Raw genomic sequence first — 101,169 nt, 5'->3', positions numbered from 1 at the left:
ACACCTTTTCCTCGTCCGACCAGAACCGCTTCTTCTGACCCTTCTTACCCGCCATATCTGCCCTCAAGATGTCCACTAGCAATGGTGGACACTATCAACACACTCTATGACGCGTCAGAGCAGCGAGGCCGGACGCTTACTTTGATCCCATGGTTTGATGGTGCGATCCTTTCGAAGGAATGGAAGGAAGCGTTATGTGACAAGTTCGTCACGGGAGCGCCATGACCACGCACGCCGTCAGAGCTGCAATACAGCGATCGCAAACTTCGCGCGCTCAGCTGAGCCGGGAGCTGGGGATTAACCCCATGACCGTTGCGAAATGGCGGAAGCGGACGACGATTGAGGATATGAAGACTGGCCCGAAAGAACCTCGCTCAACGGTCCTGACCGAAGCCGAAGAAGCGGCAATCGTGGCGTTCCGTCGCCAAACGCTGTTACCGCTGGACGATTGTTTTTACGCCCTGTAGTCGTCGATCCCGCATCTGACGCGATCGGCGCTGCATCCATGGCCCGGCAGGCAACTGTAGCGCCGCCGAGAGGGGCTGCCTGCAGCGGCATGGCATGTCTCGCCTGCCTGAAATCGAGGGGGACAAGCCGAAGCGCCAGAAGTTTAAGCGCTACCCCATCGGCTTCTTTCACATTGATATTGCTGAAGTCCAAAAAAGATTTTGACGGATGTTGCGCATGCTGCGGTCGGAAATCTCAAAGGCATTTACCACGCCACACAGGTCACCTGACATCAGGACGACGTCGGCTGGTTCGATCGCAACGTCTGTACTTGTACCGATGACGAAGCCCACGTCCGCATGGGACAATACCGGTGCATCGTTGATACCGTCCCCGACAAAGGCAACCCGCATCTTGGCGCCGCCTAGCTCGTATAACGTTTCCACCTTGCCGTCGGGCAACACCCCCAGCGATTACGCGGTCTCACGCTTGTCCCCGGTTATCATGGCGACTTTCACAGCCAGATTGTGCAGGTTGACTACACAGTTACTGCCAGCCAAGCAAAAATGTCTTGAACGGCATCCAGACTCCCATCAACATCATCATAAGATTTTCGGTCAGCGATACGAAGCCTAGCGGCACATTGCTGCTCCCTCCTACACAGGCACATTTGAGTTCACGCCGGTCGAAATAGACCGCTTTGATGACAGATACTGCGCCAACTGTTCCGATAAACAACGCCGCAGGAGCTGACAGCCAGATTAGGGTACCGGCTAGCATCAGAATTCCGGCAACTGCTTCTACGAATGGATAGATGTACCCGTACCGGACCCAGCGACGAGCGAGCAGGTCGTAGTTGAGGAACATCGTTGAGAAGCTTTCGACATCCTGCAGTTTCTGGATTGCTAGGAGGCACATCGAGATCGCGAGGAACCATTCCAGTGCACGCAATGTCAGTATCGAACCGAACATGGCCCAACTCAGACCAAGCGCCATCAGGAAGGCCACCGAAAAGATTGCGATAACAGGTCGGTAACTGGTCTCGTCTTGGTCTGTCCGCCCCTTCCCGAAGTATTCACGCAGGTCGTCGTATCCGCCAATCCGCTGATTCCCGATCCATGTCTGGGGGGTCGTCCCGACGCCTTCCTTATTCAAGAAGGCATCGGTTTCGTCGCGGGTGGTCAGATGATGGTCCGCTACTCTATATCCTTTTCGCTCCAACAGGTCCTTCGATTTGAGACCGTAGGGGCAGATATGCCCGGGCATTACCATGCGGTAAAGAACTGCCGTCTCCGCTGTAGTGTAGGCCATATCTCACGCCTCCTTCGATGTCGATTATTTATCGCAACTGTAGAAGCCACGGTAGCCTGCGGTCAGACCGGTTTCGAGTTCCAGAGACATGTCAGCTTCGGCAGGCTCCGCTCCAATAGAGCCGAGTGGGGCCGGGTTGTCTCCAGCGGCGTCGATGCGAATCGCCATACCTTCCATACTGAACTCAGTGGGTGAAGCTGCGTCTATGCTGACCAGATCACCGCTGAGCTTAACCAGGCCGACGGTTTGTCCATCTACTTCCCCTATGGCAAACGCAGGCGGGCTTCCGGTAGTGTAATTGAATGTGCAAGCTGGTCCGTTCGGGAACAATGCCGCAATCTCGGTATCGAACAGGAAACCGGGATCGATCACCGCGACATCTGCTGTTGAAAGCGCCCGTTCAAGGCTGACAAGTTGAGCGCGTGACTGCTGCTCCTGTTCAGGAACATCGCCAGATGTCTCTATACTGTTGATCAGATAGCGCATCTCCGCGATTTCTTTGTCCTGCGCATAAATAATCTCGTCAGCGAGCTTGCGAACACGTGAATCAGAGATGTTTGCGCGGCTCGAAGTCATGATCGCGATCGAGTGGTGAGGGATCATTGCGCGCATATAGCTGGTATCGCCAACCGTCACCTGGCTACGAACCAGCCATAGAGAGGCAGAGAACGCGATGACCGCAGCACCGAAGATTGCGGCATTGATCACTTTTCTGGAGTACATCGACAGCATGAAACCCAGCATGATAATCGCCATTGCCGCGCCCATCAAAAGCGCCATGTAGGCGCGGGTCTCTGACCAGAAAATGTGGGAAACAAGGTAGGTGTTGAGGTACATTAATCCGAACATCACGACCGTCGAGGTCGCGATCATCGCGGCGAATCTCCAATATGACATAGCTCACTCCTTCAACTAGGTTGTCAAAAAGGTAGTGAATAAACGACCTTCCAGCGCTGGAAGGTTCCAAAAAAAACAAGCCAACAAGCGTTGCCTTCTTAATCTGCATCTCTCGTGACGACGTGAAAGATGGTGGAAGCCGAGCAACTAATCAGCAGGAAGCCGTTCAGTGCTTCAATGCCTGCAAGAAAACGCAAATGACCCGTGGGATAAATATCTCCAAGCCCCAATGACGAGTAATTGACAACGGAGAAATAGAAGACATCCATAAAAGAACTGACATTCCCTTGAGCAAAACCACCGATGCCCATGATCTCGCCCAAGTTGAACCCAACAGCGTAGAGTCCTGCTTCAAGTATGTGGGCAGTCGCCAGAGAATATAGGGCAAATAGAAGATTGCCAGACCGCGAAAGAGAGATCTGTTTGGTGACCGCCATCACGAGGCTCATAGCGCGAACATGGACGAGCCCGCTCAATCCGAATAGCAGTACTGCAAACACGACTACCCAAGCCAACTTTGCTGACCCCTTTTAAGCTTATTGGTTTGGTTGTTCCTCGTCGCTTTGTTTCATAGCCAGGTCGGCTAGTATTGGACAATCCGGACGATGATCACCCGTGCAGGCATCAACAAGAAGCGAAAGCGTCACCCGCATCTCCGTCAGTTCAGCGATCTTGTTGTCGATCCGTTTGAGATGCTGCTCGGCGATCTCCTTGACCTCGGCGCTGGCGCGTTTGTCATCTCCATAAAGTGCAAGCAAACTACGGCAGTCTTCTATGCTGAAGCCAAGAGCACGCGCGCGGCCCAGAAAGGCTAACCTGTGTGCATCTCCTTCGCAGAAGGTGCGATAGCCGTTCGAACTGCGCAAGGGCTTCACGAGGCCTATATCCTCGTAATAGCGAATCGTCTTGGCAGGCAGCCCCGACAGGATAGCGACATCTCCGATATTCATTGCACCTTTCCTCCGTATTCAGCGGCGACGGGGGTGGTGGGGACAACCCTCTCAACACCTGAATCTATTAAATTGGATTCATCCATTGCCGGCCTGACCCAACGCAAACGCAGAGCGTTCGTCAGCACGAAGGTCGAGCTGAGAGCCATCGCCCCGGCAGCCAACACCGGCGACAGCATCAAGCCAAAGACGGGAAACAGCGCCCCTGCTGCTAAGGGAATGAGGGCAACATTGTATCCAAAAGCCCAAAACAGATTTTGACGGATGTTGCGCATGGTGCGGTCGGAAATCTCAAAGGCATTGACCACGCCACGCAGGTCACCTGACATCAGGACGACGTCGGCTGACTCGATCGCAACGTCTGTACCTGTACCGATGGCGATGCCCACGTCCGCATGGGCCAATGCCGGCGCATCGTTGATACCGTCCCCGACAAAGGCAATCCGCATCTTGGCGCCGCGTAGCTCGTCCAACGCTTCCACCTTGCCGTCGGGCAACACCCCGGCGATTACGTGATCGATGCCAGTCTCGCGGGCAATGACTTCTGCTGTCTCGCGCTTGTCACCGGTTATCATGGCGACTTTCAGGCCCAGATTGTGGAGGGCGGCGACTGCTGCACGGCTGGCCGGTTTAACAGGGTCCGCAACTCCGATCACGGCGGCGACCAGCCCGTCCACCGCGACGTACAGTGCCGTTCGCCCACTAACGGCAAGGCGCGTTTCGGCATCCGCGAGTGCGCGAACGGAAAGCCCCTCCCGGGTCATCAGCCGATCCGCACCGACCAGAATCTCCCGACCGGCAACACGTGCCCGCACACCATAGCCCGTGATGGACTCGAAGCCTTGGACGTCCTGCGAAACAGACCCTTCGGCACGCCCAGCGCGTACGATCGCTTCAGCGATAGGATGTTCCGAGCGTGCCTCGACCGCCGCGACCAACGCCAACACCTCTCCGTGTTCGAAGCCATCGGCCAACACGAGGTCGGTCAATTCCGGGCGGCCCTCGGTCACCGTGCCGGTCTTGTCGAGCGCGACCACGTCCACGCCGGTCAATTGTTGCAATGCATCGCCCTTGCGGAACAGCACTCCCATTTCCGCCGCGCGGCCGGTTCCAACCATGATCGAGGTGGGCGTGGCCAGGCCCATCGCGCAGGGACAGGCGATGATCAGCACAGACACGCCTGCCACCAGTGCGTAGGAAAGTGCGGGCGACGGCCCGACGACCATCCAGACCAGCACCGTGAACGCTGCGAGCGCCATCACCGCAGGTACGAACCAAAGTGTGATCCGATCCACCATGCCCTGAATCGGCAGTTTGGCCCCCTGGGCCTCCTCGACCATTCGAATGATCTGCGCCAGCGTCGTGTCGGCACCAACGCGTGTGGCGCGGAACTGAAAGCTGCCGGCACCGTTGACTGTTCCACCAGTGACGGGATCGCCGGGTACTTTGCTTGCAGGAACCGGCTCCCCGGTGATCATGCTTTCATCCACATGGGCACTGCCTTGGGTCACCTCGCCGTCCACTGCGATGCGTTCACCGGGGCGCACCACAAGAATGTCACCGGTTCGAATCCTCTCGATGGGCACGTCCTGCGGTTCGCCGTCCACAAGAGCCCGCGCTGTCCGTGCCTGCAACCCCATTAGCTTCTGGATGGCAGCACCGGTTCGGCCCTTGGCGCGCGCCTCCATCCATCGTCCCAGTAGGATCAGCACCACTATCACCGCTGCCGCCTCAAAATAGACGGCCCGCGTGCCATCGGGCAGCAAAGAGGGGGCAAAGAGTGCGACGATGGAATAGAGATAGGCTGCCCCAGTTCCCATTGCGACGAGGCTGTTCATGTCTGGTGCGCCCTTCAGGAGGGCTGGAAAACCTGCTGTGTAGAAATGGCGGCCAGGCCATGCAAGTACGATAGTAGTCAGAACGAATTGGATCATCCAGCTGGTTTGATGCCCGATCGTTCGCCCGATAAGTTCGTGCATGCCCGGCACAATATGCGCACCCATTTCCAGCAAGAAGACGGGAAGCGCGATTACCGCAGCGAACGCTGTCCTTTTGGCAAACTCCCGCGCCTCGCTTTCCTTTCGGGTGCTGCGGTCCTCGATCACCGAGTCGTCTGCGCTCTGGGCAGGGTAGCCTGCATCTGCGGCCGCCTTCAGCAAGTCTGACAATTCGACCACACCCTCTGCAACGGTCACTTTCGCGGTCTCCGTCGCGAGATTGACGTTTACGTTGAGCACACCAGACACTGCCGCAAGTGCTTGGTCCACACGTCCCACGCACGACGCGCAGGACATGGACGACACATTCAGGCGGATGCTCCGGGTCCGGGCGGGATAACCAGCTCGTTCCAGCGCCTCGACAACATCTGGGATGACCGCGGAAGAACCAAGCCGGATCAGTGCAGTCTCGGCCGCCAGGTTCACATTAACCTCTTCAACACCGGGGATAGCCAATAGCGTGCGTTCGACTCGCCCGACGCAGGATGCGCATGACATGTTCTGGACAGAAAGCCGCAGCTTTTGTGTGGCGGGCATGAAGATCTCCTTATAGCTCGCAACATAGCTAGAGCTTCCACTCGCTGGAAGGTCAAGCCTGTCAGATTGTTTTTGTTTGGCCCTTGACCTTCCCGTACTGGAAGCACTCATGTGAAGGGTTGAATGAAGGAGAAAGACATGACGAGCTATTTTATCCCAAGCATGAGTTGTGGACACTGCACTGCAGCAATCGAAAATGCGATCAAGGCAATTGACCCAACAGCAAGCGTTTTGTGCGAGGTGGCTTCGCACACTGTTTCGGTAGAAAGCTTTCTAACCGACCGTGCGATCTCGGTGGCGATCCGCGATGCGGGTTATGAAGTTGTCGCCCCTTCGTCTTCCTGACGTAGAAACAGCATTAGTCGAACACGGGTCCATAATAGTGGGCTGTGCCAGTCCGCCTATCCTACCGTTCAACCTGTCTACCAATAGATGACGTAGCCCTGCCGAATCCGACTAATTGTGGCTGGAAATTTCCATTTATGATCCCGTGAACGGGAGAAGGAGAGCTCCATCAAAGCATCGAAGTTCTGCAAGGTGCCTGTTGCGTTTGACTTGGGTCATTGTGTGTAACCGTCATGTGCAATCTATTTCGCGGTGTAAATCGGACTCGTAACAAGCCTCAAAATGCGAAAGACGGAATTGTAATGGTCAAAAAGGAAAAAGCTAAGACATTGAACCTGGATGCAGGACCTGAGCATTCTTTGCTGGAAGGGCGTAGTGCATTCTTCGGTTTTTTGATGAAACGTCTCGGCAATCGGGCCGATGCGGAGGACGTGTTGCAAGAGTTTTCCATTCGGGTGCTCGCTCGCAAAGATCAACTGCGCGAAGCAGACCGTATGGATGCTTGGCTCTATGCCATTTTGCGCTCGACCCTGAACGATCACTACCGGAGGTCGAAACGGCTGAACCGCTTGACCGATGCTGTCGCCCGCGAGCCCGCGGCGTGGATACAAGAGGCCCCCGAACAATTGGGCAAACTTTGCACTTGCCCGGGTGGATTGATCTCGGATCTCCGCCCCACCGATGCCCAATTGATCCAGCGGGTCGACTTTGGTGAGGATGATCGCATTGCTGTCGCTGCAGATTTGAAGATTAGCCGTAACGCGCTGGGCGTGCGCTTGCACCGGGCCCGTATGGCGCTACGCGAAGCACTCTTCGTACATTGCGGCACGTGTTGCGAAACTTCCCGCAACGACTGTTATTGCGCGCCAGAAGGCTGCGAGAACGAAGAACACGGCTCGAGTTGCGTTACAGAAATCAAGCCGTCCGACCATATCCGCCCAACCGTGTAAGAATAGTCGCTCTGCGACGTCTCCCTATGTGAACCTGCCCTTTGGGTGACAACGCAGGAGTATTCGATGGGACAGAAGACAGAGGCTCGGATTCGGCAACGAGGCAGTTTGCGTGCGACCGATGCGGAACTATCTGCGCTTGTAAGCCAGATGGCGTGCCGATGTGCGAAATGCACGAATTATGACGATGCACCCCTGGCACGGGCAATGTTTCAAAGCGTCGAGGAACGCGGCCAGACCTTGGACGCCGCTGCCGGATCGCTTGGGATCGATGTGGGGGACGGTGCCTATTTGCTGGCTGGTTTGCGCCAAGACGTTGCGGTCGATTTCGCGTTGACACTACTGATTGGTCGAAAACCGGACCTTCTGAACCGGCAGGAGGAGCCTGTCTGATGTGCGCTCAAAACTCTCCCGCTAGAAGGCGCCTTCAAGGATGCTTCGGGCGCATGACGGCTTGTCCTTAAAGCTACAAGAGGCATTTTGGACCGCAATCGTCGCGGAGCGCCCCAAAAAGTAACGAAGTCCGGCTCGGATGCAGTGTGCCCTGTCCCCGCCCGCGCTGATAACGGTGGGGAATACCGCCGCCGCGAACTTGAAAAGGAAATTCCACATGCTCGCAAAAGACATCATGACAACGACGGTGATCTCGCTCTCATCCAATGAAACTGTTGAGGAGGCAGTGCGTCTGATGCTCGCTCATCACGTCAGCGCCTTACCTGTGCTGGATGCTGAGGGGGAGGTGATCGGCCTCATTAGCGAGGGGGATCTGATGCGAAGGGTCCGCAATACGGGCGACGTACGCCGATCGTGGTGGCTCGAGATTTTCGCTCGAGCGTCTGAAAACGTCGAGGAATTCGTCAAACTGCGTAGTCAACACGTCGCGGACGTCATGACGCGAAAAGTCTTATCGGTAGATGAAGAAACGCCAGTCAGTGAAATTGCGAAACTCCTTGAGACACATCGAATCAAGCGCGTCCCGGTGTTGCGTGGAGGCCTGCTGGTCGGAATAGTGAGCCGCGCAAACCTGCTCCACGCCCTGTCCAGGGCTGACCAACGCGGACTTCCTGAGCCGTCAGACGATGATCGTGAATTGCGTATCAGAATTGACGCTGCGCTGAAGGAAGTGCCAGTCGCGTGGTCCAATCTCATTAACTATTCGGTTGAAAACGGAAAAGTATCCGTGAGTGGCTTGGTAGACAGTCGGGCAGAAGAAAACGCGATCCGTGTTGCCATCGAGAATGTGCAGGGAGTGCAAAATGTGCACCTGCAGTTGGGGCTTGCACCTACCTGGGCTTATTATGGGATCTGAGAACGGGCCGTGTGCCGGCGCCAACTACAATCGAAGATGGGTGGGAGCTACAACCCGGTCCTGAAGACGTCGGCGGTGTTTTTCTAAGGAGTGCCCAATTGACCTGGATCACAAGAACGATCCTGCCTGAATTGTTTGCATGAAGAGACAGAAAAGGCGTCTCCTGTCGAAAGCTTGTCTGAACAATATTGCCTTTTTGTCACGGGCATGTTCGCTCTGGCACCGCAGTGCCGATGTTTGTGCTTTCGGCGGAATTCGACTTTCGTTTGAAAGATGGCGTCCCGTACGCACAAGCTCTTGGGATTGTGCAGACTGGTGAGGTCGGTATTGCGGCGGTCAGTTCCGACCAAGACTGGGTCCAATCATTGCCAGTCAATTCCTGGCCGCCATACTGCGCTTTTGCCGGTATGGGAAACGGTTCTTTGGGTTTGCATCATTGAATGAACCGTTTGAAATAGCCCCTGACTGGTTTGCGTCATCACGAACGTCTGGTTTGCTCCGTCCCCGCGCAAACCGCCTGTCGCAGGCCTAGCCGCTTTCAGAGGTCGGCAGCATTCCCCTTGTTACCGCTCTGAGAGCGGGCCAACGAACGATTGCGGTCAATCTGTAATGGTTTGCCACCAGCAACGTCTAAAGCGTGAAACCCACAGCAAAGGAGGTCATCATGGATCTGAAACCTGCGAACTAAACCGAACACGGTTCCAAGGAAAAATTGGACGGACATTGCAACAGCACAGGCCGATCACAGCCAAGGTGCGCAGTAGCAGACATCAACGGATCGTCAGCAGAAGGCCAATTAGGTTTGAGGAGCGATGATTCAAACGAAACAATGGGTGATGACGGGAACCAAATTATGAGCGGCTAAACTCGACCTTTGGCCAGCACCTATCCAAAATGGACAGACAATCATTATGGCCTTGTCGATTAGATTTTACAGTAATTAGAATACTATTGCCTTTTTTTCGACGATTCTTCGCGATGAATCATGAAGATTCCATATTACAAATACGGCATGCAATAGCTATCTAAATATTTCACCAATTTAATATTGAGATAATTATAGTCAAAGACTACATAATAACTCTAACAGAATTTGCAAAATTGCTTGATCATTCGCATTTTTAACAGTGCGTATAGTTAAAGAAAGAGGAAAACGGGTATGTCCACAATTTGGGACAACAAAGCAAAATCGAGCAGACGTGATTTTCTCTATGTGGCGACCGGAACTGCGGGTGTAGTTGGTGTAGTTGCGGCGATCTGGCCATTTATCGATAGCCTAAACCCATCGGCCGACGTCCTGGGGCAAGCTAGCATTGAAGTATCGCTAGGGTCTATCGAGGTGGGACAGCGCGTAACTGTCAAATGGCGCGGCCAACCAATTTTTATCGACCGACGTACACCTTCCCAGATTGCTTCCGCCGTTGCAGATGATTCAGCCGAATTGCGCGACCCGCAAACGGACAGCGAAAGGGTCCAAGACGCTGAATGGTTAATCGTTGTTGGTATTTGCACGCATTTGGGGTGTGTGCCTTTAGGGCAACGGAAGGGTGATCCGCAAGGTCAGTGGGGTGGTTGGTTTTGTCCCTGTCACGGGTCTCATTATGATACATCCGGACGCATTCGAAAGGGTCCAGCGCCAAAAAACCTGGTTGTCCCGCCCTATCGATTGGCGTCATCCGGCACGGTTATCATTGGGTAGCGTTGCATCGAAGAGGACCAAGATGATGTCAGCAAACTATAAGAAATCGCTTCGTTTCCTCGGTGCTGCAGGGACCGTCACTGGCTCGCGGTATCTGGTCGAAGCGGGGAAGCGCCGCATTCTTGTCGATTGCGGATTGTTTCAAGGCTTCAAGTCTCTTCGAGATCGCAATCGCAAACCGTTTCCGGTACGTCCCGCGTCGATCGACACCGTTCTTCTCACTCATGCTCATCTGGATCATTCCGGCTATCTTCCAGCACTTGTTCGTGCTGGCTTTTCCGGAAAGGTTCATTGTACTCAGGCTACCGAAGACCTGTGCGGTCTGATCCTGCCTGACAGCGGACATATCCAGGAAGAAGAGGCGCGCTACGCGAAACGCAAAGGATACGCCAAACATAAAAACCCGACCCCTCTTTATACGCTGAACGATGCTAAAGCCGCACTCAAAAGACTGACCCCGCACCCTTTCGGACGGCGGATCGATCTTGGTGACGGCATCACTGCCACTTTTATCCCTGCTGGCCATCTGCTTGGTGCCGCACAGATCCGGTTGGAACTTGGCGACAGAATTGTGCACTTCAGTGGCGACCTTGGTCGCCAAGCCGATCCGATGATGGCCCCCCCCGAGCCTTTTCACGGTGCAGATGTACTGGTTTGCGAGTCAACTTATGGCAACCGGGCTCACGCGAAAATCGACGCGGAAGCCGAACTCGCCCCATTTCTAAAGCGCACTTTTGCCCGCGGGGGTACGGTGCTGATTCCCGCTTTCGCTGTCGGACGCGCTCAGGGAATTCTCTATCATGTAGCCCGGCTGATGAAACGCGGTGAAATCCCCCACGTTCCGGTCTTCCTGAATAGTCCGATGTCGGTTAACGCCACTGCCATCTACCACCGTCACCACGAAGAGCATCATGTCACATGGGAAGATTGCAAGGCGATGTTCGATATCGCCGAGCGAGTTAACTCGGTCGAGCAATCAAAGGAACTGAACACCCGCCAGGGACCAATGATCATCGTTTCTGCCAGCGGAATGCTGACTGGAGGGCGCATTTTGCATCATATCGCAAGCTTCGGCGGCGACCGGCGCAACGCAATCTTGCTCTCAGGCTTTCAAGCGGGCGGTACGCGTGGCGCTGCGCTAGCCGAGGGTGCCAAGACGCTTAAAATGTTTGGGCGTGAATTCGCAATTGAAGCTGAAGTGGTTCAGTTGACTGCGTTCTCAGGCCACGCTGATGTAGGTGAAATACTTGACTGGATGCGCCACGCTGACCGTCCGCCTCAAATGACCTATCTGACGCACGGGGAACCATCCGCGTCGGATACCTTGCGATCGCGCGTTCAAGACGAACTGAGCTGGAAAGTGCGTGCCCCGGAACACCTAGAAACCGTCAATCTGGATCGACCCCGATGACCAACACCCTGTCACTCATCCCATCGGGTATTGATACGTATCGTCAGGCAGTCGTTTACATGAACGAGGATTGCCATATTTGCCGTGCGGAGGGCTTCTCAGCCCAAGCACGTATTCGTATTGATCTGAGTGACCGCTGGATAATCGCGACGTTGAATGTGGTGGCGCGAGGCGGGTGGTTGGCGGTCGACGAGGCTGCGCTCTCAACTTCGGGCTGGGAGGCGCTGGGCGCGCAGCTGGGTGCCCGCGGGCATTTTTCCCATGCCGACGTGCCTTTTTCTGCCTCGTCCATACGCGCCAAGGCTTACGGCCGCCGTCTTGATCAGAACAGCTTTTCTGCCATCATCCAAGACACACTCGACAATCGGCTTTCGGATCTTCACCTTGCCGCTTTCATCACCTCTTGTGCAGGTGACCGCCTGAGTGAGAGCGAGACAGTAGCTTTGACCCGTGCCATGCAGACTGCAGGCGAAACGCTTGACTGGGGCGGAGCAGTGGTTCTTGATAAGCATTGCGTGGGCGGCCTGCCAGGAAATCGGACGACGCCCATTGTCGTTGCCATAATAGCCGCAGCAGGGCAGCTTATTCCAAAAACCTCGAGCCGTGCGATTACGTCACCTGCCGGAACCGCAGATACGATGGAGGTAATGGCGCCCGTGGCGCTCGACGCCGACGCTTTGCGAAAGGTAGTAGAGCTCGAAGGTGGATGCATCGTATGGGGGGGCGGGTTGAACCTCAGTCCTGCCGATGATCATTTCATTCGCATCGAACGGCCACTCGATTTCGATAGCACCGGACAAATGGTTGCGAGTGTGTTGTCCAAAAAGGCGGCAGTCGGCGCAACGCACGTGCTTATCGACATGCCGGTGGGTCCAACAGCCAAGGTCCGCTCAACCGAGGCCGCCGCGGCGCTGGGCGTAAGACTGAAATTGGTGGGAGCGGCAATCGGCCTCAATGTTACGCTGCATCAAAGTGACGGCTCCTCCCCGGTTGGACGTGGCATCGGCCCTTCGCTCGAAGCACGGGACGTGTTGGCTGTACTCAGGCGCGCGCAGGAAGCGCCGCTGGATTTGCGCGGACGCGCGCTAGATTTGGCAGGCAAACTCCTCGATCTAGCACCCGGTGCCCGCGCCGGGCGGGGCCGTAGAGAGGCAGAAGCGCTTCTTGATAGCGGGGCCGCAGAAGCTAAGTTCTTGGCTATCTGTACCGCGCAAGGTGGATTCCGCGAACCTGACGCTGCAGCGCAGCGCATCGAAATAACCGCAGGGGTATCGGGGCAACTTATCGCTATCGACAACCGCCTGATTGCCCGGATCGCAAAACTGGCCGGCGCACCCCGCCAAAAGAGCGCTGGTGTTCGGTTGCTTGCACGAACTGGCGACCAGGTCATCAAGGGGCAACCGCTCTATGAAATCCATGCCGAGACACCCGGCGAACTTGCTTATTCGGCCGGCTATGCGGAAAGCCACTCCAATGTCCTGACGCTTTCGGAGGCGGCAAAATGATCCTGATCCCCTTCCCTGAGATGTTGTCGCTCGCGCAAGCGCTTGCACCAGAACTTGGCGGCGAGTTACGTCATCTCGACTGGCACCGTTTCCCCGATGGCGAGAGCCTCTTGACCCTGCCAGGTGATCTGGATGGAAGCGATATTGCGCTGCTCGCCACCCTCCGCGACCCTGACCGGTTTGCATTACCGCTGCGCTTTGCCGCGACAACAGCGCGGGAAATTGGCGCACGTCGTGTCGGGCTAATCGCGCCCTATCTCGGTTACATGCGTCAGGATCGCCGATTTCAAGTTGGTCAAGCAGTCAGTGCGCAACTCTTCGCAAAGTTTCTCGGCGAAAGTTTCGATTGGCTGATGACAGTCGATCCGCATCTACATCGTATCGCTCGGCTCGACGAAGTGTTTCCGATGCCAACGATCCGTGTGGCCTCAGCTCCACTGCTCGCAGACTGGATCAGGGCGAACCTGCCTGACGCCGTTCTTTTAGGCCCCGATAGTGAAAGCCAGCAATGGGTGGCTGAGGTGGCGAGGCTGGCCGATCGGCCCTACGAAGTCTTGCGCAAGACTCGAACGGGCGACAAGAGTGTTGAAGTCAGTGTGCCGAGGAGTATCACGCTGCATCAGGGTACACCGGTTATCCTGGACGATATTGCCTCTTCGGGCCGGACCATGGTGCGCGCCATCGAACGGCTTGCTGCTACAGGCACCCGCCCACCGGTTTGCATCATCATTCACGCGGTATTTGCAGGCAGCGCATATGAAGACATTCTTGCTGCGGGTGCCGCCCAAGTGGTTACTACCGACACCATACCGCACCCGTCAAACGGTGTATCGGTCGCAACATTAGTGGCGCACGAGATGCAATCGATACTTAGCACATCTATAACGGAGCAGAACTCTTGAAGAAATCAAGCAATATGGCGAGAAACCTGGTTCTCGGGTTTTTCGGTATCGCCGCAGTGGTCGGGCTATACAAGACATTCGCGCCGTCAAGTGCCCCTATGTCTGGATCGATTGCCAGTCAATTTGTCGAGCCAACGTTGTCAGCGGCCGCGCAGGAAGGGGAGGCCCTGTTCAACAAAACCTGCGCCGCCTGTCATGGGCAAAACGCCCTTGGTACCGAAAAAGGGCCACCCTTTATTCATGACATATATAATCCAGGCCACCATTCCGACGACGCTTTTTTCTTTGCGGTCCAAAACGGGGTGCGTCAGCATCATTGGCCCTATGGCGATATGCCCGCCCAGGCGCAAGTCAGTCGGGATGATGTCGCGAAAATCGTAACATATGTCCGGGAACTGCAGTCCGCTAACGGTATCGCTTACCGTCAACACAAAATGTAGGTGCTTCCATGCCAGATCATCATCCCACCGCTGCTGCCGCCGCCCATTCTTCACCTGCAGGCTCTCCGAAGTGGTTCGTCTGCCCGATGCATCCTGAAGTCAGGCAGGCAGGCCCCGGCGACTGCCCGAAATGCGGCATGCACCTTGTGCCAGAGGGGGAGGTTGCGGGGTCTTCCGGCCATCATCATAAGCACAGTGATCAACATTCCCAGCACGCGCATACGCACCGCCCTGCCGCCATGAACGGGAAGTATGACACAGTGCCTGCGAACCATTCTGGCGCGGTCTATACATGTCCCATGCACGCACAGGTACGTCAAACCCGTCCCGGCTCGTGCCCGATTTGCGGTATGGGACTGGAATTGGAAACTGCGGCGATGGCCGAGGACGGGCCTAACCCTGAGCTGGTGGATTTCACTCGTCGGTTCTGGGTTGGTACCGTTTTGACGATCCCGTTGCTGGTTTTTACGATGGGACCCTATCTGGGGTTCGGCAGCGTGCGCGACATCTTTGGCGAGCGCATGACACTGTGGATCGAGCTAGTGCTCGGGACGCCAGTTGTCCTGTGGTGCGGCTGGCCCTTCCTGGTGCGCGGTTGGAATTCCTTCCGCCACATGAACCTCAATATGTTCTCGCTAATCAGCATGGGAGTGCTCGCGGCCTGGCTTTTCAGCATCGTGGCAGTGCTGTTCCCTTCCATTTTCCCCGAGGGGTTCCGAGACAGCGAAGGCCATGTTGGAGTCTATTTCGAGGCGGCGGCAGTAATCGTCACACTCGTATTGCTAGGTCAGATAATGGAGCTCCGTGCGCGTGAGGGCACCGGCAAAGCAATCCGTGCTCTTCTGGATATGGCAGCGAAGACTGCGAGGGTGATCCGCAAGGACGGATCTGAAGAGGAGATACCACTTGAAGATGTGCAAGTTGGAGACCGCTTGCGCGTTAGGCCCGGCGACAAAGTACCTGTGGACGGTGTCGTTGTGGATGGGCGCTCGTCGGTTGATGAAAGCATGATTTCCGGGGAACCGGTACCGGTGGAAAAAACACTCGGCGATATGCTGACCGGAGCCACGATCAATGGCACTGGCAGCATGATCATGGAGGCCAAACGTGTCGGTTCAGATACTATGCTCAGCCAGATCGTCCAAATGGTCTCAAATGCACAACGTTCGCGCGCGCCAATACAAAAATATGCAGACCAAGTAGCGGGCTTCTTCGTCCCGGTGGTCATTGGCATTGCTGTTCTGTCATTTATCGCCTGGGCGATCTGGGGACCCGCGCCGGCATTGTCCTACGCGCTGATCGCGGCTGTGGCAGTACTGATCATTGCATGCCCCTGTGCGCTAGGCCTCGCCACGCCCATGTCCATTATGACTGCGACGGGGCGCGGCGCTCAGGCGGGTGTCCTAATCAAGAATGCTGAGGCGCTGGAGCTGTTTGAAAAGGTGGACACGCTCATCGTCGACAAGACGGGGACGCTAACAGAGGGTAAGCCGAAGCTGGTCGCAGTCCTGCCGGAAGTCGGCCACGATGAAGCGGAAGTGCTCAGACTTGCGGCATCGCTCGAACGGGGTTCAGAACATCCGCTTGCCGAGGCTATCGTTCGCGGTGCCGTGGAACGAAATGTTAACATGACCGATGCGACCGACTTTGAGGCGGTGACGGGCAAGGGTGTAAAGGGAAAGGTTGACGGCAGGTCTGTTGCCCTGGGCAACCTCGCCCTGATTTCCGACATGGGGTTGGACGGCGGTGACCTTGCAGTAAAGGCCAATGCCCGTAGAGACGCAGGTGAAACAGTTATGTTTGTGGTGCTGGACGATGCAGTCGCCGGACTTGTCAGCGTCGCCGATCCAGTCAAGGAGACGACCCGAGAGGCGCTCAAAGCATTGCGTATGCTCGGATTTCGCATCATCATGGCGACCGGCGACAACGAGCGGACCGCGAAAGCAATCGGAGCGCAGCTCGGAATTGACGAAATACGCGCCGATGTACTTCCCGAGGACAAGGCGCGAATCATAAAAGAGTTGCAGGCTCAGGGTCGTAAAGTCGCCATGGCTGGCGACGGCGTCAACGATGCGCCGGCACTCGCACAGGCGGATGTCGGGATAGCGATGGGCACAGGCGCTGATGTCGCTATAGAGAGTGCCGGCATCACCTTGGTCAAGGGTAATCTCGATGGTATCGTGCGTGCCCGCCGCCTCGCACGCGCCACTATGGGAAATATCCGCCAGAACCTCTTCTTCGCGCTCGTCTACAACGCTTCCGGGGTCCCTGTAGCAGCCGGTCTGTTGTTTCCATTTTTCGGCATTTTGATCAGCCCGATGTTTGCGGCCTTTGCAATGAGCGCTTCATCAATTTCGGTAGTGCTTAATGCGCTCAGACTACGTAGTGCAAAAATCTGAAGGAGCGATTCACAAAATGAAATGTATCTGAGGAGATTAGATGGCCGAGATACCCGTAATCGCTTCGGAGATACTGGGGACTGTCGCGCCCATCGAGTGCCCGCTTTACTGCAGCCCATGAGACGTTAGATGCATCCCGTTTATTCAGACTCAAACTAAACCAAAATGGAGGCAACCCAATGAAACCTGCAACTCTACTGATGATTACGGCTACTGTATTGGCAGGCATGTCGCCGGCCAATGCACAGCAAGCTGAACGGGACATGTCGATGATGTCCGGCGGACTGCTCTTGCCCCGGATGGACGCACTTGCCGGGCGCAAACTGTTTGCTTCCAAAGGCTGCGTTGTCTGCCACTCGGTCAACGGCGTGGGCGGCGAAGACGCCGCAGCACTGGATGCCGAATTCATGGAATTGCCGATGAACCCCTTTGATTTTGTTGCCAGAATGTGGCTCGGCGCCCCAGCGATGATTGAAGCGCAGCGGAATGAGCTCGGTGAGCAGATCGTGTTTACCGGCGAGGAACTGGCCAACATCATCGCTTTCGTTCACGATTCCGAGGAGCAGCGCCTGTTCTCAAAGGACGATGTTCCCAAACAGATCGCCGAGATGATGGAACATATGGGAGCAGAAGGTGATGCCCATTCCAAATGAGCCACAAATTACACCAAAGGGGCAAAGAAGGGCTGGCCCTGAAATCTGGCTAATTGGGGGAGCGGGTGATGTTGGCAGCCGTCTGACCTCGCTCCTTTTGGACCGTACGAAGGCTGCAATTACTATCATCTCCCGCTCGAATAGAATTTCCGGTGGTCAGAATCCGGATCGCCTTTGCTTTCGTACTGTCGATATCCGAACCAAAGGTGCGGCAAGGATGATCCCTCCCAAAGCGCTGGTGGTTAACCTTACGGAGGCAACACCGCCGGAACTTGTGGCCGAAATGGTCGCAAATGGCTGTACATTTCTCGAGACTTCGGCCTCTCCTGCTTATGTAAACGCCCTCCGCGACGGTATTCGAGGCCGCGATGTCGGCGGCGTTTTGATTACCTGCGTTGGCATGGCGCCGGGCCTGATCGACTTGATGGCTGAGTTTATTGCGCGGAACGAACATATTAACGCCGTTGATATCGGAATCGAGATGGGATTGGGCCGGCATTATGGAGCGGCGGCGACAGAGTGGTTTCTAGCAACCGCGGGCACGAATTATTTGCTTTTCCACAATGGAAGCCTGGTGCAGACGCCTGCGGGAGCCTTGCAACGGCTCTTCGTCTTTGATGCTTCTGAAAGTGGGCGCCTTGCCCTTGGTTTCGGTTTCGCCGGACGGGAGATATTGACGGGAAAACCAGCGGGTGCCTTATCAGGTAGGAGGTATTTTGTGGCTATTGACCCACCTCTTGTTACCCGTTCGCTGAGTTGGGCACTTAGCCTCGGGCTTGGACCTTGGATTGCCCGCAATGCTCAATGGCTATCCCGGCAATTGTCACGGTTTCCAGGAATTGGGCAAATCCGCACGCGTATGATTGTGGAAGGTTTGTGTGACGATGGAATGCCAACTGCGTATGCGCGCGTGACGACTGGCGATCAGGCTGACGCAACGGCGACAATGATTCTGGCTACCCTCAACACAATCATGAGTGGCAACGTATCGCGAGTCGGTCTAGCAACAATTATAGACTATCTGACGCTGGCGGACTCTATTGCCGCTCTTAAAGAAATATTACCGGAAACCCGTATGGACATTTCCGGCATTGAGGCCAAAGCATCGTGACTGATCTTGTCCCCGATTTTCTGTTGGGTCTTTGGAGAAGTCCGGCGCGGGCTATTGTATGGAACAGTTCATCACATTCCGTGCAGGCCATGAAATCCGCCAGTCACAACGATCGGTACGAGGAATATCGCCGAAATTGCCAGGGTCAACGCCTTTTCCCACAGGCGACGCAATCGAAACACCAGCGATATTGTTAAGACGAAAACGAGCAGCGCCTCGAGCGGCGCAACAATACTTCCAAAATATGCCGGATCCCAATATGAAAATGGGCTCGCAAATTTCCAGTCGGTGAAGGGCCACAATTGCTGTCGCGCATCGTCATGGTGGGTCAGAAAATCCACAGCCGCATGCGCAAGTCCCGATCCGGCAAAGGCGGTCAGTGTAAACACGCGAAGCAGATACCCGGCAGCCAAGACAAGTCCCCAAACCAAGAAGCTGTGATCGATGGCGAAGACTCGTTGCCACCCATCAGAGAAATAAAGGATACCGTACACGTCCTGTTCCGGCACTCCCGTCACTTTGGTCGCAAAGAGTACCATGGCGATCATGGGCAGGTCGGGGGCAAGGCCTCCTGCAAAAGCAGCGATCAGCGATCCTGGCCGATCTTGTTTTGCCCAAAGTGCACTGCCTATGATCATATGAGTTGGCGTATTCATCTCGCGGGACTCTTATTTTCCTCAGATATCTCGTGTCTCAATCATAACCAAGTCTACATAGGTGGCAATTGAGATGACCATTTTCTCAGGCACCGCTCGACTCGTAGAAATCCTAGCATCTTTGCTCCGGAAAATACGCGCTCTTTGGCACTATGACCCTTTAATCGATGATCATCGCGCTGCGGAGCCGTTCGCGCGAGAACACGTGACACTCGAACCCGTTATTACCAAATTCGGCCAGGTCATAAGCACCCGGCGGGGTCTTTTTGCCGCGACATTTTTTGATCTACAAGCTGCATCGGCCGCGTTCACACCCGGATTTCAGGCTATCATTCCTGACATTCTGAATCATGAGAATGATTACACCAACGCCTAGTCGCTGTCGCGATTGGCTTATGCTCTTGAAGCCTGATAAGCCCAGCTCTTGCAAGCCTTCTCCTGACCTTCATCAGTTGTCATCGGCTGTTCGGCAGCACATTGTTTAGGTTTGTTGCTTCAGCCACAATTGTCTCGCTCGTACAGCACCGATTGATGCCGTGGTCCAGCGCCAATCCCAGTTAAGGTTAAAACATCATTGAGTTTGAACAGTGGGCAATGAGCGGGCATCTTCGGCATTGAACATCGGAGACTGCACATGACGCCGGCACACTGGCAAGCGCTGACCAACAGGATTTCTGCACTGGTTCTAAATCCAGCGACAGCGATTGCAGGCACACTGTGCTGTGCCGTATTTCTTTACATGCTTGAACGGTCGATTGATCACATGCCGTTCGTTATCCTCTCTGTCCTGGGCATCGCCACAGTGCTTTTCCTGTTGACCCGCCGTATCTACTTTTCGATCTATGCCGCCCTTACGGCCACGGTGATTATATCAATTGCCTCTGTGCTAAAATACCGGACCAAAGGTTTTGATCTTCACATCTACGACTTCATTTTCACCGGAACGGATCCAAAAGCCTTCGCCTTTCTCATGAGCGGGTTCGCGACCTATATTGTACCCATTGCGGCCCTCATGCTCTGCTCCTTCATAGCACTTTCTGTTGTGTTCATTTGGGAGAGGAAACGCCGGATGAACGTTCTAAGACGAAGCGGACTGGTAGCGATCACCTTTGCGCTAATTCCGATCAGTTACCCACTAAGAGCAGATGAACCGCGATTTTTTCACTACCTTGGCGGCTTCAATGCGTCTGCATTTTTCGTGTCCCTCCTCGATGTCAGAGACGCAGCCATCGGAGAAGGTATCGCAGACCGCCTGTCAAATATGTCCCCTGTCGCTCCATTCAGCGCCGACGGACCTTGTGAAACGACGGGGCCGAAGCCAGATCTTTTTGTTGTCTTGAGCGAAAGCCAGACCGATCTCAGCCAATTTGGGCAATACGGCCTCGACCAGCAATTCTCCAAACGTTTCAAGTCAGCGGATGGAAAACGTCGCACCCTTCACGTGGAAACCTTTGGTGGTGGCACGTGGATTTCCAATTTCTCGCTGATGACAGGACTATCCAGTCTCGATTTCGGATGGCGCGCGCCCTATCTCACTACATCGATGGAAGGAAGAATTCACCAGTCGCTGGCGACCGAATTGGCACGCTGCGGCTACAAAACTGCGGTTCTCATGCCGATGGATCATGGTTTCGTCAACGAAGGGCCATTTCTCGAATCTATCGGCTTCGATGAAGTTCTCGACTATAACCGTATTGGTGCTAGCGAATACGCCCATCGTGATCGCTTCTACTTCGAAGCCGCCCGGGCATTCATCGAGGAGCACAGGAAAACCGATGGCAGACCGCTGTTCCTGCAAGTGCAAACCATGTTCGCTCATTCGCCCTATACCGACCAGTTGGCGGAATCCGAGCCGGACAGCTTCAGTGAAAGCGGCATCTTTGAACTTGACGAGTATGTTCGGCGGGTAACCAAATCCCAAAAGGATTTCGAATGGTATCTCGGCCAGGCCAGGGCTGATAGCGAAGAGTATCCATCAATTGTGCTTGAATTTGGCGATCACCAATCATTCGCCACCCTCGAGGTCTTCAAGCATCTCTATCCGGACTTCGCAATCAACAAGCTCGAATCTTCGGCATACCAGACCTATTTCACCGTTCACGGCATGGGAATGGATTTGGATATGCGCCCATTTGAATTCGCCAGCTTGGATATCGGATATCTCGGCGTATCGCTGCTTGAAGCTGCTGGAATGGCAAAATCTCCCATGTTTGCTGATCTGGCGGCGCTCAGGGACCGGTGCGAAGGCCGACTTTACTTCTGCGCCGACCGCGCTGCGGTAGACCTGCATCTGCAAAAACGTATTGCATCAGGATATCTGACTGTCGAATAGGCTGCAGACGATGAATGGGGTCACCTGATAGCAACCCATTCTGAATATATTTTCGAACAGTTGACAATTCGACCTATTGAGAGAGAACTCCGTCGGCAATATTATCCAATTCTTTGGGAGTCGAGTCACGTAGACGAGGGGCATCCTTGTTGGAGTGGCTCAAAGATAATGCTGGATGTTCGAGCCAGAAGCCGGAATCCCCTCATTAAGAAGGTCAATTCGTACGAAATCAGCTGCAAATGTCAACACCGGAGAGAAAGTGCACCACTCATGCATTCTGCGGCGTCGATTGGCGGGGGCTATTCCGGTTGAACTGCTTCCGGCGGCTGTGGTCGACTTTGATGAGGCCGTCGATCAGAAAAAATTGGAATCTGAAAGGGAGAACAACCGGCGTCCAAGGGTCGACAAACGCTGAAGCCTTTGTCCAGGAATACTTCGGCGAAGTGGTAGAGATCCGGATCTATGACAAGCAGAACAGCCCCAATCTCAACCTTTTAGCGGGACGGATTGATGAGGGGTGGCAGACGTCTCCGTCTGGAAGGCATTTCTCGAGTCGAAAGACGGCGCCTCTGCGAAGCTTTGTAGACCTCGGATTTCCGGCGGCCTGTTCGGCCCAGGCGTGGGTATTGGTTTGCAAAAAGGAGGACACGGCTCTGGCCGCCAAATCTGGTGACGCAATCAAGACCATCAAAACGGACGGTACGTTGACGACCATAAGCTTCAAATGGTTCGGTGCGGACATGGTCACACAATAGATCAACAACCAGAATCCGGCCGCTACCCGTCTTCCATGAAAGTTTGCGGCCTGAGTGGTGCCTAACAGAACAGGAAAGCCGGAAACCGGAACCAACAGCCCGGACACTCGCGGTCCGCTTTCGAAATCGGTGTCTGCCACCGTGACATCCTCGATCTTTGGATATTGAGCGTCTTGACGTGAATCGAATCCATGGCTGCTTGCTGACTGAAGCTCGATGGCTCAAGGTTACTCAATAGTGTGAAGACGCTCGCGGACACTACCCACATGGGCACCACTCGTTCATTGCAAGCAAATCCAACAGGCATGGATGGCGGCGCAAGTTGGTCCAGCTCCCGTGCCAGTGCCAGTGCCAAGACCAGATCATCAATTGCCTTATCCGACGGGATACCCGCAGGCGCTCTAAATCACTTGAAGCCAACGCACCTCAGTCGTTCATCCCTATTCGTGATTTTGAGAGCCATGCGAACCGAGCTGAAAGCTCTCGTTCTTGGTTCTGCAATCGTGAGCGCCCCCATGGATTGGGAAAGAACACAGCAACGGAGCCGCTGCAATTGCGGAATGCGGCTTGCGCTGCCCACAACTTGCTCTGGCTACAGGGCCGCCTCCGTATTCATGACCTATCAATTCTCGTGATCAAGAACTCCTGATCAGTGCACCAAAAAATTGGCCTCCTTGTCAAGCCGGGAAAAACGACCCGTGAACGGCGCCGCGACGGTGAGGGCGGACCGGATATCTTTATCTTTGGATTAGACGTCTGCCGAGCTCAAAGACTACCGCCATGGTTGACCAATCAGCTGCCTCTGCTGCACGCATGGGTGCCAGCATGCACATGTTCCTCAGCTACCGGGATGAAATTCGACAGACGAATCCCTGCACGTCATGTGAGATGTAGAGCGGTCCAAACCACCGAAGAGCTCGTGAGCCGTTGGTGTCGAAGGCATTCTATCTTCGGGGAGACCTATCGCCCCCGAATTGTAATGCTTACCGGCACTGCGCGTCTACAGAGGCAGAAAACGCCCAAAAAGCCGCGACGAAAATTGGAGGCCAAATCATGCCGCAGAAACACGAACTTACCGGCTCAATGGGCGTCACCGCCGGGCGACTATCGATCTATGCAGTTGGGATGAGCACGGGGATATTCCTCGCGATATCCTTCGTCTTGTGCGTCGGCTTCGGCCTGATCTTTCCTTCGATGACGATGTATCAGGCCTGGGTCCCACTTCTTCCTGGCTTTGTTTGGATCAGCCTGTCGGGCTTTGTCATCGGGCTGGCCGAGGCCTTCGCCTACGGCTGGTTTATCGCGATCGTATTCGTGCCGCTGTTCAACTACTTTTCCCAAAGGGCTGCCAAATGAATGATGTTCACCACATGCACGCTGCGAGACCGAAGGCGTCGACCATGGACAAACCACCGGTCGTCTCACCGACAGCGCCCGTAGGATCGCCAGTTTCCTACCACCAGGATCTCTGGGAGCGTTCGATCCTGTTCTTTGACACTCTGCGGCAGCGCGCCGACAACATGCGCGACCATGAACGGGCCGGAATGCCACCGTTGCTGGATTTCAAGTATGAGACTGTGCTGGATGCGCGCCGGTTTGACACTCCGGCGAACTATGCCCTGCTGAAGATCACCGAGATCGATGACGACTGTCTTGACGACTGTCTCGACCCCGAAAAACCACCGGTAATCATCATCGATCCGCGCGCCGGGCATGGTCCCGGCATTGGCGGCTTCAAACGCGACAGCGAAGTAGGCATGGCGATGCACGAAGGCCACCCGGTCTATTTCGTGGTGTTCTTTCCCGAACCGATGCCCGGGCAGACACTGGCAGAAGTGCTGCACGCGTTGCGCCGCTTTGTCGAGGAAGTGGCCGGGCTTCACCAAGGTAAACCGCCTGTACTCTACGGCAACTGTCAGGCGGGCTGGGCGGTGACACTGCTGGCCGCCGATTGCGAAGGGTTGGCGGGACCAGTGGTTCTGAACGGCGCGCCGCTGTCCTATTGGGCGGGCGAAGATGGCGTGAACCCGATGCGCATATCCGGTGGCCTGCTAGGTGGTGCCTGGCTGACGCACCTGATGGGCGATCTGGGCGATGGAAGGTTCGATGGCGCCTGGCTGGCGCAGAATTTCGAAAGCCTGAAGCCGGAAAAAGCGATCTGGGAAAAACACGCCAATCTTTTGACCAATATCGACACCGAAGCCGAACGCTTTCTGGATTTCGAACGCTGGTGGGGTGGCTATTACACGCTGAGCAGCCCGGAAATGATGTCGATTGTCAAAAACCTGTTCATCGGCAACAAGCTGGAGCGGGGTACGATGGAAATCTGCGACGGCTGCACCGTGGATTTGCGGCAGATCACCAGCCCTATCATCGTCTTTGCGTCTTACGGCGACAATATTACTCCACCGGCGCAAGCGCTGGGATGGGTTGCCGAAGTTTATGTCGATACCGCCGACCTGATCGCGGCGGGACAGCGAATCGTCTATCTGACCAACCCCCATGTCGGGCATCTGGGCATATTCGTCTCGGCCAGCGTGGCAAAGCTGGAGCATCGGGCCATCCTGGAAAGTCTGGACGAGATCGAGGCGCTGGCGCCGGGCCTTTACGAAATGAAGATCGAAAACCCCACAGGCGATCCCGACTGCCACAAGTCCGATCTGATCGTGACCTATGAGCCGCGCGAAGTGTCTGGTCTGAAGGCGGCTTATCCGCACGAAGCGTTCGAAAAGGTAGCCGAAGTCTCGACGACGCTTGACAGCTTCTACAGCGCCTTCGTCAGCCCCTGGGTGCTGGCGATGACCACGCCGGCCAGTGCCGACTTGCTGAAATCACTGCATCCAATGCGGACAAGCCGGTACATGTTTTCCGAGGCGTATAATCCATGGATGCGCGGTGTGCGGATGATGGCGCATTCCCTGCGCGACACCCGCCAGCCATTGCCCGCCGATCATCCAGGGATCGTCGCGGAACGCAAGGTGATGTCCAATGTGGGGCAGATGATTAAAGGCGCGCGCGAACGCCGTGACGCAACCTACGAACAAGTCTTCCGGCTGCTCTATGGTGGCGGCTCCAAACCTGCCCAAGCGCCGCCGACTGTGTCCGGTGCAGTCAAATCAAAGGCCAGCCCGAATAACTCCAAACCTGGCAAAGAAAAACGCCATGCTGTCGGGAAGTGAGGTTGTGTTGAGCGTCTTCATCGGCAGTCGCTTGCCGGCCATGTCGCTGTTCTCGCGTCTGCGCAAATACCCAACCGTTCTGGCTTTCGGGACGCCCGTGATCAATCAGAAAGTTTGCCCGGATGTCAGATAGCGCCGTCCTGACACTCAACGCCGGCTCATCCAGTCTGAAGTTCGCGATCTTTACCAATGTCGAACGGCCTCGCCGGCTCTGGTCGGGCGCGATTGAGCGCATCGGACTGCCGGGTGCCCGGTTTCGACTTTCGGATGCCCGAGGCGCGGTTTTTCGGGAAAAGACCGGAACCATCGCCGACCATGATACCGCTCTGAAACGGCTGCTCCTCGCCATTGAACATGAGGCAAGCGGAGTCAAACTGGTTGCCGTCGGTCACCGGATTGCCCATGGCGGACCTGACTGCGACTGCCCCGAACAGGTGACGCCCACACTACGGGCGCGATTGCAACAGCTGACGGCGCTTGCCCCCCTGCATCTTCCCGCCAATATTGCCGGGATCGATGCGGTGCGGATCGCGCGACCCGATCTCACTCAGATCGCCTGCTTTGACACGTCTTTCCATCGTGATTTGCCGCCCATTGCCCGCCTGTCGGGCTTGCCGCGTGCACTTCAAGATGAAGGGCTTCGACGCTTTGGTTTCCACGGGTTGTCCTACGAATACATCGTCAAAGCGCTGCGCGACGCTGGTGTAGCTGTAGATGCCGAACGGATCGTCGTGGCGCATCTTGGCAACGGTGCGTCGATGTGTGCGATCCGCGATGGAAAGAGCCTCGAGACGACGATGGGGTTCTCGACGATCGCTGGGTTGCCGATGGGTACGAGGTCGGGCGATGTAGACCCCGGACTGCTGTTACACCTCCTGATCGACAAGGAGATGACGCCTGAGGCGGTTTCTCAGATGCTCTACGCCGAAAGCGGTCTTCTTGGCCTATCCGGCATCAGCCGCAACATGCAGGAATTGCTGCAACGCCCTGATGACGCTGCAGCAGAGGCTGTGGCGTATTTCTGCTACCATGCCCGGCGGCATCTGGCGGGCCTGACAGCGACCTTGGGTGGGGTCGACCGTTTGGTGTTTACAGGCGGCATCGGTGCCAATGCGCCGCAGGTTCGGGCCGGGATTTGCGACCGCCTCGGCTATCTCGGCATTGAGTTGAACAAATCCGCAAATCTTCGCGGCGATCCGGTGATTTCGACCGGGTCAGTGGGTGTTACGGTCGAGGTTCGTCAGACTGATGAGGAAGCAATGATCGCTGGCCATGTCCACCAATTCATGGCCAGCCAACCGATGGCGCGGGAGGCATGAGCAATGAAAGATAACTTCGAACCGTTTGAAGCCCTGGCCACGGCGGCGTGCAAGGCAGGCCCGGTCCGCGTTGCGGTTGCCGATGCCGCTCAGACGGTGGTGCTGGAAACGCTGCGCGATGCCGAACGTGCCGGTCTGGTTACGCCGCTCTTGGTCGGTGACCCGAATGCCATCCGCACAATCGCCGCAGATCTGGGCTGGACGGTTGCGGAGGACGCGATTATCGCTGTGGCCGACGATGCTGAGGCGGCGGCCCGTGTGGTCGCTCTGGTGCATGAGGGCCGAGCAGACGTGGTGATGAAGGGCAACCTGCATACCGATATCTTCATGCGCGCGCTTCTCGACAAGACCCTCGGACTGCGACTTCCGGGACGACGCGTCAGCCATGTCTTTGTAGTGGCGCTGCCTAGTCATGACCAACTGCTCGGTATCACCGACGCAGCAATCAACATTGCGCCCGAACTCACCGCCAAGGCGCAGATTTGCCAGAATGCGGTCGATCTGTTCCGTATGTTGGGGGTGGTGAGGCCAAAGGTTGCAGTGCTGTCGGCAGTAGAGACCGTGACGGTCGATATCGCCTCGACGCTGGATGCCGCCTCTCTCACTCTGATGTCCCGACGCGGCCAGATCACTGGGGCCGAGGTGGATGGGCCGCTGGCGCTCGACAATGCCATCTCGGCACGCGCGGCAACCGAGAAAGGTATTTTGTCTGACGTCGCAGGCTCTGCCGATATCTTGCTGGTGCCAGATCTTGTCTCGGGCAATATTCTGGCCAAGACGCTGGAATATTTTGCCGGGGGCGTTGCGGCGGGGATTGCGATCGGGTTGGCAGCGCCAGTGGTACTGACCTCGCGCGCTGACCCGGCACCGGCGAGACTGGCGGCCCTGGCGATTGCTGCCCTGATGTACCACCGCAGACCGCAGGTTGAACCGCGACCGGGTCCCGCTGAAAGCAGCATTGCCACAGCACCGCAACTGGAAGATGCCTGCTGTCCCCTGCCCGTCGTGTCGAACCTGCAACCAGTTTCGGTCGGCACCCAGCCACAATTCGAGGTAGCCGCGCAATGACCATTTCCGTCAGACCGATCAATCCGGCTGAAGCGCTCGACCTTTCAGCAAAGAAGGGTCTTGTCGTGGGCATCGCCAATGAACATAGCCTGGCCTGGGCTGCCACACAGCATTTCCACGCTGCCGGCGCTGACCTGGCCCTGACCTATTTCAACAACAAGGCCCTGGCCTATGTCGAACCACTGGCAAAGCGTGTCGCCGCGCCGATTTTCATGCCCTGTGATGTAACGCAGGAGGGTTCATTGGAAGCGGTTTTCGCAACCATAGAGAAAACATGGGGCCGTCTTGATTTCCTCCTGCACTCGATCGCTTGGGCACCGGCAGAGGATCTGCACGGTCGATTGACGGACAGTTCAAGCGCAGGGTTCGCCCAATCAATGCTGGTCTCGTGCCATTCATTCATCCGGATGGCCAAATTGGCCGAGCCGCTTATGACCAAAGGCGGCAGTCTGATAACGCTCAGCTTTCTAGGTGCCGAAAAGGTTGTGGACCACTACAACGTCATGGGGCCGGTCAAAGCAGCCCTTGAATCATCAGTGCGTTATCTTGCGCACGAACTTGGCCCAAAAGCGATCCGGGTCAACGCTATTTCTGCTGGCGCCATACGGACGCGGGCGTCATCTGGAATCGAACATTTCGACGAACTGATCGACGAAACCATCAAAAAAGCTCCCTTGCGGCGAACAGTGACACCGGATGAGGTTGGCCGCGCAGCCCTGCTACTGGCCAGCGACTACACGACGGGCACGACAGGCGAAGTTATGCATGTTGACGCAGGATTCCACGTTGCCAGCATGGTGTTTCATTAGGCATCCCAACAAGGAAACTCTATTAACTGCAGAAGTGACATCTTAATCACAAAGCTGCGCTTGAATACAATGTTGCGTTCGGAGCAGACCGACAGACGGCACTCGGGAGCAATCCGACGACACCGGGAGGTCAGTATTCGGAACTGCGAGCCAATATCTGTAATATCCGAAGCGGACCTGCGTCTAGATTCCTGCAACACGTCACCAAGGGAATGGCAAGCATCAGGTGCCAGCGTTGAATTCCTTGGCTCCTGCAGTCCGCGATTACTGAAAATCAAAGCTCTAGATGTCGGCTGTAGAGGCCGAAACACCATTGACAAGATAGCCTAACGCCCAAGGTCGAAGACCGCCAAAGGAACAGATGATGAAAACAAGCGTGATCAAAGTTGATGACATGTTGTCGGTATGGAGCCTCGACGAAGTGGAGAGCCGGATCGGCGAGGTACCCGGCGTTGAAAGCGTTACGGTGAATTTCGCCGCGAAGAACGCCACCGTCCGCTATGACGAAACCCGGGTTGCGGTTTCCGATATCAAATCAACCGTGCACGAGCTTGGATTGCAATCCAACAGACCCGCTGAGGATGAACCTGCCGAGGATCATCAAGGCCACATAGACGAGAGCGAGCCGGCCGCCGCATCCGCCGCGCCGAAGTCAAAATCAGACGTCCCTGCCGCCACGCATGACGCGCATGCAGGACATGAACAACACGACGGCACGGTGCCGGATGCGTCGAAGTCCTCATCTGGCAGTCAGACCGACACTCCGGAACCCTCATCCGACCATGCGGGTCACGATAGCCATGACAAACATCAGGGCCATTCTCCTGAGAAATTCCGGGACCGGTTTTGGCTGTCGCTCGCTGTCACCATTCCGGTTGTCATCTGGTCTGCCCCCATCCAGGATTTGCTTGGCTATCAGGCTCCGGCTTTTCCCGGATCGGATTGGATGGCACCAGTGCTCTCAACGGCCGTCTTCCTCTACGGCGGTCTGGTTTTCCTACAAGGTGCGTGGCGCGAGCTGAGAGACCGGCTGCCGGGGATGATGACCCTCATCTCACTCGCCATCACGGTCGCATTCATCTTCTCCTGGGTGGTTCAGCTTGGGTTGATCGACTCGATGCCACTGTGGTGGGAGCTGGCAACGCTGGTCGCGATCATGCTGCTCGGCCACTGGATCGAAATGCGGTCCATCAATCAGGCTCAGGGTGCTTTGAAGGAACTGGCAAAGCTTTTGCCAGACACGGCAACGCGGATAACCGATACGGGCGAGGAAACGGTCGATATCAGTGCCTTGCGCAATGGCGACCTGCTACTGGTGCGCCCGGGTGAAAGCGTTCCGGCGGATGGTGTGGTGCGCAAGGGTGCCAGCGACATTGACGAGGCGATGATCACCGGTGAATCGCGACCCGTGAAAAAAGGCGAAGGCGACGAAGTGATCGCCGCCACGATCAACGGAGAAGGGTCTCTGCGCATTGAGGTCACCGGAACCGGCGACAAGACCAAGCTGTCCGGCATCATGCGGCTGGTGGCCGATGCGCAGACCTCCAAATCGAGATCTCAGCACCTGGCGGATCGCGCAGCCCGGATGCTTACCGTCGCAGCGATTGGCGCGGCGGTGCTAACATTTGTGGCGTGGCAATTGCTTGGCGCTGAGCTGGATTTTGCCGTGGTGCGAATGGTGACGGTTCTGGTGATCGCCTGCCCTCATGCCCTCGGGCTGGCGGTGCCGCTGGTGGTGGCCATCTCCACGACTCTGGGCGCTCGTAACGGCCTTCTTGTCCGGGACCGCCGTGGGCTCGAGGAGGCCCGCAATCTTGACACCGTAATTTTCGACAAGACCGGAACATTGACGCTGGGCGAGTTCCGGATCGTTGCCAGTTCCGTCGCGGAAGGCCTGCAGGAGGACGAGGCCCTTCGCATCGCGTCTGGTATTGAAGCTGAATCCCAGCATCCTATCGCCCGGGGGATCGTCAAAACTGCGGAAGACAAAGGCATCGCGGTCCCATCAGCCGATGGATTCCGCGCGATCACCGGCAAGGGCGTTGCAGCCACAATTGACGGGGTCGAGTACCATATGGGAGGGCCGGCGCTGCTCAAGGCGGAAAACGTCGATGTTCCACCAGCGCTTCAGGCTGCCTCCGAAGCCGCAGCCAGCAATGGCCAAGCAGCGATCTATCTCGTCCAGGCGGGCAAGGCGCTGGCTGTCTATGCCGTGGCGGATGCGATACGCGAGGAAAGCCGTGAAGCCATCGCGGCGCTGCATGAACGGGGCATCGAAGTCGCCATGCTGACGGGCGACGCGCAGGCGGTGGCCGATGCGGTTGCGAAAGAGCTTGGCATCGACACAGTGTTCGCGGAAGTGCTGCCCGATGACAAAGCGTCCAAGGTCCGCGAGTTGCAGGCGCAGGGCAAGAAAGTGGCCATGATCGGAGACGGGGTCAATGACGCACCCGCCCTTGCCACCGCAGACATCGGGATTGCGATCGGCGCCGGAGCCGACGTGGCCGTCGAGGCAGGGCATATCGTGTTGGTGCGATCGGACCCCCGCGACATCCCCCGCATCATCACGCTGAGCCGGGTCACATATCGCAAGATGAAACAGAACCTCTGGCTGGCGGCAGGCTACAACATCTTTGCCATTCCGCTTGCCGCAGGAGTGCTTGCGCCTTGGGGTATCCTGCTCACGCCCGCCGTGGGCGCAATACTCATGTCGGCAAGCACGGTCGTGGTGGCGATCAACGCGCAACTCTTGAAGCGAGTAAAACTTTGAACGTGTCAGCGGCCAGTCGCATCGCCTGCTGCGGCGCAATCGTCTGTCTTGTCAGGAACAGCCCGATCCTCCGCGTCGCCTTTCAGGGTCTGGATGCGCGACCTACGCCTCATAAATTGAAAGGGTTTGGGTGCCTGCAATGAGCAAGAAAACGAAAAGGAAGGCCGCACCGGAGCCCGAGGGCTACAAGCAAACCCTCCACAGCCTTCAGGTCGAACTGGTAAAACTGCAGCGACACCTGATCAAAAACGATCTCCGCATCCTGATCCTGCTCGAAGGCCGGGATGCTTCGGGAAAGGACGGCGTGATCAAGCGCCTTACCGCGCATCTCAGCCCGCGCGACACCCGGGTCGTTGCTCTCGGCAAACCCTCCGACCGCGACCACAACAGCTGGTACTTTAAGCGCTATGTCGCCAGCCTGCCTGCCAGCAAAGAAATGGTCGTCATGAACCGCAGCTGGTACAACCGGGCCGGCGTCGAAAAGGTGATGGGGTTCTGCACGGATGCAGAACACGAGGAGTTCATGCGCTCCGTTTTGCCATTCGAGCGCATGCTCAGTGGCTCCGGAACGCAGCTTTTCAAGTATTATCTCGACATATCGAAATCCGAACAGAAGAAAAGACTGGCAGATCGGCGGATTGATCCGCTCAAGCAATGGAAGATCAGCCCCATTGACAAGAGCGCGCTGCGGCGCTGGGACGATTACAGCGACGCGCGCAACGAAATGCTTACTCGGACCCATAGCGAAGACCTGCCCTGGCACGTCGTGCGGGCCGATGACAAGAAGCAGGCCCGGCTCAATGTCATCCGCCACCTCATGGCCCGCGTCGACTGCCCGGACAAGGATGAACACCTGGCCCAACCGGATCCGGATATCGTGTTCGACTTTGCAGAGGAGCATATCCAAAGCGGCAGGATCGCACCATGAGTTCCAAGCTTGAAGCAGCGTTTACACCCACTGCAGGACACTTCGATGAATAGGCCTGTGAACAGCCCGCTTTCGCTCGACCTCATCCAGAAGATGGACGCGTATTGGCGTGCAGCCAACTATCTCTCGGTCGGACAGATCTATCTGTATGATAACCCGTTGCTCAAGATTCCCTTGAGTCTTGAGCACGTGAAGCCGCGACTCCTCGGCCACTGGGGCACCACTCCGGGGTTGAACTTCATCTATGTGCATTTGAACCGTATCATAAACCAGCATGACCTGAACATACTGAACGTCACAGGCCCCGGGCACGGCGGCCCGGGTCTCGTGGCCAACACCTATCTCGAAGGTAGTTACACCGAGCTCTATCCGGACATCTCGCAGGACGAACCGGGGATGAAAAAACTGTTCACGCAGTTTTCGTTTCCCGGTGGCATTCCTAGTCATGTTGCGGCGGAGACTCCGGGCTCCATCAATGAAGGCGGTGAACTCGGCTATTGCCTGTCGCTCGCCTATGGTGCCGCCTTCGACAATCCCGACCTCCTGGTCGCTTGCGTCGTGGGCGATGGCGAGGCGGAAACCGGTCCACTCGCCACCAGCTGGCATTCGAACAAATTTCTCAATCCGGTGCATGACGGCGCGGTCCTGCCGATCCTGCATCTGAACGGCTACAAGATAGCAGGCCCCACCGTGCTTGCCCGCATTCCCCGTGACGAGCTCGAATCGCTGTTTCGCGGCTACGGCTACACGCCTCACTTCATCGACGGCGATGATCCGATGGAGATGCATCAGCTCATGGCTGAGACGCTCGATACCGTGGTCGAAAGCATCCGCCACATCCAGAAAGACGCCCGCGCCAACGGATTCAAGAAGCGTCCGCTCTGGCCCATGATTATCCTGCGCTCGCCGAAGGGCTGGACAGGGCCGAAGGAGGTAGACGGCAAACAGACGGAGGGAACATATCGCTCGCACCAGGTTCCAATGGGCGACATGAGCCACCCGGGCCACGTGAAGATTTTGGAAGAGTGGTTGGAAAGCTACCGCCCGCGCGAACTGTTTGATGAGACCGGCAGGCTTCGGCCCGAACTCGCTGACCTGGCCCCACGCGGCACGCGACGAATGGGCGCCAACCCGCACGCCAATGGCGGTCTGCTATTACGCGACTTGCACCTTCCGGATTTCCGGGATTACGCGGTGAAGATTCCGAAACCCGGTAGCGTGAGTGCGGAAGCTACGCGCGTCCAAGGCGAACTGATCCGCGACGTGATCAAACTGAACCCCGAAACCTTCCGCGTTTTCAGTCCGGACGAAACGGCGTCGAACCGCTGGGGTGCGGTATTCGAGGTGACCAACCGTTGTTCGACCGCGGAAATAGTTCCCGGCGACGACCATGTTGCGCCGGACGGCCGGGTGATGGAGGTCCTGAGCGAGCATCAGTGCGAAGGATGGCTCGAAGGATATCTGCTCACAGGCAGACATGGCTTTTTCTCCTGCTACGAAGCCTTCATCCACATCATCGATTCGATGTTCAACCAACATGCCAAGTGGCTCGACGTTGCAAACCACATTCCATGGCGGCGGCCGGTTGCTTCCCTGAACTACCTGCTTTCATCACACGTGTGGCGCCAGGACCACAACGGTTTCAGCCATCAGGATCCCGGCTTCATCGATCATGTCATGAGCAAGAAGGCGGAGGTCATCCGCGTCTACCTGCCGCCTGACGCCAATACCCTGCTCTCCGTTACCGATCATTGCCTGCGCAGCCGCAACTACGTCAACGTCATTGTCGCCGGCAAACAACCGTCACCGCAGTGGCTCGATATGGACGCAGCCATCAGGCACTGCACCGCCGGGCTGGGTATCTGGGAATGGGCCAGCAATGACGATGGCAGCGAGCCTGACTTGGTGATGGCCTGCGCCGGCGACGTCCCGACCATGGAAACGCTGGCCGCGGTGGAGTTGCTTCGGCAGCATTTCCCGGCACTGAAGATCCGGGTCGTCAACGTGGTCGATCTGATGACTTTGCAGTCACAGAACCAGCATCCGCACGGCCTCAGCGACGAGGACTTCGATGCGCTGTTCACCAGGGACAAACCCATCATCTTTGCCTATCACGGGTATCCCCTGCTGATTCACAAGCTGACCTATCGTCGAGCCAACCATCACAATCTGCACGTTCACGGGTTCAAGGAAGAGGGGACGACCACGACACCATTCGACATGGTTGTGCTCAACGAGCTTGACCGGTTCCATCTGGCCAGGGCCGTTATCGACCGAGTGCCGGGATTGGGTCCAGCCGCCGCCGTCCTCGCTCGATTCATCGGCGACAAACTCCTCAATCACGAGTCCTACATCCGGCTGCACGGCGAGGACATGCCAGAAATCCGCGATTGGAAATGGGGTGCAAATGGAACGAATTCCAATAATTCCAGGCACACATGATCAAGCCGCTTCACGAGGCAGATGATGAGCAAGTACGACGATACAATCGGGAACAGCCAGGCTCACTGGCGCATCATGCGCTGGATCTTGTGGCGCTTCATCCGCAACGCTGCTCTGCGTGTTCTCATGGATAGAAGCCTGAGGAACAAGACGGGCCGCGAAATCCGTTGGTTACGGGACGACATTAATTCCTTCTTGAGCGATGTCTCGACGAGAGTGGCACTCCTGCGTCCGCTGGCGCAGCTTGGCGGATTGCCAGATTTCGGCAGTCGCCTCATGGTCGAGCTTGCAATCTATACAGTGGCAGCGGACCGGACGCTGCGTGACAGCGATCTTGATCCCCAAAGCGCCCGGGACGCCTTGGCGGACATTGGCTGGTCCGTCTATCGCAGGCAGCTTGCCTTCTCGTCCTTGCCAGCTCGCCTCGTCACGCGCGACCCGGGAAAACGATTGCGGTGGAGCATCCGTGGGCTGCTCATATTCCCCTTCCGGCCCGTGGGCGCGCCCGGCTACGCCGCCGAGGTCTTTCGCGAGGGCGAGGACATCCACACGCACTTCACGCACTGTCCCCCGCAAAGCTTTGCCCGGCGTATTGCCGACGAGACCGGCGATCCTGAAGCGCTGGCCGGCTTCGCAAACAGCTGGTGCAAATATGACTGGCCTGGCGCCGATCTGATCGCCGCCGACGGACATCGGGGACACTATATCCGGCGGCAAACACTCTCGGCCGGGGATCCGGTCTGCGACATGTGCTGGGCGGCGCGGGCACCCCGCGAGACCAGCGAAAACAACAATGAAGACGGCAAATGAGGCCGGAGCGTGAAAGATCCAGAAATCGCTCTGCGGAGATGAAAGTATGAGAAACGCGACGATCGATGCGCCGGCCAGCGATCCCAAGAAGAACAGGCGGGCCTTATGATGCAGCGGCAATCGCATGTGAAACGGCCCCACCCAGGAGAAACGAGGCTGGATGCGTTGCAGCGGCATGCCTTCGATTACTTCCTGAACGAAACCAATCTCGCCAATGGCCTCGTAGCCGACAAATCGCAGCCGGGCGCGCCCGCGAGCATCGCAGCCGTGGGTTTCGCCCTGGCGGCCTACCCCGTCGGTGTCGAGCGCGCATGGATCTCACGCATCAGTGCAATCGACCGGACGCTGGCGGCATTGCGGTTCTTCAGCAACGCCCCGCAGGGCACGGGCCCTGACATGACTGGATACAAGGGCTTCTTCTATCATTTTCTCGACATGACGACCGGGCGGCGCGCAGGCCTTTGCGAGCTGTCCACCGTCGATACCGGCTTCCTGCTGGCCGGCATGCTCGCCGCCGCTGCGTATTTCGATCGAAACAGCAAAGACGAGCAGGAGATACGGACGCTCGCCGATGCGCTATACCGACGGGCGGACTGGCAATGGGCCTGCGACGGCGGCGCGACGATCACCCACGGGTGGACTCCGGAGGGTGTTTTTCTGCCTTACCGATGGGAGGGCTATGATGAGGCCTCTCTTCTGTACGTACTCGGGTTGGGTTCTCCAACCCATCCGCTGGCTGCGGAGAGCTACCTGGCGTGGACCTCGACCTACCAATGGAAGGAAATCTACGGCTACGAATTCATCTATGGAGGCCCGTTCTTCATCCACCAATACTCGCACATATGGATAGACTTCCGCGGAATCCAGGATGCGTTCACGCGAGGCAAAGGCATCGACTATTTCGAGAACAGCCGTCGCGCCACCTACGTCCAGCAAGAATACGCGATCCGCAATCCGCTCGAATTTGCGGGCTATGGAGAGAACTTCTGGGGCTTGACCGCGAGCGACGGGCCTGGCTGGACGACGCGGCGCGTCAACGGCATCGAGCGCATCTTCTTTGACTATGCCGCCCGCGGGGCGCCGTTCGGTCCTGACGACGGAACGGTCGCACCGTGGGCCGTGGTGGCGTCGTTGCCGTTCGCACCGGAAATCGTGATGCCGACGATTGCGCATTTTCAGGACGTGTATCCGCAAGTCACAGGCGCATATTGCTTTCGGTGCAGCTTCAATCTGAGCTTTCAGGACGAGGCGGACGCCGATGCCGGCTGGACGTCGCCCTATCACTTCGGGATCAACCTCGGTCCCGTGGTGCTGATGTGCGAGAATTTCCGAACGGATCTGCTTTGGCGCCTTATGCGCGCATGCCCCTACGTGGTCACAGGGCTGCGGCGGGCGGGATTCACCGGCGGTTGGCTGTGACGGCCACGGAGGCGTGCAAATCATGAAGGCCATATCGATCGTCGGTAGGGCGAACGGACAGCTGTATGCGCCTTTGATGAGCTGGAACGACCCGCTGTGGGCGCTATTCTGATGTCGGCAAGCACAGTCGCGGTCGCGATCAACGCGCAACTATTGAAACGGGTCAAACGATAAGCCCATCAACAATGGGCCCGACAGACCACAGAGGAGACATGGCGTAAGGCATAAGACCAGATTTTGGAGGAGAATCCTGTCCGGACCAGGAAAGCAGCATATCCAAGACACGGTTTCTGTAAGCGCCCTGACCTTGGGACGGATCGTGCTTTCCTATGTGCCTCGATTGAGCAACGTTCTGATCTGATCACCGGACCGGCGCACTGCCATGGTGCCCGCCGCAATGCATTGCCGCTTGTAGTGGAATTCCAGTGTTCCTATGGTATTTCTAAACTTTGGCCTGATGACCATATCGGCCTGACCGAAACGCAGCCGGGCATGCTCGTTCTGACAGATCTCGATTGATCTTAGCATCGCTTGTACTCCGTTGCGGGGAGCGATCCCGGTTTCGGGCTGGCTTGGATCAACAGCGATCACTACATCGACACCGGTGCTTCGCGCCACATCTATAGGCGCGATGTCCGCATAGGCACCATCCATCAGGACGTGAGATCCGTCAATCAGCGGTGGTAGGATACCTGCGAGCGCAGCACTGGCATAAACGTAGTTAGCAGCTGACCCTCGGTTGTGGACAACACGTTCCCCCGACAGCACATCCGTCGTGCAGACAAAGACAGGGATGGATCCATCCTCCAAGTTTTTGCCCTTGGTCAAGGCGGCAAGGACACCCCGGCCCCAGCTCTCGGTGCGCGCTCCGGCGCCCCAGCCAAAATACATGTCACGTGCCGCAAGCAGCGCAATCGCCAGGCCCCTCACTCTTTCGGCAATGCTTCGGCCTCGAAAGTTCGGTGTTGACGGGAACCCGCTGGTGTCCATTTCAACAAGATCTCGATACCAGTTCGGGTTCAGCGAATAAGTTGCGCCAACCACCGCGCCCATTGACACACCGACAATTGCACTGGGGAAATAACCCAAACTGATCAGGGCTCTCAAAACTCCCACATGCGAAAGACCTCTTGCGCCACCACCACTAAGGACAACGGCGAAAGACTTGTGTTGGCCCGTCATCTGAGAATTCGCGCCCATCATACGCCGCCCTTCAGTGCGTCTATCGGTTACAACAATCGTGGTGCATACAGCAACGCCCAGAAAACTGAACTCTGCCAGAGTCCCATCGCCGAACATCAGGACCTTCGGTCAACACCTCGGTGAGTATTACGCCAAGCACTACGCTGAAACGCCAAAAAGTGTCGGCGGTGCAATGCCCTTTCGAATGACCATCATGACGCCGACAAGGGAAAGAGACGTGCCGATCAATTCCGGCCAGCCCAGGGACTCGCCATAGTAGAGCAAACCCATTGTCAGCCCGAATATCGGCACAAGAAAGCTGAACGCATTGGCCTTGCTCAGCGGCACTTCTGCAAGAACCGACATCCAGATGACATATACCAGCGCGGAGCCAAAGACCGCTAAGCCAACCAGCGCAAACAGAAATCCGGGAGACCACTCGATCACAGTGAAGTCTTCAGTCAAGACGGCAATCATCGCCAGCGGGATACTGCCGATCAACAATTGGACACTGATGGCCATCAGTGGATCGACCGTATCCGCAATCCGTTTCAGCATCACATTGCTGATAGTGATGCCAAGAGCCGCCAGAATGATATACGTGATGCCGATAAGGTAGCTCTCCTGACCACCTCCGAACAATCGTGGTGCAGCGATGACGACGATTCCCAGAAACCCCAGAACAAGACCCGATTTACCCCAGGCCGTCAGCCGCTCTCCCAAGACGACACCCGCGAGGGCGGCAGCCATTAAGGGCTGGGTGTTTGTGATAACTGTCGCAATCCCAGGCGACACGAATTCGGCCGCATGAAACATGCCAAAATACCCCAGGCTGGTGGCCCCAAACCCGATTGCTGCAAGGGTGATCCACGTCTTCCAACTGCGCGGAAAAGGGCGGCGCAAAGCCAGCGCGATCGCCAACAGGGTAACGCCTGCGATCACTGCCCGCAAGGTTGCAAACGACAGGTGCGGGGCATAGGCGATGCCAATCGTTATCAACGGATAACAACTCGCCCAGAGAAACATCGCGAAAATGATCTTTGCGGTGGTCAGTATTTTCACGAGTTCTTCAATTCATCGTCCTTTTGGCTCCTGGTGAGCGGCCATCTAATTTTTGATCAATGAAGCACCATGACGACGCATCATTGAGTGGTGCTGATCCAAATTCTCCAACGGCCTCAGTATCAAAATCACAAAGCGATACATATGATTGCGCTTCGCAACTGCGCCTCCACCGTCAGATGTAGTTTGCCCGATCTCCTGCATTGGTCGCCATGGCAATTCACTCATATTGCCAGCGCTCGTGAGCGTATATCAGCGGCCTGCATATCGGAAAAACCCAGCGGGGCTGTAGTCATTCGCCGATGAACTCGAACCACCCAACCCCCCAATTTCTCTTGTTCGGTCCGACACGACAGGTGGTGCGCATCTTCAAAGTCGCTATGTATGCAAATCGTCAATTTTTCTCACACATGTCTCCGCCGTTCACGTGCGCGGTCAGTGTTTCGCTTCTGCCTCCAGCGCCGTCCAGCGCTTCAGGTATATCCGTTCGTAGATGAACACCGCTGAAATCGCGGCACCTGCATATAGAACGATCATAGGATCGGATCCCAATTTCATTGTCGTGAATGCTGCCAGAACAAATCCGTCGAAGGCAATCGCACAAAGCAGTACGGCCCCATGCGCGCCAATCTCGTGGCGCAAATGCCGAAACACGCCCCAATGCACCAGCATGTCCATTATCAAGTAAAAGAATGCCCCTAGCGATGCGATCCGGCTCAGATCAAAAAACACCGCAAGCGCCGAAGCAAGAACGACCGTGTAGACCAGAGTGTGGCTGCGGATCGGGCCCGACATACCAAAATGGCTGTGAGGTATCATTTTCATATCCGTCAGCATTGCGAGCATGCGCGACACCGCAAATACACTCGCCAACACGCCTGACGCGGTGGCGACAGCTGCCAAGACGACTGTCAAGTAAAAGCCAGACTGGCCCAATGCCGGCGATGCCGCTTCGGCAAGCGAGTAATCCTTGGCGGCAACAATTTGATCAATCGACAGATTGGACCCGACCGCAAAAGCGACAAGCAGATACACTACCGTGCAAATGGCAATCGATATCATGATGGTGCGGCCTACATTGCGATGCGGGTCGGTGATTTCTGCACCACTGTTGGTGATAGTTGTGAAGCCTTTGAAGGCCAGGATCGACAGGGCTACAGACGCAATGAACCCGGTCAAATTGAAGCCGCTGTTGGTACTGCTTGCAGCTGCGAACGTGAAGCCGCCCGACCAAAGCGCGACGATGCCAAAGAGCGCAATTCCTCCGATCTTGATGACCGCCATGATGATCGACAAAAGACCGACAGACCGGTTGCCCGAAGCATTCACGATAAAGGCAAACAGGATGACTCCGACCGCCAATACCGGCACCAGCGGGCCCCCTGCGATATCAAAGGGTCGCAATACATAGGTTGCAAATGTCCGCGCCACGAGGCTTTCCGAAATGACCATGGACAGCGCCATCAACAATGCCGCCGCTGCGGCGATGGCGCCTGGCCCGTAGGCTTTCTGCAAGATCATCGCTATCCCGCCAGAGGACGGCCAAGCATTCGACATCTTGATGTAACTGTACGCGCTGAAGGACGTCACGATGGCACCAAAAACGAAAGACAGAGCAAAATAGGGTCCGGCCAATTGCGCAATTTGCCCCGTCAGCGCAAAAATACCCGCACCGATCATCACGCCGGTTCCCATCCCAACGGCACCGGCCAAACTGATTGAGCCCTTGTTCAAGGTGTCATCACCATGTGAATGTTTCAAAACTTTGTCTCTTTCTCAATAGCTTGAACGATGCTCAACGGATCAGCAGCAGTGGACCACAAAGACAGCGTGCCAAACGGGGGCAGAAACGTTCTCTTGCGGCCTCCGAGGAACGGGTCAAGGCAGCGCCACCATCTTGTGCCCCTGACCTTCTATCACGAATTCTCCTTTGGCCATTATCACTGCCTCAGCAATGATCCGTATCTTTGGCTCGGCACCGGTAGAAACGAAGAGCGTGCCGGTGCCACGAGTTTTGGTCAACTGGTACTGTTCCAAGGACAGTTCAGAGACCTAGATCTCAACATCGGCAAGGTTGATCGCCGCGATCTTGCCGTCACCGCTACCCGCGATAACATTTTCGGTCACCCGATAGATCTATCGCGTGCAACTCGACCGCAAGGGCAAAGCTCCGCATACACCGTCGGCGTGAAACTCATCAGGTTGATTACGGATATTCCATTGCCCGAGCGATGGATCGCGACAGCACAGCGCTCATCGGAGGAAATGGCGGTTTGATGCACTGCTCCGGGGACTTCAATCCGCCACACAATCCCGCCAGATGTCGCATCCGGAACGCTGAGAATGCTGATGCCCGCATCCGAGGGTCCGATCGGATTATCCTCGGCCAGTGAATTGTGAGCAGCATGCTCTATCTCGGACACACTCTCGGTTTTGGTCGGTTCCTGAATCGCCTCAAGTCCGATGATCCGCTTTCCTGCTTCGCCGCCTTCGGCATTGACCATGAGCACCGAAAAGGCGCTATTTTCCGGTGCAATCACGACAGGCTGAGCTGTCGTGATTGCAGTCGAAAGCATCAACGCCGCCAATATGGCGACATTCAATACTATCAAGAGGAAATTCCCTCCGATGTTCTCCGTAAATCATGGACTGCGCTTTCATCGGCGTCCAACGCGACTAATTCGGAGCGCTGCCGGATCACTGAGGCCGCGAATATCAGCAGCATGCCAGATGCAAGCCCTACCAGGATGAGTGTCATTTTGTTTCTCCTCATAAGACGAAATTCTGCAACATACACCGGGATGTGGCGGATCAGCTCGCGCCGCAGCATCCGCCGGTTTTGGTGCCTGTGCCATGGTCAACCTTTACGACTGCAGGCGGGTCCATACTTGGCACAGCAACATTGGCCTCTTGAGTTTTGGACGTAGACCCGCAGCAGCAGCCTTTCGGTGATTGATCGGGCGTTACGCCGGTCGGGATGATCTTTGTTTGCATTTTGGTTTTCTCCATGAAAAATTGTCTCCTACAAGTATAGACGCCTGCGCCGCGCCGGCATTACGCAGTCCCAGACACCCTCAGAGGTCTGCCCAGTTCGACAGAGTGCAATCGCAGCCTGACAGACCATGCTTTGGGCAGATCCGGGTCATCTCTGCGAACCTCTCCTTCAGAGCCTGTCTTCCACATCCAAGTCGATCGTCTATCGTACTCTCGCTGAGCCCCAAGCTGTGCGCGACGCCCTCCCTCCGCTCTCCATCGACATCGATGCGCCGAACAATATTGGCCTGTTCATGCGGAAGCGTGGACAGGAGAATGTCGATGCAGTCACATATCAGTTCGTCGAGTTCAGTGTCACTTGTGGGATCAGAGCCAGGCTGACGTTTCACATGCTCATTCCTTGATACGCTTTCTAGAGTTGCACACATCGACACCCCTGATTGAGCTCCTCCGATGACCAGGCGGAGTTTCCAGTGATCTGCGACTTAGGCCTGTCATTCTACCTCGCATGTTAGCCAACCCTCTTGATCAGAAGACGCGCAACGGGGCTGGACATTACACTCGGTGGGGCATCGAACTGGCGAGGTGTCGACGATGGCCGAACGCCCCGAGAGTGATCGCAGTCACAAATCATGAAGCCGCCTTCACCGCAAACCTGGCAGACCTCCGCTATTTTCTTCCTCAACGCTGTTCTCGCGCGATGGACCTGAACTCCCAAAGAGTTCGAGCTCAGCCCCAGTTCATTTGCGACAGCCGTGCGCAGCTCGTCTCGTAGATCAATCCGAGCCAACAATTCTGCCTGAGAGGGCTGAAGCATCTTCATCGCCGCCGCGATGCAGGTACACGCGGGCTCCGCAACATCGATGTCCTCCTGCTGGGTCACCTTGGTCTCGATCGCATAGGCCTCTGCGCCGCGATTACGCGCCGCTTGCCGCCGGTAGTGATCCGTCAAGGTGTGTTTCAGGGTGACGCCGAGCCAGGCATCCAGCCTCTCATCGTCCTCAATCTGGGCATGGTGGCGCAGTACCTTTACGCAGAAATCTTGAAAGACATCCTCGGCATCCTGTGGCCTGCTCAATCGCCGGCGAAGAAAGCCGAGGAACCGGTTGCGGGATTCGACGAGTTTTGCCTCAACGACTCGGCGCGAGATCGTTGTTGCACTGTTGTTTTGTTCAGCAAACATTCCTGTTCCTTTCACATGACTTTGTGCAGCACCGACATGCGATGCTGGCAGTTAGACCTGTGAAAGGAGTCGTGGTGGTTGAAAGATCAGGTACCTCACTTCACGCAGCGTGAAGTGTGGATCAAACTGGCGCTCTGATGAACCTACCCAGCCCACCGGCACCAGGCTGCTCTTCGGAAGAATTCCTGCTAGGCAGTGAAGCCCGAGGTGGCAATTTACGCCGGGAACAGCTTTCTCCGCATCATCGCTGACACCCGCAACATGGGTGACCAATTCGTTGGTGGACTGCGTCGACGGATTGTGATGGTCAAACTCAGGGGCAACAGCCAGAGCAGAATATATTAAAGCCGAGACCACCGCGATGACAGTTGCCGCGTGCAACCGCACCGTCCACTTTGATATCTTCAATCTGAACATATGCCCAATTTTTCCTGACTCTACCCACCCCTTGTAGAGCTTACTCGCATTGCTCGCGCTGACTTGGATCAAGCACCAAGATTTATCTGGGCGGCGCTTGTAGAACCGGGATAGACCTTCTTTGCGTCCTGATGTTAGCGTGGCCTTAATAGTTGCTGCAGCATTTGGCGGCATGGGGCCAAACACACCAACCGACGTTGCGACGCCCCGCCATAAGTGTCATCGGTTTCCCGTTACGAATAGACCCATCTGTGGATGCCGGTTGAAACCATATCTGTAATAGTCGGAGCCGTGGCAGAGCTAGACCGACAGGAAGGAATGCGCATTGGAGTATACCGCAACGCTGTTGTCGCTCATGGCCTTCCCGGACATTGATCCGGTCATCTTCGCCATCGGCCCGGTTCAGGTGCGCTGGTACGGTCTTGCCTATGTCATCGGCATCCTGCTGGGCTGGCGGTACGCCCGCAAGCTCGTCGAGGACGAAAAGCTCTGGCCAGCCAGCGGTCCGCGTATGACAGCGCTCGACATCGATGACTTCCTGCTTTGGGCCACTGTCGGCATCGTTGCAGGCGGGCGCATCGGCTACATCCTGTTTTATGACTTTGCAGCCGTGTCGGCCAATCCTGTCCGCGCTCTGGAGATCTGGAATGGCGGAATGTCGTTCCACGGCGGCTTGCTCGGCACGCTCGTTGCCATGCTCCTGTTTGCCCACAAACGAAGCATCCCGGTCTTTAACCTGTTTGATGTAGTTTGCGCGGTCGTGCCTGTGGGCCTGTTTTTCGGCCGGCTGGCCAATTTCATCAACTCCGAACTCTGGGGCAAGCTGACGGATGTACCCTGGGCATTCGTGTTCCCCACCGGTGGCCCTTTCCCGCGTCACCCGACCCAGCTGTATGAAGCCGCACTCGAAGGCCTGCTGCTGCTCTCGGTGCTGGCATGGCTGATCTACCGCCGCCAGGCTCTCAAACATCGCGGCCTCGTCGCCGGCAGTTTTGTGACCGGCTATGCACTGTCGCGGATATTCGTCGAGTTCTTCAGGGAACCTGACATCCAGATCGGGTATCTCGCAGGCGGCTGGCTGACCATGGGTATGGTGCTGTCGCTGCCAATGCTGGCTGTCGGCCTCTGGGTCGTCGCCACCGCCAGATCGCGCGCCTGAGCAAGCCCGGGAAGGTTTCCGCACCCGGCCTGGCTTTGCCTGAACTCCTGATCGAGCTGTGCCGCGGACTCTTCGATCGCCTTCGTGCGGTGACCGCGCAGATCGATAGTCTGACGGCAAGGCTCAAGGCGGCGGCGCAGCGTGACGAGACTGCGAAGCGGCTGATGGCCGTTCCCGCATCTGCCCGATCTGCGCGATCGCGCCGACGGTACTTGCGCCACCGAAAGAGAGATTCGAGAAAGGCAGGGACTTTTCGTCGTGGGTCGGCCTGACACCGAAGCAGCGTCGGTCATCGCGAGCGGGGAATGGTGTGACCGCCCCCAAAGGGTGATCCGGTTTCAATGTTAGTGCATGCTCAGCCTGACATGGGACCCGATTTCGGACCATCCGGCTCGGGAATTTCCAGGGGAGTACATTCACGGCGGACCGGATGCGCCGGAAGCATTCCTGAGCGATATCGGCAGCTTGTTGCTGATAGCGCTGTGAGGACGTACCTCGTAGTACAACTCAACTCTTCAACACCCATAATACCGCAGGGCGCCGGGTTCTTTACGAGCACCACCCATGGAGGGGGAGCAATGTTCATTTCGAAAAGATCGTCGAGAAGGCGGGAGTATGTTTTGCGCGGTGCCGGCTGATTGGCGACGGCCCAGGTCTTCCGCTTGCGGTACCTTTGTGGATGTTCGACCGGCAGGCCTGTTCGTCGGTGCGTCATTCAGAACGTCCGCTGGTCGACTTGTCCGGTCTGTCGGCGCTGCAGTTTCTGCTTGCGGAGATTGCCAATTCCGATGGTCACGATCTTCCTCATTCTTCGACTGATGCTGATTTGAGCGCAGACTTGATGTCTTGCGACCAGAATCAGGGAGATGAGCATGCGCCGAACTCAAGCGAAACCAGACCAACTGGACCTGTTCGATTCGACGGGAAGGGTTTGAGGTCAAGACTTCGGTTGCGCCGCTCGATCAGGTGCCACGCGCGCTCGCCGCCCGCGATATGCGCGGCCTCGTCAAGTTGGTGGCCGACAAAAAGACCGACCGCTTGCTCGGTGCGCAGATCCTCGCACCGGAAGGCGCCGACAGTATTCAGACAATGGCGCTGGCGATTAAATTCGGGATGGCCACGAAAGATCTCGGCGAAACGATCTTCCCCTACCTCACCACGGTCGAGGGGCTGAAACTCGCCGCCCAGGGGTTTACGAGGGATGTGGCGAAGCTCTCCTGCTGTGCGGGGTGACGACGCAAGGGGTTCAGTCACGCTGCTGCAGCGGTCTTCTCATGCGTTGACTCTCTTCCGATTGTACGGAGTGCAGTTTATCCAAGTAGGGTGAGGACCCTTGGCAATGGGGCAGCGTCGTGTCTGGATGGCGCCCGCTTGGCAAGGTGATTTAGGCGATGTTTGAGCTTTGCGGGTCGGGTGCAGTCATGTCTCCGGCCTATTCACGCGGTTTGATATGACCGCTGGCCCTGATGTTTTGCGCTCAAACCGATCCCTATCACCTTATCGCGCTTCGACGCGCTAGACGCTACCACGGGTTCTTCGGTTCGTGCGGTCCATTCCGCTTGTGCCTTCACATCACCTTAAGTCGTGTGCGTTAGAGCATTTGGCATGAAAACTTCTTCTTTTGCTTGCACCGGACATCGTTACAAACATTACCGCTTTCCCGCCGAGATCATCGTTCACGCGGTCTGGCTGTATTACCGTTTTCCGTTGAGCCTGCATTACGTGGAGGATTTGCTTGCCGAGCGCGGGATCGACGTTTCGTTCCAGACGATATCGGAATGGGTTGCTAAATTTGGCTCCGAGTTTGCGACTTCGCTTCGTCGGCGCTCAAAGCGCCGCTTTGCCGATAAATGGCACCTCGATGAACTGGTGGAAACGATGAAGGGACAGAAGTACTGGCTCTGGCGAGCCGTCGATACTGAAGGCTATGTTCTCGATGCCCTTTTGCAAAGCCGTCGCAACAAAAGGCAGCGCTAAAATTGATGCGCAAGTTGCTCAAAGGCCAGGGCGTCACGCCCCGTGTGATAGTGACCGACAAACTCTGCTCCTACGACGCCACAAACGCGATATCATGCTCGGCATTGAGCATCGTTCGCATAAGGGGCTGAACAATCGGGCCGAGAATTCCCATCTCCCGATAAGGAGGAGAGAACGGATCATGATGCGGTTCAGGTCAGCCACGCAATGCCACCGATTCGTTTCAAGCCACGGCCCGATTTCGAACCTCTTTCTATTTCACCGCAAACATCAAACTGCCGCCGATCGCCGAACGCCTCGCACTGAGGCTATGGCTGTCTAATCACGCTGCTGAACGCCACATAAAGTCGGCCGCAGCAACACTCTGACGGCCTTTTCAAATTAGGGCGACGCCGCCATACCGCCCACCGAAACGATTTCTTCCGCATTTCCTCATCGGCGGTGAGGCGTGGATAGAGTGGGGATCAAAGTTCGCCGAGCCCCCCGTTTCGCGATCCAGTGGCTCGACAACCACGAAACTTCGCGCACTCGTTAGAGGATATATCTGTCCCAGCTTCCATAGTGCTCTTTACTGCGGCATCCGCGGGGCAGGCTCAGTGCCACCAGCGTAGTTCCCGCTGCAATCCCAAAGAAGCTGCCGGCCACCGTACCGCCGCTTAGCAGCAGCGGCGCGACTACAAGCCATAGCCCAAAAATTACGTTCAAGAATCGCAGCGGGCGTGCCACCTCGGCCCAAGCGATGACGGCGGTGGTCAGGACCAATGCACCCAGCAGGTGGTCGCTGTTTGCCATTGCCGCTTCATTACCAAAAACCGAGCGTGACGCCAGCATCAGGAAGGCACCGATTGCAGCACTCAGCCCGAGTGTCCATGGTACGGTGACGCCGACTGCGCTTTGCCGGAGGATCTGCATAGGTGGCGCGTCGAAGCTCATTTCGCCGCCGGTCGAACCACCGGGCAGAGAATCGCCCCTGAAGAACGCGCGCCAGAACGGCCTGCCCCGGCGCGTGTTCCAAACCATGAACTGCACCATCGCGACAATCTCATCGAGCGAGAACGGGATCATGATCAGCATCGCCAGTGCCGCCATCAGGCAGATCGTGCAATAGGTGCCGATCGCAATCGGCTGTATGATGATGAAATAGATGCTGACGACGCCGAGCGGCCCGACCACAATCCCGAACAGTGCGACCATCCAGGGCATCGTGCGCCAGCGCCGACGGCTGCCCATCACGCCCATCAATATCTCGAACATGTAGCTCATGGCACCAAGGCCGCCATCTGCAATGGGCCAAGCTTTCGAGACATCCGAGGTGATGATGTATTCAGTGCCATTGAGCGACGAGGGGGACGAAAAGAACGGCTCCCAGACGCCATCGACGTGGCCGAGCTGGTAGGCAGACAGGATACGCGACAGGAGAAAGCCAACGACACCCAGCGCGATAATCGGCAGGCGCTGGACATATGTTGAAGGGCAATAGGTCCAGCCGGGCGGAATGTCGGAGTCATCCATCATCCCCCCGCGCGACATGCCAGGCATCATGGGGACCAGGATGGTCAAGGCGATGACAAGTGCGCCGATCAGCGTATCGTTGGCATAGACGGCCGCATCCGGCGTCCAAAACACCAGCGGCGCCGCCAGCAACCAGACCCCCAATGCTGCATTCGCCCATTGTGCCCAGCCGTTTCCGGGGCGCAGCGACAGGCCGGCAAAGACCATGATGGCAAGCCCGGTGAAGACATCGTTCCACGCGGTCAGCCAGCTGCGGGTCGCGGCGGACCATAGCCCGCGATCCGCCGTCACCCGCTGGACCGCAGCGCTGAACTCGGTCTGATCGAAGGTGCCGAATACCGATGGCGCGGTGGCAAGCCAGAGGCCGAGGGCCATGACGAGCCAATGCACCCAAAGCATCGAGAAATGCATCTTGCGCGTATGCGCGTCGTGCTCACGCCTGTCCTCGTTCGCTTCGGCCTCGGACGGCACCTTCTTGGCAGCTTCTTTCGCCGCGGCGTTCTCGACCTTGGCCGCCGAAACCCGCGCGGCGTTCAATCCGTTCGCTTCGTACCATCCGTAGGGATCTTCCTTCAGGCGCTGAAGAATTCCCGGCATGTCGTCGCGCAGACTGTGCTCAGGTTTCCAATCCAGGTGCTTTTTGGCCGCTGAAAGATTGAGCTCATAGTGATCGCTGGAAATATCGACCATCCATGCCCGGATAAAGGCGTCCTCGCCAAAAATCCTGTTCTCCGTCCATGCGCCCAGCTTGGCCAGCTGTGGTGGCACATTCCAGGTGACCCAGTCCTCGCCATGTAGCTCGCGCCCCATCAGGCGCTGCAACTCACCGAACGGAATTGGGTCGGCCTCGCCCAGTAAAACCGGAAAGACGTCCGGCAGATTGGCGCGGCGGTCGACAATGCGTTCCACAGCGTCGAGAAAATCATCGAGATGCAGGAAGGCCTGCCCGCGCGACAGATCACCGGGATAGACTTTGCCGCTGAACCGTCGTTCGTGAATGCGGGCGATCTGGTGGGTCAGAAATGTCGACTGCCCCTTATCATCGTAGATGCCCGCAGGGCGCATCAGCACGAGTTTCTCCTCGCCCCGTTCCTCGCGCAGTACCTTTTCCGTGCGTACCTGCGAGGCACGGTAGGGAAACTTGGGACCGAGAGGATGGTTCTCGTCTATCGGCTTGCCTGGCTCGGTCGGCGCATGTGCAAGCATGGTGGACGCGAAGACGAACTGTTCCAGCTCGAACGCCTGAAGCCCCTTCAGCAGCCGTTTCGAACCCTCCACCGTAACGGCATCATATGCGGGATCATCCTCGCCGCTGAGATCGAAATAGCCCGCGAGGTGAACGCAGGCAGCGATCCTGTCGCCATAGGCAAATCGCACGCGTTCAAGCGCGGTATCGACACTTGCCTGATCGGTGATGTCGAAACAGACGCATTCGGCCTGATGTGGGGGATGCGGCGGCGAATACCGGTCAAGTCCGACGACGCGATAGGTCCGGTGCAACCGCCGCACCACTGCGGAACCAAGAAATCCGCTTGACCCAGTAACAATGACGACAGGTCTGCTTTCATCATTCATGATCGCGCTCCGGTTTCAAGCTATGTGCGCAGGTATTTCGCCAACGCCACAACCGCTAGAACCAGCAACGCCATGACAAGAAGCCATATAAATCCCATTCCGAGCATCATGCCACCATCCATCATCATCAAATCTCCTTGTTTTTATTTCCGTCCCGGATTGAGCCTGCGCTCTTGCCCGGCTTATTTTCCCGTGCTGGAACGTTGTGACGCGGGCTGCGCGGCTGCCAGCGTGAGCGAACATGCCAGCCGCCGCGAGTCTCTCACCGAAAAATTCAGCAGCAGCCAGATTTCCGATCCGACTTCGAGATCTCCTGTACGAGTTCGGCGGTCTCTTCACCGTCGGCGTCACGCGCTATGTCCGCCTGGGCAATCATCCCACAACACTTGCCTGTTTTGTCTGTAACGATGGCCCGCCGGACTTGCCGTTCTTCCATCTTGTCGCAGCATGACGAAACGTCCTCATCCGGTGTCGTCGTCAGCAGGTCGGTGAACATCACTTCGGATACGGGAGTCTCATTCGTCCTGCCTTCGGCAACTGCGCCGCAGCAGATGTCGCGATCGGTCACGATACCCACCGGTTCCCCGGCGTCGTTGAGCACAGGAACCGACCCTACCGATTTGTCAGCCATAATCCGTGCCGCATCCTGGATGGTGCTATTCGGGCCGCAACAGGCAGGGTCGCGCGTCATAATTTCCTGAACTTGCATGTCAACACTCCTCTTCTTAGGCGAGTACAACTGAGAATCCCAGAATAGGTTCCGACCTCGGCACAATCAGCAGGACTTTTTTGCAGTAGATGTCGGACACGACACCTGCGGGGTAGTGTGTATCTTTCCCCCCCTCGATCCGGCCGACGACAGGCCGGAAGCACCAGGCAGAATGACGGGTGCAGGCGCAAATGCAGCATCTCGCGGCGAAATCCAGCCGACAATGCCGGTCTCGCGAACCTACGCTCTCTTTACCGACATCGCCTCTTGCTATCGCCGTTACCCAGCATCGGTTGAAGCGGTGGCGATAGCTTCGACGCTGGCAACGGATATATCAAACACGACCGTCGCCACCGAAACAACAACTGACAAGAGTGCCGTGGTGGGCCATTACGCCTGTCCGTAGAATTTACAGCTTTCAGGAGTCGCGGGGCTCGATCAGATCGCGATAGGAATCGATCAGTGGACGGTTTCTCACAGTAGACCTCGCGTGCTCACCATCCAATTTCTCCAGTGCTGCGAGCATGAATTCGGCGATGTCCAGCCGATCTTGCCGGCAGGCATATCTGAACACGCGCAGGATATCCCGCTCCAATATTTCGGTTTTCGAGATCACTGCTACCTCCCTATAAAAGTCAAGCCTGCGCCTTTCAGCGACGGGAATGTCAAATCACAATTTCCTCAACAGGCCGTTCGCCTAGCCGATTGTAGACAGCAACGGAAACGTCTCCAAAAGCCAGAAGGCGAAGGAGGACAGATATCCTGTCATCATGGCGACTCCCATCAAGATCATAACCGCTCCGGCGAATGTCCGCAGAATACGCCCGAGGCGTCCGAAGGTCTTCAATCTTGCTGCCAAGGCGCCGGTGAAAGCAGCAGCAAGCAGGAACGGCACACCGAGGCCCATCGAGTAGATCGCTAATAGTGCGACGCCGTCGGCAACCGAGGCTGATGCCGCGCCGACGGTCAAAATGGCACCGAGGATCGGACCGATGCAGGGGGTCCAGCCGAAAGCGAATGCCAGGCCGAGCACATAGGACGATACGGCCTTGCCGCCGGGCAGATCCAGGTGAAACCGTGCCTCGCGCATCATCCACGTGGGTCGAATGGTTCCAAGCATGAACAACCCGAACAGCGTAACAATCCCGCCTCCGACGATGTTCATCTCGAAGCGGTAGCGAAGCAGCAATTGCCCCAACGCTGTAGCGCTGGCACCAAGGATGACAAAAACGGTTGTGAAACCGAGCACGAAGCAGAGGCTGAAACCGAGCGCTGCGCTACGCGCAATAGAAACCTCACCTGAGGGTGATGTAATCGTCGACCGGCCGGCGACATAGGAAACATACCCCGGCACCAACGGCAGTACGCAAGGCGACAGGAATGAGACGATGCCTGCAACGAAAGCGCTCAGGATACCAATATTGGAGAGTTCAGGCATTCGGACGGCCCTTCCAGTCTTCTTCCGAGCTCACTGGTCACCGCTTTTCCGGGCACGCACGATCAGCGTTTGCATGGTTTGCAGGTCGGTGGCGCCGCGCAATATTTCGTCACCGATAACAAAGCCCGGCGTGCCGTTGATCCGCAGAACTTGGGCGAGCGCGAGGTTGCGCGCGATTTCAGCGTCGACAGCAGGATCAGCCATATCGTTTCGCAGCCGCTCGACATCCAGGCCGATTTGCCCAGCAACCTCCATCACTCGCCCCTCGTCGGCAGCTCCTGACACCTGCATCATTGCTTTATGGAATTCGGGGTAGAGGTTCTGCTGGCGGGCCGCAAGAGCTGCCTTGGCTGCGAACACGGAATTTGGCCCGAGGATGGGAAACTCCTTGTAGACGATGCGTAGTTTCGGATCGTCTGCTTCCGCCGCCATCATCGTTGGCGCAACCTGGCGGCAGTAGGAACAATTGTAATCAAAGAATTCGACCAACGTCACATCGCCTTGCGGATTGCCACCGACTGGACTTTCCGGGCTGTTGAGCAGTTCATCACGATGGGTGGCAAGGGCCGCCTGAGCTTCTGTCTGTTCCGCCTCCCGCTGCTTCCGTTCGAGGTTCTGCATGGCCACGACGATGACCTCCGGATTGGCTACAAGATAGTCGCGCACCCGCCGCTCAAACGCGTCCTGCGGCAGGTTCTCCGATCCGATAGTAGGCTGCTGGCCGGTCCTGAACCCCGGATCGAGCAGATACCAGGCGCCTGCCGCAATGATCAGCAGCAGGGGCAGCATGAGAAAGCCGAAAGGGCGCCCCGTGAATTTCGAAAATTGCGTCAACTTCCTTCTCCCGCTGTTTAGAACAGGCCTGTCAGCCATCCCCACCACCCCTTTTCGGTAGGCGGCTTTGGCGCATGCGCGTTGTTGATGAGCTGGTTGATGTAGAGGGTCAGATTTGTCTTGCTGAAATCCGATCCATGGAAAATACCGGCATGCCGTCCGTTGCGGTCGATGACATGTGCCATCGGCAACTCCTGGTCGCGGCCGCTGAACGCCGCAAATCGATCCGCCACAGTGGCAGTTGTCTCGTCGTCCGATAGGATCATGAGCCGCCAGTTCGCCTGGTCCCACGGAGCCTTGATCGAGGCATCTGCGTCAAGAACGGTTACAAACGTGACCATTTGCTTCATCGGCGAAGCATTCACCTGTTCTTGCACGCCTGCGAGAACGGCTTGCTGTTTGGCGCATGGACTGTCACAGTTCTGCGGAACAAAGCTCAGCACGATGATCTGATCATGGAGATCGCCGAGGCGCAGGACGTCACCGTCCGGTTCTTCGAGGCTGAGTTCGGGCGTGGAAGGGCTATCCGCGACCTCGAAGGCCGGTTCGCGATCGGTCATCACCTCATCGATGCGCTCACCGGGATGGTTTGCGAATGCCGGCTGTGCGACCAGCAGGGCGGCCAGGATCAGGAAGCGCTTCATTCAGAAACCTCCCTTGGCCCCTCGGCCGCTATTCCGAGCACGGAGACCTCAACGGTGATCTCTCCGGCGTTCTCGAAGCTGAGCGTCATAGGGAAAGTCGTGCCCTCGCTGAGTTTGTCTTGCAGTCCCATCAGCATCAGGTGCATGCCGCCGGGTGCGAGCGTGATCCGCTCGCCTGTCGGCAACTCAAGCGTTTCGATGTGCTTCATGCGGCTTACGTCGCCGTCCTTTTCGACTACGTGAATCATAACGTGGCCGGCGACAGGCGTGGTCACACCGAGGAGCCGATCCTCCACAGCACTCTCGATCGTGAGATAGGAGGCGACCGGCCGGGACGCGAGGACGGAGGCGCGCGCCCACGCATCGGAAAGGCGGACGCTCTCCTCTGCGAGTGTCGGCGATGCGCCCGCCCAGAGCGCCACGACGATTGCAATCAGTATTTTCATCATTATTTTCCATTCATTCTTGCAAGGACATCGGTCGCCATATCTTCCGCGGACTGGTCAGCTTCGCGGAAGACATCCTCAAAGCGGCCTTCGGGTGTCATCAGGTAGATGTGCCCTGAGTGTGCCATCAGGTAACCGTCCGGAGCCGTTTCCTCTTCCATCTTCTCGTAGTAGACGCGGAAAGATTGGGCAGCTGCGGCAACCGCGGCTTCGGATCCGGTCAGTCCAACCAGCTTCGGGTGGAAGGCCTGAACATATTCCGCCATCACCTCCGGCGTATCGCGCGACGGGTCGACGGTGATGAAGATCGGTGCGACCTGCTCGACCTCGCCGCCAAACCGATCCAGCACATTCGCCATGTAGGCGAGCGTGGTCGGGCAGACGTCGGGGCAATAGGTGAATCCGAAGAACACGAGTTGCCAGCGCCCGAGGAAGTCGGCCTCGGTCACGCGATTTCCGTTGTGGTCGATCAACGAAAGCTCGGAGCGAATTGCGGCCTCGCCGGTGGTGACCGACGGCGGCTCGCGGAAGCCGATCGTCCGGACGAAATAGGCACCACCGATCACCAACGCGGCAATGGTCACCAGGAACCACAGGCCGTAGCGAATTCGTCTGAGATGTGTTGTTTTGCCTGATGTCATGTCTGTTTCTCGCAGGCCTCCCGCCCGGACGAAATGTCCGGGCGGGAGGATCTCAGCCTCCTATTGGTCTGTCGACGACTTCATGTTGTCTGTCATGCTGGCCATCAACTTGGTGCACTGCTCCATCATCGGCGCCATCTGGGCCATCATTTTCATCATGCCCATCATGCCCATCATGCCGTCCATTCCGCCCATGCCGGACCTTCCGTCCTGATTCATCATATCTTTGTTGTTCCCCATGCTGCCCTCTTCCATCATGGATCCCTGGTTGCTTGGAGTCTTGTGCTCAGCGGCTTGAAGGGTCGGGACTGCGGCGATGTTGATCATCAGAACGGCAGCCATAGTGAGAGACTTGATAGGTTTAATCATCGGTCGCGTTCCTTTTCTGCTTGGTTAGGGATAGGGAATGCCGGGACGAAACCGCAACACTGACGGATTGTGCGTGTTGCACGGTTTCGTCCGACAAGAGGTCATTTTGGGCTCCGCCCGGTAATGAAGATTCACCGTCTGCGGCAGCAGGGTTTCCGGCCTGGTTTGACTTGCAGGAACCGCCGGTAACCTTGTTCATGCAGAGTCCGAGCGCGCACATGGCAACACACGGCAGTGCTGTGAGGAGCAGCGGCGCTATGCCTGCCGCGGCTAGCCAACTCCAATTAAACGCGAGACCGCCAGCAATCAGGACCGCCGCAAGTATGAGGTATCCGCGACGGCCGCCGAGGTAGTAGCGAAGCGCGTAGAGAACATCGCGGCAAAACGAACCGTCCTCGGTGCTGTATTGTCGTGACTTATCCATGAAGGCTTCCTTTTCAGTTCGAGGTCTGATGTGTTTTGAGAAAATCGATCATCTCGGGCGCGTCCCATTCTGCCGGGCCGACTAGCCGTCCCAGTTCCCGCCCCTCACCGTCGATCAGGAGCGTCGTAGGTAGGCCGACAGCCGCAAGGTCGAACGAAGCCCGCATCGAGGCATCGATGTAGAGACCGAGATTCCGGATACCGATCTCGGCATAGAACTTGCGGACCACCTCCGGCCCGGCGCGGTCGACAGAAAGAGGCACAACCTCGAAACCGGGGCCGCCGAGTTTTGCCTGAAGCGCGTCGAGCGTTGGCATTTCCTCGCGGCAGGGCACGCACCAGGTTGCCCAGATGTTGAGCAGAACGGTTGTGCCTTTGAATGAGGCCAGCGTGAGAGCCTGACCTGCCCCGTCCTCGAACGTGACCACGGGAAGCGGCCGAGGCGTTTCGTGCATGACGAAGGACTGGGGCAATAGTGTTGTGCCTGGTCTGTCGCTAACGGGGTGGGAGCCCTTATCGCCGTCGATGTAAATCATTGCGGCGGTGACTGCGAGCGCGACCAACACGAGGCCCCCTGCCGCAAGTGCGATTAAAATTGTGCGTTTTGCGTGCAATAGACCCGTCATGGACCAGCGCCCCGCATCTTCTGGTCCGCGGTCCGCTGGCGCAATGATTCCACCAGCGGCAGGATGGTTTTCGCGAGCACCTCTTCGTTCACCGGTCCGATATGTTTGTAGGCGATGAGCCCGTCCGCATCGACCACAAAGGTTTCGGGTACGCCATAGACGCCCCAATCGATCGCCACCTGCCCACTGATGTCGGCTCCGGTGCGCGTGTAGGGGTCGCCCAAGCTGTCCAGCCATTGCGCCGCATCGTCCGGCTGATCCTTGTAGTTGAGGCCGTGCAGCGGCACGGTGCCTTGCGCTGCAAGCTTCATGAACAGAGGGTGCTCTTCGCGGCAGGCAACGCACCAGGAAGCAAAGACATTGACCAGCGACACCTCTCCTTTGAGATCATCGCTCGACAGCCCGAGCGATCGTCCCTGAACCGGCGGCAGGTCAAATTCGGGCACCACCTTGCCGATGAGCGCGGACGGAAGACTGCCAGGGTCTTGGGTCAAGCCCCAGGCCAGAACGATGGCAAGCACCGCAGCGACAGTAAGCGGCAGGAAGGCCAAGACGCTTCGTCCCGTTTTGGCGAACGACTGTTCCCTGTCCATAGTCATAACCCACCACCGGCTTTGGCCGTCACTCGAGCCTGTGATTCCCGCTGGCGCTCGGGCCAGGTACTCTTGATGAATGCGAGTACCGCTGCGATCTCCTCGTTGCTCAGGATGTCCTCGAACGCGGGCATGTCGCTCTCATAGCCCGCAACGACACCGCCGACGCCGAACTTGGTGATGTCGAACAGGTCCTGGTCCGAGTGATGCCAGGTGTGGCCGCTCTCGTCATGGGGCGGCGCCGGCATGCGGCCGTTCTCCAGCCTGCGCCTCCAGTTCGGCTGACCCTGGAGCTCGGCGCCATGGCAGGAGGCGCAGTTTTGCGCATAAACTTGCCTTCCGAGGGTGATCTGCTCGTCTGTCACAGGATAACCCAGCACAGTCAGGTCTTCGGCTTGTGTACCGGTACTTTGCGATTGCCCCTGCGCGGCGATAGCTGCCAGACCCGAAAAGGCGGCAGCGGAAAGGAGGAGCATCATCCGCCTCATTGCCGCCCCCGCAGAAACTTCACCAACGCGAAAATGCCGAGGACCAGAACAGCCAGGATCAGAAGGCTGAAGAGACCACCTCCTAACATCATAAAACCCATCATGGAGCCATCCATCATGCCGTTCATACCATCACTCATCGGAGTAAACGGCGACGCCGTCCTTGCCGAAGGCGTAGGTCTTCAGCGTGCCTGTCTTTGCCGGTGCCATGCCGGGAGCATTCCCCGGCATTCCGGGCAACGTGATGCCGGTGACATCTGGACGCTCGCTGACCAGCCGTTCGATAATCTCAACAGGCACGAGCCCGCTTACGACATAGCCGTCAATCTCGGCCAGGTGACACCCGATACCTCGCTCGGGAACGCCCATTTCAACCGAGCGCTTGTCGAAATCGCGATCATCGACGCGCGTCACAGAAAAGCCGTTGGTCTCCAGATAGTCGGCATAGGTATCGCAACATCCACAGCCGGGGTCGCGCCAGATTGTGATCGCCTTGGCACCAGCAACGCTGGCACTTGCGTCTTGGGGAGCTTGAGCCGAGGCCAACGCCGTAAACGCCACACTACCAATGACAGCCAAGGCGGTAACGGTTGCGGCAACAAAGATCTTTTTCATGTTGTTCTCCATTAATTGTTAGCGAGCGGGGTCCAGGACAGACCGCCGTCGCGAGTTTGGATGAGACCGTCCGCGGTGAGGGCAACGACTTGATCGGCATTGTTGGGATGGACGGCGACCGCATCAGTGCGGAAAGATGAGCGTTGCGCCCAGACGACCCCCGCATCCGCAGAAGCCCACACACCGGAAGGTAGGGCGGCATAGAGCCTCATCGGAACCGACGCTGCGCTCACCAAAGCGTGGATAGGTTCTCCGGTGGGCAACGGTGCCTCCGGCGCAGGCGCAGCCCCGGATACCAAAGCGTCCATCGCATCGCCTGGCTGCACGTCCTGCCAACGGCAGAAACAGTCGGGCACGCGGGTGAGACCCAATCCGGTTCCAGCGTATAACCAGATGCCGCCCATGCCCGAGGCCAGATCGACCGAGGCCAATGCAGTCAAATCGCGTTCAGCATCAGCCAGCCAAGGCCGGTCCATCGCGAAGACCCAAGACCGGCCAGCATCCTCGCTTTTCCATAGACCGTCACCATGAACGGAGACATACAGGGTATCGGGGTTTGAAGCAGCCACTGCGACAGCAGTTACCGGAGCCGTGGGCAAACCCTGGCTTAGAGGCTCCCAGCTCTTCCCGCCGTCGTCCGATAGCGCGACACCCCCATTCGCCAGTCCCGCTGCAATCCGGCCGACCCGGTCCTTGTGCGTCGCAAGCGAAAGAATGTTGCCGCCCTTCGGACCGGGCAGCGGTGTGGACACTCCGCCGTCGTCGCGGCGGATGAACCCGGCACCTCCAACGATGAGCGCATCGCCATCGAAGGCTATTGCGGAGGGTATTTCGCCGGGCGCGGCGCGGGCTACTCGGTTTATCGAAACCGAGAGCACTGCACTGGCCCCGAAGGCCAAAGCGGAGGTGAGAAAGGCTCGACGCGTCGGCGTCGGCAAAAACAATGTCATGATGATTCAACTATCCTGAGGGGGTGCTCGATCCAGCAGTGCGCGAACCCGCGATGCTGAGTAGGACCATGAACGATCAGATTGATCGCGCATGAAGTCAGCCGCAGCTAGCCGGACGGAGTCCGGGCAGCGTCAGCTCAGGATGGTGGATCTTGGAGGGTAAGGGTTCGGCAGTCCGGTGCGTCCGGACATGCTCAGATCAACCGGTTTTTCGGTAATCGTCACGGCCGCAGGCAGACCGGATTCGCCAGATGGCAGGATGGCCAGCACCGGTGATACGCAGACATAATCGCACGGCTGCAATTCGTTACTGCCGTCAGGACAATCCTGGCAGTTGCCCATGTCGCCACTATCGATCGCAGTAAGTGCCATCGTTGTGTTCATGCTGGCGGCATTCGCGGTATGCACGACCGAACCCGCCGCGAACACGGCGAGCATGAGGATCGTTAGAATGCGGGCATACCTTTTCATGCCAAATTGAATAGCTGAAACCTCGCGCCCTGTCGATGCACGTTTTGTCGCACAGCCCGTACGGGATTCAAAAATGCATCAATATTCGAATGTGACCGGGCCAAATTGGAAGTATCACCTACTTTCTCATTGAACTTGGGTGTTCCTAATCCGTCCCGCAAACTGTCGAAGATCTGTCCACCCCTGTCCGGATTTCACAGGTCACACATCCTTCGCATGGACAGACAACCGCAAGAGGGACGGCACGCTCACTTTAGTTGATCTAAATTTGGGGCCTCCGATCGTTTCAAAATCGTGTGTCGCGATAGCCGTATTTGAATCGCATTTGAAATAAATACAAGTCTTTGATTTTTCGCAGTTTTTATCTGTTTCTCGTAGTGTCTCTCCATCAACTTTGGGGAAGGTACAACATGAGAAAGTCAATTTTTGCGGCACTTGCGCTCGCCTTATCCTGCGACGCCGCAGGCGCCAATGCACTCCATCTCAATCCGACGCAGCCAACTAGCGTTGCGAATATGGTGACGTTCGGTAGAACAACGATTCCGATCGGCTATTATGATTATTGCCAACGCTATGCGGATCGCTGTGACCGCCCGGCAAGTGGTCAGATCGTCGAGCTGACCCGCGAACTTTGGAATGACATCATTCAAACCAATGATGATGTGAATACGTCCGTTGCACCTCTGACCGACAACGAAATATTCGGAGTTGAAGAGCGGTGGGAATATCCCAAGAATGTTGGCGATTGCGAAGATTACGCGCTTGAAAAGCGCAAGCGCCTAAATCAACGGGGCATACCGCTGGGTGCACTATCAATGACGGTTGGACGGGATGCAAATGGAGGCGGACATGCGGTCCTCACCGTTATCACCGATCGGGGGGATTTCGTTCTGGACAATGTCGAACAGCGGGTTTTGCTTTGGAAAGACGCCGAACTCTATTTTCTAAAGCGCCAATCACAACATGATCCCAACACATGGGTCAGTCTCGTTTCGGGTTGAGTTGTTGGCCATTGGCCAACAACCACACGGCACCTGCGACTAGAGCTAGAAGGTATGTGGCAAACTCTCCGTACAACGCTTCCATCATGTTGTGACCTCCGACAAGGCAATAAACGCCAAACAAGATTGCAAGGGCCAAATAGGCCGCAGAGGCGGCTACAATGAAAAGACCGATGCGTGCGAGCACGTGAGAAATCCCGATGGTTTCGATCGAGAAATTATGGATGTACCGCTGGAGTAACGCCAATCACTTGTCGGTGACCGCCCGTGAAACGGGAGAACCTGTTTGGGTTTCTAACTGCAGATGAGAATAGCTCACGAAAAACATCGTTGCAGTAAATCCAAATAGCACCAACATCAGAAGGATATTACCGCGCTTGCGCCGCTGCGCCACTATGCGCGATTCCATGATCGAAAGTTGCGCACTCGCATCAGTCATAATTTTCATCCTTTGCCCATTCCTGCAATCTTGAATTGACCGATACACGAAACTCTGCGTTCGCGGAAGGCAACCCGACCAGAAAGGGCTGCGGTTGATTGCCGAAAAAATGCAGCATCGCGAAACGATGTCGCAATCTCGATGAATAGCTCTTCAGAAATTGGTCTTTGAGGCGTGTGTTGGTTGATTGGCATATGCCGCCGCCTGTTCACAAGAAACCGGTGCTGCTGACGTCGGTTTCAAAGGCTCCTCTTATAGTTCGAGACATCGTTGACCATCGGATGGGTATACAGCACACTTGATTTCGCCTCGAAAGCCGTCGGACCAATTTAAGCGGGTCTAGTCAGCGAATGCGTGCCAAGGCTATAATGCCGCGCGAGCCGATTCGCGTTCGTATCTTCAAGCAAAAAAAGCGAACTTCTGCCGTGGAAGTAACATACCATCGTTGGGGAGCGAAATGCTGACGGCAAAGCAAAGATCAGTGCTTGATCACAAGCAGTGTTGATTCTTACTCTTCATCAATCACATCTCCATCACAGCCTTCAACCAGCTCAATGTCATAGTTGATGGTTTCAAGTTCGGTGAGCCGCAATTCGTTACGGTTTCCGAAGTAGAATCCTGATGAGGTTGGCAAGGCGTCAACATAGCGCGCCTCCCAAGGCTTCGATACTGCCAGCGTCCTGCTTGGGTTCGGTGCATAAGCAACTTCAGCACCAATCGCATTACCGCGCAGCTGCGTGCGCGTCGTTGGGCCGCGGTGATCTGCAACCTGAACGATGACCAGATCCGGATTCAGCGTTTCAGCCAGATGGCGGGCTATCCGCATTCCGGTCCGGACCCGGTCCAAAGTCTCAAGATCGTTTGTCGAGATAACTGCGATCACCCGCCGTTCTTTGCCACGCCTGAATTCGGATTGGTAGACTGTCTTGCAATGGCCCCCGGTATCGTCCTTGAAGCCAGGAATCATGCCGGCTGGTGCGAAGATTAGCGCCGCTGTGCCGGAAGCACCAAGCAAAAGCAGAAAACTGCCTGAAAGAAACGCAAGCTTTCTCGAGATTCGAAACGCGTGAAACAATCGACGCTTTGCAGCGACCATACAAAATACTTCCTTTATGCACAACTACACCGCGCACTATAAGCAACCGTTCTTTCTCAATTGTTAATCCTGTTTGTATCGGCGCGGCAAAAAGCGGCTTATCCTGGCTTAGGCACAATGAGACGGCGATCAATATCGGCTTCCCTGTCAGGATATTGAGCTGGATCGCGGACGCTCTTGCTGCCCGAATACCTTGCCTCTTGCCATTTTGAGAAGGCGGATCACCACGATCGGCTTACCGACATCAAGCACGACCAGATCAGCGTGCTTGCCAATTTCAAGGTCATATTCCTCAAGACCCATGATTGCAGCACTTTGTGTGATGACCATGTCGCAACGGCGGCAATACATCACGGCATGTGATCTGGGTCACGTGTAGACGCAGGAAATCAACTTCAAGCATTTTACCCAGTTGAAAGCGGTCTTCCCGCCTCCGTAGACCTTCTTGCCACAGCAACTGTTTTCTCAGTGCATGCATGTCGCGACGGCAGAATACATCCGGCTTTCAGGCGACAGCTGATGCGGGATGTCGCGAAGAAGCTTACCAAGCGCTCGCGTCGCTTGCGTCGGTGCCAAACTGCCGTGTCGATGCCGCATCAGCCGAAAGAGCAATAGGCCGCACGTTCCGGACCGCCTATCGGGCGAATGGCAGTATTACCGCGAGCAGCACGGGTTGATGGATCAAATAGATCACCAGGCTGTGGCGTCCCATCCAGGCAAAGGGCGAAAACCTTCTGTTCTCATGTGTTTCCAATTGGATGGTACGGCCATAAAGGCCGGACGATAGGGCGGCCTTGGTCGCCCCAACTGCAACTATCGTAAGCCCAACCCAAGGAAAAATGGGCACATAGTCGTTGCTTGGAGGGGGAGTAGCCGCAAAACCTATCCATGCCAGCCATCTCGTATCGAACGCCGCCGCGTTGACCAGCCATGGCAGAAGCAAAATAGCCAGGCCAATTGCAGTAGGTATGATCGGGTGAAATCGGAGAAACGGAACCCCGATCAACGTTGCAGCAGCGATCGCGTGGAGTATGCCGAAATAGACGAAATTGCCTGGGAAGAAAGCGTAAGTGAGCGCTGTTATTAACACCGCCGAAACGACTATTACCAGAAGCCTCCGCACGAACGAACGCCACCGCATGTGCTGCGCATGTGCGAGTACAAGGCTCACTCCAACGAGAAACATGAAGGTTCCTGCGAGCGTCCTGCCGAACATGAGCCAAGCGGGATGGCCTGCAAGGCCAACGAAGATGCCTGCATAGTCAAGATCCCAGACGAAATGAAACACGACAACTCCGAGGATTGCGATTCCGCGTAGCACGTCAATCGACTGGAGGCGCATATTTGCCACTCGGCCTTCGGCTCGACTCGATGTGGGATGTGTCGTATCCATCGCGAGATTCTAAAACCTCATGTTGGTAGAGGTTCAAGCCCTACATAGGCTTCCCATTTTGATGCGAGGGCCTGACGACAATTTTTCAACTGACGACAATTTTTCAATTGGTGCGCTGATGTTTTATTCAAGCGTCTGCAGATACAGTTTATCTTGTCGTCGATGCGGCAACAGTGTCGTTTGCGGCGCCGAGCTCTATTTTCTGCTGTTCTGATCGGATCGAAATTCTGGATGCGATCCCATCGTCAGAACGCAGGTGATGGACTAACGAAGCTACCGGAACAGAGGAGCTTGCATGTCGGCAGGCTAACAATTGCCGACTCGCGCAATTGTTGCTGCTATCCACCATGTTTCCGTACCACCTCCTCAATAATAGGCTCATCGCAAGAGCGCGTGAAACACATTTTGGATTTCTGGCTTGTGCAAAGCAAGCAAATATCTCTGCAGCTTGCGCGCGACTATTTCCGTAAGTCCCATCGGCCCATGCCGAGACAGCCTGGAAGCAGGGATGGCCGAAGTGAACACCGCCTACCGAAATAATCGTCAGGCAAACTGAACTGGCCAAATACAGCGCAGAGAACGGAGGCATGCCATCTGCCATCGACAATCCGCTCGGCACGCGCTCTACGTTTTCAAGGACGGGATGCTCAACACAAAAAACTGCTTGAACCTCTACCTACCATAGCTTTTACAATCGTTACGCATCTATCAGGAGCTAACATGAAAAGACGTTTCTTCCTCACCGGCGTTAGTGCGCTAGTAGCTATTCCCTTGTCTGCTTCGGTCATACGAGCGGCCACAATGGAGGACATGCTCAAGCCCGGACCTCTTCCTGAGCAAGTTTTCGGATCGCCGGAGGCACCCGTAACAGTGATTGAATACGCCTCATTGACATGCCCACACTGCAGGACTTTCCACGTAAACACATGGCCCGCTGTGAAACAGATATATGTCGATACCGGCAAGGTGCGGTTCATTATGCGCGAATTTCCCTTCGACCCGCGCGCGCAAGCTGGATTCATGCTCGCCCGCTGCGCCGGAGAGGGTAATTGGTATGCAACCGTCGATCTTCTCTACCGTAGCCAGGACAGATGGGCGCGGGTGGCGGACCCGGCCTCTGCTTTCAAATCCATTATGGGCCTGACTGGCATGAGCGGGGAAAAAGTGGAGGCTTGCCTGACAGACCAGTCCATTTTGGATAAAGTTTCTGAAGTGATGGAAACTGGCAAATCTTATGGCGTGGATTCGACTCCAACCTTCTTCATCAACGGCGAGGAGCACAAGGGCGCACTCACTATTGATCAGTTCAGCGAGATCATCGACCCAATGATCTCGGCAGCGCAGTAAGGGATGGCCATGACAATAGAATCAAACACTCAATCCGTCACGCTGCGACACTGGAGCAAATTTCCATCCGCCGCCTTGCTTATGCTTACCCTTGCGATGGCTGCGGGGGCTCCAGCGCTCGCGCAGAACAAGAATGTTGTTGCGCGTGTAAACGGCACGGAGATAACCACGGCCGATGTCGCATTTGCCTCCGAAATGTATGCCAACCAGATGGGCAGCATGCCTGACGATGCTCGCCTCTCCGTCATTGTTGACGAGTTAATTCGGCTTCAGCTTGTTTCTGACGCAGCCAGAGCCGCCAGGGTTACTGACGAGGACTCATACAAGCGGCAAATTGCGTTCTTTGAAGCACAGACCCTGCGATCTGTCTTTTTGGACGGGGAGGTGGCCAAGCGTGTTGACGATGCAGCGGTTCGCAAGGCGTATAATCTCCAGGTCACGAAAATTCCGCCTGCGGAAGAATTCCGCTTGCGCCATATCCTTCTGGAAACGGAAGCTGAAGCGCGGGAAGCGATTATCGCGCTTGAAGAGGGAGAGGACTTCGCAGTGGTCGCCTCTGAACGATCTAAGGACGAGGCTTCGAAGGTGAATGGCGGAGATTTGGGCTACCTTGTCACCGGTCAGACCTTGTCGGAGATCGATACGGCAGCTGCCGAACTCGAGCCCGGCCAGTTCACACGTGAGCCCGTGGTCAGCGCGTTCGGATTTCACCTGCTGAAGCTTGAGGAACGGCGTACCCGCCCAGCACCGCCGTATGAAGCATTAGCGACGCAGATAAGGGCTGCGCTCGAATCAGCTGCAACGCAGTCGATTATGGAGGAACTCAGGGTGGCCGCATCTGTCGAGAAACTGGTTCCTGATGTGTCACCCCCGGCTGCTGATGACGGCCACGGCCACGCGGGCAAATAGGAGACAACAGATGATCACCCGACGTTTCATAATGATCGGCCTGATTGGCGTTGGCGCAGCACCCGGATTTTACTCCGCAGTTGACATGGGAGATTGCGGTAGCTGGAAAGCACCTTTGCTGAACCGCTCTCGCGGTCCCTAATTTGTAAATGCGACCACCTGCGCGTCTGGGAAACTGGTTCTCAAGCAGGTGCAGCAATCGGCACGTGTTTCATATTCTACAAATTACAGCGCGCCCATTCAGTACTTGGCGGAAAACCGCCAGCCGTGGTCTACTGGTTGTAAATGAAGGCAACCCTGCCGGATCAGTAGGCGCAATGACTAACAAAATCTGCCGGGGACCGACGACCATGACTGGAAGCTAGTCAAGGATATTGCGCTCTCTACCCTTCTCGGATTTGGTACGGAACCGTCGCTCAGCAACAATGAGACCGATCTGATCACGACGAACCGCGATAGCAAGCAGAGAGAACACCAACAGCGCCGATTACCGGCTGGTCGAACTCGCATTTGCGATCAAGGCACACTACGGCTGGCCACTGCATATCATCATGTAGCGGGATATTGTCCTCTCGCCAATCACGGGTTAGAAATGCCTTATACTCTGCTTCAGCTGCACAAGTTGCCAGACTTCTCCCAGAAAATCCGATATGGCGAAAGCCACATCCTATCCGACGGGACTATACCTGGGTGCCCGCTGCACGAGAAATCCATTCTTCTCCCAAAGGCTGGCCAATTTTGATGGAAAACAAAAGAAATCCGACACAGATACCCATACGCGCTTTCTTGAGCCGCCAAAATGAAAAATGCACTTCCATCTACAAATCCATCTATCTTGGTCGTTGGATCATTGGTGTCTCATGTATATTTATGTATACAAAGGGTTATGCAGAAGAAGGGAAATTGTATGAAGAGCAGATTGTCGTCGAACATGCGGAGATAGTGATCCCGGCACTCGGTCGAGATAAAATGTCTGGTTACTTCTCGATCTGGAACGGTACCGACGAATATTTATGGATCAAAGGTTTTGAGAGCATTCAGTTTGCTACCATCACCCTTGACGAGCCGACAGGTGTGAACGGTAAATACGTTTCGAAACCAGAGCCTATTCCAAAAGCCCTTCCTCCAAAAACCGAACTGGTTATGTCAAAAGGAGGCGTGCAACTATCCATGAATTACGTGGAGAATCTGATCGCTGGCGACACAATTCCTGTCACTGTTTACTTCACAAACACGGATGCTATTCAGGTGCTTGCCAAAGTCCTGCCAGCTGCCGCAATTCCGACAGAACATCATCACGGAGAGCGCGACGGATAACTTCGTGGGATTGCGTCACGCGTCGGTAAGGTAACCGAGAATATGTCTTTCTGAATTCCGATCAAGCTTGTTGACCTGAGCCCCTGAGCATCCTCCAAAATTTGGTAGAGTTCGTCAGCCTGGATCGTTGCACGATTCAACGTGAACTGGCTCGCAATGCCAACGGCCACTAAAGGCCGGCACAACCGACCGTCAGAGCTGGGTTCGTCATGCGCGGCTGAAGAATAGCGCGTTAGGCGACGCTTTTTCGAGCTCCTTGGCCAGTCTGCAGCACACTCAAATCATTCGATAATCCGCTCGACCACCCAGCGTCTCGGCGGAACTTTAAATAGTCTTGGCTATGTCGGTTCGTTTGACGGCTTAGTTGTAGTCAACTGAACGACCCGCTGCCTTTCTTTTCACGAAAAGTTAATCACAAACCATATAGACAATTGATACCAGTGTAGGCAAAAAGAATGCCATGAACCGAATTGTGTCCCTCACTTTAGCTTTGTTCCTCGCGATTTCAGCGTTGGCGCACTCCTTTGGCGGTGGCTACATTTTTGACGAACTCCAAAGCACAATCGATTTGGTGGAATGCAGTTCCAATGTCACAGCTGCTATGCGCGGCTCTGACACGGTTCCGCTGAGCGAAGATACCGAAAGCAAGAAATCCGTGCACTGTCAGATGCACTATGCCATTTTCGCTGAATTGGTTGCTCCCCCGATCACATCTGAGACCCGGGAACATGCTGCATTTTGGAAAACGGCGTTCCTCTCTAATGTGGGATACGTAGTCCCAAGGCCGCCAAACGCTCACGGTTGAATGTCCATTGCGCAAATTGCGCCCATCGGCAACTTTCAACAACGTGAGTGTGAAGCATGATTTCGAAAAGAGGACTTATGTTCGGCATTGGTGCCGGCATCGTAGTATCCTTTGGGTTACCCGCGAATGCCCATACTGATAAATTCAAACTAGACGAAAAATTCGAGCCGCAGACCGTTCGCTATAGCGGTTACAAGCCCGGTACCATCATAATCGATCCGAAAAACCATTTCTTGTATTTCCAGCTTCCGTCAGGCGAAGCTCGCCGCTACGGGATCGGAGTCGGGCGTGCCGGTCTGACTTTCAAAGGGCAGGCGAAAGTCGGACGGAAAGCCGAGTGGCCATCATGGACCCCCACGGCCAATATGATTAGACGGAATCCGGGAAAATACGCGCGCTTTGCCAAGGGTGTGCCGGGTGGACCTAACAATCCATTGGGGTCGCGGGCACTCTACTTGTACAAGGACGGGCGCGACACGCTCTACCGCATTCATGGCACGACGGAACCGTCTTCGATTGGGCGCTCAGTGTCCAACGGCTGCATCCGCATGATCAATGAACACGTTGAAGACCTTTTTGAGCGGGTACCAGTCGGCGCGCAGGTAGTGGTACAGTAGCTTCACTCCCATTCTCAGCATGCAAACGAATGCGAGTCGAAAATCGTTTCCGAAATATGAACCTCGTTTTCCATCACAAATTTTCTGAACGGACCCACTGTGAATAAATTCGCGAAAGTTGAAATGATATGAACCGTCGTCAATTCATCTATGGGGCAGCCAGCACTTCAGTGCTGGCCTTGTCCGGGTGCACTACCGCCACCAAAGTCGGGCAACCGGTTGAAAAACTACCGACCAGTCAGAATTCGTCCAACATTATGACAATGTACGGACCCATGCCTGAGGAGAGGTTCCCTCTTCCAGCAATAGAAATAAGCAAGGTGCCATCAAAGTTCAGAAGGCGTCAGGTGAATTTCACCAGTCCATATCCAGTTGGAACCGTTATCGTCGACACAAAGACATACTACCTGCATCTGGTCCAGGAAAACGGACAAGCGATGCGATATGGCGTCGGCCTCGGTAGACAGGGTTTCGAATGGTCGGGTGAAGGTGTCATCCAATGGAAGCAGGCTTGGCCCAAATGGACTCCGCCTGATGAAATGATCGCACGGCAACCAGAGCTGGAGAAATGGAGCGCCGACAATGGCGGAATGCCGCCAGGGCTCAGCAATCCACTTGGCGCGCGGGCGCTCTACATCTTCCAGAATGGCAAGGATACGCTGTATCGCATCCACGGATCACCGGAATACTGGACAATCGGCAAATCTGTCTCAAGCGGGTGTGTCCGCATGATCAACCAGGATATTGTCGATCTTTATGGTCGCGTCACCAGCGGAGCCAGACTGATCGTACTCTGACGCTATGCGCAGGAAACGGAAGATGATGCTGCCGACGATTAAAAAAGAGCGCCCCATGGGCCAAGAATTCCGTACCAACGTGATCGGCATTCTCATGGCGGGCCTTGTCTTGACGGGATGTGTGACGAGTACGCTGGATCTTGATGGCCGAGGCGACATTCCTATCCCGCAAAAGACACTCGCCAAAATGCGGGAAATGGGAATGAGGTCCACAGATCCTGTACTGGTTCGCATCTTCAAGCAGGAGAGCGAACTGGAAGTATGGAAACGTGATTCGACAGGCAAGTACGCACTGATGAAGACTTACCCGATGTGCCGATGGTCCGGCGAATTGGGTCCGAAAAAATTTGAAGGTGACCGCCAAGCGCCGGAAGGTTTTTACACAGTCAATTCTGGCAGGTTGAACCCAAATTCTCAGTACTATCTTTCCTTCGATCTCGGTTATCCGAACAGGCTGGAGCGTGCTAAGGGCTATACAGGTTCCGCCCTGATGGTTCATGGGGCATGTTCATCGTCGGGTTGTTTTGCGATTTCCGACAATTATGTCGCAGAGGTCTATGCGGTTGTCAGAGACGCATTGCAGGGCGGTCAACAGGCTTTTCAAGTCCAATCCTATCCCTTTCGAATGACGCCGGAGAACCTTGCCGCACACAACGACAATCCAAATTTCGACTTCTGGATGGATCTCAAGGCGGGCTATGATCAATTTGAAGTACTGCGCCAACCGCCTCGGCTTCAGTTTTGCGAGGGTCGTTACAAGTTCGGAGAACCAGTCAACGGCGTGACACCTGTCGATCCGCTCGGGCAATGCCCAGCCTTCGAGCCTGAGGATCAGCAAGTAGCCGAAAAATCGACGGGAGACATCATGAAGATGCAAAGCCTGCTCAACGATGTCCAGAGACCTGGTCTTGCCTATTCGGATGGCGGCATGAACCCGGTTTTCCGAAAGCTTTTGGCAAAGAAAGGTCCTCAATATTTGTCGGAAGTAACATCATCTACATTGGTCCCGGTCAGCCGACCGAAAGCAGCCCTCGCGGATCCCTTCGTTGCCGACTAGTTCCGGCCCAAAATAGGTTCAACATGGGGACTATGCTTACCTGCCTCACGAGCTGATCAAACAGACAAATTTTGGACTAACGACGGCTAATCCAGCCTATCCAGGGCAGAAAAGAGTTGCTGACGCCCGCGCTGGTTACCCGAACATCGCCATTGCCCCGCCATTTTGTGATTCCGATGCCAAAGATGCGTAAGGCCAGCCCAGGGAAAACACGGGACCGAAATCATTGCAGGATTACCTCCTGGAAGCAGGGAGCATTGTTGAGCATTCCCATGTCTCAGAACCCAGCGCCTGGCGCTATTGCTGCGAGGCCCTTGAGGGATGCCATGAGGTTGGACCCGCCGCCCTTGTAACCGAAGACATAGTTTGCGGAACCGGATATCGAAAACAGCGGCGCGTAGCTAAGCTTTTCTGTGTCTGCTTCAATGGCATCGGTCACGTTGTCGAGGATCAGATTGCGATCTTCAAGGCTGACGGACAGAACAGCGTGGAACAAGCGACGGCTGGTGTCCTTGAGCACGACGATTTCCATGACGTTCATCGGGACGCCAAGGCGCGCCAGCACGGCCATTTTCAAGACGGCATAATCTTCGCAATCGCCGCTGCTGCGACCCAGAATTTCATTTGGCGTTGACCAATAATCAGTGCGGCCATGGTTCTGATCATCGGTCTTGTAGGCGACCATGCTGTTGACGGAAACCGAGACGTGGCGGAGTTGTTCGCTGATACTTGATCCGTTCAGCGCCAGGCGATCGGCGAGGTCTGCGCATTGATTGATGCAGATGGCTGACGGGCCGGAAGCTGCTGCTTTCCGCATCAAGACGGATATACGGGCACCGCTCTTGATCTTGCCAAAGCGGATCCTGTAGGCACCGAACAGTGGCAAGTCTTCGCGAATTTCCTGGCTGAGCGACGCGCCAGCCGATGCTGTTGGCACTGAAATGGAGGCGGTGGTGATCTGGTCCTGACTGGCAGTCAGATCACTGGGTGCCTGGTTATCTGCCGGGCGCGCGGCGGCAAGGGCCGCGAACGCCTGCGGAGCTGCAAAGTCAAAGGCAGGATCAGGATCAAAGCCAAGGGGAGCGAAGCCGCCTTGGCTCACGTTAAGAGTCGTCGTGAATTGTGCCATGGTCAGCCACGCCAGATTCCGGGCGACACTCTGGTTTTGCACGAGCGCGGAAACTGTATTGGCCGCGACCATAATCTCGGGTTTTGTTTCCCGAACATCGTAGTCATTGGCCTGCGCGGCGGATGCGCACAGAAGTGAGATTAGGAAAGAAGTGTTTCTCAGATATTGCTTATTTGTTACTTCATTATACATTTACTTCGCCTTCTCTTTGTACTAAGAGAAGACTACAATCTCAAATATAATATCTTGAAAACAAACATACCTAAAGAATATATATTATTTTTGATAAATTTTGAATGATTTTTATTGGGTTGATTTTATCGACGGCAATCTTCGCTTTCGGGCTTTCGCGGATGCAGCCGGCTCACCCATCACTGCGAAATCGGCGAAACCGGAAACGAAAGTTGGCGCTTCAAGAACCGAGCGCTAACATTAAACCGCTGGCCCGTCACCGCTACGTGATTTTGCGATTAGGCGGCCCCTACCCGGCTAATCTAAAGTGAGTTGAGATTGGACATCTATAAGGAGTCACAGTTGAATGCCGGTTGGCCGCCTATCGCATTGCTCCGGACAGCCAACGTCCATGAATCTGTCAACAGATCGGCGGAGGCATGCAACCTGAGGAAACAATTCCGCTAAAACTTGCTACCGTTGTTGCGTGTAGGACACCGAAATATAAAGGCGCGCCGGAAAGTGCTAGCAGCGTCCCGCCAGACCTGAATCAGGTGAATAAAAAATTCCAGATGCTGAGCAAAGGAACTATGCCAATGATCGCAGCTCCTCTTGCAGTATCAATCCCACTTGCCGTCAACCGGCAACAATTTCTCAGCTCACTAGCGTCCGCGGTGCGAACAGGATGACTCCCGCTCCGAGAACACATATCGCGGCGCCAGCCAAGTCCCAGCTATCGGGCCGCCGCCCTTCCACGGTCAAAAGCCAGAGCAGCGAGGCTGCAATGTAGACACCGCCATATGCCGCATAAGCGCGGCCGGCCAAATCGGACGGGGCAAGCGTTAACAGCCAGGCAAAGACCGCGAGGCTAGCAAGACCGGGGACAAGCCACAGGGCGCTCGCCCCTTGCCGCATCCAGGCCCAGAAAGCGAAGCAGCCAGCTATTTCGGCCAACGCAGCACCCATATAGATGGACAACGTTCCAAACGATGTCATTGGCCATCTCCGCCTTGCGGGTGATCGTGGTCTGTCGCACAAAGCGAGTGATCACCCAGAACTTCAATCACCCGGCAATCGGCTATCCTGCCACCCGCACATTGCGCCACCATTCGCTTTAGTTCGACCTTTAGCGAGGCAAGGCGTGTGAGCCGTTTTTCAATTTCCGCCAATTGAGCCTTGGCAATAGCGTCCGCTGCCGCGCATGGCTGGTCCGGAGTATCCGAGAGGCTGAGCAGATCGCGGATTGCTTCGAGCGTGAAACCAAGTTCCCGCGCATGTCGGATGAAAGTCAGTCGATCAAGCGCCTTGCGGCCATAGAGCCGCTGGTTGCCTGTGCTGCGTTCGGCCTCCGGCAACAAACCGATCTGTTCATAGTAACGGATGGTCGGAATCTTTACCCCCGCCGCCCGTCCAAGTTTTCCAATGGTCAACATAAAATTTCTCTTGAAGCTACAGTAGCTAGAGACATTAGAGTGGGCATCTGATGAAGACAAGGGCCCGGCGCTTACTCGCCATTGGGCGAAGGAAAGACGATGACGAAAATGGATTCAGATAACGAAATAACTTGCGACTGGACAGTGTCTGGCATGGACTGCGGATCCTGCGCGACGAAGATCAAGGATGCAGTGGCGCGGCTGCCAGGGGTGACCGGGGTTGAGGTCGGCATCATGTCCGAACGCCTGCGCCTGACGTTGGACGAAGGCAGGACGGGCCGCGACAAGATCGAGAAGACCGTTCGTGCGCTTGGATACGGTATTGTGTCGCGCGTAGCAAAGCAGGAACCTGCCGAAGCGCATGACCAAGATCAAAACGGTACCGGTCGCTCACAGGCAGTCAGCAAAGCAACGGACGATTCTGGCCACGGTAGCCCCGGCCACGTTCATGACGATCCTGCGGATCGGGGCAAACGCTGGTATCAGACTGCCAAGGGTAAACTGGTGATCTTTACCGCCCTGCTTCTGGTTGCCGCCTGGGGTGTGGAATTGATCGTACCAGAGGTCGGCAATTGGGCATTTGTCGCAGCCTGCCTGATCGGAGTTGCCCCCGTCGCACGTAGAGCGTTTGCAGCTTTGCGGATGGGACAGCCCTTCACCATTGAAAGCCTGATGACGATAGCTGCTATCGGCGCATTGTTCATTGATGCGGCAGAAGAAGCAGCTCTGGTTGTATTTCTCTTCGCTGTGGGTGAAGTTCTGGAAGGTGTTGCCGCGGGCAAGGCGCGCGACGGTATTCGCGCTCTTGCCAATCTCGTTCCGAAGACAGCGCTTCTGGAGATGAACGGCGCCACGCGCGAAGTGCCGGCGACAAGTCTTGCCGTGGGGCAAACCGTGCTCGTCCGTCCCGGTGATCGCATTCCGGCGGATGGCGAGATTAAGGAAGGCACCTCGGGTGTTGATGACAGCCCGGTGACGGGCGAGAGTGTTCCGGTGAACAAGGGGCCTGGTGATTCTGTCTTTGCGGGCTCCATCAACACCGAAGCCGCGCTGCGGATTACGGTGACTAAAACCGCCGAAGACAACACCATTTCGCGCATCATTCGCCTCGTTGAAGAGGCTGAAGAGGCACGCGCGCCGACCGAACGATTCATAGATCGCTTTAGTCGCTGGTATATGCCCGCTATCGTCACTGTTGCGGCTCTGGTCGTGCTGGTGCCGCCCCTGGCCTTTGGCCAACCTTGGGACACATGGGTTTACCGCGGGCTGGCGCTGCTGCTGATCGGCTGTCCCTGTGCGCTTGTGATCTCGGTTCCCGCCTCAATCGCTTCGGCGCTGTCAACGGGCGCGCGGCGCGGCATTCTAATGAAAGGCGGTGCCGTGATCGAGGCGGCGGCGAAGGTATCTCGCGTTGCCTTTGACAAAACCGGGACACTTACCCATGGGCGACCTGCGGTAACGGATATCGTAACTTTTGGTACAACCACCGAGGCCGAACTTCTGGCTGTCGCAGCGGGCGTCGAAAGCGGCTCAAGCCATCCGTTGGCTGTCGCTATTCTGAACAAGGCCGAGGAGGAAGGCCTAACAATCCTGCCCTCACGCGATGCAAAGGCACTGATGGGTAAGGGTGTGATTGCCACGGTGGGTGATGCCTCTGCCTGGGTGACTTCACCCGGATATGCCAAGGACAATGCCGGGATTGACGATGCGGGCCTAGCCCAGACGACGGCTTTCGAGGAACAGGGCAAGACCGCCGTTGTGGTGTTCCGCGAAAAAACCTCGCTTGGCATCATCGCCATGCGTGACGAACCACGCGCGGATGCGCCCGAAGCGGTGCGCCAGTTGAAAGCAATGGGCATTACGCCGCTCATCCTGACCGGGGACAACCCGCGCACGGCCGCGGCGATCGCGGCAAGCCTGGGCATGGAGTACCAGGCCAACATGATGCCCGAAGACAAGCTAGCGGCCATCCGCGAGATGAGCGATCATGGCGGCGTGATGATGATCGGCGACGGCATCAACGACGCACCGGCGCTCAAGCAGGCAAGCGTTGGCGTTGCCATGGGTTCGGGAACTGATGTCGCGCTCGAAACGGCCGATACAGCCATCCTCCGTGATCGAGTGACCGACATCCCGGCCACCATCCGCCTCACCCGTGCGGCAATGGCCAACATACGCCAGAACGTCACCATTGCGCTCGGTTTGAAAGCGGTGTTCCTCGTAACTTCTGTTTTGGGTCTGACCGGTCTCTGGATCGCGATCATGGCCGACACGGGAGCGACGGTTCTCGTCACGCTGAACGCACTGCGACTGCTGCGCTTCAATCCAGAACGGGAAACGTGATATCATGATTTCCAGTTTTGGCTGGTCCGCCCTGGCCCTGCTTTTTGGCTACCTTGTGCTTTTTTTCGGGGGCAGCGCGATCGCAGCTCGAGCCGCAGGCAAGCCGGTATGGCTGTTTGGCCGTGCCAAGGGACGCGACCGATGGGCTGCAATAGGGTTCCGTGCGGCCTTTGTTCTGGCTTCTCTTGCGCCGTTTCTGTGGCTGGCGACGCCTGTCTTGCGTGGGATAGATCCGTTCTGGGATCGAGGCTCAACAGCAGCGCTTGGCGTGATCGGCGTGTTCGTAGCAGGGATCGGTGCGATGCTTGCTTTCGCTGCACAAATGTCGATGGGGAGCTCGTGGCGCGTCGGTGTAGCCGAGGGAGCGACCGGCAACCTCGTCTCAGACGGACTCTATCGGCTCAGCCGCAATCCCACCTTTGTGGGTCAGTTTATGCTCCTGGCAGGTGTCGGCTTCGCGATTCCAGCAATTCCGACGATTTTTGCACCGCTGATCTTCTTCTGGTCGGCCTCGATACAAGCTCGGTCCGAGGAGGCGACGCTGCGCCAGGCTTTGGGGCCGGACTATGACCGCTACGCCGCGACCGTGCCGCGCTGGATCAGCCTGCGTCGCGGGATGAAGCCATGAACGCTCGGCTAATATGTAAATTGATCGGAGCCACATTGGTCACCGATCAACTCACAAAGGCGGCGGCGTTGACGCTGCTCTCACAGGGAAAGACGGTGGCGGTCTTTCCAGGATTGAATCTGACGCTCGGCTTTAACGAAGGGGCGAGCTTCGGTATGTTCTCTGATCTCATGGCGGGCAAGCCGCTGCTCATGGCGGCGCTGACCGGAACGTTGACTGTGGTTCTTGCCTTCATGGCGTTCCGTGCGCGTCACCCTGTCGAACGGGTCGGCTTTTCTCTGATCGTGGGCGGTGCATTGGGCAACGTTGTCGATCGGCTGCGGCAGGGCGCCGTCACCGATTTCCTTGATCTCGCATGGCGAGATTGGCGCTTTCCCACGTTCAATGGGGCGGATATAGCCATCACTCTCGGTGCGCTGTGCATCCTGCTCGCGTCGGCCGCCTCACATCGGAGAGAGGTGTCTGGTGTCGATCAATCCTGAACCTCAAGCTTTGTCAGCCGAGGAGCTGCCCTTATTGACGGCGTTCATCATCGCCCTGGCAGCAACTCTTGGCGCTCTCTTTATTGGTGAAGTTCTCGGACAGATGCCCTGCACTCTATGCTGGTATCAACGCATCGCAATGTTTCCCTTGGTGCCCATCATCGGCCTGTCGATCTGGCGTAGCGACGGCATGGCCCGTCTTTATAGCCCGCCGCTAGCGCTGGCAGGCCTGGCGCTGGCAGGCTGGCATTCGGGGCTCTACGCCGGTTGGATTCCGCAGGTGATCGCTCCATGCACCAAGGATGGCCCATCCTGCTCCGGTCCAGCCCAGATCATCCTTGGCCTTCCCATTCCTTACCTATCGCTGATCGCCTTTGCCGCGATCCTGGCATGTCTTGTTCTATCGAAAGGAAAACGCAAATGAACCGACGAACTCTCTTGATTGGAGCGTCCACTCTCGGCCTCGCAGTTTTTGGCGGCGGCGTCTTTTTCTTGACTAGGCGTAACCAACAGGTGGACACTGAAGCCGTTGCGGCGGTTGATCCGTCGCTGCTGGTTCGCAGCTATTCACCGAGCTTCGGTCCCGATGAGGCTCCGGTAACGCTTGTCGAATTCTTCGATCCGTCCTGCGAAGCCTGCAGGGCCTTTCATCCGGTAGTCCAGAAAATACGCAAACAGTTCCCCACGCAAGTGCGCATTGTCATGCGCTATACCGTGTTCCACGAAGGCTCTGACGAGGCGGTGCGCATCCTTGAGACCGCAAGGATGCAGGACAAGTTCGAGCCCGTGCTCGATGCGATCCTTGAACAGCAGCCTCGTTGGGCGTTGCACGATGGGCCGCGGATGGACATAGCCTGGCAGATCGCAGAGACCGCCGGGCTCGACCTTGAAAAGGCCAAAAGCGACAAGCAGTTTCCAGGAATTACAGGTGTCCTCAATCAGGATATGGCGGATGTCAACGCCCTGGGAATCCGCCAAACTCCGACCTTTTTCCTGAACGGGCGTCAAATGTCAGAAATCAGCATTGACGGCCTCATCGCTGATGTGCGCAGCGCCGTCGAAAATTCCTAAAGGACCTCTCAAGGCCGGTCGGCATAGGACTTGAACAGTGCAAGCGTCCGCTCACTGACATGGTGCTCAATTCCCTCGGCGTCGAGTTCCGCCGTCTCGGCGTCAAGCCCGAGACGGATCAGGAACCGCAGGACGATCTCGTGCCGATGGCGGCATTCCTTGGCAAGCGCACGACCTTCGTCCGTCAGAAAAACCGAGCGATACTTCGCGCGAGTGATCAGCCCTTCCCGGGCGAGCCGGTCCAGCGCCTTCGTCACGGTCGGTGCCCGCACGCCCAGCCGTGCAGCAATATCGACCGGCCGGGCCTCACCCTGTTCGTGAATCAGATCCGCGATCAGCTCAACATAGTCTTCAGCCAGCTCGTTGCGCCGCGCCTCCCGTACTCCCTGGAAGGCCTCGGCTCTGGCATCTGCTAGGCGCTCGTCTGTTGCCGAAGGCAATCTGACGGTGAAATCATTTTTCATCATACCGGGCATGTTGCACAGCGCGACTTGACAAGTAAAGGTGTTGTGTAGAAAGTTAGCCAATACTAACTTTTTGCCCACAGACTTTGTTCGCAAATTCGCATAAGGAAAGCTTTGCTCGATGTCTACCATTGTACGCAGCCACAAACGCGACGCGCGGTCAGATTCTGAAGTCTCCCGGCGGGCTTCAGCGCCTGACGACACCGCATTGTCTGTCGACCCGCAACGTCGAGCCTTGCTGGTCGGAGGTTTTGCCGCTGCGAGCGGCGCAGCCATGGTGGCAAGTGGTGCAAGGTCGCAGACCAAACCTGATCCCACGGCGGGTCACGACATGTCCACCATGATGGATGATCCCTATGCTGCGCCGATGCCTGGAATGGCTCACGGTAACATGACAACGGTTGGCCTGGTTGATCATGCCAGGAACGGCTTCGACCCAACAGCCATGCTGACGGACTGGGAGACGGGACGGACCGAACAGTTGTCCGATGGCCGGACACTGCGCACCTTCGAAGTCGATGCTATCGACAAGGAAATCGAAATTGCCCCCGGCATCTTCTTCCCCGCATGGACCTTCAATGGCCGCGTTCCGGGCCCGGCTCTTAGGGCAAAGGAAGGCGAGAGGCTGCGGATCATTTTCCGCAACTTCGGCTCGCACCCCCATTCCATGCATTTCCATGGCATCCACTCAGCGCGGATGGACGGCGTTCCCGGCGCGGGATTGATCGGTCCCGGCGAGGAATTCATCTACGAATTCGATGCCAAACCCTTCGGCTGCCACCTGTATCATTGCCATGCTTTTCCGCTCAAGCGGCACATGCACAAGGGCATGTATGGCCTGTTCGTCATTGACCCCGATCCTGCCCTGCGTCCCGAACACGTTGCGGTTGCCGCCTCACGTCTGCTCGGCAGCTCCGAGAATGCCGAATGGCAGGAGATGGCGATGGTGATGAACGCCTTCGACACCAATTTTGATGGCGGCAACGAAGTCTATGCCTGCAACACCGTGGCCCTAGCTTATATGAACGTGCCTATCCGCATCGACAAGTCGCGCCCCGTTCGCATCTACCTGTTGAACGTGACCGAGTTCGACTTCATCAACTCGTTTCATCTGCACGCGAACTTCTTTGATTACTACGATACCGGCACCACGCTGACGCCGACACACCGCACTGTCGATGTGATCATGCAGTGCCAGGCGCAGCGCGGGATTCTTGAGTTCAGCTTTGCCGAACACGAGTCCGGAATGTACATGTTTCATCCGCATCAATCCGAGTTCACAGAGCTCGGCTGGATGGGCTTGTTCGACGTGCAGGAGCCTTCAGCATGAGAGAGAACAGCCAACCTCAACCGGCCAAATCCTCCATCACCCAACTCATGCTGGTGTTGTTGCCGCTGGCCGCCATGCTTGTCGCCTTCGTCTGGATCGCTTCACTCGACCCCCTGCGCAGTTTCAACAATGGCGCTCCGCCGGTCGAGGCCATGACCGTGGAGCGGACCATTCTCGACGAGACAGGCATCGGGTTGCGGGTACGAGCCGGCGGATCAGATCCCATGGTGATCGCCCAGGTGGTGGTGGACGACGCGTTCTGGACCTTCACCCAAGATCCGCCCGGACCAATCGCGCGGGGAGAGGCCGTCTGGGTGCAGATTCCCTATCCCTGGGTGCTTGGCGAGGCACATGTTGTCAAACTCCTATCCAACACCGGCACGGCGTTCGAACATGAAATCGCTGTCGCCGTGTCGACGCCAAAGGCCACGACGTCCCAATTACAGGCGCAGGCGCTGGTCGGGGCGATCGTCGGTCTGCTGCCGGTGGCGCTCGGACTGATGTTTTATCCGGCCATGCGCGGCGTCGGGCGGGCCGGGATGAACTTTCTGCTCGCGCTGACTGTTGGTCTGCTGGCATTCCTGCTCATCGACATGACCGCCGAGGCACTGGAGCTGGCCTCCGAAGCGGCCGCATTGTTCCAGGGGTCCGCAATGGTCTGGCTGGCGGGCCTGGCGAGTTTTCTGCTATTAATGGCGATCGGACGCTGGCGCGGCCAACCCGAGGGACTGGCGCTCGCATTTTTCATCGCCCTTGGCATAGGGCTGCACAATTTCGGTGAGGGCCTGGCGATCGGCGGCGCTTTTGCAGCCGGATCGGCAGGGCTTGGTACCTTCCTCGTTCTCGGCTTTGCGCTGCATAATGTGACTGAGGGAATCGGCATCGCCGCACCCATGCTGCGGATCCGTCCTCCACTCTGGACATTTGTGGCGCTGACACTACTGGCCGGCGGTCCAGCCGTACTGGGTATGTGGGCGGGCAGTCTCGCCTATGCGCCACAATGGTCGGCATTAGTTCTGGCTGTAGGCGCGGGCGCAATCATGCAGGTCATGGTTGAGGTCGGCGCCTACCTGATGCGCCAGAATCCTGACCGCCAGGCCGTATTGCTCTCGCCGGCTGTTCTGGGAGGATTTCTTGGCGGGATCGCATTCATGTATGCCACTGCGGCGCTGATCAAGGTTTAATTCAACTGACCCGGCCGGGTCATCCGGCCATAGTGTGTGCTACCGAATTGCCTCCGTGGGAACCTACTCGCATGACCTGAGTTCGGGCGCATGTTGGTCAGAGCGCTTGCCAAGAAAGGCCGCGCCATAAAAAGGTTAGCAGAAGCTATTTATGTATCACCAGTCTATCATAAGGTTTTTGAAAGAAATCCGAATACCATGACCCGATCAGCCTGGCGCCAGGAGCGCGAAGCACCCTCCATGTCGGAGGTGTTCCGAACCATCGCCGTGGGCAATGGAGGCACCAGCCGATTCCGCCGCTTTCTGGCCTTTGTCGGCCCAGGTTATCTAGTAGCTGTGGGCTACATGGACCCGGGTAACTGGGCAACATCGCTCGCGGGGGGCGCAGCATTCGGCTACACGCTGCTGTTCGTGGCGCTTTTGTCCAACATCATGGCGATCCTGCTGCAGTCGCTTTGCGCGCGGCTGGCGGTAGCCTCAGGTCGTGATCTGGCTCAGGCCTGTCGCGACGCCTATCCAAAATGGATGTCTATATCGCTATGGATCTTTGCGGAACTTGCCATCATCGCCACCGATCTGGCAGAGGTGATCGGCACCGCCATCGGGCTGAACCTGCTGTTAGGCATCCCGTTGGAAGTTGGTGTATTCATCACTGCGGCCGATGTGTTCCTGATCCTGTGGATGCAGAACAAGGGGTTTCGCTGGATTGAAGCCTTCATCATTGCACTGATGGCGACGATCACGGTCTGTTTCGCGGTGCTGATCGCGCAGGCTGATCCCGAATGGGGCGCGGTGATCGCGGGCTTTGCACCGAACCGCGAGATCGTCAACAATCCCACGATGCTCTATCTCGCGCTGGGGATCATCGGAGCGACCGTGATGCCTCACAATCTTTATCTCCATTCAGGCATCGTGCAGACCCGTGCATTTGGACTCGATCTGCCCTCTAAACGGGAGGCGCTGCGACATGCTACATGGGATTCGACTATTGCGCTGATGTTCGCATTGACGATCAACGCCTCAATCCTGATCCTTGCGGCGGCGGCCTTCTACACCGTCGGCGAAAATGACGTGGCCGAAATCGACAAGGCGCATCTGCTCTTGGAACCGTTGCTTGGATCGGCTTTGGCACCTGTGCTGTTTGGTGTGGCGCTGCTTTGCGCAGGCCTGAATTCGACCGTGACCGCCACCATGGCGGGTCAGATCGTGATGGAAGGGTTCATCAAGCTTCGGCTGAGACCTTGGGTGCGGCGTCTAATCACCCGTGGCATTGCGATCCTACCCGCAACTTTCGTGATTCTGTGTTTTGGCAGCGAAGGCACCGGACAGTTGCTGATCCTGAGCCAGGTGGTCCTGTCCTTCCAGCTACCCTTTGCAATCGTGCCGCTGGTAATGTTCACCGCCAGCTCCGCCAAGATGGGCGAGCTGGTTGCGCCCCGCTGGCTGACCGCAGTCTGCGCGTTGATCGCGGTCACGATCATTGTCCTGAACATAAACCTACTGGCGACTATACTATTGGTATGACCATTACTGTGCGTGATGGCAGAATGTCGCACTTGAGGCTCAAGGGACTTGAGGTCTTAAACAGGTCGGGGAGCGGAGACGAACGAACCGATGCGATTGACAAGCGTGCAGAAGATCCTTTGGGCCGCAGCCGGTTTGGCTGTGCTGGCTTATGGCACGCTCGTCCTTTTGGCGAACCGAGCGCCGTTGCCCTCGGATGTTGCCCCCTTCCGGCCCACCTTCGCACTCCCCGATGCTGAGGGGCGCCTGCGGAGGACGGAGGAATTTGCAGGAAAGCACCAGCTGGTGTTCTTCGGTTTCACCAATTGCCCCGACGTCTGCCCCACGACGCTGGCCGAGGTCGCGCAGGTCATGGACCATCTTGGCGATCAGGCTGCCCTTGTGCAACCGCTCTTTATCTCCATCGACCCCATACGCGACCGCAGGCTGGGACTTGCTGATTTTACCGCAGCCTTCCACCCGTCGATCCTCGGTCTCGCGGGCGACGAGAGGCAGACCAGCGCCGTAGCCGACAGTTTCCGCATCTATTACGAGCGCGAGGCCAATGCCAGCGCGCCCGATGGCTACACAATGTCGCACAGCCCATCTCTTTACCTGATCGGACCCGACGGAGATTGGCTGCGCCAGTTCAGCTATGGCACACCGGCAAGCGAAATCCTGAACGACCTGAAGCAAAGATTGTGAGTATCATGAAATATCTTCTGACTGCGCTCCTCCTCAGCCTATCCGCCGGCCAAGTGCTGGCATGTGAACCCGTTGAACTTGGCTCACTCGAAATCTCGGAAGCCTGGTCGCGGGCTTCGATCGGAATGACGCGGCCCGGTGCGTTCTACGTCACCATCCGCAACACCGGCGCGACGGACGATACGCTGACCGCCATCACCACTCCGGTGTCCGACAAGCCGATGCTGCACGAAACCGTGGTGAAGGATGGCGTGGCCTCGATGCCGCACGCGATGGCGATCCCCGTACCGGCAGGCTCCACCATGGCGCTGGAACCGGGCGGCTATCACGGCATGCTGATGGGCCTCACAAAGGTGCTGAAGGAAGGCGAGATATATCCGGTCACGCTGACCTTTCGCGAGGCGGGCGATGTGACGGTTCCCGTGGCTATCCGGGGCATGGGCGCGAGGGACGCTGGCTGCCCGGACAGCAAAAAATGAGACGCCGGAGGCTGCTTCTCGCCGGAGCCTCAGGCGTTGGCGCACTGATCTTGACTCTCGGCCTCGGCTGGTGGCGGAGCCGTGACGACGTTCAATCTGGCTCCAGCCTCGTGCCTTTGCCGATAGGCGAGATGTCTTTCACCCTGACGGACCACCGCGGAGCGACGGTGAAGCCTTCGGACTGGATCGGCCGCCCGGCCATGATCTTTTTCGGCTTCACCTGGTGCCCGGATGTCTGTCCGACAACGCTGGGCGACATTACCCTCTGGCTGGAGGAACTCGGCCCCGACGCCGACCGGCTTAACACGGTCCTGATCAGCGTTGATCCGGAGCGTGACACGCCTGAGGTGTTGGCGGATTACCTGTCGAATTTTGATCCCAGAATCACCGGCCTGACCGGCCCTCTCGGCGAAATCGAACGCGCCGCGAGCGGGTTTCGCGCCACTTTCGAAAAGATACCACAGGGGGACCGTTACACAATGAACCACACCGCTGGCGTGCTCCTGTTTCGCGCCGACGGCGGATTTGGCGGGATCGTCGATTACCACGAGGATCGGCGTCTCGCCGTGCCCAAAATCCGAAGGTTGCTGGAATGATCCTGCGGAAGGGGTTCTGTTGCCTAGATTTTTGATCCCAAGACAGTCGAAATTCGCACAATTAAATGGCAAACTTGGGCCAGTTCGGCGCATTTTTACGATTGACTGCCAAGCGACAACAGCGTTGCTCACCGACAAAACTCCCTCCCCTTGCGGAAACCATGGGCGATTTCGAGAAAATTCACCGTAAGCGGCTGTGTGCGCGAAATTAAAATCGATAGTTTAGAGGCTGAGACAAGATACGACTCTATAGTCAGAGTATCCATTTTAGACGAATCCACCATATTGAGCATTCAGCTTTCATCTAACGGAAAAGCCCCGATGCACGGATAGAAGGCGTGGCGTGGTGCCTATCAGCTCCAGCCGCCGCCTATCGTCCGATAGAAAATATGCGAACCAATCTGAGTCATGCGCTGCATGGAGCGGGCCCAGGAAGGGTTCACATAGGTTGCATTATAATGAGTGGACGAAGCGACCTCGGCAAGAAATATCTTGCCGGCAGATACCGCCATCGCGACGTCCTTCGCGAGCCGAAAAGCTCTTCGGTCGACAATCAAATCGGCTACACCGTCACAGGCGAAAGAGAACTGACATCTGTTGAACCAGCTCTTGTTTTGGTACACTACTTCGCAGATGCTACCGGGATATTTGGGGTTGCGCACTCTATTTAGAATAACTTGGGCGACAGCAGCCTGTCCCTTCACCTTTTCACCGCGCGCTTCAAAGTAAATACCGGTCGCCAAGCATTTTTGTTCAGTGGCCGAGAAAACCGATGCTGGGAGAGGCTGACTCATCCAATCATGGTCACCTTCCTCCACCGGGGGAACAAAACGACCCATGTCTGTTTCGCCTCCCAGCACTGCATCAAAAGCCCCCTCTGGAGCATGGTAAGCGTCCGTCGGTGCGTAGGCCGTGGCAAGAACATCAGCCGAATCATTGGTGACGAGGGCAGCGAGAACAGGCGGGACACCGGCCAAACGGTCATCTTCGGGTTTATGACGTGCCGAAGCGTCTCCCTTTGTAAAATACTCGAAGCTTTGCCTGAGTTCCCCGAACTCAGACGCAGATAGCAGCGGCACGAAGCCAGGTTGGGCGATCGATATCCCGGCTGATAGCCCTGCCGTATTCCTGCGCGGCAGCCTCGAGGTTTTCGTCAGAACCGCCGATGTTACAGAACCAATCTCGTGGGCACCCCGCAGCTTGATCCGGGCGCCTTTTTTACCATAGTCCTCCCTACCGACGAGGAATGCAAAACGATCTGCGTTCTGGGTTGTTCGGGGTTCTAGGGTCGCTTCCATTTGCGTACCCCTTGATTTGTAGAGGTGTGGCGGAGACGCAAAACCGAAAGCTATCCACGACACCAAACACAAAGCCAAAGCGGGGAGCTTAGGGCACACGGCTGTTCGCATCCTTGCTTCTCCAAACCTGGTTCGTTGCGCGAAGAGGATGCTTTATTAACCTTAACTGATTCTTAAAGCCAATCCCTCGTCGGCGCCACAATGTCTCAGCAAAGCAGCAATCTGGCGGCAACCACCCCATCTATTCATTGCTATATGAGAGATCATTCCTCTATAAGTGAACGGCGGCGTAATTGGTCTTGCCCGGATTTTGTGGAGAGGCTTTCACTCTGTGATGGCCATTTCGGCCTTGCATGAGGCCAGCAATTTGTATCCCAATGCGGAATGTCACCGACGTGGATTGTAGAAGCCGTCGATATATCGGCCAAGGGCCAATTCCGTAGCTCTTCGGGTCTGGAAGCTGGATCGCCAGATCAGCTCGTTCTTGATCGTCTTGAACACTGTTTCCACCATCGCGTTGAAGCTCCTATGTTCGTCAAGCGGTGATTTGGGCAGATTTCGGTACACAGATCTGGCTGTAGATTTCGCGAACTATGTAGCGCTTCAAGCAGCGAATGATTTCGCTTTTGCTCTTTCCGTCTTTCGTGCGTTTTTTACATAGGCAAGGTTCGTGGCTTCGCATTCTGACGATGGCCACGCGATGGAGTGCAGCATTAGCCTGTCGATTGCCGGCACGGTTCAATCGGAACCTATTTGTTTTGCCGCTAGATGCTGGGATCGGGCAAACACCGCAAAGTTTTGCAAAGGCAGTTTCCGAGCGAATCCGCGTCGGTTCATCGCCAACTAAATCAACATCTTCGCCACTGTCAGCGTTGCAATCCCATGCGAAGCCATCAAGTCTGGTGCGCGTTTGGTGACAATGCGTTCCCGTTCCTTGTCATGTGCGATGATTTCCTCATGCAACCATAGCCAACGACGCGCCAATGCGCGCATGGCTGATTTTGCGGAGGCCAACGGCGTGTCGATGTCGCCAGGTCGGTAGGCTGCGATATGCCGGATCAGCGCGACTTTTCCTCGGATTTGATCCAGCGTGTCACGCAGATCGACGTCTTCAGGGTCACCATTGCCTGCGAGCGTGATTTGACGGTAGTATCACGCGCATTCTTCAAATGTCGGATCATCTCCGATGATCCTGATTGTGTTTTGGGGAGCGCTGTTGCCTGCCGAGAGAGAACGGATCGTGCGGCACCCTCAGCATCCAAGCTGTCTGGCCGCTAAGGCACCCCTCTTTCCGGTCACTCGTCGATACCGCAGTAAGCAGCCTTTCCCGCCCCTTTTTGCCGTCTGTAGGTCTTGAATGGATATGAACTGTCGGTGCCTACTACAGTTCAAGCAAACCTTTGATAAATATGAGAACTTGAGTTGTAATACATGTCATTGGTTACGGAGGAACGCAACGGGCCGATCGCCGGCTCGAGACGCCGCCCGAGCTCTGGTCCGAAGCGCTGCGTAAGCACATACAAGAAGATATGGTGATCCGGGTCTTGCGCGTCTCCGAGTTTGCGCATCTCAAGGTCGACGAATCGACCCGATTCGCATGCTGATCCAAGTTGAACAGGGCAAGGGGCACGGCGTGATACTGTCCCATGGCTGGCTGTTTCAAAGGTCGCGGCAATTACATCGCGCGGTAGAGAAGGCCGCCGAGGTCGCCGGCATCCATAATCGGGACAGCCCGCAAACGTTGCAAGGAATTTCTCAAGGCTATCCTGCCGAGAGGGAACCATAGACGAACTTCCGGTCTAGACATTCACTGGCAGGCGTAGTCTTATTCGACGAGAGTATCTGCATATTTTGTGGGGTGGATGACGGCCGAATGCCGTCAGAAGAGGGGGGAACGGTGGAGGCGGAGGGGAGCAAGACGACTTTGCTCGCCCGTGCTCGCCTTGCTGCGCGGGAACTGGCGTGTGAGGCCACGTCGCCGCAAGCCCGTGCTGGTGCCTGCCTCGATCTGCTTGCCGATATCGGCGTCGACGAGCGGCTCGAGCCGTTTCGTAGGGCTCTCCATGGTTTACCAGTCGATGAGCGTCATTACTGGATCGGGACGCTCTATACCCTCATGTTGCCAACGAAGGTTCGGCGATTGCAAGCCACTTACTTTACGCCCCCAGCGGTAGCGGACGCGGTGATTAATTTTGCGATCGAGGCTGGATTTGATCTGTGGAGTGATGACGTCCTCGATCCGGCGGCGGGTGGCGCGGCGTTCCTCTCAACGATCGCTGGACGGATGACCTCAGCGGGCCTTGCTACAAAGGAGGTCGCCTACCGGCTGAACGGCATAGAAATCGACGCGGGCCTCGCCATCCTATCACGCAGGCTGATCGCCGAGCGGCTAAGGGCTCCCCTACCGCGGGAGGTGATTCTCATAGGGGATGCCCTGCGCGTGCCGATCCCAGCCTCCTATGGGTTGGTCATCGCGAATCCCCCGTACGGCCGAATGTCCATGGAGGAGGTTCCCGGAAATGCGTGGCGGCGGGTCGCACATAGTGGGCACATAAACAAGTACGCCTTATTTGCTGAACTCTCCTTCCGCCACGCGAAGCCTGGCGGCATCGTGGCGCTCGTCATACCGTCGAGCTTCCGGTCGGGCCCGCTTTATAATCGCATGCGCCAGTTCATTCGGTCGCAAGGCGAGGTCCTTACCATTGGCTCGATCGCAGGTCGCGACGGGGTCTTTCTTGACGTGGCGCAGGACATTAGCGTGCTGATAGCACGCAAGGGGAAGGCACATCGCCCGGATGTGAAGGTCTGGTTCCCAATCATCGGTACGACGACGCAAGCGGGTACCGTTGTGGCGCAGGCTCTTCCCGCCAGGTCCGAGGACGCTTGGCCGCTACCGCCGGTCGACCCCGAAACCATCGGCGGCGCGACGCTGGCAGACTATGGCGTGACCGCGAAAGCAGGATATTTCGTCTGGAATCGCGAGCAAGCGCGGCTTGTGATGAAGCTCGGACCTCTGGATGGCTTTCCATTGATATGGGCAAAGAACATTCGAGCGGGGGAAATATGCCAACCCGCGGGCAAGCAAGGTACAAAAATGGACTTCGTCACCTTCGCGGAACCAAGCGCGGCCGTGGTCCGAACCCCCGCGGCCGTCATGCAACGCACGACAAACGACAAGCAGCCGCGACGCCTCATCGCAGCAATAGTCGATCCTGCGGTTGTGGTGCGATGGGGAGGCTTCGTCACTGAAAATCATACTATCGTTCTCACCGCCGAGAGCCCCAAACGGCTTGCCCTCGCCGTCAAGCTGCTCAACACGAGCGCGGTCGATCAACGATACCGCCGTGTTTCCGGAACGGCCGCGGTTTCTGTCACGCTGCTTCGACAACTTGACCTTCCGACGCCGGCGGCGTTCTCGGCTGCGCTCCGCGAGGCCGACGGGGATGCGGAAACTGTAGCATTGACCGCTTACCGCCGTCAGCAAGAATTGGTTGAGGCGTGATGGCGCGGTACCGACCCTTTGACCGCGCACCTGGCACGGAACTCAAGGATCGGGCGCAGCAGCGCCAGGCGCAGCTGGATAAGCGGGCCGGTCTCACCTCCAAGATAGCTTCGATGGCCTCGCGGAGAGCGGCGGAAACCGTCTTGGCGCCGGAACCTGTCCAACGACCGCCGCGGAACGTCGAACGGTATATGGAGGCTCTTGCCGGGCAGCCGCTTCATCGACTTGGATCGCCGGAAGCGGTTGTGCTTACACCGGCCTACGAGCGGCTTGTCCGATCGGCTGCCGAGGTGGCGAGCGATGGGTCGGCGCAGGTAATCATGCCGTGGCCCCCGAGTCGAATGTCGCCTTCGGCGATCGTCTCCCTGCTGTCGATTGCCGCCATAAGCAGTGCGGAGCCCGTCGAAATTACAATAAAGGACGAATGCTCCCTCAGTCGGAAAAGAGCCGACGACGTACGCGCCGTCGTGTTCCCCTATGCCCGGAGCACACATGCGCAGGCACGGGCCGTGCAGGTTGATCGCCACGGTATGGGCGAAGTGCACTTCGACCACCTGAAGCGCTACCTGGATGGGGAGATCGATGCTGCCAAGGACTACCACCAGGTTCTGGCCCGTGTCCGAAAGCTGACAGGCCGAGCCTCGGACGGTCGGGACTACGCCGAGTTCGAACATCCGATCCTCGACGAGATTGTGCCGCACGGTCCGCCGAGAGGCGAGCGACCATCCAATAGCTCGCTACTTTGGCGAACGCGGAGCAAGACTGACATCGCGACGCACAAACGATCCGGGGATGCGGACAATCCCTCAAACGCGGCATACTATCTCTATACGATCCGAGCCGGAGATCGGTTGGGCACGGAGCTGAGGGGGATCACGAGGGCGCCCGACCTCCTGATTCTCGACTTGTCGCGGACCGCGCGCGACCGGCTCGGATGGAACTGGCTGAAGCACGCTGGCGACATGATCGAGTGCATGCGCCAGGTGCATCCAACCGCCGGCATTCTAGTGCTGGCGGATGATCCGTGGACATACCAGACTGCTCGGTTTCAGCTTCTCGGAACGAGGCAAACCGGACGAAAGTCCAAGGTGACGCCGGCCCTGGGGCACGTTGTCTACTCGCCTATCACCGGCATCGTTCAGGACACTAACCAACCGAAACTCCGGTTCGAGGGCGGCGGGCGGATAGAAGTCGACGGTTTTTTTGGCGACGTCGATCGGAATATCGAGCGGCTTCGGGGACTTGCGCATAGGCTATCGGAGATGGGGGATCCGGCTGGGGCGGAAACTGCGCGAAACATGATCGCAACTGTTCGGCGCGCCGCCTGCCTGCCGGGATCGATCGCCGATCTTAGTCGGTTTCTCGAGCGAGAGACATCGACAGCAACTGCGAACGATCGACTGGCGACATATCGCGTTGCGGCGGATGTTGCCTCCCTTTCCGACCCTCGCAGCCTTGCCAGCCAGGCAGACGCGGAGGCGCAGGTCACTGCTGACACGACCGGCATCATGCGTTCCCTTGAACGGGCGACGCCGATGTCGACGCTACTGGCAGATGCGATACAGCCGGCGCTTCGCTCCAGCTCCCGATCAGCTTTCGTTTTCCGTTCCGACATGGTGGCGGAGTTCGCGGCAGACCGGCTTTCCGCCGCGCATCCAAAACTGACGGAGCGGCTCGATGCCGGGATAATCCGCGTCGGCGGCGCCCGCGTGCTGAGCACCATCACGGCCTTGCCCAGCTCGCTGCGCAATCAGTTCAAACGGGCCATCATTGTCGCACCGACGAGGTCTGCCATCCTGGCGACGCTGGCCGAACCGTGGCTGCCCGAGCAAGTCGTGATCCTCGCCGACGCGGACACGCTTGCTTTCGCGGCCAGGGATGCCGACCGGCTAGCGCAGGAAATCGGCGTGCCCGCGCTTGCCGTTCGGCTTCGAGCCTTCGCTGCTCGAGCGACCACGCGCGTGAGCGAGATCGGGCGACACGCTGTGCAGCTTGAGTCCGAGATGCCGACCGATGACATCGAGTTCCCGCGAGGGTCGGTGGTCGACCTGAGCGGAGGTTCTCGAGGCGAGCGCCGTCTGGTTGAAATATCCATGAACAACGGACAGCGCATAATCGCACGCGCATCGACAGCCATTGTCCTGCGCAACGACAGCGCAGCAACGACCTCCTTCATCGAGCGACCGGCTGCGCAGGTTCGCAAGGGCGAAGAAGTTTGCGTGATTGGACCGGGCTTTGTCGAGCGGGCGCGCACGCTGGTGAATGTCCGCGCTACCGCTGCGGCCGAAATTCGCGAGTACCATCTGCAGGTCGCCAGCCGCTTCGGCGCAATAGCCGGAGATACAGTCAACGAATGCCTGCGGGTCGTCGTGTCGCTGATGGGTGAACCGCATGTTTCAATCGAAACAGCACGCTATTGGGTGGATCTTGACGACGAGCTCGACAAACCACTGCACGACGTGGTGCCGCACGCGCCTCATGATCGCGAGACGTTCATGCGTTTCACTGGTGCCCTCGGTATAGGGCCTAAGTTGGCGGAGAGCTTCTGGCTTTGGGCAGTGGTTGCGCAACGCTCGCATCGACTGCGGTCCGGCAACATCTTCCACGACGCCTTCCGTGGTATCCTGACGGATCCTCATGCCGCGCTCGCCAGCAATCGGGACAGGAGTGATGACATTCGTGCGCTCCGAGCCATGGCCGAAGAACACGTGGCAACAGTGGCGGAGACACGGAGCTTGGAGGTGACGTGAAGGGATATTCGGACAAGCAGCTGGGTCAAATCGACGTTGAGCTCAAGGAGGCCGTGTGCGACGCGCTGGTCAACGCACTCGTCGCTAGAGTCAGCGGCGGCGACGAGCGGGGGCGCACCATCCTCGGTAGCTCGCCCCGTCGCGGCGTGTTCGCGGGGCAACTGCTCCCACGGTTCGATGTTGGCGGCGTGGTGGACGAAACATCGGACATTCGAATCGCAGCTGTCGGGATAGATTTTGTCGTGGGCGCCGGGACTCGTGCGACCATCCGAGTCACGCCACGGTTCTCGGTTTATGTGCGCGTCATCCCCCTCTGGAAAGACCTGGTAGCCGGCGGTGGCGAGCTCGACTTCGACTTCAGACTGCGTAAGAGCATCCAACAGCAAATTGACGACGAGATCCGCACGCAGCGCGTTCCGGCGCTGCAGGCGGCCGGGGTAGATCGTCCCGACTGGAAGGGCATGGACGAGGCGAAGCGTTCGAAGGTGCGCACGCAGCGTGCGCAGATTCTGGACGGGATCCGAACAAAGGCATATGCGGCGCATGGCATCAAACTGCTGTCCGGGGAACCCGAGCCGTTGAACGCCGAGCCACCGCCGGACGATGCGGTTGGTGATCCCAATACCCCTGACGAAACCGTCGCGCAGGCGCCACCGATTGCGCGACTCGTGCGCGAAAGCCGCGCAATTCCGTTGCAGCATGTCGACCCGGCACCGATACCCGGGAAATGGCGTCGGATCGATCTTGCGCTTCCAGCTCTGGAGTTTGAGACCGACGCAGACGACTCGACGCTGACCACGACCGTCGATGCGTACAATGTGATCCTTGCAAACGCACTGGGAACGCAACTCGAGGCCTGGGTGACCGGGAATGGGGGCACCGAAGCCTGGCGGGATGCGAGGGTGCAACCAGGTGAGACACTAGACGAGGCAAAGTGGACGGCGGCCATGGCCGCGCTGGCCGCACAACCGGTCGACCGTGCACGGGTTGTGCCGGATCTCTCGCGAGTGGTGCTGAAGGTGGAGCGGCAGGCAGATTTCCTCGACCCGAGCCGTCTATCGCTGCGCGTCATGCTAGATAACCAGTCCCCCGAGCCGACACCGCGAGATGCGCAAGGGCGTTGCAACACGGTGTTCGGCGCAGGGCTTTCGCTGACTCTGCCCCAGGCCGCACATCGGCCCCTTCGGTTGGACCGAGTGGAACCGTCCTACCGTTTCCGCGACCATCTTGATTATCCTGCGATCGGCCTGAACTGCGGTGTTCACGCCGACACGGCCGCAGGCGAACTGAGCCTCGCCACGACGGCCGCGCCTCGCTTCGCCCAGCCGCGCATCGTCGCGCGCCAGATCGACCTTCCGTTCCAGTTCTCTATCCTGAAAGAACCAGGGTTCGACGCGACCAAGCTGCTCGAGCTGCCGCGAGCCTATGTCAAGTGGATCGACGAACAAGAGGTTCGCCTCAGGGGCACGGTAACGGCGGGCCTCGACCGCGCCGATGCGGAGATCGAGGCCGCACGACTGCGAAAGGACATTGCCGCACAGCGCGCCGAGGCCCGTTACATCGAACGGGGTGTCGAGATGCTGATTGCGTCCAAGAAAGCATATGAAATGCTATCGGGGCGGGCCACAGCAGATCTTGAGGCCCTCGAGCCCCGCGCCGCGCCCTGGCGCGCCTGGATCATGACCAACGAGGCCTTCGCTCTGCGCGACGCGCACGATCCCAAGCGGGGCTGGCGACTGTTTCAGATGGCATTCGTCCTCGCCCATGTCCCCGTGTTCAGCTCTCGGATTGAAGAGTGGCGCGAGTACCATGATCCCATGCTGGATGAGGACGGCGTCAGCCTGCTGTACTTTCCGACCGGAGGCGGCAAGTCCGAGGCGTTCTACGGCACGCTGCTGTTTGCCATGTTTCTCGACCGACTGCGCGGAAAAGATCGTGGCATAACGGCCATGATCCGTTACCCACTTCGCCTTCTTACGCTTCAGCAGGCGCAGCGTCTCCTAAAGCTGGTGGTGCGGGCCGAAATCGTGCGCCGCCGGCATGCCGTGGGGAACTGGCCGTTCGAGATGGGGTTCTGGGTCGGAAACCAGAACACGCCTAACAACTATCGTTCATTCCGCGCCGATATCCCGTTGGCGAGCGATCAGGAGTTCACCGACGATAGCGAGCTCGACGGCGCGACGGGAGATGACGAGCAGCGCGCTCAGGGTCGCCGATACGTCGAGGCGCGCGAGGCCTATGACAAGATTCCCGAGTGCCCCGTATGCGGCGAAGCGACCGGGCTGAGGCGCGATGAGGGCGAAGGGCCACTCGGCAAACGAGCGGTGATTATCTGCTTCAACGACAGCTGCGAGTGGAACCGGGAGCATGGCGGGCGGCATCCGCTGCCGTTCCTGCTGACCGATGATGCAATTTACGCTCGTGCACCCGCGATCGTGCTCGGAACCGTCGATAAGCTGGCCATGCTGGGCCAGCACACGGCTACTATCAGCAAGGTGCTCGGGATGTTCGGCCTGGCCCGTCGAATCGACCGGTGGGGCAACCTCGACACCCCGCGACGCGAGGACGACCTCCGCCGCGATCCCGCCGAAGACGACATCTCCAATGTCTTCCCCGCCTATGCCAAGGGGACGCCCGTCTTCCACGACCCGTTCCCCGCGCTCGTTATCCAAGATGAGGCGCACTTGCTTGAGGAGAGTCTTGGCACTTTCAGCGGGCTGTTCGACACCCTGTTTGAGACGATCCTCGAGGATGTGGCTGACATAGCCGGTGACGGACTGCAGGTCGCGCGACGCTGGAACGGTGACGGGTGGGGCGCTCCGCGAATGCCCAAGGTCATCGCCGCAACCGCCACCATCTCAGCCCCTGAGCGCCAGCTTGAGACACTCTATCAGCGCGTGCCTCTGCGCTTTCCCTATCCAGGCCCGGACCTCTACCACTCGTTCTTCGCGGAGCCCACCGCGCCGCCTGCCGGCAACGCAGGGCGCGTCGCTCTCGCAGTATCCCTGTCTTTCGCACAGGCACCGGAGCAAACAGCGCCGTGGATGCGTCTCTATATATCCCTCATGACCAACGACGCCACCCACACGGTCACGACTGTCGGGGTGCTGGCGGCGTTTCACAGCATTATAACCGCGCTATGGGATGGAATGTTGGGCGAGGGCAGCCTTCCACCAGCTGTTGCGGCTATCCGGGACGCGGTTTCTCCGGGCGTAGCCGGCGATTGGCATCGGGCGGCGATTGATCGCGCTGTTGCCCAAGGCCGCACCGGCGACATCATGGCACTCGTCGACCTACATCGCATCGCACTCGCCTATGTCACCAACAAGAAGGGTGGCGATCAAATCATCGATGCGTTGGGTGCGGCGGTTGAACACCAACACAGGCGTATCGGTCGGAGCCACGCCGCGTTTGAAAGCCGATTGATATCGGGTGGAATCGACATGAAGGACATCCAGGCAGTGATGGAGGATGCCGAAAAGTCGTTCGTCGGTGGGGATTACCCCGATATTGCAGCAACCCTTCGCAACATCGTCGCCACGTCGGCGATCAGCCATGGCGTGGACGTGGACCGGTTCAACAGCATGTTTTTCGCCGGTCTGCCCTCCGACATTGCGGAGTATATTCAGGCGTCAAGCCGTGTCGGCCGCACACATGTAGGATTCGTGATGCTGCTACCGACGCCCCAGAACCGTCGCGACCGCTACGTTATCGAGACCCATGACATCTTCCACCGATTCCTCGAGCGCATGATCGCACCACCCGCTGTCGAGCGGTGGGCAGAGAACGCGATCAAGCGGACCATGGCGTCGTACGTCCAGGCATGGGCCATGCTGCACGAGGCCCGCGAATTCCTAGCCCAAGAGGATGGTCGTAAAGCGGAAGTGAGTCACATGGACCAGATCAGCCGGTTCGCCACTCTGGCGCAGCGCAACCATGTGGCGCTTTGCGAGGCGTTGGGCGGGTTTATGCTGCGCGCCAGTGGTTTCGCCGGCAAGGGTGCGTCACAGCTGGGCGCTCCACACTATGAGGACTTCTATCGCGCCTTGGTGGAAAAACAGGTCGATACGTTCGTACGCGACATCTCGAGCCGGGGCACGATCGCCAGCCTGCGGGACTATTGGGACGACTTGCCGGCGTTCCGGCCGCCAATGACGTCGCTGCGCGATGTCGATGAGGCGGGGTACATCGTGGCTGCGGGGCGAGATCCCCTCGCGCGGGGGCGATCCACCGATGTCGATCGGCAGGATCTGGCGAAGGTGATGCGGGCAATCAGGACCCAACGCGGCACAGCCTCAGAAATGGACGCAGACGGAGGCGACAATGGGCGAGGGTAAAGGCACAGGCGGGGACTGGCGCACATCAAACCGCCGGCCGTCGGCTTTTGGCGGGGCAAGGCGCGAGCCAGAAGCGTTAGAGCCGCCGACTATGTCGCGATCGCGAGTGCAGCTCGCCAGCTCCTACGCACCCGGAGTGCTTATGACGTGGGAGGGAGGAAAGGGAATATGCCGCTCCGTCCCACTGGCGAACGATATCTCCAAGCGGCTCAACCGGACGACGATCGATCTCGTCTTCGAGAATCTGAGTGACTTCGCCACAAATTGGCGCGCTCGGGCGATGAAAGCTGTTCCTGACGCCCTGCCCGAACTCGTCCTCGACGCCCCCTTCCGCGATTCCCGGACCGGGGAGGTCCGGATCGAGCGGGGCGACTTTCAAATGACAGGACCGGACCGTGTTGGCTACGTCCCCTATCCCCTCGTCTACCGATGCGGCATCTGCGGTTCGACCCGTGAATATGAGAGCATCGCGGATCAGGCGAGGCAGCCGCTGCCAAGAAAGTGCAACGGACACGATGCCCGTTGGACCCAGGTCGACGTCGTCTATGTGCATTGGTCGGGGGAGATTCAGCCCCTTAGCCCTTTCAACTACAACTTTGATCCGCAGACCGGCAGCACGCGCCAGATCAGGATGTGCACCTGCGGTTCAACCAGCTTCAAGCTGCGGAATGACGCCCCAGTTTTCTCGGAATGGCGGTACGTCTGCGAAGGCTGTGGCGATACGCGCCCGCTCAAGAAGGCCGAACCCGAGGTCCTAGCCCGGCTGCAAACCGAGCAGAATACCAGTGGTCGCGCCTTCCAATGGATCGAAATCAATATGCTGCCGGTGTCGTACCGGGCCAACTCAACCTTCTACCCACAGCGCACCAGCTTTATCGAATTCCAGGACAGCGCCGTCGTTGAGCTCTTGACGCCCACGCGGGTCGGCGAGCTGGTGGCGAAGCTGGCCCAGATTCATAACATCCCGTTCGCCGAGCCAGCTGAGGACGAGGTGCGGGCGGCGGTGCAGGCCGACCCCAAGTACCGCAGCGACTGGGACGACTACCTTAGCTTCCTCGAAATGGCTCGCCGCGCGGAAGAAAGCGGTCGACCTGAGCGCGCCCGATCATACCGCGATAGCGCACACGAGTTACGCGAGGGGTGGTTCACTGCTGGCATCGTTGAACGCGGCAGGCTGGGCAGCACAGACGTCCTGAGGGCCATCACGCAGCGCGAGGATTGGACACGCCGCTATGATCCGATCAGGCTCACTATCCAGCACGACGCTTTCCTGCGGGAACATGTCGAAGAGGCTATGGCCCGACACGCGGCCGTCGACGTGATGGAGCCCGACATCACATTGACCGACGTCGTCAACGATCCTCAGCGCAAGGCGCGCTACCAGTCCAATATTGGAAATCTCCTGGCGCATTTGGGCATGGAGCGCTTGGTGATCGTCCGCAATCTGCCAATCTGCGAATTCAGTTTCGGCTTCACGCGGGTTTCCGCGACGCCCGTCTACAAGCGTGAGCATCAGGGCACGAGCGTCGACATGCCGGTGCGTCTCAAGGCATTCGATCAGCTGCCGATCCAAGGTACGAAACGACCGATATACGTGACCCAACAACAGAACGAGGCACTCTACTTCAAGCTGGACGAGGCCAGAGTTGTCCGGTGGCTGAAGGCCAATATGGTCACCGACGTGCCCGACGATGGTCTCGGCCGAGGCTACTTAGAGCGCTACGAAGATTTCGGCCCATTCCTCGAAATGTTCAAGGACCGCGAGGGCAGTGGCGGCTATCCGCGAACCGTGCCAGCGTATGTCTACCAGCTTCTCCACACCCTCTCGCACCAAATGATGCATTCGCTAGCCGATTCGTCCGGCGTTGACCGGGATGGCATCGGCGAGCACATCTTCCCGGCGGACCTCGCCTTCGTGATCTACCGAAAGGGTATGACCCCAGACCTTGGCAACATCTCTGCAATGTGGCGCAACCATGCCGATGAGTTTTTGCGTCGCGCGCTCGATCCACGCATGTTGCGATGCGGCTCGGGCACCCTATGCGACGCAAGGGGCGGCGCTTGCCCGGCATGCGTCATGGTTTCCGAGGTAAGCTGCATCGCCTCCAACCTCTTGCTTTCGCGCGCTGTCCTCAAGGGCGGCAAGGGTCCGGAATGGGAACCTAGATCGGCACCTGACCTAGTCGGCTTCTTCGACGCTGCCGTAGCGACATGACGAACGAAGTATTCATTTCGCCAAGAGCCACCGCCAGGCTCGTCGTGACGATGCCACCGGCGCCTAGTCGATTGGCGGACGCGCTCGCTGCTGACATTGCGAATGACTATGTGACCCTCACGTCCACAACGGACGCCTTCCGGCATCTCGCATCGTTGGCGCGTCAGCGATTCACGGTGATGATTCCTTACATCGACAAGGTAGGGGCCGCCTGGGCCGCCGAGCTGTTCGAGACGACGGAGGCGATCGAGCGCATCCTGGTCATAAGAGATGCGTCGCAGCTAAGCAGTTGCGCAGAAGCGGGGCGCCGCCTTGAAAGGGCAACCACGCGCATTATAGATTATGGCGGTGGCGATCTTAGGCAGGAGACGTTTCACGCAAAGATCGTGCTGGCTGATGGGGTCGCCGCTTACGTCGGATCGGCAAACCTGCTGCGGCGATCGAAGGCAGCGAACCTAGAGTGCGGTATGCTCGTCGAGGGACCCGCCGTGCATGCCGTCAAGGTTCTGGTCGACGCGGTGGCCAACATGGCAAAAGCAGTTTCCATGAGGGGATAGTAGACCCCCCGGAGCCTACGAGACATGAGTTCAAGGCAAGCACGAGGTTGTCGGAGGTTCACGACGTCGGCGTCAAGGTTCGAATTTCGGTTCAATGAGCACCAGCACGGCAACGATGCCCGGCACCGACAGCGTCTGTCGATCACCGGAGCCGAAGCTAGGCGCCATTTTAACGATGACATCGTGCGTCAGTAGCTTTGTCTCCATAAACCGCAATGAGTGCAAGACGATCGATACATAAAGCAAGAGTCTGGCATGAGTGCGTGACGAGGTCTCAAGCTCAGTCGGCATAATGTCATTGTCCTTGCCGCGCAATTCAGCTCGTCCAGATAGCGCAACCTTGCGTCGAGGATCGTGTTCGCTTGCAAGATCAGTTCGCTCTTGATTGCGTCAAACGCCGCAACTTCGTAGTCATCGACGCTGATAATCTCTTCAAGCTTCGACCCGTGACAGCACCGTCGGTCAGCGGGTCGTAATATTTGAAGTTCACAAATCCAGATCCCCCTCAATGGCTTCGATCAGTTGCTCAGGTGTCTTTGAACCTGCCGAGCGTAAGGCAGCAGAAAGAGTCAGCGGGCGCCACGCAGGCATCACGAGCTGAGCACAGCATCGCTGTCGCCACCCACCCGATCAGATACACGCTTTGTTAAAGGACAAATCCTATTCCCGCTCGCCCTCGGCATTGGTGTCGATTGCAACGGAATATAAGCATGTCAAAACACGAACTTTCATCACGTCATTTTCAGCGAAAAATCTTACAGTTCTGCGAGTTGCGTATTGCGCCGATCGCATCGAAGCGCGCGCTGGAGAACATCAAGCCTTATCTCAACAAACTCATCGTGCACCGCCAGTTGCCTCCACTTCTGAACGGCCGCATTGACTGGTTGGAAATCGCCCACGCTTGCGAGATTGGCGGCGAACTGACGGGTGACCTGAAGAAGCAGCTCCGCATTGCCCTAGATGCGATCCACAGGTGGCTGGGCCCGGCGCCTGTGGCGGAAGACCTCCGACGAACGAAGAGAACATCTCAATCAAACAAGCCAGATCGGCGCAAGTCGACAGCCATTGCGCCCTCCGCCCGAAAGCCGCCGCGGATCGATCGCGACAATCATCATGCTCAGGCCGCATCGACGCAGAGAGGGCCACAACCGAAGCCGATCCAGCCGTTTCCGGAACCATTGTTTGAAGCGAGCGAAGATCCCGCCGGTTTTCAGGATGCGCTGGTCTATCAAATGCGGCGGTTCGGTGAGAGCTATTGGCACCTTTACCGCGCCATCATTCGGCTGGGCGAGACGTTCAACCATGCGACCCTGCTGTCCTGGATCCAGGGCGAGCGCGTGCCGCGATCCGTCGCGAGCTTCGCAATCCTCTCCCGCATCGAGCGGAGATATCAACTGCCGGAAGGATATTTTAAGGGGAAGCTGCCGCATCAGGCGCGATCCCTCCACGGTCACGATCTTGGCGACATCAGCCCGGCTGAACGGCGAAGGCTGGCATGGCACCTTCCCGACGATTTCAGCAGCCTGCCATTCAACAAGCGAGAGGAAATCCTCGACTGGGTCCGCCGGGTCATCGTGTCGGGTTCAACCGATTATCGGCGCTATCAGGCCGCAGCTAGCAAGCAGCGTTACGCCATCCGATTTCCGGGCATCACCTATGGAGGGGCGCTGTCTCCTCACGCATGCACGCTGCCAACGAGCGCCAATCACAATGCTGTTGAGACCTGTGAAGACCCTGACCTCCTGACCGGCGTCGTCGACGCGCCACCACGGCTGGCGATGGAGATGGCCGATCTAATCCGGTTCAAGACCTCGACGCTGACGGCGATCGGTTTTCAGCGCAACGGGGTTTGGGGCGAGGAAACCGCATCGCAGAAGATTGAGCATCTCGGCTTGATGTTCGGAGCACTGGCCGCCTCACCCAACGGCATCGTCAAAGGCCGCGGCGTGCCGCTGAGCCAGCTGACATTTGGACTGCTGATCTTCCCGGGCGTCTGGGACTGGTATCTGCAATGGCGAGAGCAGCGCCGCGGATTCTACACCAGGTGGGAAGAGGATATGCTGATGATCGCACAAGCGCTCACGCGATCCGAAGTCGGCTGGATCCGCCAGCATCCTGAACTTCTGAAACATGTAAAAGAAATTGACGGCCTGGTTGCGCCGGAAGAAATCGAATTCGCCTCCCGCGACTGGCATAGCGCGTGCGATGCGTTTCATCGACACGCAGCCAACCGTTCAAAGGAGATCCAGCGGGTTATGCGCGTCCATCGTGACCCTTTCGAGCCCATCATGTGCGTCCTGGAAGCAGACAGCCCACTGGCGGAGTATCGCAAGATCACCGACGAGATTCTGAAACGCATGCCGGACGAGGATCGCTATCCACGAGCAGCGGCAGAAGCCGTTAGATCCTTCCTCTTGCTTCGCCTGGGCCTGCATCTTGGACTTCGGCAAAAGAACCTTCGCCAGCTTCGAGTATGCCCCCGTGGCCACTTCCCGACCACGGAACGACGGTTGGAAGACATGAAATGCGGCGAGCTGCGCTGGAGCGACCGAGAAG

Annotated in this window: 91 protein-coding genes and 8 pseudogenes; 55 read left to right on the top strand and 44 right to left on the bottom strand. The window is 57.2% G+C overall.

Annotation, left to right across the window (positions count from 1 at the left end):
• Positions 1 to 221: 221 nt before the first annotated feature.
• A pseudogene (locus ABJN75_RS05615) lies at positions 222 to 660 on the top strand (IS481 family transposase); the annotation flags it as partial.
• Here ABJN75_RS05615 and ABJN75_RS05610 read toward each other — a convergent pair.
• The 6 genes and pseudogenes from ABJN75_RS05610 to ABJN75_RS05585 form a co-directional block, all read right to left on the bottom strand.
• A pseudogene (locus ABJN75_RS05610) lies at positions 657 to 980 on the bottom strand (HAD-IC family P-type ATPase); the annotation flags it as partial. The pseudogenes ABJN75_RS05615 and ABJN75_RS05610 sit on opposite strands and share 4 nt — an antisense overlap.
• 13 nt (positions 981 to 993) lie before the next feature.
• Entirely contained in the window at positions 994 to 1,758 is a 765-nt protein-coding gene (locus ABJN75_RS05605; RefSeq protein ID WP_348437618.1) for a glutaredoxin family protein, read from the bottom strand.
• Between the two features lie 24 nt (positions 1,759 to 1,782).
• Entirely contained in the window at positions 1,783 to 2,631 is an 849-nt protein-coding gene (locus ABJN75_RS05600; RefSeq protein ID WP_244615093.1) for a DUF6692 family protein, read from the bottom strand.
• A gap of 122 nt (positions 2,632 to 2,753) precedes the next feature.
• Positions 2,754 to 3,092, bottom strand: a complete 339-nt coding sequence (locus ABJN75_RS05595) for a potassium channel family protein (RefSeq protein ID WP_244447008.1) — start codon at positions 3,090 to 3,092, stop codon at positions 2,754 to 2,756.
• A gap of 99 nt (positions 3,093 to 3,191) precedes the next feature.
• Positions 3,192 to 3,605: a Cu(I)-responsive transcriptional regulator gene (cueR, locus tag ABJN75_RS05590; protein WP_348437615.1), complete on the bottom strand. Its 414-nt coding sequence runs from the start codon at positions 3,603 to 3,605 to the stop codon at positions 3,192 to 3,194.
• Positions 3,602 to 6,139 (bottom strand): heavy metal translocating P-type ATPase, encoded by a 2,538-nt coding sequence (locus ABJN75_RS05585; protein WP_348437613.1) that lies wholly within the window; start codon positions 6,137 to 6,139, stop codon positions 3,602 to 3,604. The genes cueR and ABJN75_RS05585 overlap by 4 nt, the downstream gene beginning before the upstream one ends.
• 138 nt (positions 6,140 to 6,277) lie before the next feature.
• Here ABJN75_RS05585 and ABJN75_RS05580 point away from each other — a divergent pair, with 138 nt between their 5' ends.
• The 12 genes from ABJN75_RS05580 (at position 6,278) to ABJN75_RS05525 (ending at position 18,863) form a co-directional block, all read left to right on the top strand.
• Positions 6,278 to 6,484 (top strand): heavy-metal-associated domain-containing protein, encoded by a 207-nt coding sequence (locus tag ABJN75_RS05580; protein WP_348437611.1) that lies wholly within the window; start codon positions 6,278 to 6,280, stop codon positions 6,482 to 6,484.
• Positions 6,485 to 6,786: 302 nt separating this feature from the next.
• Complete coding sequence (locus ABJN75_RS05575) at positions 6,787 to 7,434, top strand: RNA polymerase sigma factor (protein WP_348437609.1); 648 nt, start codon at positions 6,787 to 6,789, stop codon at positions 7,432 to 7,434.
• Positions 7,435 to 7,500: 66 nt separating this feature from the next.
• Entirely contained in the window at positions 7,501 to 7,827 is a 327-nt protein-coding gene (locus tag ABJN75_RS05570; protein WP_348437607.1) for a hypothetical protein, read from the top strand.
• A gap of 217 nt (positions 7,828 to 8,044) precedes the next feature.
• Positions 8,045 to 8,743, top strand: coding sequence for a CBS domain-containing protein (locus tag ABJN75_RS05565; protein WP_035521355.1), 699 nt, complete (start codon positions 8,045 to 8,047; stop codon positions 8,741 to 8,743).
• Positions 8,744 to 9,902: 1,159 nt separating this feature from the next.
• The gene (gene petA / locus ABJN75_RS05560) at positions 9,903 to 10,442 is read left to right on the top strand and encodes a ubiquinol-cytochrome c reductase iron-sulfur subunit (RefSeq protein ID WP_348437605.1); all 540 of its coding nucleotides are present in this window, start codon (positions 9,903 to 9,905) and stop codon (positions 10,440 to 10,442) included.
• Positions 10,345 to 11,853, top strand: coding sequence for an MBL fold metallo-hydrolase (locus ABJN75_RS05555; protein ID WP_348437603.1), 1,509 nt, complete (start codon positions 10,345 to 10,347; stop codon positions 11,851 to 11,853). Before petA ends, ABJN75_RS05555 begins: the two co-directional genes overlap by 98 nt.
• Positions 11,850 to 13,358: a thymidine phosphorylase family protein gene (locus ABJN75_RS05550; RefSeq protein ID WP_152007366.1), complete on the top strand. Its 1,509-nt coding sequence runs from the start codon at positions 11,850 to 11,852 to the stop codon at positions 13,356 to 13,358. The genes ABJN75_RS05555 and ABJN75_RS05550 overlap by 4 nt, the downstream gene beginning before the upstream one ends.
• Positions 13,355 to 14,260 (top strand): ribose-phosphate diphosphokinase, encoded by a 906-nt coding sequence (locus tag ABJN75_RS05545; RefSeq protein ID WP_348437601.1) that lies wholly within the window; start codon positions 13,355 to 13,357, stop codon positions 14,258 to 14,260. The genes ABJN75_RS05550 and ABJN75_RS05545 overlap by 4 nt, the downstream gene beginning before the upstream one ends.
• On the top strand, positions 14,257 to 14,700 hold the full coding sequence (locus ABJN75_RS05540; protein ID WP_244447006.1) for a c-type cytochrome: 444 nt from the start codon (positions 14,257 to 14,259) through the stop codon (positions 14,698 to 14,700). Before ABJN75_RS05545 ends, ABJN75_RS05540 begins: the two co-directional genes overlap by 4 nt.
• Positions 14,701 to 14,708: 8 nt before the next feature.
• A complete protein-coding gene (locus ABJN75_RS05535) occupies positions 14,709 to 17,099 on the top strand; it encodes a copper-translocating P-type ATPase (protein WP_348437599.1) in 2,391 nt (796 codons plus the stop codon).
• Positions 17,100 to 17,278: 179 nt separating this feature from the next.
• The gene (locus tag ABJN75_RS05530) at positions 17,279 to 17,752 is read left to right on the top strand and encodes a c-type cytochrome (protein ID WP_348437597.1); all 474 of its coding nucleotides are present in this window, start codon (positions 17,279 to 17,281) and stop codon (positions 17,750 to 17,752) included.
• On the top strand, positions 17,736 to 18,863 hold the full coding sequence (locus tag ABJN75_RS05525; RefSeq protein WP_348437595.1) for a hypothetical protein: 1,128 nt from the start codon (positions 17,736 to 17,738) through the stop codon (positions 18,861 to 18,863). Before ABJN75_RS05530 ends, ABJN75_RS05525 begins: the two co-directional genes overlap by 17 nt.
• Positions 18,864 to 18,934: 71 nt before the next feature.
• On the opposite strand, the gene ABJN75_RS05520 is transcribed toward ABJN75_RS05525, so the two are convergent.
• Positions 18,935 to 19,519 (bottom strand): hypothetical protein, encoded by a 585-nt coding sequence (locus ABJN75_RS05520; protein WP_348437594.1) that lies wholly within the window; start codon positions 19,517 to 19,519, stop codon positions 18,935 to 18,937.
• Positions 19,520 to 19,799: 280 nt separating this feature from the next.
• On the opposite strand from ABJN75_RS05520, the pseudogene ABJN75_RS05515 reads away from it, so the two are divergent.
• The 13 genes and pseudogenes from ABJN75_RS05515 to ABJN75_RS05455 form a co-directional block, all read left to right on the top strand.
• Positions 19,800 to 20,035 (top strand): annotated as a pseudogene (locus ABJN75_RS05515) (MFS transporter); the annotation flags it as partial.
• Between the two features lie 118 nt (positions 20,036 to 20,153).
• Complete coding sequence (locus ABJN75_RS05510) at positions 20,154 to 21,851, top strand: sulfatase-like hydrolase/transferase (protein ID WP_348437592.1); 1,698 nt, start codon at positions 20,154 to 20,156, stop codon at positions 21,849 to 21,851.
• Between the two features lie 341 nt (positions 21,852 to 22,192).
• Positions 22,193 to 22,606 carry a transporter substrate-binding domain-containing protein gene (locus ABJN75_RS05505; RefSeq protein ID WP_348437590.1) on the top strand — a complete coding sequence of 138 codons (414 nt, stop codon included), beginning with the start codon at positions 22,193 to 22,195 and terminating at the stop codon, positions 22,604 to 22,606.
• Positions 22,607 to 23,659: 1,053 nt separating this feature from the next.
• Positions 23,660 to 23,962 (top strand): DUF5676 family membrane protein, encoded by a 303-nt coding sequence (locus ABJN75_RS05500; protein ID WP_348437588.1) that lies wholly within the window; start codon positions 23,660 to 23,662, stop codon positions 23,960 to 23,962.
• Between the two features lie 44 nt (positions 23,963 to 24,006).
• A complete protein-coding gene (locus ABJN75_RS05495; protein WP_348437586.1) occupies positions 24,007 to 25,785 on the top strand; it encodes a DUF3141 domain-containing protein in 1,779 nt (592 codons plus the stop codon).
• Positions 25,786 to 25,907: 122 nt separating this feature from the next.
• Positions 25,908 to 27,104 carry an acetate/propionate family kinase gene (locus tag ABJN75_RS05490; RefSeq protein ID WP_348437584.1) on the top strand — a complete coding sequence of 399 codons (1,197 nt, stop codon included), beginning with the start codon at positions 25,908 to 25,910 and terminating at the stop codon, positions 27,102 to 27,104.
• A 3-nt stretch (positions 27,105 to 27,107) separates the two neighbouring features.
• Positions 27,108 to 28,172: a bifunctional enoyl-CoA hydratase/phosphate acetyltransferase gene (locus tag ABJN75_RS05485; RefSeq protein WP_348437582.1), complete on the top strand. Its 1,065-nt coding sequence runs from the start codon at positions 27,108 to 27,110 to the stop codon at positions 28,170 to 28,172.
• Positions 28,169 to 28,981: an enoyl-ACP reductase FabI gene (fabI, locus tag ABJN75_RS05480; RefSeq protein ID WP_052161098.1), complete on the top strand. Its 813-nt coding sequence runs from the start codon at positions 28,169 to 28,171 to the stop codon at positions 28,979 to 28,981. The genes ABJN75_RS05485 and fabI overlap by 4 nt, the downstream gene beginning before the upstream one ends.
• A gap of 376 nt (positions 28,982 to 29,357) precedes the next feature.
• Positions 29,358 to 31,751 carry a heavy metal translocating P-type ATPase gene (locus ABJN75_RS05475; RefSeq protein ID WP_348437580.1) on the top strand — a complete coding sequence of 798 codons (2,394 nt, stop codon included), beginning with the start codon at positions 29,358 to 29,360 and terminating at the stop codon, positions 31,749 to 31,751.
• A 139-nt stretch (positions 31,752 to 31,890) separates the two neighbouring features.
• Positions 31,891 to 32,679, top strand: a complete 789-nt coding sequence (gene ppk2, locus ABJN75_RS05470) for a polyphosphate kinase 2 (protein ID WP_348437578.1) — start codon at positions 31,891 to 31,893, stop codon at positions 32,677 to 32,679.
• A gap of 45 nt (positions 32,680 to 32,724) precedes the next feature.
• Positions 32,725 to 35,121: a phosphoketolase family protein gene (locus tag ABJN75_RS05465; protein ID WP_348437576.1), complete on the top strand. Its 2,397-nt coding sequence runs from the start codon at positions 32,725 to 32,727 to the stop codon at positions 35,119 to 35,121.
• A gap of 24 nt (positions 35,122 to 35,145) precedes the next feature.
• On the top strand, positions 35,146 to 35,931 hold the full coding sequence (locus tag ABJN75_RS05460) for a hypothetical protein (RefSeq protein WP_348437574.1): 786 nt from the start codon (positions 35,146 to 35,148) through the stop codon (positions 35,929 to 35,931).
• A gap of 108 nt (positions 35,932 to 36,039) precedes the next feature.
• Positions 36,040 to 37,350 (top strand): glucoamylase family protein, encoded by a 1,311-nt coding sequence (locus ABJN75_RS05455; RefSeq protein ID WP_348437625.1) that lies wholly within the window; start codon positions 36,040 to 36,042, stop codon positions 37,348 to 37,350.
• A gap of 327 nt (positions 37,351 to 37,677) precedes the next feature.
• Here ABJN75_RS05455 and ABJN75_RS05450 read toward each other — a convergent pair whose 3' ends face one another.
• From ABJN75_RS05450 to ABJN75_RS05415, 8 genes are all read right to left on the bottom strand, one after another.
• Positions 37,678 to 38,649 carry a patatin-like phospholipase family protein gene (locus tag ABJN75_RS05450; protein ID WP_348437573.1) on the bottom strand — a complete coding sequence of 324 codons (972 nt, stop codon included), beginning with the start codon at positions 38,647 to 38,649 and terminating at the stop codon, positions 37,678 to 37,680.
• A gap of 42 nt (positions 38,650 to 38,691) precedes the next feature.
• Positions 38,692 to 39,594 carry a DMT family transporter gene (locus ABJN75_RS05445; protein ID WP_348437571.1) on the bottom strand — a complete coding sequence of 301 codons (903 nt, stop codon included), beginning with the start codon at positions 39,592 to 39,594 and terminating at the stop codon, positions 38,692 to 38,694.
• Between the two features lie 435 nt (positions 39,595 to 40,029).
• On the bottom strand, positions 40,030 to 41,355 hold the full coding sequence (locus ABJN75_RS05440; protein WP_348437569.1) for an APC family permease: 1,326 nt from the start codon (positions 41,353 to 41,355) through the stop codon (positions 40,030 to 40,032).
• A gap of 117 nt (positions 41,356 to 41,472) precedes the next feature.
• Positions 41,473 to 41,631, bottom strand: a complete 159-nt coding sequence (locus ABJN75_RS05435) for a hypothetical protein (RefSeq protein WP_348437567.1) — start codon at positions 41,629 to 41,631, stop codon at positions 41,473 to 41,475.
• Positions 41,632 to 41,717: 86 nt separating this feature from the next.
• Positions 41,718 to 42,170, bottom strand: a complete 453-nt coding sequence (locus tag ABJN75_RS05430; RefSeq protein WP_348437565.1) for a hypothetical protein — start codon at positions 42,168 to 42,170, stop codon at positions 41,718 to 41,720.
• A 32-nt stretch (positions 42,171 to 42,202) separates the two neighbouring features.
• Positions 42,203 to 42,352, bottom strand: coding sequence for a hypothetical protein (locus ABJN75_RS05425; RefSeq protein WP_193217161.1), 150 nt, complete (start codon positions 42,350 to 42,352; stop codon positions 42,203 to 42,205).
• Between the two features lie 747 nt (positions 42,353 to 43,099).
• A complete protein-coding gene (locus tag ABJN75_RS05420; protein WP_348437563.1) occupies positions 43,100 to 43,771 on the bottom strand; it encodes a sigma-70 family RNA polymerase sigma factor in 672 nt (223 codons plus the stop codon).
• Between the two features lie 51 nt (positions 43,772 to 43,822).
• Positions 43,823 to 44,188, bottom strand: coding sequence for a hypothetical protein (locus ABJN75_RS05415; protein WP_348437561.1), 366 nt, complete (start codon positions 44,186 to 44,188; stop codon positions 43,823 to 43,825).
• A 325-nt stretch (positions 44,189 to 44,513) separates the two neighbouring features.
• On the opposite strand from ABJN75_RS05415, the gene lgt reads away from it, so the two are divergent.
• From lgt to ABJN75_RS05395, 4 genes and pseudogenes are all read left to right on the top strand, one after another.
• A complete protein-coding gene (lgt, locus tag ABJN75_RS05410; RefSeq protein ID WP_348437559.1) occupies positions 44,514 to 45,347 on the top strand; it encodes a prolipoprotein diacylglyceryl transferase in 834 nt (277 codons plus the stop codon).
• Positions 45,348 to 45,481: 134 nt separating this feature from the next.
• Positions 45,482 to 45,630, top strand: a pseudogene (locus ABJN75_RS05405) (transposase); the annotation flags it as partial.
• A 644-nt stretch (positions 45,631 to 46,274) separates the two neighbouring features.
• Positions 46,275 to 46,580 (top strand): annotated as a pseudogene (locus ABJN75_RS05400) (mercury(II) reductase); the annotation flags it as partial.
• Between the two features lie 372 nt (positions 46,581 to 46,952).
• Positions 46,953 to 47,646 (top strand): annotated as a pseudogene (locus ABJN75_RS05395) (IS6 family transposase).
• 209 nt (positions 47,647 to 47,855) lie between these two features.
• Here the strand turns inward: ABJN75_RS05395 and ABJN75_RS05390 are convergent.
• The 17 genes from ABJN75_RS05390 to ABJN75_RS05310 form a co-directional block, all read right to left on the bottom strand.
• Positions 47,856 to 50,411, bottom strand: a complete 2,556-nt coding sequence (locus ABJN75_RS05390; protein WP_348437557.1) for an NAD-dependent epimerase/dehydratase family protein — start codon at positions 50,409 to 50,411, stop codon at positions 47,856 to 47,858.
• A 274-nt stretch (positions 50,412 to 50,685) separates the two neighbouring features.
• Positions 50,686 to 51,120, bottom strand: a complete 435-nt coding sequence (locus tag ABJN75_RS05385) for a CBS domain-containing protein (RefSeq protein WP_348437555.1) — start codon at positions 51,118 to 51,120, stop codon at positions 50,686 to 50,688.
• Positions 51,121 to 51,538: 418 nt separating this feature from the next.
• Entirely contained in the window at positions 51,539 to 51,736 is a 198-nt protein-coding gene (locus tag ABJN75_RS05380) for a hypothetical protein (RefSeq protein ID WP_348437553.1), read from the bottom strand.
• A gap of 81 nt (positions 51,737 to 51,817) precedes the next feature.
• Positions 51,818 to 52,558 (bottom strand): cytochrome c biogenesis protein CcdA, encoded by a 741-nt coding sequence (locus ABJN75_RS05375; RefSeq protein WP_348437551.1) that lies wholly within the window; start codon positions 52,556 to 52,558, stop codon positions 51,818 to 51,820.
• A 30-nt stretch (positions 52,559 to 52,588) separates the two neighbouring features.
• The gene (locus tag ABJN75_RS05370; protein ID WP_348437549.1) at positions 52,589 to 53,431 is read right to left on the bottom strand and encodes a DsbA family protein; all 843 of its coding nucleotides are present in this window, start codon (positions 53,429 to 53,431) and stop codon (positions 52,589 to 52,591) included.
• On the bottom strand, positions 53,410 to 54,036 hold the full coding sequence (locus ABJN75_RS05365) for a redoxin domain-containing protein (protein ID WP_290777167.1): 627 nt from the start codon (positions 54,034 to 54,036) through the stop codon (positions 53,410 to 53,412). Before ABJN75_RS05365 ends, ABJN75_RS05370 begins: the two co-directional genes overlap by 22 nt.
• Complete coding sequence (locus ABJN75_RS05360; RefSeq protein ID WP_348437547.1) at positions 54,033 to 54,482, bottom strand: copper chaperone PCu(A)C; 450 nt, start codon at positions 54,480 to 54,482, stop codon at positions 54,033 to 54,035. The genes ABJN75_RS05365 and ABJN75_RS05360 overlap by 4 nt, the downstream gene beginning before the upstream one ends.
• 2 nt (positions 54,483 to 54,484) lie before the next feature.
• Positions 54,485 to 55,123 (bottom strand): SCO family protein, encoded by a 639-nt coding sequence (locus tag ABJN75_RS05355; RefSeq protein WP_348437545.1) that lies wholly within the window; start codon positions 55,121 to 55,123, stop codon positions 54,485 to 54,487.
• 60 nt (positions 55,124 to 55,183) lie between these two features.
• A complete protein-coding gene (locus ABJN75_RS05350) occupies positions 55,184 to 55,492 on the bottom strand; it encodes a hypothetical protein (RefSeq protein WP_348437543.1) in 309 nt (102 codons plus the stop codon).
• On the bottom strand, positions 55,485 to 55,916 hold the full coding sequence (locus ABJN75_RS05345; protein ID WP_348437541.1) for a hypothetical protein: 432 nt from the start codon (positions 55,914 to 55,916) through the stop codon (positions 55,485 to 55,487). The genes ABJN75_RS05350 and ABJN75_RS05345 overlap by 8 nt, the downstream gene beginning before the upstream one ends.
• 13 nt (positions 55,917 to 55,929) lie before the next feature.
• Complete coding sequence (locus ABJN75_RS05340; RefSeq protein WP_291092989.1) at positions 55,930 to 56,370, bottom strand: TlpA disulfide reductase family protein; 441 nt, start codon at positions 56,368 to 56,370, stop codon at positions 55,930 to 55,932.
• 167 nt (positions 56,371 to 56,537) lie between these two features.
• Positions 56,538 to 57,140, bottom strand: coding sequence for a DsbE family thiol:disulfide interchange protein (locus tag ABJN75_RS05335; protein ID WP_348437539.1), 603 nt, complete (start codon positions 57,138 to 57,140; stop codon positions 56,538 to 56,540).
• Positions 57,137 to 57,622 (bottom strand): cytochrome c, encoded by a 486-nt coding sequence (locus ABJN75_RS05330; RefSeq protein WP_348437537.1) that lies wholly within the window; start codon positions 57,620 to 57,622, stop codon positions 57,137 to 57,139. Before ABJN75_RS05330 ends, ABJN75_RS05335 begins: the two co-directional genes overlap by 4 nt.
• Complete coding sequence (locus ABJN75_RS05325) at positions 57,619 to 57,750, bottom strand: hypothetical protein (protein WP_348437535.1); 132 nt, start codon at positions 57,748 to 57,750, stop codon at positions 57,619 to 57,621. The genes ABJN75_RS05330 and ABJN75_RS05325 overlap by 4 nt, the downstream gene beginning before the upstream one ends.
• Positions 57,751 to 57,754: 4 nt before the next feature.
• Positions 57,755 to 58,237, bottom strand: a complete 483-nt coding sequence (locus tag ABJN75_RS05320; protein ID WP_348437533.1) for a DUF411 domain-containing protein — start codon at positions 58,235 to 58,237, stop codon at positions 57,755 to 57,757.
• A gap of 11 nt (positions 58,238 to 58,248) precedes the next feature.
• On the bottom strand, positions 58,249 to 59,187 hold the full coding sequence (locus ABJN75_RS05315) for a hypothetical protein (RefSeq protein WP_348437531.1): 939 nt from the start codon (positions 59,185 to 59,187) through the stop codon (positions 58,249 to 58,251).
• A gap of 132 nt (positions 59,188 to 59,319) precedes the next feature.
• On the bottom strand, positions 59,320 to 59,625 hold the full coding sequence (locus ABJN75_RS05310; RefSeq protein ID WP_348437529.1) for a hypothetical protein: 306 nt from the start codon (positions 59,623 to 59,625) through the stop codon (positions 59,320 to 59,322).
• A gap of 443 nt (positions 59,626 to 60,068) precedes the next feature.
• On the opposite strand from ABJN75_RS05310, the gene ABJN75_RS05305 reads away from it, so the two are divergent.
• Positions 60,069 to 60,659: a transglutaminase-like cysteine peptidase gene (locus ABJN75_RS05305; protein ID WP_267656373.1), complete on the top strand. Its 591-nt coding sequence runs from the start codon at positions 60,069 to 60,071 to the stop codon at positions 60,657 to 60,659.
• 247 nt (positions 60,660 to 60,906) lie between these two features.
• On the opposite strand, the gene ABJN75_RS05300 is transcribed toward ABJN75_RS05305, so the two are convergent.
• From ABJN75_RS05300 to ABJN75_RS05285, 4 genes are all read right to left on the bottom strand, one after another.
• On the bottom strand, positions 60,907 to 61,107 hold the full coding sequence (locus tag ABJN75_RS05300; protein ID WP_267656374.1) for a hypothetical protein: 201 nt from the start codon (positions 61,105 to 61,107) through the stop codon (positions 60,907 to 60,909).
• 499 nt (positions 61,108 to 61,606) lie between these two features.
• Positions 61,607 to 62,194, bottom strand: coding sequence for a hypothetical protein (locus ABJN75_RS05295; RefSeq protein ID WP_267656376.1), 588 nt, complete (start codon positions 62,192 to 62,194; stop codon positions 61,607 to 61,609).
• 147 nt (positions 62,195 to 62,341) lie between these two features.
• Positions 62,342 to 62,524 carry a hypothetical protein gene (locus ABJN75_RS05290; protein WP_267656377.1) on the bottom strand — a complete coding sequence of 61 codons (183 nt, stop codon included), beginning with the start codon at positions 62,522 to 62,524 and terminating at the stop codon, positions 62,342 to 62,344.
• Positions 62,525 to 62,828: 304 nt separating this feature from the next.
• Positions 62,829 to 63,536 carry a heparan-alpha-glucosaminide N-acetyltransferase gene (locus ABJN75_RS05285; RefSeq protein WP_348437623.1) on the bottom strand — a complete coding sequence of 236 codons (708 nt, stop codon included), beginning with the start codon at positions 63,534 to 63,536 and terminating at the stop codon, positions 62,829 to 62,831.
• Between the two features lie 548 nt (positions 63,537 to 64,084).
• Between ABJN75_RS05285 and ABJN75_RS05280 the strand changes: the two are divergent.
• The 7 genes and pseudogenes from ABJN75_RS05280 to ABJN75_RS05250 all read left to right on the top strand — a co-directional run.
• Positions 64,085 to 64,219: pseudogene (locus ABJN75_RS05280) on the top strand (L,D-transpeptidase); the annotation flags it as partial.
• Between the two features lie 88 nt (positions 64,220 to 64,307).
• Positions 64,308 to 64,934: a DsbA family protein gene (locus ABJN75_RS05275; protein ID WP_267656379.1), complete on the top strand. Its 627-nt coding sequence runs from the start codon at positions 64,308 to 64,310 to the stop codon at positions 64,932 to 64,934.
• 9 nt (positions 64,935 to 64,943) lie between these two features.
• Positions 64,944 to 65,843 carry a peptidylprolyl isomerase gene (locus tag ABJN75_RS05270; RefSeq protein WP_348437525.1) on the top strand — a complete coding sequence of 300 codons (900 nt, stop codon included), beginning with the start codon at positions 64,944 to 64,946 and terminating at the stop codon, positions 65,841 to 65,843.
• A gap of 741 nt (positions 65,844 to 66,584) precedes the next feature.
• On the top strand, positions 66,585 to 67,160 hold the full coding sequence (locus ABJN75_RS05265; RefSeq protein WP_267656381.1) for a hypothetical protein: 576 nt from the start codon (positions 66,585 to 66,587) through the stop codon (positions 67,158 to 67,160).
• A gap of 861 nt (positions 67,161 to 68,021) precedes the next feature.
• Positions 68,022 to 68,582 (top strand): L,D-transpeptidase, encoded by a 561-nt coding sequence (locus ABJN75_RS05260; RefSeq protein ID WP_267656384.1) that lies wholly within the window; start codon positions 68,022 to 68,024, stop codon positions 68,580 to 68,582.
• A gap of 128 nt (positions 68,583 to 68,710) precedes the next feature.
• Positions 68,711 to 69,379 (top strand): L,D-transpeptidase, encoded by a 669-nt coding sequence (locus tag ABJN75_RS05255; protein WP_348437523.1) that lies wholly within the window; start codon positions 68,711 to 68,713, stop codon positions 69,377 to 69,379.
• Between the two features lie 25 nt (positions 69,380 to 69,404).
• Positions 69,405 to 70,436 (top strand): murein L,D-transpeptidase family protein, encoded by a 1,032-nt coding sequence (locus ABJN75_RS05250; RefSeq protein ID WP_348437621.1) that lies wholly within the window; start codon positions 69,405 to 69,407, stop codon positions 70,434 to 70,436.
• 277 nt (positions 70,437 to 70,713) lie between these two features.
• Here ABJN75_RS05250 and ABJN75_RS05245 read toward each other — a convergent pair whose 3' ends face one another.
• The 3 genes from ABJN75_RS05245 to ABJN75_RS05235 all read right to left on the bottom strand — a co-directional run bounded on the left by ABJN75_RS05245 (position 70,714) and on the right by ABJN75_RS05235 (position 73,169).
• Positions 70,714 to 71,757, bottom strand: a complete 1,044-nt coding sequence (locus ABJN75_RS05245) for a transglutaminase-like cysteine peptidase (protein WP_267656386.1) — start codon at positions 71,755 to 71,757, stop codon at positions 70,714 to 70,716.
• Between the two features lie 633 nt (positions 71,758 to 72,390).
• Positions 72,391 to 72,732, bottom strand: a complete 342-nt coding sequence (locus tag ABJN75_RS05240; protein ID WP_267656388.1) for a YnfA family protein — start codon at positions 72,730 to 72,732, stop codon at positions 72,391 to 72,393.
• A complete protein-coding gene (locus tag ABJN75_RS05235) occupies positions 72,729 to 73,169 on the bottom strand; it encodes a helix-turn-helix domain-containing protein (RefSeq protein ID WP_267656389.1) in 441 nt (146 codons plus the stop codon). The genes ABJN75_RS05240 and ABJN75_RS05235 overlap by 4 nt, the downstream gene beginning before the upstream one ends.
• Positions 73,170 to 73,322: 153 nt before the next feature.
• Here ABJN75_RS05235 and ABJN75_RS05230 point away from each other — a divergent pair, with 153 nt between their 5' ends.
• The 5 genes from ABJN75_RS05230 to ABJN75_RS05210 all read left to right on the top strand — a co-directional run bounded on the left by ABJN75_RS05230 (position 73,323) and on the right by ABJN75_RS05210 (position 77,693).
• Positions 73,323 to 75,512 (top strand): heavy metal translocating P-type ATPase, encoded by a 2,190-nt coding sequence (locus ABJN75_RS05230; RefSeq protein WP_267656390.1) that lies wholly within the window; start codon positions 73,323 to 73,325, stop codon positions 75,510 to 75,512.
• 4 nt (positions 75,513 to 75,516) lie between these two features.
• The gene (locus tag ABJN75_RS05225; RefSeq protein ID WP_267656391.1) at positions 75,517 to 76,140 is read left to right on the top strand and encodes an isoprenylcysteine carboxylmethyltransferase family protein; all 624 of its coding nucleotides are present in this window, start codon (positions 75,517 to 75,519) and stop codon (positions 76,138 to 76,140) included.
• 35 nt (positions 76,141 to 76,175) lie between these two features.
• A complete protein-coding gene (gene lspA / locus ABJN75_RS05220; RefSeq protein ID WP_267656392.1) occupies positions 76,176 to 76,622 on the top strand; it encodes a signal peptidase II in 447 nt (148 codons plus the stop codon).
• Entirely contained in the window at positions 76,606 to 77,046 is a 441-nt protein-coding gene (locus tag ABJN75_RS05215) for a disulfide bond formation protein B (RefSeq protein ID WP_267656393.1), read from the top strand. The genes lspA and ABJN75_RS05215 overlap by 17 nt, the downstream gene beginning before the upstream one ends.
• An 89-nt stretch (positions 77,047 to 77,135) precedes the next feature.
• A complete protein-coding gene (locus ABJN75_RS05210) occupies positions 77,136 to 77,693 on the top strand; it encodes a thioredoxin domain-containing protein (RefSeq protein WP_348437519.1) in 558 nt (185 codons plus the stop codon).
• A gap of 8 nt (positions 77,694 to 77,701) precedes the next feature.
• Here ABJN75_RS05210 and mntR read toward each other — a convergent pair whose 3' ends face one another.
• Positions 77,702 to 78,169, bottom strand: coding sequence for a manganese-binding transcriptional regulator MntR (gene mntR / locus ABJN75_RS05205; protein WP_267656592.1), 468 nt, complete (start codon positions 78,167 to 78,169; stop codon positions 77,702 to 77,704).
• A 262-nt stretch (positions 78,170 to 78,431) separates the two neighbouring features.
• Here mntR and ABJN75_RS05200 point away from each other — a divergent pair, with 262 nt between their 5' ends.
• From ABJN75_RS05200 to ABJN75_RS05175, 6 genes are all read left to right on the top strand, one after another.
• A complete protein-coding gene (locus ABJN75_RS05200) occupies positions 78,432 to 79,487 on the top strand; it encodes a multicopper oxidase domain-containing protein (RefSeq protein WP_267656594.1) in 1,056 nt (351 codons plus the stop codon).
• On the top strand, positions 79,484 to 80,671 hold the full coding sequence (locus tag ABJN75_RS05195; protein ID WP_267656396.1) for a ZIP family metal transporter: 1,188 nt from the start codon (positions 79,484 to 79,486) through the stop codon (positions 80,669 to 80,671). The genes ABJN75_RS05200 and ABJN75_RS05195 overlap by 4 nt, the downstream gene beginning before the upstream one ends.
• 198 nt (positions 80,672 to 80,869) lie before the next feature.
• The gene (locus tag ABJN75_RS05190; RefSeq protein ID WP_267656398.1) at positions 80,870 to 82,195 is read left to right on the top strand and encodes an Nramp family divalent metal transporter; all 1,326 of its coding nucleotides are present in this window, start codon (positions 80,870 to 80,872) and stop codon (positions 82,193 to 82,195) included.
• A 105-nt stretch (positions 82,196 to 82,300) separates the two neighbouring features.
• The gene (locus ABJN75_RS05185; RefSeq protein ID WP_267656399.1) at positions 82,301 to 82,879 is read left to right on the top strand and encodes an SCO family protein; all 579 of its coding nucleotides are present in this window, start codon (positions 82,301 to 82,303) and stop codon (positions 82,877 to 82,879) included.
• A 5-nt stretch (positions 82,880 to 82,884) separates the two neighbouring features.
• Complete coding sequence (locus ABJN75_RS05180; protein ID WP_267656400.1) at positions 82,885 to 83,358, top strand: copper chaperone PCu(A)C; 474 nt, start codon at positions 82,885 to 82,887, stop codon at positions 83,356 to 83,358.
• A complete protein-coding gene (locus tag ABJN75_RS05175) occupies positions 83,355 to 83,954 on the top strand; it encodes an SCO family protein (protein ID WP_348437516.1) in 600 nt (199 codons plus the stop codon). Before ABJN75_RS05180 ends, ABJN75_RS05175 begins: the two co-directional genes overlap by 4 nt.
• 353 nt (positions 83,955 to 84,307) lie before the next feature.
• On the opposite strand, the gene ABJN75_RS05170 is transcribed toward ABJN75_RS05175, so the two are convergent.
• The 3 genes and pseudogenes from ABJN75_RS05170 to ABJN75_RS05160 form a co-directional block, all read right to left on the bottom strand.
• Positions 84,308 to 85,252 carry a cell wall hydrolase gene (locus ABJN75_RS05170; RefSeq protein WP_267656403.1) on the bottom strand — a complete coding sequence of 315 codons (945 nt, stop codon included), beginning with the start codon at positions 85,250 to 85,252 and terminating at the stop codon, positions 84,308 to 84,310.
• Between the two features lie 324 nt (positions 85,253 to 85,576).
• Positions 85,577 to 85,771: pseudogene (locus ABJN75_RS05165) on the bottom strand (IS3 family transposase); the annotation flags it as partial.
• Between the two features lie 539 nt (positions 85,772 to 86,310).
• Positions 86,311 to 86,433: a hypothetical protein gene (locus ABJN75_RS05160; RefSeq protein ID WP_267656405.1), complete on the bottom strand. Its 123-nt coding sequence runs from the start codon at positions 86,431 to 86,433 to the stop codon at positions 86,311 to 86,313.
• Positions 86,434 to 87,125: 692 nt separating this feature from the next.
• Between ABJN75_RS05160 and ABJN75_RS05155 the strand changes: the two genes are divergently transcribed.
• The 5 genes from ABJN75_RS05155 to ABJN75_RS05135 all read left to right on the top strand — a co-directional run bounded on the left by ABJN75_RS05155 (position 87,126) and on the right by ABJN75_RS05135 (position 98,613).
• Entirely contained in the window at positions 87,126 to 88,754 is a 1,629-nt protein-coding gene (locus ABJN75_RS05155; RefSeq protein ID WP_348437514.1) for an N-6 DNA methylase, read from the top strand.
• A gap of 191 nt (positions 88,755 to 88,945) precedes the next feature.
• The gene (locus ABJN75_RS05150; protein WP_348437512.1) at positions 88,946 to 91,504 is read left to right on the top strand and encodes a hypothetical protein; all 2,559 of its coding nucleotides are present in this window, start codon (positions 88,946 to 88,948) and stop codon (positions 91,502 to 91,504) included.
• Positions 91,501 to 95,841, top strand: coding sequence for a helicase-related protein (locus ABJN75_RS05145; protein WP_348437510.1), 4,341 nt, complete (start codon positions 91,501 to 91,503; stop codon positions 95,839 to 95,841). The genes ABJN75_RS05150 and ABJN75_RS05145 overlap by 4 nt, the downstream gene beginning before the upstream one ends.
• A 142-nt stretch (positions 95,842 to 95,983) precedes the next feature.
• Positions 95,984 to 98,056, top strand: coding sequence for a DUF1998 domain-containing protein (locus ABJN75_RS05140; protein ID WP_348437508.1), 2,073 nt, complete (start codon positions 95,984 to 95,986; stop codon positions 98,054 to 98,056).
• The gene (locus tag ABJN75_RS05135) at positions 98,053 to 98,613 is read left to right on the top strand and encodes a phospholipase D-like domain-containing protein (RefSeq protein WP_348437506.1); all 561 of its coding nucleotides are present in this window, start codon (positions 98,053 to 98,055) and stop codon (positions 98,611 to 98,613) included. The genes ABJN75_RS05140 and ABJN75_RS05135 overlap by 4 nt, the downstream gene beginning before the upstream one ends.
• Before the next feature lie 72 nt (positions 98,614 to 98,685).
• Here the strand turns inward: ABJN75_RS05135 and ABJN75_RS05130 are convergent, their stop codons facing one another.
• The gene (locus ABJN75_RS05130) at positions 98,686 to 98,928 is read right to left on the bottom strand and encodes a hypothetical protein (protein WP_348437504.1); all 243 of its coding nucleotides are present in this window, start codon (positions 98,926 to 98,928) and stop codon (positions 98,686 to 98,688) included.
• A 395-nt stretch (positions 98,929 to 99,323) separates the two neighbouring features.
• Here ABJN75_RS05130 and ABJN75_RS05125 point away from each other — a divergent pair.
• Positions 99,324 to 101,169: hypothetical protein (locus ABJN75_RS05125; RefSeq protein ID WP_348437502.1), on the top strand; the 1,846-nt coding region annotated here is incomplete at its 3' end.

This window comes from Hoeflea sp. (genome assembly GCF_039975035.1).
Taxonomy (GTDB): Bacteria; Pseudomonadota; Alphaproteobacteria; order Rhizobiales; family Rhizobiaceae; genus Hoeflea.
The sequence above is the reverse complement of the archived record's forward strand: the minus strand, read 5'-3'. Positions and strand labels throughout refer to the sequence as shown.

Coding starts and splice junctions, on each gene's coding strand:
- ABJN75_RS05335 (WP_348437539.1), bottom strand. CDS start 57,140: ATGACTATGGACAGGGAACAGTCGTTCGCCAAAACGGGACGAAGCGTC.
- ABJN75_RS05390 (WP_348437557.1), bottom strand. CDS start 50,411: ATGAATGATGAAAGCAGACCTGTCGTCATTGTTACTGGGTCAAGCGGA.
- ABJN75_RS05300 (WP_267656374.1), bottom strand. CDS start 61,107: ATGAAAATTATGACTGATGCGAGTGCGCAACTTTCGATCATGGAATCG.
- ABJN75_RS05535 (WP_348437599.1), top strand. CDS start 14,709: ATGCCAGATCATCATCCCACCGCTGCTGCCGCCGCCCATTCTTCACCT.
- ABJN75_RS05575 (WP_348437609.1), top strand. CDS start 6,787: ATGGTCAAAAAGGAAAAAGCTAAGACATTGAACCTGGATGCAGGACCT.
- ABJN75_RS05330 (WP_348437537.1), bottom strand. CDS start 57,622: ATGAGGCGGATGATGCTCCTCCTTTCCGCTGCCGCCTTTTCGGGTCTG.
- ABJN75_RS05155 (WP_348437514.1), top strand. CDS start 87,126: ATGCCGTCAGAAGAGGGGGGAACGGTGGAGGCGGAGGGGAGCAAGACG.
- ABJN75_RS05170 (WP_267656403.1), bottom strand. CDS start 85,252: ATGGAAGCGACCCTAGAACCCCGAACAACCCAGAACGCAGATCGTTTT.
- ABJN75_RS05600 (WP_244615093.1), bottom strand. CDS start 2,631: ATGATCGCGACCTCGACGGTCGTGATGTTCGGATTAATGTACCTCAAC.
- ABJN75_RS05295 (WP_267656376.1), bottom strand. CDS start 62,194: ATGGTCGCTGCAAAGCGTCGATTGTTTCACGCGTTTCGAATCTCGAGA.
- ABJN75_RS05595 (WP_244447008.1), bottom strand. CDS start 3,092: ATGGCGGTCACCAAACAGATCTCTCTTTCGCGGTCTGGCAATCTTCTA.
- ABJN75_RS05175 (WP_348437516.1), top strand. CDS start 83,355: ATGAGACGCCGGAGGCTGCTTCTCGCCGGAGCCTCAGGCGTTGGCGCA.
- ABJN75_RS05240 (WP_267656388.1), bottom strand. CDS start 72,732: ATGACATCGTTTGGAACGTTGTCCATCTATATGGGTGCTGCGTTGGCC.
- ABJN75_RS05465 (WP_348437576.1), top strand. CDS start 32,725: ATGAATAGGCCTGTGAACAGCCCGCTTTCGCTCGACCTCATCCAGAAG.
- ABJN75_RS05570 (WP_348437607.1), top strand. CDS start 7,501: ATGGGACAGAAGACAGAGGCTCGGATTCGGCAACGAGGCAGTTTGCGT.
- ABJN75_RS05150 (WP_348437512.1), top strand. CDS start 88,946: ATGGAGGCTCTTGCCGGGCAGCCGCTTCATCGACTTGGATCGCCGGAA.
- ABJN75_RS05510 (WP_348437592.1), top strand. CDS start 20,154: ATGACGCCGGCACACTGGCAAGCGCTGACCAACAGGATTTCTGCACTG.
- ABJN75_RS05500 (WP_348437588.1), top strand. CDS start 23,660: ATGCCGCAGAAACACGAACTTACCGGCTCAATGGGCGTCACCGCCGGG.
- ABJN75_RS05585 (WP_348437613.1), bottom strand. CDS start 6,139: ATGCCCGCCACACAAAAGCTGCGGCTTTCTGTCCAGAACATGTCATGC.
- ABJN75_RS05525 (WP_348437595.1), top strand. CDS start 17,736: ATGCCCATTCCAAATGAGCCACAAATTACACCAAAGGGGCAAAGAAGG.
- ABJN75_RS05340 (WP_291092989.1), bottom strand. CDS start 56,370: ATGCACGAAACGCCTCGGCCGCTTCCCGTGGTCACGTTCGAGGACGGG.
- ABJN75_RS05315 (WP_348437531.1), bottom strand. CDS start 59,187: ATGACATTGTTTTTGCCGACGCCGACGCGTCGAGCCTTTCTCACCTCC.
- ABJN75_RS05360 (WP_348437547.1), bottom strand. CDS start 54,482: ATGAAAATACTGATTGCAATCGTCGTGGCGCTCTGGGCGGGCGCATCG.
- ABJN75_RS05550 (WP_152007366.1), top strand. CDS start 11,850: ATGACCAACACCCTGTCACTCATCCCATCGGGTATTGATACGTATCGT.
- ABJN75_RS05135 (WP_348437506.1), top strand. CDS start 98,053: ATGACGAACGAAGTATTCATTTCGCCAAGAGCCACCGCCAGGCTCGTC.
- ABJN75_RS05310 (WP_348437529.1), bottom strand. CDS start 59,625: ATGCTCGCCGTGTTCGCGGCGGGTTCGGTCGTGCATACCGCGAATGCC.
- ABJN75_RS05450 (WP_348437573.1), bottom strand. CDS start 38,649: ATGTTCGGCGATGGGACTCTGGCAGAGTTCAGTTTTCTGGGCGTTGCT.
- ABJN75_RS05320 (WP_348437533.1), bottom strand. CDS start 58,237: ATGAAAAAGATCTTTGTTGCCGCAACCGTTACCGCCTTGGCTGTCATT.
- ABJN75_RS05140 (WP_348437508.1), top strand. CDS start 95,984: ATGACGTGGGAGGGAGGAAAGGGAATATGCCGCTCCGTCCCACTGGCG.
- ABJN75_RS05200 (WP_267656594.1), top strand. CDS start 78,432: ATGGTGGCAAGTGGTGCAAGGTCGCAGACCAAACCTGATCCCACGGCG.
- ppk2 (WP_348437578.1), top strand. CDS start 31,891: ATGAGCAAGAAAACGAAAAGGAAGGCCGCACCGGAGCCCGAGGGCTAC.
- ABJN75_RS05285 (WP_348437623.1), bottom strand. CDS start 63,536: ATGCGCCTCCAGTCGATTGACGTGCTACGCGGAATCGCAATCCTCGGA.
- ABJN75_RS05180 (WP_267656400.1), top strand. CDS start 82,885: ATGAAATATCTTCTGACTGCGCTCCTCCTCAGCCTATCCGCCGGCCAA.
- ABJN75_RS05520 (WP_348437594.1), bottom strand. CDS start 19,519: ATGAATACGCCAACTCATATGATCATAGGCAGTGCACTTTGGGCAAAA.
- ABJN75_RS05385 (WP_348437555.1), bottom strand. CDS start 51,120: ATGCAAGTTCAGGAAATTATGACGCGCGACCCTGCCTGTTGCGGCCCG.
- ABJN75_RS05415 (WP_348437561.1), bottom strand. CDS start 44,188: ATGTTCAGATTGAAGATATCAAAGTGGACGGTGCGGTTGCACGCGGCA.
- ABJN75_RS05605 (WP_348437618.1), bottom strand. CDS start 1,758: ATGGCCTACACTACAGCGGAGACGGCAGTTCTTTACCGCATGGTAATG.
- ABJN75_RS05325 (WP_348437535.1), bottom strand. CDS start 57,750: ATGAACGGCATGATGGATGGCTCCATGATGGGTTTTATGATGTTAGGA.
- ABJN75_RS05485 (WP_348437582.1), top strand. CDS start 27,108: ATGAAAGATAACTTCGAACCGTTTGAAGCCCTGGCCACGGCGGCGTGC.
- ABJN75_RS05190 (WP_267656398.1), top strand. CDS start 80,870: ATGACCCGATCAGCCTGGCGCCAGGAGCGCGAAGCACCCTCCATGTCG.
- ABJN75_RS05505 (WP_348437590.1), top strand. CDS start 22,193: ATGAGGCCGTCGATCAGAAAAAATTGGAATCTGAAAGGGAGAACAACC.
- mntR (WP_267656592.1), bottom strand. CDS start 78,169: ATGCCCGGTATGATGAAAAATGATTTCACCGTCAGATTGCCTTCGGCA.
- ABJN75_RS05265 (WP_267656381.1), top strand. CDS start 66,585: ATGGAAAACAAAAGAAATCCGACACAGATACCCATACGCGCTTTCTTG.
- ABJN75_RS05160 (WP_267656405.1), bottom strand. CDS start 86,433: ATGATCCGACATTTGAAGAATGCGCGTGATACTACCGTCAAATCACGC.
- ABJN75_RS05195 (WP_267656396.1), top strand. CDS start 79,484: ATGAGAGAGAACAGCCAACCTCAACCGGCCAAATCCTCCATCACCCAA.
- ABJN75_RS05580 (WP_348437611.1), top strand. CDS start 6,278: ATGACGAGCTATTTTATCCCAAGCATGAGTTGTGGACACTGCACTGCA.
- ABJN75_RS05250 (WP_348437621.1), top strand. CDS start 69,405: ATGCTGCCGACGATTAAAAAAGAGCGCCCCATGGGCCAAGAATTCCGT.
- ABJN75_RS05460 (WP_348437574.1), top strand. CDS start 35,146: ATGAGCAAGTACGACGATACAATCGGGAACAGCCAGGCTCACTGGCGC.
- ABJN75_RS05255 (WP_348437523.1), top strand. CDS start 68,711: ATGAACCGTCGTCAATTCATCTATGGGGCAGCCAGCACTTCAGTGCTG.
- ABJN75_RS05565 (WP_035521355.1), top strand. CDS start 8,045: ATGCTCGCAAAAGACATCATGACAACGACGGTGATCTCGCTCTCATCC.
- ABJN75_RS05530 (WP_348437597.1), top strand. CDS start 17,279: ATGAAACCTGCAACTCTACTGATGATTACGGCTACTGTATTGGCAGGC.
- ABJN75_RS05225 (WP_267656391.1), top strand. CDS start 75,517: ATGATTTCCAGTTTTGGCTGGTCCGCCCTGGCCCTGCTTTTTGGCTAC.
- ABJN75_RS05260 (WP_267656384.1), top strand. CDS start 68,022: ATGATTTCGAAAAGAGGACTTATGTTCGGCATTGGTGCCGGCATCGTA.
- petA (WP_348437605.1), top strand. CDS start 9,903: ATGTCCACAATTTGGGACAACAAAGCAAAATCGAGCAGACGTGATTTT.
- ABJN75_RS05430 (WP_348437565.1), bottom strand. CDS start 42,170: ATGCTTTCGACTGCAATCACGACAGCTCAGCCTGTCGTGATTGCACCG.
- ABJN75_RS05375 (WP_348437551.1), bottom strand. CDS start 52,558: ATGCCTGAACTCTCCAATATTGGTATCCTGAGCGCTTTCGTTGCAGGC.
- fabI (WP_052161098.1), top strand. CDS start 28,169: ATGACCATTTCCGTCAGACCGATCAATCCGGCTGAAGCGCTCGACCTT.
- ABJN75_RS05305 (WP_267656373.1), top strand. CDS start 60,069: ATGAGAAAGTCAATTTTTGCGGCACTTGCGCTCGCCTTATCCTGCGAC.
- ABJN75_RS05275 (WP_267656379.1), top strand. CDS start 64,308: ATGAAAAGACGTTTCTTCCTCACCGGCGTTAGTGCGCTAGTAGCTATT.
- ABJN75_RS05290 (WP_267656377.1), bottom strand. CDS start 62,524: ATGGTCATCACACAAAGTGCTGCAATCATGGGTCTTGAGGAATATGAC.
- ABJN75_RS05425 (WP_193217161.1), bottom strand. CDS start 42,352: ATGACACTCATCCTGGTAGGGCTTGCATCTGGCATGCTGCTGATATTC.
- ABJN75_RS05490 (WP_348437584.1), top strand. CDS start 25,908: ATGTCAGATAGCGCCGTCCTGACACTCAACGCCGGCTCATCCAGTCTG.
- ABJN75_RS05245 (WP_267656386.1), bottom strand. CDS start 71,757: ATGTATAATGAAGTAACAAATAAGCAATATCTGAGAAACACTTCTTTC.
- ABJN75_RS05355 (WP_348437545.1), bottom strand. CDS start 55,123: ATGACATCAGGCAAAACAACACATCTCAGACGAATTCGCTACGGCCTG.
- ABJN75_RS05230 (WP_267656390.1), top strand. CDS start 73,323: ATGGACTGCGGATCCTGCGCGACGAAGATCAAGGATGCAGTGGCGCGG.
- ABJN75_RS05235 (WP_267656389.1), bottom strand. CDS start 73,169: ATGTTGACCATTGGAAAACTTGGACGGGCGGCGGGGGTAAAGATTCCG.
- ABJN75_RS05270 (WP_348437525.1), top strand. CDS start 64,944: ATGACAATAGAATCAAACACTCAATCCGTCACGCTGCGACACTGGAGC.
- ABJN75_RS05545 (WP_348437601.1), top strand. CDS start 13,355: ATGATCCTGATCCCCTTCCCTGAGATGTTGTCGCTCGCGCAAGCGCTT.
- ABJN75_RS05365 (WP_290777167.1), bottom strand. CDS start 54,036: ATGAAGCGCTTCCTGATCCTGGCCGCCCTGCTGGTCGCACAGCCGGCA.
- ABJN75_RS05370 (WP_348437549.1), bottom strand. CDS start 53,431: ATGGCTGACAGGCCTGTTCTAAACAGCGGGAGAAGGAAGTTGACGCAA.
- ABJN75_RS05555 (WP_348437603.1), top strand. CDS start 10,345: ATGATACATCCGGACGCATTCGAAAGGGTCCAGCGCCAAAAAACCTGG.
- ABJN75_RS05455 (WP_348437625.1), top strand. CDS start 36,040: ATGCAGCGGCAATCGCATGTGAAACGGCCCCACCCAGGAGAAACGAGG.
- ABJN75_RS05420 (WP_348437563.1), bottom strand. CDS start 43,771: ATGTTTGCTGAACAAAACAACAGTGCAACAACGATCTCGCGCCGAGTC.
- ABJN75_RS05495 (WP_348437586.1), top strand. CDS start 24,007: ATGGACAAACCACCGGTCGTCTCACCGACAGCGCCCGTAGGATCGCCA.
- ABJN75_RS05345 (WP_348437541.1), bottom strand. CDS start 55,916: ATGGATAAGTCACGACAATACAGCACCGAGGACGGTTCGTTTTGCCGC.
- cueR (WP_348437615.1), bottom strand. CDS start 3,605: ATGAATATCGGAGATGTCGCTATCCTGTCGGGGCTGCCTGCCAAGACG.
- ABJN75_RS05350 (WP_348437543.1), bottom strand. CDS start 55,492: ATGATTAAACCTATCAAGTCTCTCACTATGGCTGCCGTTCTGATGATC.